This window comes from Amycolatopsis stemonae, assembly GCF_054781455.1.
In genome coordinates this window covers 57672-167371 of the sequence record NZ_BAAGUJ010000015.1, presented here as the reverse complement: position 1 = coordinate 167371, position 109700 = coordinate 57672, and the positions used below count along the sequence as shown (strand labels likewise).

116 protein-coding genes (2 of these 116 cut by a window edge) are annotated in these 109700 nt (G+C 71.0%); 58 read left to right on the top strand and 58 right to left on the bottom strand.

The features are described from left to right. The 3 genes from ACYVLJ_RS38695 to ACYVLJ_RS38685 form a co-directional block, all read right to left on the bottom strand. Positions 1 to 861 carry the 5' portion of a cysteine desulfurase family protein gene (locus ACYVLJ_RS38695; RefSeq protein ID WP_460442384.1) on the bottom strand. Its footprint begins 336 nt before the window's first position, so 861 of the gene's 1197 nt are visible here — the first part of the coding sequence; its start codon is at positions 859 to 861; its stop codon lies beyond the left edge, outside the window. A 64-nt stretch (positions 862 to 925) separates the two neighbouring features. Continuing rightward, entirely contained in the window at positions 926 to 2290 is a 1365-nt protein-coding gene (locus tag ACYVLJ_RS38690) for an MFS transporter (protein ID WP_460442383.1), read from the bottom strand. Between the two features lie 45 nt (positions 2291 to 2335). Then, on the bottom strand, positions 2336 to 3619 hold the full coding sequence (locus ACYVLJ_RS38685) for a helix-turn-helix transcriptional regulator (protein ID WP_460442382.1): 1284 nt from the start codon (positions 3617 to 3619) through the stop codon (positions 2336 to 2338). Between the two features lie 150 nt (positions 3620 to 3769). On the opposite strand from ACYVLJ_RS38685, the gene ACYVLJ_RS38680 reads away from it, so the two are divergent. Then, positions 3770 to 4672, top strand: a complete 903-nt coding sequence (locus ACYVLJ_RS38680) for an NADP-dependent oxidoreductase (RefSeq protein ID WP_460442381.1) — start codon at positions 3770 to 3772, stop codon at positions 4670 to 4672. A 107-nt stretch (positions 4673 to 4779) separates the two neighbouring features. Here the strand turns inward: ACYVLJ_RS38680 and ACYVLJ_RS38675 are convergent, their stop codons facing one another. The 4 genes from ACYVLJ_RS38675 to ACYVLJ_RS38660 all read right to left on the bottom strand — a co-directional run bounded on the left by ACYVLJ_RS38675 (position 4780) and on the right by ACYVLJ_RS38660 (position 8380). Next, complete coding sequence (locus ACYVLJ_RS38675; RefSeq protein ID WP_451979475.1) at positions 4780 to 5670, bottom strand: lysophospholipid acyltransferase family protein; 891 nt, start codon at positions 5668 to 5670, stop codon at positions 4780 to 4782. Beyond that, positions 5667 to 6449 carry a GNAT family N-acetyltransferase gene (locus ACYVLJ_RS38670; RefSeq protein WP_460442380.1) on the bottom strand — a complete coding sequence of 261 codons (783 nt, stop codon included), beginning with the start codon at positions 6447 to 6449 and terminating at the stop codon, positions 5667 to 5669. The genes ACYVLJ_RS38675 and ACYVLJ_RS38670 overlap by 4 nt, the downstream gene beginning before the upstream one ends. Before the next feature lie 156 nt (positions 6450 to 6605). Continuing rightward, positions 6606 to 7565: an electron transfer flavoprotein subunit alpha/FixB family protein gene (locus ACYVLJ_RS38665; protein ID WP_460442379.1), complete on the bottom strand. Its 960-nt coding sequence runs from the start codon at positions 7563 to 7565 to the stop codon at positions 6606 to 6608. Positions 7566 to 7594: 29 nt separating this feature from the next. After that, a complete protein-coding gene (locus tag ACYVLJ_RS38660; RefSeq protein ID WP_451979466.1) occupies positions 7595 to 8380 on the bottom strand; it encodes an electron transfer flavoprotein subunit beta/FixA family protein in 786 nt (261 codons plus the stop codon). Between the two features lie 244 nt (positions 8381 to 8624). On the opposite strand from ACYVLJ_RS38660, the gene ACYVLJ_RS38655 reads away from it, so the two are divergent. Next, positions 8625 to 9470 carry a DegV family protein gene (locus ACYVLJ_RS38655; RefSeq protein WP_451979463.1) on the top strand — a complete coding sequence of 282 codons (846 nt, stop codon included), beginning with the start codon at positions 8625 to 8627 and terminating at the stop codon, positions 9468 to 9470. Here ACYVLJ_RS38655 and ACYVLJ_RS38650 read toward each other — a convergent pair. Continuing rightward, on the bottom strand, positions 9448 to 9873 hold the full coding sequence (locus tag ACYVLJ_RS38650; RefSeq protein ID WP_460442407.1) for a hypothetical protein: 426 nt from the start codon (positions 9871 to 9873) through the stop codon (positions 9448 to 9450). The genes ACYVLJ_RS38655 and ACYVLJ_RS38650 overlap by 23 nt on opposite strands. A 53-nt stretch (positions 9874 to 9926) precedes the next feature. Between ACYVLJ_RS38650 and ACYVLJ_RS38645 the strand changes: the two genes are divergently transcribed. The 4 genes from ACYVLJ_RS38645 (at position 9927) to ACYVLJ_RS38630 (ending at position 13121) form a co-directional block, all read left to right on the top strand. Beyond that, positions 9927 to 10700 carry a class I SAM-dependent methyltransferase gene (locus tag ACYVLJ_RS38645; RefSeq protein WP_460442378.1) on the top strand — a complete coding sequence of 258 codons (774 nt, stop codon included), beginning with the start codon at positions 9927 to 9929 and terminating at the stop codon, positions 10698 to 10700. Further along, the gene (locus ACYVLJ_RS38640) at positions 10697 to 12202 is read left to right on the top strand and encodes a glycoside hydrolase family 57 protein (RefSeq protein ID WP_460442377.1); all 1506 of its coding nucleotides are present in this window, start codon (positions 10697 to 10699) and stop codon (positions 12200 to 12202) included. The genes ACYVLJ_RS38645 and ACYVLJ_RS38640 overlap by 4 nt, the downstream gene beginning before the upstream one ends. Before the next feature lie 9 nt (positions 12203 to 12211). Beyond that, complete coding sequence (locus ACYVLJ_RS38635) at positions 12212 to 12700, top strand: glutathione peroxidase (protein WP_451979451.1); 489 nt, start codon at positions 12212 to 12214, stop codon at positions 12698 to 12700. A gap of 214 nt (positions 12701 to 12914) precedes the next feature. Continuing rightward, entirely contained in the window at positions 12915 to 13121 is a 207-nt protein-coding gene (locus ACYVLJ_RS38630) for a hypothetical protein (RefSeq protein WP_460442376.1), read from the top strand. 48 nt (positions 13122 to 13169) lie between these two features. Here ACYVLJ_RS38630 and ACYVLJ_RS38625 read toward each other — a convergent pair whose 3' ends face one another. Continuing rightward, positions 13170 to 14399, bottom strand: coding sequence for a DUF1479 domain-containing protein (locus ACYVLJ_RS38625; protein ID WP_460442375.1), 1230 nt, complete (start codon positions 14397 to 14399; stop codon positions 13170 to 13172). Positions 14400 to 14487: 88 nt separating this feature from the next. Between ACYVLJ_RS38625 and ACYVLJ_RS38620 the strand changes: the two genes are divergently transcribed. Beyond that, positions 14488 to 15603, top strand: coding sequence for an ROK family transcriptional regulator (locus ACYVLJ_RS38620; protein WP_460442374.1), 1116 nt, complete (start codon positions 14488 to 14490; stop codon positions 15601 to 15603). A 63-nt stretch (positions 15604 to 15666) separates the two neighbouring features. Here ACYVLJ_RS38620 and ACYVLJ_RS38615 read toward each other — a convergent pair whose 3' ends face one another. Further along, positions 15667 to 17430, bottom strand: coding sequence for a glycoside hydrolase family 2 protein (locus ACYVLJ_RS38615; RefSeq protein WP_460442373.1), 1764 nt, complete (start codon positions 17428 to 17430; stop codon positions 15667 to 15669). Between the two features lie 125 nt (positions 17431 to 17555). Between ACYVLJ_RS38615 and ACYVLJ_RS38610 the strand changes: the two genes are divergently transcribed. Continuing rightward, positions 17556 to 18833 (top strand): glycosyltransferase family 4 protein, encoded by a 1278-nt coding sequence (locus ACYVLJ_RS38610; RefSeq protein ID WP_451979436.1) that lies wholly within the window; start codon positions 17556 to 17558, stop codon positions 18831 to 18833. A 42-nt stretch (positions 18834 to 18875) separates the two neighbouring features. On the opposite strand, the gene ACYVLJ_RS38605 is transcribed toward ACYVLJ_RS38610, so the two are convergent. The 3 genes from ACYVLJ_RS38605 to ACYVLJ_RS38595 form a co-directional block, all read right to left on the bottom strand. Further along, a complete protein-coding gene (locus ACYVLJ_RS38605) occupies positions 18876 to 19004 on the bottom strand; it encodes a hypothetical protein (protein ID WP_460442372.1) in 129 nt (42 codons plus the stop codon). Positions 19005 to 19123: 119 nt separating this feature from the next. Further along, a complete protein-coding gene (locus tag ACYVLJ_RS38600; protein ID WP_460442371.1) occupies positions 19124 to 19567 on the bottom strand; it encodes a hypothetical protein in 444 nt (147 codons plus the stop codon). Between the two features lie 53 nt (positions 19568 to 19620). Beyond that, the gene (locus ACYVLJ_RS38595) at positions 19621 to 20079 is read right to left on the bottom strand and encodes a nuclear transport factor 2 family protein (protein ID WP_460442370.1); all 459 of its coding nucleotides are present in this window, start codon (positions 20077 to 20079) and stop codon (positions 19621 to 19623) included. A gap of 83 nt (positions 20080 to 20162) precedes the next feature. Between ACYVLJ_RS38595 and ACYVLJ_RS38590 the strand changes: the two genes are divergently transcribed. Beyond that, on the top strand, positions 20163 to 20696 hold the full coding sequence (locus ACYVLJ_RS38590) for a TetR/AcrR family transcriptional regulator (protein WP_460442369.1): 534 nt from the start codon (positions 20163 to 20165) through the stop codon (positions 20694 to 20696). Here ACYVLJ_RS38590 and ACYVLJ_RS38585 read toward each other — a convergent pair. The 5 genes from ACYVLJ_RS38585 to aceA form a co-directional block, all read right to left on the bottom strand. Then, positions 20687 to 21541, bottom strand: coding sequence for a hypothetical protein (locus ACYVLJ_RS38585; protein WP_460442368.1), 855 nt, complete (start codon positions 21539 to 21541; stop codon positions 20687 to 20689). The genes ACYVLJ_RS38590 and ACYVLJ_RS38585 overlap by 10 nt on opposite strands. Positions 21542 to 21550: 9 nt before the next feature. Then, positions 21551 to 22042 carry a SigE family RNA polymerase sigma factor gene (locus ACYVLJ_RS38580; RefSeq protein ID WP_460442367.1) on the bottom strand — a complete coding sequence of 164 codons (492 nt, stop codon included), beginning with the start codon at positions 22040 to 22042 and terminating at the stop codon, positions 21551 to 21553. A gap of 84 nt (positions 22043 to 22126) precedes the next feature. Continuing rightward, positions 22127 to 22849: a thioredoxin domain-containing protein gene (locus ACYVLJ_RS38575; RefSeq protein WP_460442366.1), complete on the bottom strand. Its 723-nt coding sequence runs from the start codon at positions 22847 to 22849 to the stop codon at positions 22127 to 22129. Positions 22850 to 23016: 167 nt separating this feature from the next. Continuing rightward, positions 23017 to 24624 (bottom strand): malate synthase, encoded by a 1608-nt coding sequence (gene aceB, locus ACYVLJ_RS38570; RefSeq protein WP_460442365.1) that lies wholly within the window; start codon positions 24622 to 24624, stop codon positions 23017 to 23019. 96 nt (positions 24625 to 24720) lie between these two features. Beyond that, positions 24721 to 26001 carry an isocitrate lyase family protein gene (gene aceA, locus ACYVLJ_RS38565; RefSeq protein WP_460442364.1) on the bottom strand — a complete coding sequence of 427 codons (1281 nt, stop codon included), beginning with the start codon at positions 25999 to 26001 and terminating at the stop codon, positions 24721 to 24723. A 229-nt stretch (positions 26002 to 26230) separates the two neighbouring features. Here aceA and ACYVLJ_RS38560 point away from each other — a divergent pair, with 229 nt between their 5' ends. Continuing rightward, positions 26231 to 27655, top strand: coding sequence for a short-chain fatty acyl-CoA regulator family protein (locus ACYVLJ_RS38560; RefSeq protein WP_460442363.1), 1425 nt, complete (start codon positions 26231 to 26233; stop codon positions 27653 to 27655). Here the strand turns inward: ACYVLJ_RS38560 and ACYVLJ_RS38555 are convergent. Both ACYVLJ_RS38555 and ACYVLJ_RS38550 read right to left on the bottom strand, forming a co-directional pair. Then, on the bottom strand, positions 27645 to 28631 hold the full coding sequence (locus tag ACYVLJ_RS38555; protein WP_460442362.1) for a hypothetical protein: 987 nt from the start codon (positions 28629 to 28631) through the stop codon (positions 27645 to 27647). The two genes, ACYVLJ_RS38560 and ACYVLJ_RS38555, sit on opposite strands and share 11 nt — an antisense overlap. Beyond that, positions 28628 to 29119, bottom strand: a complete 492-nt coding sequence (locus tag ACYVLJ_RS38550) for a SigE family RNA polymerase sigma factor (RefSeq protein ID WP_460442361.1) — start codon at positions 29117 to 29119, stop codon at positions 28628 to 28630. Before ACYVLJ_RS38550 ends, ACYVLJ_RS38555 begins: the two co-directional genes overlap by 4 nt. Positions 29120 to 29208: 89 nt before the next feature. On the opposite strand from ACYVLJ_RS38550, the gene ilvA reads away from it, so the two are divergent. Further along, positions 29209 to 30465 (top strand): threonine ammonia-lyase IlvA, encoded by a 1257-nt coding sequence (ilvA, locus tag ACYVLJ_RS38545; protein WP_451979396.1) that lies wholly within the window; start codon positions 29209 to 29211, stop codon positions 30463 to 30465. Positions 30466 to 30485: 20 nt separating this feature from the next. Then, positions 30486 to 31049 (top strand): NADAR family protein, encoded by a 564-nt coding sequence (locus ACYVLJ_RS38540; protein ID WP_460442360.1) that lies wholly within the window; start codon positions 30486 to 30488, stop codon positions 31047 to 31049. A gap of 81 nt (positions 31050 to 31130) precedes the next feature. Here ACYVLJ_RS38540 and ACYVLJ_RS38535 read toward each other — a convergent pair whose 3' ends face one another. Next, entirely contained in the window at positions 31131 to 31835 is a 705-nt protein-coding gene (locus ACYVLJ_RS38535) for a FadR/GntR family transcriptional regulator (protein ID WP_460442359.1), read from the bottom strand. A 75-nt stretch (positions 31836 to 31910) separates the two neighbouring features. Between ACYVLJ_RS38535 and ACYVLJ_RS38530 the strand changes: the two genes are divergently transcribed. Then, complete coding sequence (locus tag ACYVLJ_RS38530) at positions 31911 to 32786, top strand: carbon-nitrogen hydrolase family protein (protein ID WP_460442358.1); 876 nt, start codon at positions 31911 to 31913, stop codon at positions 32784 to 32786. Then, entirely contained in the window at positions 32783 to 34105 is a 1323-nt protein-coding gene (locus tag ACYVLJ_RS38525; RefSeq protein WP_460442357.1) for an APC family permease, read from the top strand. The genes ACYVLJ_RS38530 and ACYVLJ_RS38525 overlap by 4 nt, the downstream gene beginning before the upstream one ends. Before the next feature lie 4 nt (positions 34106 to 34109). Here ACYVLJ_RS38525 and ACYVLJ_RS38520 read toward each other — a convergent pair whose 3' ends face one another. After that, positions 34110 to 34862, bottom strand: coding sequence for an acyltransferase (locus ACYVLJ_RS38520; protein ID WP_360468506.1), 753 nt, complete (start codon positions 34860 to 34862; stop codon positions 34110 to 34112). Positions 34863 to 34914: 52 nt separating this feature from the next. Here ACYVLJ_RS38520 and ACYVLJ_RS38515 point away from each other — a divergent pair, with 52 nt between their 5' ends. From ACYVLJ_RS38515 to ACYVLJ_RS38495, 5 genes are all read left to right on the top strand, one after another. Continuing rightward, complete coding sequence (locus tag ACYVLJ_RS38515) at positions 34915 to 35877, top strand: nucleoside hydrolase (RefSeq protein WP_451979381.1); 963 nt, start codon at positions 34915 to 34917, stop codon at positions 35875 to 35877. After that, the gene (locus ACYVLJ_RS38510; RefSeq protein ID WP_460442356.1) at positions 35874 to 37013 is read left to right on the top strand and encodes a C40 family peptidase; all 1140 of its coding nucleotides are present in this window, start codon (positions 35874 to 35876) and stop codon (positions 37011 to 37013) included. The genes ACYVLJ_RS38515 and ACYVLJ_RS38510 overlap by 4 nt, the downstream gene beginning before the upstream one ends. A gap of 96 nt (positions 37014 to 37109) precedes the next feature. Further along, positions 37110 to 37517, top strand: a complete 408-nt coding sequence (locus tag ACYVLJ_RS38505; RefSeq protein ID WP_451979378.1) for a YciI family protein — start codon at positions 37110 to 37112, stop codon at positions 37515 to 37517. Positions 37518 to 37603: 86 nt separating this feature from the next. Further along, on the top strand, positions 37604 to 38101 hold the full coding sequence (locus tag ACYVLJ_RS38500) for a pyridoxamine 5'-phosphate oxidase family protein (RefSeq protein ID WP_460442355.1): 498 nt from the start codon (positions 37604 to 37606) through the stop codon (positions 38099 to 38101). 110 nt (positions 38102 to 38211) lie between these two features. After that, positions 38212 to 39357, top strand: coding sequence for an RNA polymerase sigma factor (locus tag ACYVLJ_RS38495; protein ID WP_460442354.1), 1146 nt, complete (start codon positions 38212 to 38214; stop codon positions 39355 to 39357). 171 nt (positions 39358 to 39528) lie between these two features. Here ACYVLJ_RS38495 and ACYVLJ_RS38490 read toward each other — a convergent pair whose 3' ends face one another. After that, entirely contained in the window at positions 39529 to 40350 is an 822-nt protein-coding gene (locus ACYVLJ_RS38490; RefSeq protein WP_460442353.1) for an MBL fold metallo-hydrolase, read from the bottom strand. Further along, positions 40347 to 41183 (bottom strand): alpha/beta fold hydrolase, encoded by an 837-nt coding sequence (locus ACYVLJ_RS38485; RefSeq protein WP_460442352.1) that lies wholly within the window; start codon positions 41181 to 41183, stop codon positions 40347 to 40349. Before ACYVLJ_RS38485 ends, ACYVLJ_RS38490 begins: the two co-directional genes overlap by 4 nt. A 98-nt stretch (positions 41184 to 41281) precedes the next feature. Between ACYVLJ_RS38485 and ACYVLJ_RS38480 the strand changes: the two genes are divergently transcribed. Next, positions 41282 to 41683: a winged helix-turn-helix transcriptional regulator gene (locus ACYVLJ_RS38480; RefSeq protein ID WP_460442351.1), complete on the top strand. Its 402-nt coding sequence runs from the start codon at positions 41282 to 41284 to the stop codon at positions 41681 to 41683. A 10-nt stretch (positions 41684 to 41693) separates the two neighbouring features. On the opposite strand, the gene ACYVLJ_RS38475 is transcribed toward ACYVLJ_RS38480, so the two are convergent. Next, positions 41694 to 42062, bottom strand: a complete 369-nt coding sequence (locus ACYVLJ_RS38475; RefSeq protein ID WP_460442350.1) for a VOC family protein — start codon at positions 42060 to 42062, stop codon at positions 41694 to 41696. 60 nt (positions 42063 to 42122) lie between these two features. Between ACYVLJ_RS38475 and ACYVLJ_RS38470 the strand changes: the two genes are divergently transcribed. Next, positions 42123 to 42755, top strand: coding sequence for a winged helix-turn-helix transcriptional regulator (locus tag ACYVLJ_RS38470; protein WP_451979358.1), 633 nt, complete (start codon positions 42123 to 42125; stop codon positions 42753 to 42755). Here ACYVLJ_RS38470 and ACYVLJ_RS38465 read toward each other — a convergent pair. Beyond that, on the bottom strand, positions 42745 to 43896 hold the full coding sequence (locus tag ACYVLJ_RS38465; RefSeq protein WP_460442349.1) for an MFS transporter: 1152 nt from the start codon (positions 43894 to 43896) through the stop codon (positions 42745 to 42747). The genes ACYVLJ_RS38470 and ACYVLJ_RS38465 overlap by 11 nt on opposite strands. 23 nt (positions 43897 to 43919) lie before the next feature. Between ACYVLJ_RS38465 and ACYVLJ_RS38460 the strand changes: the two genes are divergently transcribed. The 5 genes from ACYVLJ_RS38460 to ACYVLJ_RS38440 all read left to right on the top strand — a co-directional run bounded on the left by ACYVLJ_RS38460 (position 43920) and on the right by ACYVLJ_RS38440 (position 47672). After that, entirely contained in the window at positions 43920 to 44315 is a 396-nt protein-coding gene (locus ACYVLJ_RS38460) for an MmcQ/YjbR family DNA-binding protein (RefSeq protein ID WP_460442348.1), read from the top strand. A 65-nt stretch (positions 44316 to 44380) separates the two neighbouring features. Further along, positions 44381 to 44776, top strand: a complete 396-nt coding sequence (locus ACYVLJ_RS38455) for a YciI family protein (RefSeq protein WP_460442347.1) — start codon at positions 44381 to 44383, stop codon at positions 44774 to 44776. Further along, positions 44776 to 46005, top strand: a complete 1230-nt coding sequence (locus ACYVLJ_RS38450; protein ID WP_460442346.1) for an RNA polymerase sigma factor — start codon at positions 44776 to 44778, stop codon at positions 46003 to 46005. The genes ACYVLJ_RS38455 and ACYVLJ_RS38450 overlap by 1 nt, the downstream gene beginning before the upstream one ends. Before the next feature lie 36 nt (positions 46006 to 46041). After that, the gene (locus ACYVLJ_RS38445) at positions 46042 to 46812 is read left to right on the top strand and encodes a maleylpyruvate isomerase family mycothiol-dependent enzyme (protein WP_460442345.1); all 771 of its coding nucleotides are present in this window, start codon (positions 46042 to 46044) and stop codon (positions 46810 to 46812) included. Between the two features lie 59 nt (positions 46813 to 46871). Further along, a complete protein-coding gene (locus tag ACYVLJ_RS38440) occupies positions 46872 to 47672 on the top strand; it encodes a hypothetical protein (RefSeq protein WP_460442344.1) in 801 nt (266 codons plus the stop codon). Between the two features lie 2 nt (positions 47673 to 47674). On the opposite strand, the gene ACYVLJ_RS38435 is transcribed toward ACYVLJ_RS38440, so the two are convergent. Then, positions 47675 to 48001, bottom strand: coding sequence for an antibiotic biosynthesis monooxygenase family protein (locus tag ACYVLJ_RS38435; protein WP_451979338.1), 327 nt, complete (start codon positions 47999 to 48001; stop codon positions 47675 to 47677). A 53-nt stretch (positions 48002 to 48054) separates the two neighbouring features. Between ACYVLJ_RS38435 and ACYVLJ_RS38430 the strand changes: the two genes are divergently transcribed. The 3 genes from ACYVLJ_RS38430 to ACYVLJ_RS38420 are packed head-to-tail and all read left to right on the top strand — an operon-like array spanning position 48055 to position 50533. Further along, positions 48055 to 48483, top strand: a complete 429-nt coding sequence (locus tag ACYVLJ_RS38430; RefSeq protein WP_451979335.1) for a MarR family winged helix-turn-helix transcriptional regulator — start codon at positions 48055 to 48057, stop codon at positions 48481 to 48483. A gap of 41 nt (positions 48484 to 48524) precedes the next feature. Continuing rightward, complete coding sequence (locus tag ACYVLJ_RS38425) at positions 48525 to 49097, top strand: PadR family transcriptional regulator (protein WP_460442343.1); 573 nt, start codon at positions 48525 to 48527, stop codon at positions 49095 to 49097. An 11-nt stretch (positions 49098 to 49108) separates the two neighbouring features. Then, entirely contained in the window at positions 49109 to 50533 is a 1425-nt protein-coding gene (locus ACYVLJ_RS38420) for an FAD-dependent monooxygenase family protein (protein ID WP_460442342.1), read from the top strand. Between the two features lie 74 nt (positions 50534 to 50607). Here the strand turns inward: ACYVLJ_RS38420 and ACYVLJ_RS38415 are convergent, their stop codons facing one another. Both ACYVLJ_RS38415 and ACYVLJ_RS38410 read right to left on the bottom strand, forming a co-directional pair. Beyond that, positions 50608 to 51138, bottom strand: coding sequence for a GNAT family N-acetyltransferase (locus tag ACYVLJ_RS38415; RefSeq protein WP_460442341.1), 531 nt, complete (start codon positions 51136 to 51138; stop codon positions 50608 to 50610). A gap of 10 nt (positions 51139 to 51148) precedes the next feature. Continuing rightward, positions 51149 to 52090, bottom strand: coding sequence for an SDR family NAD(P)-dependent oxidoreductase (locus ACYVLJ_RS38410; protein WP_460442340.1), 942 nt, complete (start codon positions 52088 to 52090; stop codon positions 51149 to 51151). Between the two features lie 329 nt (positions 52091 to 52419). Between ACYVLJ_RS38410 and ACYVLJ_RS38405 the strand changes: the two genes are divergently transcribed. Next, on the top strand, positions 52420 to 53385 hold the full coding sequence (locus tag ACYVLJ_RS38405; protein WP_460442339.1) for a chitinase: 966 nt from the start codon (positions 52420 to 52422) through the stop codon (positions 53383 to 53385). 1 nt (position 53386) lies between these two features. Here the strand turns inward: ACYVLJ_RS38405 and ACYVLJ_RS38400 are convergent, their stop codons facing one another. The 7 genes from ACYVLJ_RS38400 to ACYVLJ_RS38370 all read right to left on the bottom strand — a co-directional run bounded on the left by ACYVLJ_RS38400 (position 53387) and on the right by ACYVLJ_RS38370 (position 59313). Beyond that, positions 53387 to 54217, bottom strand: a complete 831-nt coding sequence (locus tag ACYVLJ_RS38400; protein ID WP_451979821.1) for a LysR family transcriptional regulator — start codon at positions 54215 to 54217, stop codon at positions 53387 to 53389. A gap of 16 nt (positions 54218 to 54233) precedes the next feature. Then, positions 54234 to 54614 (bottom strand): DUF427 domain-containing protein, encoded by a 381-nt coding sequence (locus ACYVLJ_RS38395; protein ID WP_460442338.1) that lies wholly within the window; start codon positions 54612 to 54614, stop codon positions 54234 to 54236. 64 nt (positions 54615 to 54678) lie between these two features. Beyond that, the gene (locus tag ACYVLJ_RS38390; protein WP_451979315.1) at positions 54679 to 55443 is read right to left on the bottom strand and encodes an HAD family acid phosphatase; all 765 of its coding nucleotides are present in this window, start codon (positions 55441 to 55443) and stop codon (positions 54679 to 54681) included. Between the two features lie 82 nt (positions 55444 to 55525). Then, the gene (locus tag ACYVLJ_RS38385) at positions 55526 to 56686 is read right to left on the bottom strand and encodes a class I SAM-dependent methyltransferase (protein WP_460442337.1); all 1161 of its coding nucleotides are present in this window, start codon (positions 56684 to 56686) and stop codon (positions 55526 to 55528) included. A gap of 1 nt (position 56687) precedes the next feature. Then, positions 56688 to 57653 (bottom strand): class I SAM-dependent methyltransferase, encoded by a 966-nt coding sequence (locus tag ACYVLJ_RS38380; protein ID WP_460442336.1) that lies wholly within the window; start codon positions 57651 to 57653, stop codon positions 56688 to 56690. Positions 57654 to 57657: 4 nt separating this feature from the next. Then, positions 57658 to 58437, bottom strand: coding sequence for an enoyl-CoA hydratase/isomerase family protein (locus ACYVLJ_RS38375; RefSeq protein ID WP_451979306.1), 780 nt, complete (start codon positions 58435 to 58437; stop codon positions 57658 to 57660). Between the two features lie 54 nt (positions 58438 to 58491). Further along, entirely contained in the window at positions 58492 to 59313 is an 822-nt protein-coding gene (locus ACYVLJ_RS38370; RefSeq protein ID WP_451979303.1) for an ABC transporter ATP-binding protein, read from the bottom strand. Between the two features lie 313 nt (positions 59314 to 59626). On the opposite strand from ACYVLJ_RS38370, the gene ACYVLJ_RS38365 reads away from it, so the two are divergent. Together ACYVLJ_RS38365 and ACYVLJ_RS38360 are read left to right on the top strand one after the other, a co-directional pair. After that, positions 59627 to 60172 carry a cysteine dioxygenase gene (locus ACYVLJ_RS38365; RefSeq protein WP_451979300.1) on the top strand — a complete coding sequence of 182 codons (546 nt, stop codon included), beginning with the start codon at positions 59627 to 59629 and terminating at the stop codon, positions 60170 to 60172. Beyond that, on the top strand, positions 60169 to 60564 hold the full coding sequence (locus tag ACYVLJ_RS38360; protein WP_451979297.1) for a rhodanese-like domain-containing protein: 396 nt from the start codon (positions 60169 to 60171) through the stop codon (positions 60562 to 60564). Before ACYVLJ_RS38365 ends, ACYVLJ_RS38360 begins: the two co-directional genes overlap by 4 nt. Here the strand turns inward: ACYVLJ_RS38360 and ACYVLJ_RS38355 are convergent. Together ACYVLJ_RS38355 and glgP are read right to left on the bottom strand one after the other, a co-directional pair. Then, positions 60561 to 61547 (bottom strand): LLM class F420-dependent oxidoreductase, encoded by a 987-nt coding sequence (locus ACYVLJ_RS38355; protein ID WP_451979294.1) that lies wholly within the window; start codon positions 61545 to 61547, stop codon positions 60561 to 60563. The two genes, ACYVLJ_RS38360 and ACYVLJ_RS38355, sit on opposite strands and share 4 nt — an antisense overlap. Before the next feature lie 185 nt (positions 61548 to 61732). Then, the gene (gene glgP, locus ACYVLJ_RS38350; RefSeq protein WP_451979291.1) at positions 61733 to 64261 is read right to left on the bottom strand and encodes an alpha-glucan family phosphorylase; all 2529 of its coding nucleotides are present in this window, start codon (positions 64259 to 64261) and stop codon (positions 61733 to 61735) included. Between the two features lie 228 nt (positions 64262 to 64489). Between glgP and ACYVLJ_RS38345 the strand changes: the two genes are divergently transcribed. Next, positions 64490 to 65923 carry a neutral zinc metallopeptidase gene (locus ACYVLJ_RS38345; protein ID WP_460442335.1) on the top strand — a complete coding sequence of 478 codons (1434 nt, stop codon included), beginning with the start codon at positions 64490 to 64492 and terminating at the stop codon, positions 65921 to 65923. A 49-nt stretch (positions 65924 to 65972) separates the two neighbouring features. Here ACYVLJ_RS38345 and ACYVLJ_RS38340 read toward each other — a convergent pair whose 3' ends face one another. Beyond that, on the bottom strand, positions 65973 to 66950 hold the full coding sequence (locus ACYVLJ_RS38340; RefSeq protein ID WP_451979286.1) for a tetratricopeptide repeat protein: 978 nt from the start codon (positions 66948 to 66950) through the stop codon (positions 65973 to 65975). Positions 66951 to 67042: 92 nt separating this feature from the next. On the opposite strand from ACYVLJ_RS38340, the gene ACYVLJ_RS38335 reads away from it, so the two are divergent. Next, positions 67043 to 67450: a hypothetical protein gene (locus ACYVLJ_RS38335; RefSeq protein WP_451979283.1), complete on the top strand. Its 408-nt coding sequence runs from the start codon at positions 67043 to 67045 to the stop codon at positions 67448 to 67450. A 1-nt stretch (position 67451) separates the two neighbouring features. Here ACYVLJ_RS38335 and ACYVLJ_RS38330 read toward each other — a convergent pair whose 3' ends face one another. Then, positions 67452 to 67754, bottom strand: coding sequence for a thiamine-binding protein (locus tag ACYVLJ_RS38330; protein WP_451979280.1), 303 nt, complete (start codon positions 67752 to 67754; stop codon positions 67452 to 67454). A 77-nt stretch (positions 67755 to 67831) separates the two neighbouring features. On the opposite strand from ACYVLJ_RS38330, the gene ACYVLJ_RS38325 reads away from it, so the two are divergent. Further along, complete coding sequence (locus tag ACYVLJ_RS38325; protein WP_451979277.1) at positions 67832 to 68332, top strand: MarR family winged helix-turn-helix transcriptional regulator; 501 nt, start codon at positions 67832 to 67834, stop codon at positions 68330 to 68332. 45 nt (positions 68333 to 68377) lie between these two features. Here ACYVLJ_RS38325 and ACYVLJ_RS38320 read toward each other — a convergent pair whose 3' ends face one another. From ACYVLJ_RS38320 to ACYVLJ_RS38310, 3 genes are all read right to left on the bottom strand, one after another. Beyond that, positions 68378 to 68743: a DUF3817 domain-containing protein gene (locus ACYVLJ_RS38320; RefSeq protein WP_103350428.1), complete on the bottom strand. Its 366-nt coding sequence runs from the start codon at positions 68741 to 68743 to the stop codon at positions 68378 to 68380. A gap of 212 nt (positions 68744 to 68955) precedes the next feature. Then, positions 68956 to 71343, bottom strand: a complete 2388-nt coding sequence (locus ACYVLJ_RS38315) for a GH92 family glycosyl hydrolase (protein ID WP_460442334.1) — start codon at positions 71341 to 71343, stop codon at positions 68956 to 68958. Positions 71344 to 71418: 75 nt separating this feature from the next. Continuing rightward, the gene (locus ACYVLJ_RS38310) at positions 71419 to 74643 is read right to left on the bottom strand and encodes a GH92 family glycosyl hydrolase (protein WP_460442406.1); all 3225 of its coding nucleotides are present in this window, start codon (positions 74641 to 74643) and stop codon (positions 71419 to 71421) included. A gap of 305 nt (positions 74644 to 74948) precedes the next feature. Here ACYVLJ_RS38310 and ACYVLJ_RS38305 point away from each other — a divergent pair, with 305 nt between their 5' ends. The 12 genes from ACYVLJ_RS38305 to ACYVLJ_RS38250 all read left to right on the top strand — a co-directional run bounded on the left by ACYVLJ_RS38305 (position 74949) and on the right by ACYVLJ_RS38250 (position 86531). Beyond that, positions 74949 to 75932 (top strand): LacI family DNA-binding transcriptional regulator, encoded by a 984-nt coding sequence (locus tag ACYVLJ_RS38305; RefSeq protein ID WP_451979268.1) that lies wholly within the window; start codon positions 74949 to 74951, stop codon positions 75930 to 75932. Then, positions 75929 to 76966, top strand: a complete 1038-nt coding sequence (locus ACYVLJ_RS38300) for a class I mannose-6-phosphate isomerase (RefSeq protein ID WP_460442333.1) — start codon at positions 75929 to 75931, stop codon at positions 76964 to 76966. The genes ACYVLJ_RS38305 and ACYVLJ_RS38300 overlap by 4 nt, the downstream gene beginning before the upstream one ends. Further along, complete coding sequence (locus tag ACYVLJ_RS38295; protein ID WP_451979261.1) at positions 76963 to 77727, top strand: ATP-binding cassette domain-containing protein; 765 nt, start codon at positions 76963 to 76965, stop codon at positions 77725 to 77727. Before ACYVLJ_RS38300 ends, ACYVLJ_RS38295 begins: the two co-directional genes overlap by 4 nt. After that, positions 77724 to 78767 (top strand): ABC transporter permease, encoded by a 1044-nt coding sequence (locus ACYVLJ_RS38290; RefSeq protein WP_451979259.1) that lies wholly within the window; start codon positions 77724 to 77726, stop codon positions 78765 to 78767. The genes ACYVLJ_RS38295 and ACYVLJ_RS38290 overlap by 4 nt, the downstream gene beginning before the upstream one ends. A 31-nt stretch (positions 78768 to 78798) precedes the next feature. Further along, the gene (locus ACYVLJ_RS38285; protein WP_460442332.1) at positions 78799 to 79797 is read left to right on the top strand and encodes an ABC transporter substrate-binding protein; all 999 of its coding nucleotides are present in this window, start codon (positions 78799 to 78801) and stop codon (positions 79795 to 79797) included. Between the two features lie 157 nt (positions 79798 to 79954). Then, the gene (locus ACYVLJ_RS38280; protein WP_451979253.1) at positions 79955 to 80563 is read left to right on the top strand and encodes a hypothetical protein; all 609 of its coding nucleotides are present in this window, start codon (positions 79955 to 79957) and stop codon (positions 80561 to 80563) included. A gap of 67 nt (positions 80564 to 80630) precedes the next feature. Then, positions 80631 to 81683 carry a sensor histidine kinase gene (locus tag ACYVLJ_RS38275; protein WP_451979250.1) on the top strand — a complete coding sequence of 351 codons (1053 nt, stop codon included), beginning with the start codon at positions 80631 to 80633 and terminating at the stop codon, positions 81681 to 81683. Further along, complete coding sequence (locus ACYVLJ_RS38270) at positions 81680 to 82435, top strand: LytR/AlgR family response regulator transcription factor (protein ID WP_460442331.1); 756 nt, start codon at positions 81680 to 81682, stop codon at positions 82433 to 82435. The genes ACYVLJ_RS38275 and ACYVLJ_RS38270 overlap by 4 nt, the downstream gene beginning before the upstream one ends. Next, the gene (locus tag ACYVLJ_RS38265) at positions 82432 to 82782 is read left to right on the top strand and encodes a hypothetical protein (protein WP_451979244.1); all 351 of its coding nucleotides are present in this window, start codon (positions 82432 to 82434) and stop codon (positions 82780 to 82782) included. Before ACYVLJ_RS38270 ends, ACYVLJ_RS38265 begins: the two co-directional genes overlap by 4 nt. Beyond that, positions 82782 to 84506 carry a sodium/solute symporter gene (locus ACYVLJ_RS38260; protein ID WP_460442330.1) on the top strand — a complete coding sequence of 575 codons (1725 nt, stop codon included), beginning with the start codon at positions 82782 to 82784 and terminating at the stop codon, positions 84504 to 84506. Before ACYVLJ_RS38265 ends, ACYVLJ_RS38260 begins: the two co-directional genes overlap by 1 nt. A gap of 70 nt (positions 84507 to 84576) precedes the next feature. Beyond that, positions 84577 to 84927, top strand: coding sequence for a DUF485 domain-containing protein (locus ACYVLJ_RS38255; RefSeq protein WP_086673121.1), 351 nt, complete (start codon positions 84577 to 84579; stop codon positions 84925 to 84927). Then, positions 84924 to 86531, top strand: coding sequence for a solute symporter family protein (locus ACYVLJ_RS38250; protein WP_451979238.1), 1608 nt, complete (start codon positions 84924 to 84926; stop codon positions 86529 to 86531). The genes ACYVLJ_RS38255 and ACYVLJ_RS38250 overlap by 4 nt, the downstream gene beginning before the upstream one ends. Before the next feature lie 55 nt (positions 86532 to 86586). On the opposite strand, the gene ACYVLJ_RS38245 is transcribed toward ACYVLJ_RS38250, so the two are convergent. Together ACYVLJ_RS38245 and ACYVLJ_RS38240 are read right to left on the bottom strand one after the other, a co-directional pair. Continuing rightward, a complete protein-coding gene (locus ACYVLJ_RS38245) occupies positions 86587 to 87324 on the bottom strand; it encodes an isocitrate lyase/PEP mutase family protein (RefSeq protein WP_451979235.1) in 738 nt (245 codons plus the stop codon). Continuing rightward, complete coding sequence (locus tag ACYVLJ_RS38240; RefSeq protein WP_460442329.1) at positions 87321 to 87782, bottom strand: carboxymuconolactone decarboxylase family protein; 462 nt, start codon at positions 87780 to 87782, stop codon at positions 87321 to 87323. The genes ACYVLJ_RS38245 and ACYVLJ_RS38240 overlap by 4 nt, the downstream gene beginning before the upstream one ends. A 46-nt stretch (positions 87783 to 87828) precedes the next feature. Between ACYVLJ_RS38240 and pdxR the strand changes: the two genes are divergently transcribed. Next, complete coding sequence (pdxR, locus tag ACYVLJ_RS38235) at positions 87829 to 89199, top strand: aminotransferase-like domain-containing protein (RefSeq protein WP_460442328.1); 1371 nt, start codon at positions 87829 to 87831, stop codon at positions 89197 to 89199. 314 nt (positions 89200 to 89513) lie between these two features. Here the strand turns inward: pdxR and ACYVLJ_RS38230 are convergent, their stop codons facing one another. Continuing rightward, positions 89514 to 90239, bottom strand: coding sequence for a peptidylprolyl isomerase (locus ACYVLJ_RS38230; protein ID WP_460442327.1), 726 nt, complete (start codon positions 90237 to 90239; stop codon positions 89514 to 89516). A gap of 231 nt (positions 90240 to 90470) precedes the next feature. On the opposite strand from ACYVLJ_RS38230, the gene ACYVLJ_RS38225 reads away from it, so the two are divergent. Further along, a complete protein-coding gene (locus ACYVLJ_RS38225; protein ID WP_460442326.1) occupies positions 90471 to 90986 on the top strand; it encodes a DUF6939 family protein in 516 nt (171 codons plus the stop codon). Between the two features lie 173 nt (positions 90987 to 91159). Here ACYVLJ_RS38225 and meaB read toward each other — a convergent pair whose 3' ends face one another. Both meaB and ACYVLJ_RS38215 read right to left on the bottom strand, forming a co-directional pair. Beyond that, on the bottom strand, positions 91160 to 92125 hold the full coding sequence (gene meaB, locus ACYVLJ_RS38220) for an ArgK/MeaB family GTPase (RefSeq protein WP_460442325.1): 966 nt from the start codon (positions 92123 to 92125) through the stop codon (positions 91160 to 91162). Next, positions 92126 to 93313: an acetyl-CoA C-acetyltransferase gene (locus ACYVLJ_RS38215; RefSeq protein ID WP_451979217.1), complete on the bottom strand. Its 1188-nt coding sequence runs from the start codon at positions 93311 to 93313 to the stop codon at positions 92126 to 92128. Between the two features lie 136 nt (positions 93314 to 93449). On the opposite strand from ACYVLJ_RS38215, the gene mce reads away from it, so the two are divergent. Beyond that, positions 93450 to 93905, top strand: a complete 456-nt coding sequence (mce, locus tag ACYVLJ_RS38210) for a methylmalonyl-CoA epimerase (RefSeq protein WP_451979214.1) — start codon at positions 93450 to 93452, stop codon at positions 93903 to 93905. A gap of 394 nt (positions 93906 to 94299) precedes the next feature. On the opposite strand, the gene ACYVLJ_RS38205 is transcribed toward mce, so the two are convergent. Further along, a complete protein-coding gene (locus tag ACYVLJ_RS38205; protein ID WP_460442324.1) occupies positions 94300 to 94872 on the bottom strand; it encodes a TetR/AcrR family transcriptional regulator in 573 nt (190 codons plus the stop codon). A 17-nt stretch (positions 94873 to 94889) separates the two neighbouring features. Further along, on the bottom strand, positions 94890 to 95258 hold the full coding sequence (locus tag ACYVLJ_RS38200) for an SPW repeat domain-containing protein (protein ID WP_451979208.1): 369 nt from the start codon (positions 95256 to 95258) through the stop codon (positions 94890 to 94892). A gap of 204 nt (positions 95259 to 95462) precedes the next feature. Between ACYVLJ_RS38200 and ccrA the strand changes: the two genes are divergently transcribed. From ccrA to ACYVLJ_RS38180, 4 genes are all read left to right on the top strand, one after another. After that, on the top strand, positions 95463 to 96803 hold the full coding sequence (gene ccrA / locus ACYVLJ_RS38195) for a crotonyl-CoA carboxylase/reductase (protein ID WP_451979205.1): 1341 nt from the start codon (positions 95463 to 95465) through the stop codon (positions 96801 to 96803). Positions 96804 to 96971: 168 nt separating this feature from the next. Continuing rightward, positions 96972 to 98156 carry a coiled-coil domain-containing protein gene (locus ACYVLJ_RS38190; protein ID WP_451979815.1) on the top strand — a complete coding sequence of 395 codons (1185 nt, stop codon included), beginning with the start codon at positions 96972 to 96974 and terminating at the stop codon, positions 98154 to 98156. 93 nt (positions 98157 to 98249) lie between these two features. Then, on the top strand, positions 98250 to 98702 hold the full coding sequence (locus ACYVLJ_RS38185; protein WP_451979202.1) for a universal stress protein: 453 nt from the start codon (positions 98250 to 98252) through the stop codon (positions 98700 to 98702). A gap of 3 nt (positions 98703 to 98705) precedes the next feature. Beyond that, a complete protein-coding gene (locus tag ACYVLJ_RS38180; RefSeq protein ID WP_451979200.1) occupies positions 98706 to 99836 on the top strand; it encodes an adenylate/guanylate cyclase domain-containing protein in 1131 nt (376 codons plus the stop codon). A gap of 5 nt (positions 99837 to 99841) precedes the next feature. On the opposite strand, the gene paaE is transcribed toward ACYVLJ_RS38180, so the two are convergent. The 6 genes from paaE to paaZ are packed head-to-tail and all read right to left on the bottom strand — an operon-like array spanning position 99842 to position 105463. Next, positions 99842 to 100891: a 1,2-phenylacetyl-CoA epoxidase subunit PaaE gene (paaE, locus tag ACYVLJ_RS38175; RefSeq protein WP_451979197.1), complete on the bottom strand. Its 1050-nt coding sequence runs from the start codon at positions 100889 to 100891 to the stop codon at positions 99842 to 99844. 1 nt (position 100892) lies between these two features. Next, positions 100893 to 101381, bottom strand: a complete 489-nt coding sequence (paaD, locus tag ACYVLJ_RS38170; protein ID WP_460442323.1) for a PaaD family protein — start codon at positions 101379 to 101381, stop codon at positions 100893 to 100895. Beyond that, positions 101375 to 102232 carry a 1,2-phenylacetyl-CoA epoxidase subunit PaaC gene (paaC, locus tag ACYVLJ_RS38165; protein ID WP_460442322.1) on the bottom strand — a complete coding sequence of 286 codons (858 nt, stop codon included), beginning with the start codon at positions 102230 to 102232 and terminating at the stop codon, positions 101375 to 101377. The genes paaD and paaC overlap by 7 nt, the downstream gene beginning before the upstream one ends. After that, complete coding sequence (gene paaB, locus ACYVLJ_RS38160) at positions 102229 to 102513, bottom strand: 1,2-phenylacetyl-CoA epoxidase subunit PaaB (protein ID WP_247025279.1); 285 nt, start codon at positions 102511 to 102513, stop codon at positions 102229 to 102231. Before paaB ends, paaC begins: the two co-directional genes overlap by 4 nt. Next, positions 102510 to 103436, bottom strand: a complete 927-nt coding sequence (gene paaA / locus ACYVLJ_RS38155; RefSeq protein WP_451979188.1) for a 1,2-phenylacetyl-CoA epoxidase subunit PaaA — start codon at positions 103434 to 103436, stop codon at positions 102510 to 102512. Before paaA ends, paaB begins: the two co-directional genes overlap by 4 nt. After that, positions 103433 to 105463 (bottom strand): phenylacetic acid degradation bifunctional protein PaaZ, encoded by a 2031-nt coding sequence (gene paaZ / locus ACYVLJ_RS38150; RefSeq protein ID WP_460442321.1) that lies wholly within the window; start codon positions 105461 to 105463, stop codon positions 103433 to 103435. Before paaZ ends, paaA begins: the two co-directional genes overlap by 4 nt. 167 nt (positions 105464 to 105630) lie before the next feature. Between paaZ and paaI the strand changes: the two genes are divergently transcribed. From paaI to ACYVLJ_RS38135, 3 genes are read left to right on the top strand one after another with little or no spacing between them, the layout of a single operon-like run. Beyond that, complete coding sequence (gene paaI, locus ACYVLJ_RS38145; RefSeq protein ID WP_451979182.1) at positions 105631 to 106041, top strand: hydroxyphenylacetyl-CoA thioesterase PaaI; 411 nt, start codon at positions 105631 to 105633, stop codon at positions 106039 to 106041. A gap of 2 nt (positions 106042 to 106043) precedes the next feature. Next, positions 106044 to 107321: a phenylacetate--CoA ligase gene (gene paaK, locus ACYVLJ_RS38140; RefSeq protein WP_460442320.1), complete on the top strand. Its 1278-nt coding sequence runs from the start codon at positions 106044 to 106046 to the stop codon at positions 107319 to 107321. Then, a complete protein-coding gene (locus tag ACYVLJ_RS38135; protein WP_460442319.1) occupies positions 107318 to 107911 on the top strand; it encodes a TetR/AcrR family transcriptional regulator in 594 nt (197 codons plus the stop codon). The genes paaK and ACYVLJ_RS38135 overlap by 4 nt, the downstream gene beginning before the upstream one ends. A gap of 1 nt (position 107912) precedes the next feature. Here the strand turns inward: ACYVLJ_RS38135 and ACYVLJ_RS38130 are convergent, their stop codons facing one another. Next, positions 107913 to 108224: a hypothetical protein gene (locus tag ACYVLJ_RS38130; RefSeq protein WP_451979174.1), complete on the bottom strand. Its 312-nt coding sequence runs from the start codon at positions 108222 to 108224 to the stop codon at positions 107913 to 107915. A gap of 194 nt (positions 108225 to 108418) precedes the next feature. Here ACYVLJ_RS38130 and ACYVLJ_RS38125 point away from each other — a divergent pair, with 194 nt between their 5' ends. Then, positions 108419 to 109090 (top strand): TetR/AcrR family transcriptional regulator, encoded by a 672-nt coding sequence (locus ACYVLJ_RS38125; protein WP_451979171.1) that lies wholly within the window; start codon positions 108419 to 108421, stop codon positions 109088 to 109090. On the opposite strand, the gene ACYVLJ_RS38120 is transcribed toward ACYVLJ_RS38125, so the two are convergent. After that, positions 109011 to 109700: the 3' portion of an AraC family transcriptional regulator gene (locus ACYVLJ_RS38120; RefSeq protein ID WP_460442318.1), read on the bottom strand. It continues 366 nt past the right edge of the window; only the last 690 of its 1056 coding nucleotides appear in the window; its start codon lies off the right edge, out of view; it ends in the stop codon at positions 109011 to 109013. The two genes, ACYVLJ_RS38125 and ACYVLJ_RS38120, sit on opposite strands and share 80 nt — an antisense overlap.

Here is a 109700-nt window from a genome sequence, read left to right as displayed (position 1 = left end):
CACGGCGTCGGGTACTTCGCGCTGGATGACCTCGATGAGGCCATCGCGGAGCTCCTCGACACGCTTTGCGTATTCGGCTCGGGAGCCGACGCTGGTTCGTACGGCCGCGGCGAAACTGACGATCGCCGGGACGTCGAGCGTGCCGGACCGTACGCTGCGTTCCTGTCCCCCGCCGTGCAGCAAAGGCACACAAGTCACGTCGCGGCCGAGCAGGAGAGCTCCGACACCGAACGGCCCACCCAGCTTGTGCCCGGTGAGGGTCAGTGCGGCGGCGCCGCTGGCTGCGAAGTCAACGGGGACGGCGCCAACGGCCTGGACCGCGTCGGTGTGAAGCGGGATGTCGAACTCCGCGCAGACCGCGGCCAGCTCGGCGATCGGGTTGATCGTGCCGACCTCGTTGTTGGCCCACATCACGGTCACCAGCGCGACGGACTCAGGATCCGCAGCGATGGCGTTGCGGAGAACCTCGGGCGAGACGCGGCCCTCGCTGTCGACATCCAGCAGCGTGACTTCGGCGCTGCAATGGGATTCGAGCCATTCGACGGTGTCGAGCACCGCGTGGTGCTCTGCCGCGCCACACAGGATGCGGGTGCGCTGCTCCTGCTCATCGTGGCGGGCCCAATAGATGCCCTTGATCGCCAGGTTGTCGCTCTCCGTGCCGCCGCCGGTGAAGATCACCTCGGACGGACGGGCACCCAGGGCGTCGGCGATCGTCTCGCGGGCTTCCTCGACCATCCGCCGAGCGCGGCGGCCCGAAGAATGCAGCGCTGAGGCGTTGCCCACGTTGGACAGCGCCTCGGTCATCGCCGCTACGGCTTCGGGCAACATCGGAGTGGTCGCCGCGTGGTCGAGATAGGTCATCGCCCCTTCAGGGTAGTCCGCTCCACCGCGTGACGAAGCCCACCCTGGCCCTCGGAGTGGGCTGTCACACCTTCGACGGCCAACGTCCGGTCAACTGGACGCCCAGCAGCGCCAGCGTCACCAAGGCCACCGTGAGCAGGGCCATCGCCGTCGACGGGTGCAGAACCGAGCCGACCACGCCGAGCAAGACGCCACCCAGGCCGATGAGCAGCGCGGAGCCCACCCAGTCGGCCAGCTGCATCGCCGACGTGTTGAAGCCTCGCTCGCCTTCGGGTGAATAGCGGAGCAGCAGGACGGAGATCGCGGGCATCGCGATCCCCATGCCCGCGCCGCTGACCGCGCAGGCCATGAACGCCGGCCAGGCAGGGAACCAGGGCTGGGACACCAGGCCGAAGCAGACGAGCCCGGCCGCGACCAGCCAGAACCCCGTGCGCAGCGATGCCTCCCGCGACCAGTTGAGGAACCGGCCCTGCGCCGCCGAGGCCGCGGACCAGCCCAGCGCCGTGATGGTCAGGGGCAGGCCGGCGAGCGCGGGGCTGTAGCCGTGGACCGCGCTCATCGTCAGGGGCAGGTATGCCTCCATCCCGGCATAGGCGCCCGCGATCAGGGCACGGGAAGCGACGACCGTCGGCAGGCCGGGACGCGAGGAGAGAGTTCCGGTCGGCAGGAGCGTCCGGAGCGCGTAGCCCAGGGCCAGCAGCCCGGCCGTGCCGTAGGCGAGCGCCAGAAGCGATTGATGCTGGGCCGCCCACGTCAGGGCAGCGACGCCGAGAGCCGCGATGACCGCCTGGACCACACCCGCGCGGCGGCCGTCTGCCGAGGGCGTGTGGGCGGGGAGGTGCCGCACGACCACCACGAGCATCGCCACCCCGACGACCACCAGCGGGACCAGGCCGAGGAAGACCCAGCGCCAGCCGACGCTGACTGTCACCAGTCCGGCCACCGACGGGCCGATCACCGCCGGCAGCACCCAGGCGGCGGCGTTCGCCGCGTAGATCACCGGGCGCTCCTGGTCGGTGAACGTCAACGCGATCAGGAGCGACACCGAGACCAGGAGCAACCCGGAGCCGAAGCCCTGCAGCGCGCGGCCGAGGAGGAACGTCGGCATCCCGCTCGCCGTCCCCGCAACGACCAGGCCCGCCGCGAACAGCACCGGACCTGCGAGCAGCGCCGGCGCAGGGCCACGGCGGTCGCCGAGCCGGCCGGACAGCACCGTCGCGACCACGCTCGAGATCAGGAAGATCGTGAACGGCCACGAGTACAGCGACAAGCCGTGAAGGTCGGCGACCAGGGTCGGCATCGCCGTCGCGACGCCCATGTTCTCGAACGCGACCAACGTGACCACGAGCAGCAGAGCAATCGTGGTCAGGCGGTGTTCCGCCGTCCAGAGCACGCGGCGGCGGGGTGCGGAATCGAGCGTCGAGGCCATGATCAGCAGCGTGCAATCTCCAGCCCGCTCGAGGTCAAGCCATTTTCAGGCCGAGCGACGCGCCATCGGCTCGAGGCGAATGTCGCGCGCCAGAGCGGCGGCCTCACCGCGGGAGCTCACTCCCAGTTTGTCGAGAAGGTTGCGGACGTGGAACTTCACCGTGTGCTCGCTGAGCTGCAGTTGCTCGGCGATTTGCCGGTTGCGCAGGCCTTGCGAGATCCCGGTCAGGACCTCGACCTCGCGCGAGTTGAGCCGGTCGAGGGGACGCAGCTCAGGCGGTTCGGCGATGCCGAGCGGGAGCACGGCGGCGACCGTAGTGCCCCAGCCGGGCACCGCGTCGACCTCCCAGTGACCACCGAGCGTGGTGAGCCGCTCGGACAAGCCCCTGGCCGGGATCGCGTCGGCGACTTCGGGGCTGTCGTCGCGGACCGTGATGCGCAGCACCGAGCCGTCCAGCCGCCACGACGCCCGCAGACGCGTGGTCGCCGGACGGTCCAAGGCGGCCAGCACCAAGCCGCGGGTCAGCGTCCGCGCCGTGTGGGCGATGTCCTGCGGAAGTGACGCGTCGCCGACCGGGTCGACGAGGTCGACGTCGACCTCCGTGTGACGGACCAGGTCGGCGAGCTGGGTCCTCAGCGCCGCGAAGGCCGCGCCCGCCCGCTCTTCGGACAGGGCCTGGTCGCGGTCGACGACGCCCTTGAGTTCGAGCAGCGCGTCGGCGGCGAGGTCGACCGCGGTGCGGCGGGCGACGCCGTCGGAGAGGCGTCCGGAGCGGAGGACCGCCAGAAGCGTGGTCAGGGTCGCCGCGTGGGTCTGGCCGAGGTCCGTGATCGCCTGGGCCCGCGCCGTGGCGGCGGCGAGGTTGCCGGCCAGGACCTCCGGGCCCGGGTCGGCCGCGCGCTGGCCGGCGTCCGTGCTCAGGACGTGCCACAGCTGGGCGGCGAGCCCCAGTTCGACGATCGGCAGCTCCCCCTCCTCCGGCACCACGACGAGCACCGCACCCTTGCCGACCGCCGGAATCGACGAAAAAAGAACCAGACGACGCTCGACACCGCCCAGGACGCCGTCGAGCACGACCGGCTTGCCCGGCTCCGCGCGATCGACCAGCCGTTGCAGCTCGGCGCTCGTCACGGCTTGGGCGATCGTCTGGTCACCGACGACCTTGAGCGGGCTGCGGGGACAATCCCCCGTCTGCATGGCGACGGCGCGGTGCGGAATCAGCTTCCGCAGCTCGGCCGAGAACCGGAGGAGCAGGTGTGGCCGCGGCGCGGACAGCAGCCGCTCGACGACGTCCAGTACGTGCCGCGGATCCGACCAGGAATCGTCCATGGGTCCAAGGTAGGCACGCTCGCGTTCCGGTGGCCTGCTCGTCCGGCTAGTGAACACTGCTCGTCCGAGTGGTTCGGCGGGAATACAGCGCGGGTTGACTCGTTGGGGAGGACATTCGAAGTCACAGACTCGAGGAGCGCAGAGACCACCATGCGAGCGATCACCTTCTCCGCTTACGGCGGGCCGGACGTCCTGCAGCCGACCGAGGTTCCCGTGCCGGAACCCGGCCCCGGGCAAGTACGGCTGGCCGTCCGCGCCGCCGGGATCAACCCGATCGACTGGAAGATCCGCAACGGCTACATGCAGCAGAACTTCCAGGTCCCCTTCCCGCACATCCCCGGCCTTGAGGTCGCCGGTGTCGTCGACGCGGTCGGCGAGGGCGCCGAGTTCGCCGTCGGGGACGAGGTGTTCGGCTGGTCCGAGACGGGCGCCTATGCCGAGTTCGCGCTGGCGAAGGCGCTCGCGCCGAAGCCCGCGAGCATCTCGTGGGCGGACGCGGCGGCGTTGCCCGTCGCCGGCGAAACGGCGCTTCGCGTTCTCGGGCTGCTGAAGGTCCGCGAAGGCGACACGCTGCTGATCAACGGCGCCAGTGGCACCGTTGGCCGGTTCGCCGCGCAGGTGGCCGTGGCCCAGGGCGCGACCGTCATCGGCACCGCCGGCAGCCGGAACCTCGACGACCTGAAGTCGCTGGGTGTCGTGCCGGTCCTCTACGGCGACGGCTGGCTCGAGCGGGTGCGCGAGGCCGCGTCCGGGCAGGTCGACGCCGTTTTCGACGCAGCCGGACACGGTGTGCTGCCGGGGTCGGTCGAGCTGCGCGGCACGAAGGACCGGATCGTCACCATCGCCGACGCCGCGGCCTTCGAGCTGGACATCCCGTTCTCCAGCGGCGGCGAACAGTCGCGTGAGGTCCTGACGACGATCGCCGGCTGGGTGACCGACCGCGGGGTCGGCATCGCGCAGGGCAAGAGCTACCCGCTCGCCGACGCGGCCGCCGCGCAGATCGAGAGTGAGAACGGCCACCCCGGCGGGAAGCTCACGCTCGCCGTCAGCTGAACGGCGAACAGGCCCGTCACCGGATCACGGTGACGGGCCCGTTCGCGACAAGAACGAAACGCCTTCCAACCCGGGCCTGTCGCCGGATCGCGGCGACAGGGCCCGGATCACTTCGCGGGAGGCGAAGCCAGTGGGGCCGGCGCCGGCTGCGGACGCGCGGCGCGGCGGCGCTGCTGGCCCGGGATCTTCACGGTGCCCAGCGCCGAATGCACCGATGCCTCGGCCAGTGCGGCGAGCTCGCGGCGATTCTCCGCACGGCCCGGCGCGATCTCCGGGCAGATGTGGATCTCGAGCACCAGCCCGCGCAGGGCCGCGACCCGGCGCAGGGACGCGATCAGCGACTCCGGGCCGATGAACGCCGGGCGGCTCGTCTCGCGGCCGTCCGCCAGGCGGTACCGCAGGGCGATCGGCCGGACCGGGACGCCGCCGTCGATGGCCGCCTGGAACGTCGCCGTCGTGAACCGTCCGGACGCCAGGCCGCACCAGGTCGTCCCTTCCGGGGTCACGCTCACCAGCGACCCCGTCCGCAGCGCGTCGGCCAGCGAAGCCATCGTGGCCGGCAGCGTCGTCAGCCGCTCGCGGTCCAGGAAGATGCTGCCGCCGCGGCGGACCAGGCCGCCCAGCACCGGCCAGCCCGCGATCTCCGTCTTGGCCAGCGCGCGCATCGGCCGCAGCGCGTTGATCGCCACGATGTCCAGCCACGAGATGTGGTTGTTGACCACCAGCGCGCCACGGCCGGCGGGCGCGGTCAGGAAGTCGTCGCCGCCCCGGATGTCGAGCCGGACGCCGAACGCCCGCAGCACGCCGCGGAAGATCAGCCGGACCCGGCGCTCACGGCCCCACGACACCAGCAACAGCGGCGCGGAGAGCAGCGCCGCGACGACGACCGCGATCGCCGCGGTGAAGCGCAGCACGCGCCGCGGGAAGCCGACGACCGGGTCGCCGTCGGTGAGACAGCCGTCGCCGCAGGGCGATTTCGGCATCCACGCGTGGCTCATACCTGGACTCCGAGGAAGAACTTCAGGTACCGCTCGTCGACGTTGTGCAGGTCCAGCACGACGAAGAAGTCCGCGACGCCGAAGTCGGCGTCGAGCGCCGGCGGGCCGTAGGCCTTGGCGCCCAGCCGGACGTAGCCCTTGATCAGCGGCGGCAACGTCGCGCGCGCCGGCCGTTCGATCTCGGAGGCGTCCCAGGGGATAAGCGGCGAGACACGCGTGGCTTCGGGCGCGTAGTGCTTCGTGCGCAGGACGTCCCAGACACCGGCGGCGAACGACCCGCCGTCGACCAGCGGGACCGACGCGCAGCCCGCGAGGTAGCGGTGGCCCGAAAGGAGCATGTAGCGGGCGATCCCGGCCCAGACCAGGCTGACGACAGCGCCGCTGCGGTGGTCCGGGTGCACGCACGACCGGCCGGTCTCGACCAGGTGCGGACGCAGAGCGTCGAGCGCGCTCAGGTCGAACTCGCTGTCGGCGTAGAGCTTTCCGGCCTGCGTGGCGCGCTCGGGCGGCAGCATCCGGTAGCAGCCGACGATCTCGCCCGTGTTGTCGTCGCGGACCACGAGGTGGTCGCAGAACTCGTCGAACTCGTCGACGTCGAGCCCGGGCGTCGGCGAGTGCAGCCGCGCGCCCATTTCCTCGGCGAAAACCCGGTGCCGCAGTTTCTGCGCGGCGACCACTTCGTCGTTCGCGTGGGCGACGAGGAGGGAGTACCGGGGAGCGTCCGCGGGGAGATCGACACCCGCCTGATCAGTGCTGACGAGGAGCTGTGACGTCGTCATGGTCAAGGTGTACCTGCGCGAGGAAACCGCGAAGAGTGCCAACCGATGACCGATTAGTGCACGTTCCGTTAATTGCGGGTTCTCAGGCTTCTCTCAGGTCACGAAGACGCGCGAAGGGCCTTCCGGGCGCACCCGGAAGGCCCTTCGGAGCAACGATCAGCCCTTGCGCTTGTCGACCGCTTCGGTCAGCTGCGGCGCGACGTTGAACAGGTCGCCGACGATGCCGTAGTCGGCGATCTCGAAGATCGGCGCCTCCGGGTCCTTGTTGACGGCGATGATCGTCTTCGACGTCTGCATGCCGGCGCGGTGCTGGATCGCGCCGGAGATGCCGAGGGCGATGTACAGCTGCGGCGACACGGTCTTGCCGGTCTGGCCCACCTGGAACTGCGCCGGGTAGTAGCCGGAGTCGACCGCGGCACGCGACGCGCCGACAGCCGCGCCGAGCGAGTCGGCCAGCTTCTCGATGACGTCGAACTTCTCCGCCGAACCGACACCGCGGCCACCGGAGACCACGATCGAGGCCTCCGTCAGCTCCGGACGGTCACCGCCGGTCACCGGCTCGACGCCCGTGATCTTGGTCGACTTCGCCGCGTCGGTGGCGGGGAGCTCGACGGTCTCCTCGGCCGCCGCCCCCTCGGCGGGCTCGGCCTCGACCGCACCCGGACGGATGGAGACGACCGGCGCGCCCTTCGCGGACTTCGACTTCACCGAGAACGCGCCACCGAAGATGGACTGGTCGATCACGCCGTCGCCGTTGACGCCCACGGCGTCGTAGATCAGGCCGGAACCCAGGCGCACGGCCAGGCGGGCGGCGACCTCCTTGCCCTCACCGCTGGCGGTGACGAGCACCGCGGCCGGGGACGCCTGCTGCGCGAGCGCGGCGAGCACGTCCACCTTGGGCGTGACCAGGTAGTTCGCGGCGTCGTCGCCTTCCGCGACATACACCTTGGCGGCGCCGTGCGACGCCAGCGCCTGCTTTGCCTTGGCGGCGGTGCCGGTCGGGCCGACGACGACGGCCGACGGCTCACCGAGCGCGCGGGCCGCGGTCAGCAGCTCGAGCGTGACCTTCTTGACCTCACCGTCGACGTGGTCGACGAGGACGAGTACTTCAGCCATGGTTCTTGTTCCTCCTCGAAGAGCCGTTGTCAGATGAGCTTCTGGCCGACCAGGTACTCGGCGACCTTCGTGCCGCCGTCACCCTCGTCCTCGACCTTCTCGCCGGCGGTGCGCGGCGGCTTCGGCGAGGATTCGGTCACGGTGGACCACGCGTTGCCGAGGCCGACCTCGCCCGCGTCGACGCCCAGGTCGGCGATGGTGAAGGTCTCGACCGGCTTCTTCTTCGCGGCCATGATGCCCTTGAACGACGGGTAGCGCGGCTCGTTGATCTTCTCGCCGACGCTGACCACGGCGGGCAGGTTCGCCTCGAGGTGGGTGAGGCCGTCTTCGGTCTCGCGGGTGGCCTTGATGGTCGACCCGTCGACGCTCAGCTCGCGCACGTAGGTGACCTGCGGCAGGCCCAGCAGCTCGGCGAGGATCGCCGGGACGGCGCCGCCGCGGCCGTCGGACGACTCGTTGCCGGCGATGACCAGGTCGAAGCCTTCGACCTTCTGGATCGCGGCGGCGAGCACCTTGGCGGTGGCGATCGCGTCGGAGCCGTGCAGCGCCTCGTCGGAGACGTGGATGGCCTTGTCGGCGCCCATGGACAGCGCCTTGCGGATGGCGTCGGTCGCGCGGTCCGGGCCCACCGAGATCACGGTGACCTCGCCCTCGCCGGCTTCCTTGATCTTCAGCGCCTCTTCAACGGCCTTCTCGTTGATCTCATCGAGCACGGCGTCGGCGGATTCGCGGTCAAGGGTGTGGTCGGACCCGTTGAGCTTCCGCTCCGAGTAGGTGTCCGGTACCTGCTTGACCAGGACGACGATGTTGGTCATGGGTCTGCTTCGACCTCCCGGTTCGTGGCCCGCGGTCGACCACGGGACAGTGCTCTACTGGCCGGTAGATTAGGGCCAATCGGCGCGCAGGACCCGCCGAGGTGACGCCATTCACCTGGATGCGCAATCTAATGGGACCATCGTCCCGGTAGTCGACCGGTTACCCCGCCCGAACCGCCGTTCGTCCGATCGGACCAACCGCGGCCTACTCCCAGTAGGTCGTGAGGAGTTAACCTCCCGCACCATGCCCGCGCGCATCGCCGTCATCACCGACTCGAGCTCCTGCTTGCCCGACATCGTCGCCTCCCGCTGGGCCATCGGCGTCGTCCAGATCCAGCTGAACATGGGTGGTCAGTTCGACGACGAAAACCGCTTCGACCGCGAGAAGGTCATCGACGCACTGAGAGCCGGGGAAATCCTCACCACCTCGCCCCCGGATCCGGGGGCGTTCTTCTGGACGTACCAGGAAGCGGCCGCCTCGGGCGCGACCGCCATCGTCAGCGTCCACATCTCCGGTCGCATGTCCGACACCGTCCGCGCGGCCCGGGAGGCCGCCCAGCAGGTCCGCATCCCGGTGCACATCCTCGACAGCCGCACCACCGGCATGAGCCTCGGCTTCGCCGCGATCTCCGCGGCCCGGGCGGCCGCCGCCGGCGCGGACGCCGGCCGCGTCATCGAAGCCGCCGAACGCCGGTGCTTCACGAGCACCGAGTTCATCTACGTCGACACCCTGGAGTACCTCCGCCGCGGCGGGCGGATCGGCGCCGCGCAGGCGATGCTCGGCAGCGCGTTCTCGATCAAACCGCTGCTCACGGTCAAGGACGGCGAGGTCGCGCCGCTCGCCCGCGTCCCCGGCACGCGGCGGGCGCTGGCCAAGATGGTCGACCTCGCGGTGAAGAAGTCCGGCGGCTTCCGCGCCGACATCGCGGTGACCCGCTTCGGCGCCAGCGACCACGAGCTCGAAATCGGCCGGCAGATCGAACGCCGGGTGCCGGCGATGGCCGAGAGCATGGTCGTCGAGGCGAGCACGGTCATCGGCGCGCACCTCGGCCCCGGCGCGCTCGGCATCACGGTGTCGCCGGTGTACTGACCCGGCGTCCCGGAACGGCCAGGAGCACGAGCGGCACCAGCACGGTGAGCCCCGTCAGCCCGATGATCAGCACCTGGTCGATCAGTTCGAAGTGCCCGACGTGCCCGACGTGGTAGACGAAGTGCGGAAGGCCGTAGAGCAGCGCCGCGACCGAAGCCAGACGGGCAGCGGCTGTGGTACCGATCACTGCGGCGCCGATCAGCGTCGCCGCGAGCGCCAGGTTGAGGCCGCCGAAGTCGCGCAGGAGGTGCTCGTTGAAGGCGCCGTCCATCGAGACCCAGCCCGTGCGGACGCCAGGAAAGTCCTGGTAGAAGCCGGTTGGAGTGATCAAAGGCCACAGGCCGATCGGAACCTCGACGAGGCCGAAGACGATGAACAGTACGCGGGTGATTGTCCGTTGCATGACCACGGAACGAGACGGCCGGGCCGGACGTGACACCCGCTAGGGTCGCGCAGGTGACCACCCCAGCCACCCGCGCGGAGGCGCTGCACCTGACCGGCGAGCGGACCGTCCCCGGCATCGCCGAGGAGAATTACTGGTTCCGCCGCCACGAGGCCGCGTACCTCGCTCTGCTGCCCCATTGCGCGGACGCGACGGTGCTCGAGGCCGGCTGCGGCGAGGGCTACGGCGCGAGCCTGCTCGCGACGAAGGCCCGCCGGGTGCTCGCGCTGGACTACGACGTCCCGACCACTGAGCACGTCGCCCGCCGCTACCCCGAGGTCGCCGTCGCACGGGCGAACCTGGTGCACCTGCCGGTGCGCGACGGCGTGGTCGACGTCGTGGCCAACTTCCAGGTCATCGAGCATTTGTGGGACCAATCCGGGTTCCTCGCCGAGTGCCGGCGGGTGCTGAAGCCGGGCGGACGCCTGCTGGTCACGACGCCGAACCGGCTGACCTTCACCCCGGACAGTGACACGCCGCTCAACCCGTTCCACACCCGCGAGCTGGCGCCGGCCGAGCTGGCCGGACTGCTCACCGACGCTGGATTCGCCATCGAGACGCTGCACGGCCTGCACCACGGCGACGACGTGCGCACGCTGGACGAGCGGTACGGCGGCTCGATCATCGACGCCCAGCTCGACGTGGTCATAGGCGAACTGCCCGGCCAGGCTGTCTGGCCCGAGGCGCTGCTCGCCGACGTCGCCGCGATCGAGGCGACGGGTTTCGCCATCCACGGCGACGACCTCGACGCCAGCCTCGACCTGGTCGCCGTGGCGGTGCGCCGATGAGCGAAGGCACTTTTTGCCTGGTCCTGCACAGCCACCTGCCGTGGCTGCCGCACCACGGGAGCTGGCCGGTCGGCGAGGAATGGCTCTACCAGGCGTGGGCGCATTCCTACCTGCCGATGGTCGACCTGCTGGAGCGGTTCGCCGCCGAAGGCCGTCAGGACGTCCTGACGCTGGGCGTCACGCCGGTGCTCGCCGCGCAGCTCGACGACCCGTACAGCATCCGGGCGTTCCACGACTGGCTCGGCCACTGGCAGCTGCGCGCCCAGCACGCGTCGACGCTTTGGTCGGATGATCCGCTCCTTCGCGAACTCGCGGCAGCCGAGCACCGGACCGCCGTCCGTGCGGCCGAGGAGCTCGGCACCCGCTGGCGGCACGGCTTCTCCCCCATCCTGCGGTCGCTGGTCGACAGTTCGACGATCGAACTGCTTGGCGGCCCGCTGGCCCACCCCTTCCAGCCGCTGCTCGACCCGCGGGTGCGCGAGTTCGCGCTGAACGCCGGCCTCGCCGACACGGCGCTGCGGGTCGGATCGCGCCCCGAGGGGATTTGGGCGCCGGAGTGCGGCTACGCGCCTGGTATGGAAAAGGACTACGAGGCCGCCGGCGTGCGGCGGTTCATGGTCGACGGGCCGTCGTTGCGCGGCCGGACCTGGGCGGCGCGGCCGATCGGCGAAAGCGACGTGGTCGCTTTCGGACGAGACCTCGAAGTCACCTACCGCGTGTGGTCACCGAAGGCCGGATACCCAGGTCACGCCGCCTATCGCGACTTCCACACCTGGGCGCACGAGGTCGGGCTCAAGGCGTCCCGCGTCACCGGCAAGACGGTCGAGCCGCCGGACAAGGCGCCGTACGACCCGTCACTGGCCGCGGACGTGCTGGGGCTGCACGTCAAGGATTTCGTCGACACCGTCGTGACGCGGCTGCGTTCGCTCAAGGCACAACACGGGCGTGAGACGCTCGTTGTCGCCGCGTACGACACGGAGCTGTTCGGCCACTGGTGGCACGAAGGACCGGCCTGGCTGGAGGGCGTGCTGCGCGCACTGCCCGAAGCCGGCGTCCGGGTGACGACGCTCAAGGGCGCCCTCGACGCCGGGCTCGTCGGCGAGCCGATCGACCTGCCCGCGTCGTCGTGGGGGTCGGGCAAGGACTGGCGCGTCTGGGACGGCGAGCAGGTCAAGGACATGGTCGACGCCAACGCGGCCCTGCAGGAACGGTTGCTCTCGCTCGTGGCCGGTTTGCCGACCACGGCCCGCGACACGGTCGCCGACCAGGCCGTGGCCGAGGCGATGCTGGCACTGCAGAGCGACTGGGCGTTCATGGTCACCAAGGACTCGGCCGCGGACTACGCGCGTCGTCGCGCGGCGGTGCACACCGAGCGCTTCGACGCCTTGGCCGGGTTGCTGCGGCGCGGCGACCGGGCGCGAGCCGAGGAGCTCGCGGCCGCTTACCGCGCCGACGACGGACCGTTCGGGCACCTCGACGCCCGGGCACTGAAGCACGACTGAGAGGAACTCATGGGGATCCACGAAATTCCGGTCAAGACCCTCGACGGGCAGGACAGCTCGCTCGGCTCGCTCGCCGGCAAGGTGCTGCTCGTGGTCAACGTCGCGTCGAAGTGCGGCCTGACCCCGCAGTACTCCGGCCTCGAGCGGCTGCAGGAACGCTTCGGCGGCCAAGGCTTCTCCGTCGTCGGTTTTCCGTGCAACCAGTTTGCCGGCCAGGAGCCGGGCAGCGCGGAGGAGATCCAGACGTTCTGCTCGACGACCTACGGCGTCACGTTCCCGCTGTTCGAGAAGATCGACGTCAACGGCGAGGATCGGCACCCGTTGTACGCCGAGCTGACCAAGACGGCCGACGCCGACGGCGAGTCCGGCGACGTCCAGTGGAACTTCGAGAAGTTCCTCGTCGGCGCCGACGGCGAGATCCTGGCCCGCTTCCGGCCGCGCACCGAGCCCGAGGACGAGAAGGTCGTCAAGGCCATCGAAGCGGCGCTCCCGGCGTGACGAAGGCGAGGGACGGCTATCCCCCGCCCTTCCCGGAGTTCACCGGATCGACGGACTCCTGCGACCATCCGGGTATCACGGAAACCGAATCGAAATGATTCCCATGAGCCGGTAGATCGAATCCCGGGTGATCACCCTGCCGTTTTCCGTTCACCGCACCGAATACTTTTCACGACGCCAATCCGGCGCCGAAGTGCGGAGAAGGGATCATGGGATGACTACCTCCAGACGCCGGGCCGCGCTGGCCGCGTTCCCCGTGGCGCTCGGGCTGCTGCTGGCCGGTCCCGCGGTGGGCACCGCGTCGGCCACGCCGTCGTCCGACGCCGCCGGCCAGGCCCGCCAGTGCATCCTGTGCGTGGGCGACCACCATCACCACGGGCACATCCACCTGCTGGGCCTGCACCTCGGACTCTGGCTCTAGCTTCCGGACACGCCGGGGCGGCGTGCGACCGCCCCGGCGCGTCACCGTTCACAAGCCGAGCTGCTCGCGGCCGACCGCGGTGAGGTCGTCGATCGTGGCGCGGCCGGTCCAGTTCACTTCGTAGTCTTCGGGCGCGAAATCGCCCGGGCTTGCACCCGCGAGAAACGCGCGGCCGCATTTCTCGGCGTAGGCCGCGTTCTTCGCGCAATGCGGGCTCGCCGGGATGTACATGACGTTTCCCCAGCGGGCCGGATTGGTGCCGTCGGCGACCGAGTGGATGACATCGCCGTGCCACCAGACCGTGTCGCCCGGCTCGACGTCCGGGATCGAGGTCTGCGCGGGCAGCAGGTCGGCGTGGTACTTGTCGCTCACCGGCAGGGCCTGGCCGTTGATCGCGCCACAGAGGTCGTCTTCGGGGATGTCGTCCTGCAGCGCGCGAAGGAGCACGTAGACGATCGCCGACGGGATCGGGACCACGTGCAGCACACCGTCGCCCTGGCGCATTTCCGACAACGCCGTCCACCCCTGGAAGGTGCGGAAGGCCGAGCACATCACCGTCGACGGATATTCGTCGACTTCGGTGCGATAGGCGCCGTCCCACGGGTCGTAGGCCCGCCAGTTGCCGTCGAAGACGTGGCGGAAGACCCGCTGGTACGCGGGCAGCAGCCAGCGCTCGACCGAACCGGAGTCGGTGTGGGCGGACAGGCCCAGCGACGCCGAACCCGGCGCGCGGCGGCGGATGCGGTCCGGGTAGGCCGTGTCGCGATCGGGGTCGAACCAGACGTGGCCTTCGGACTCGTGCCGCCAGAAAGAGTTGAGGAATCGCCGGACGGTGACCATGTGCTCGTGCTGGCGGGCCTGGATCTGCGGCTTCGACCAGTAGACCGGGTAGATCTGCGGCTGGCTCGAAGCGAGGCCGGCGAAGACGTCGTCGGCCGGGCCCTGGTAGGTCCCGGCGAAGTCGTTGTCGGCGAGGTACGCGGCGAGTTCGGCGTCCCAGGCTTCGGCCGTTTCGCGCGCGAAAGTGCCTTTGACGACGGCGCAGCCGCGGCGCCGGATGGCGTCGAGCGTCCGCTGCGGAACGGTCCCGTCGGCGATGTCGCGATAACGGACGACGGGATAGGCGTCCTGGTCGGCGGCGACGGCGTCGACCTCCCGTCGCATCCGATCGCGGACTTCGGCGAACACTCCGGCGACGTCTCCGATCCGGGCGCGCAGTTCGCGCTTGGTCCGCGAGATGGCCTCGGACATGTTCGCGGGCAGCTCTGTGGTCGTCATCGATGTCCTCGCGATCTTTTGGTTAGGACTCCTTACTAGAATGTCCCGGCTACGGTAGCCCCTGACCGATCCCGCGACAAGAGGTGCGATGACCGACCCCGACCGGCCGCTTCCGCGCCTGGCGATGCTGCGGGCGATCACCGACCGCGCGGTGCTCGACCAGGTCTTCGTCCACGGGCGGACCACGCGCGCCGAGCTCGCCGCGACCACCGGGATCTCGAAGCCGACCATCTCCGAGTCCGTCCGCCGGCTGGAGAACGCGGGCGCGTTGCGCGCCACGGGCACCGACCAGACCGGCCGCCGCGGCCGGATCGCCACGTTCTACGAGCTGGCCGCCGACGCCGGCCGGGTCGTCGCCGCGGAGGTCAACCAAGAAGGCATCCGGACGGTGACGACCGACCTGATCGGAACGGTCCTGGCCACCGATCGCCGCCGGCCGGACGACCGACCGGTCACCACCGCGGTGCGGGAAGCCGTCGCCGCGGCGGGCGACGCCGGGTCCGGACCGGTGCGGGCGACCGCTATCTCGGTGGCCAACCCGGTCGACCCGGTCACGCACGAGGTCGTCGCGCTGCCGGGGTCGCCGTTTCCCGAAGGGAGCCTCCGCGCCGACGAGATCGGACGGCACGTCCTCCTCGACAACGACGTCAACTTCTCCGCATTGGCCGAGCGACGGGAGGGCGCGGCGCGGGAGGCGAAGAGTTTCGCCTACGTCTACATCGGCGCCGGGCTCGGAGTCAGCCTCTACGTCGGCGACCAGCTCGTCCGGGGCGCGCACGGGCTGGCGGGCGAGATCGGCTACCTGGACAGCTCGGGTTCGACGCTCGCTTCAGCGCTCGCCGACCAAGGTTTCGGCAGGTCGGACGCGCCTTCACTGGACGTCGGCGCGATTTTGACCACGCTCGACCAAGCGGACGGCGATGCCGTGGCCGCCGAACGACTACGGCTCCTCGGCGCGACGCTCGGACGGGCCGTGGCCGCGATCTGCACCATCGTCGATCCCGATCTGGTGCTGCTGGGCGGGCCCGCGGGGAGCCGTCCTGGGCTCGTCGCCGAAATCCGGCGAACGGTCCACGCGGCTGCGCCGGGACCGGTCCGGATCGAGCCCGGGGCGGTGACCGACTCGGCGGCGCTCCGCGGGGCGCTGTTGTCGGCGCTCGACCACGGACGAGACAGCCTGGTCAGGGCTGTCGGCGAAAGCTGACCACGCCGTTTCCGCCGCACGACCTGCCGAGGCGCTACTGCCGGGGATCGGCGACGACGGCTCTCAAGCCGAGCCGACGTCGATCACCGCTCGTGCGCACTTCGCGACGACCGCCGGGTCCACTTTGACGACCTGGCGGTCGTAGGTCAGCAGGCCGTTGACCTCGTTTTCGACATCGGTCGTCTGGGTGTACACGGCACCGGACAGACCGCGCTCCAGCACCACTCGCTCCAAATCAGCGCTCACCTCCGCGTAGCGCTCGGTGAGCCGCTCGCGTGTCGGCGTCATCTCATACGCGTTCGGCGGGCCGGGCCAGCAGTGGCCGTCCAGCACCAGACCGAGGCCGCCGTACTCACCGTCGACGATCGCGCGGGCGTCCGCGACCGTCGGGGTGCCCGGGCCGACGTACGTGTGGTCGTCGTAGACGTCGCCCGCACCGGAGTCCGGGCGGGAAAAGCAGCAGTTGACGCCGCTGTTCGCGATCACCAGCCGGGTCGGGTCGAGCTTCTTGACCAGTTCCGCGACACGGGCCGTGTCGAACTCGCCCCAGCCCTCGTTGAACGGCACCCAGCCGACGATCGACGGGACGGCCCGAAGCTGTGTGATCATTTTGATCAATTCCGCCTCGAACCGCTCCTGCGCTCGTGGGACCGGGTCCGGCGCGATCCCGGGCGGGCCGTCGAACGAGAACGTCAGCGACGGCATGTCCTGCCAGACGACCAGGCCCAGCGTGTCGGCCCAGAAGTACCAGCGCGCCGGCTCGACCTTGACGTGCTTGCGGACGAAGTTGAAGCCCAGTTCCTTCGTCTTTTCGAGGTCGAACCGCAGCGCGTCGTCGGTGGGCGCCGTCGAAATGCCGTCCGGCCAGTAGCCCTGGTCGAGCGGGCCGTGCAGGAAGGTGATCCGGCCGTTGAGCGCGATCCGCGGGCGGCCCTCGGCGTCCGGAAGCAGGCTGATGGTCCGGAGTCCGGCGTAGCTGCCGACGTCGTCCGAAACCACGCCATGCCGGTCGAGGAGCTGGACGCGCACGGTATAGAGGTGCGGGTCGTCGGGGGTCCAGAGGCGTGGTTCGGGAACGTCCACGCGTACCGCCGTCCCGGCTTCACCCGAGCTACGCGCGACTTCGCCGTCCGTGGTCGAAATGATGACCACGACTTCAGAACCGCCGGTGACCTGGGGGAACACCGCCACGCCGCTGAGGTCCGGGGTCAGGTCCAAGCGTTCGACGCGTGCCTCGGGCACCGGCTCGAGCCACACCGTTTGCCAGATTCCGGACGACGCCGTGTAGCAGATCCCGCCGGGCGCGTTGCGCTGCTTTCCGATCGGGAAGGTCTCGATGTCGGTGCGGTCCTCGGCGCGGACGGTCAGCTCCTGTGGTCCCGACGAGCGCAGGACGTCGGTGATGTCCGCACTGAACGCCGTGTAGCCGCCTTCGTGCGTCGCGACCAGCTGGTTGTTGACCCACACCTTCGCCGTCTGGTCGACCGCGCCGAAGTGCAGCAAGACTCGTGAGCCTTGCCAGTCCGCGGGGATCTCGACCAGGCGCCGGTACCAGAGGACTTCGTCGCGTCGTCCGATTCCCGACAACGCCGACTCCGGCGGGAACGGGACCAGGATCCGCTCGGCATAGCCGGACGGCCGTGGTTCGTCCGGCGACGACGGCCAGCCCGCGTACTCCCAGACGCCGTTGAGGTTCAGCCAGCGCGGCCGCGTCAGCTGCGGCCGCGGGTACTCGGGCAGCGCGTTGTCGGGGCCGGCCTCGCCGGTCCACGGGGTCGGCAGGGGCGGGTCGAGCCGGCGCCAGCCGGTGTCCTCCGGTGCAGTCATCCCCGCCGATGGTGGCAGAGATCGACGGGCTCGCCAGTGATTCGAGTCACAACGCCCGGCGCATCTAGCCGGTCGGCTAGCCCGGGCGCCGCCGGAGCCTTCCGACTCGCGAGTAACCTCTGCGCATGCGTGTGCTGATGCTGTCCTGGGAGTACCCGCCAGTGGCCATCGGTGGCCTGGCCCGGCACGTGCACGCGCTCGCCACCCACCTGGCCCGGCAGGGTCACGAAGTCGTCGTGCTGTGCCGGCACGCCGCCGGCACGGACGCCGGGACGCACCCACGCACCGATCGCGTCGTCGAGGGCGTGCGGATCATCCGGGTCGCCGAGGACCCGATGCACGTCACGTTCGAGCGCGACCTCGTCGCCTGGACGCTGGCCATGGGGCACGCCATGGTCCGCGCCGCCAATGACCTCCTGCGCGGCTGGCAGCCCGACGTCGTGCACGCGCACGACTGGCTGGTCGCGCATCCGGCCATCGCGATCGCCGAGGCCGCGCGGGTGCCGCTGGTCGGCACGATCCACGCGACCGAAGCCGGGCGGCATTCCGGCTGGCTGTCGCATCCGCTGAACCAGCAGGTTCACTCGGTCGAGTGGTGGCTGGCCAACCGGGCCGACGCCCTGATCACCTGCTCGCAGGCCATGCGCCGCGAGGTCGCGCACCTCTTCGAAGTCGAGGCCGACGACGTCACGGTGATCCACAACGGCATCGAGGAACGAGGCTGGCAGGTGCCGGCGAAGGAGATCGCCCGCGCGCGCGAGATCTACAGTCCGGCCGGGGCGCCGCTGTTGCTCTATTTCGGGCGGCTCGAGTGGGAGAAGGGCGTGCAGGACCTCCTGGCCGCGCTCCCCCGCATCCGGCGCCGCCATCCCGGCACGCGCGTGGTCGTTGCCGGAAAAGGACGACACTTCGACGAGCTGGTCGAACAGTCGCGGAAGCTGCGGGTGCGGCGCGCGGTCGACTTCGTCGGGCACCTGTCCGACCGCGACCTGCGCGCGGCACTGGCCGCCGCCGACGCCGTCGTGCTGCCCAGCCGGTACGAGCCGTTCGGGATCGTCGCGCTGGAGGCCGCGGCCGCGAAGGCGCCGCTGGTGGCGTCGACGGCCGGTGGGCTGGGCGAGGTCGTGGTGCACGGCGAGACCGGGCTGGCGTTCAGCCCCGGCGATGTCGCGGAACTGGCCAACTCGGTGACAGCGGTGCTCAGCGACGCGGGTGCCGCGGCGAAGCGCGCGAAGGCGGCGCAGTCCCGGCTGGCCGCGGACTTCGACTGGGGCCGGATCGCCGAGGCGACCGCCGCCGTCTACAAGCGGGCCAGGCCGGGCGAGCCGGTCGAGTTGCCGCGGCCGAAAATCGCCACCGGTAACGCCTTCGAGCCGGTCGCGGCCGGGGTTCCCGACCTGTAGACCGTGGGCGACAGCGTTCCGGAACTGTAGGTAGCGGCCCGCTCAGAAGTGGCAGGGCCGGACGCAGTCCGGGTGGGCCGCGGTGGGTGCGGCCGTGGTCACGACGGCGCCGAACGAAAACGACAACACGACGAACACGGTAGCGACGAACGCTCTCAACCTGCTGCTCATGGGGGCTCCTCGAGAAGATCGGCGCACGGACGCGCCTCGCAGCGAGCATCCGCGTCGCTCCCCGGGCAAACAATAAGCGGAACACTACGGGCCGGTACCCATTCGCCTTCCGTGACCAGTCACCGGACACTGGTCAGGAGGCGGACGCGGACCTGCTCCCGCAGTGGTCCGTACGACGACAACGCCTCCCGGGCGCGCTCGGTGAACGCCGGGCGCTCCTCGGGCGGCGGCAGCTTGGCCGGGCGCATTGCCGAAAACACGCCACCGACGATCTCCTCGACGCTCAACCGGTCGTCATACGCGACGACCTGGGAATCGACCGCGTAACCCGCTGCTGTGAGGGCGTCCGCGCAGCCTGGTCGAGCATCGCCGGTACCGGGTCCATGCCCAGCACCGCGCCTACCCGGGGGCCAGGACCCGGGTGAGCTGGCCGGTGCCGCAGCCGAGTCGAGGACGACGTCGTCGCGCGCCAGTGCGAACGTCGTCGCCAGCGCGTCCGCCACCTCGGGTGAGTAGCCGCTGCGGAGCTCGCTCACTTCGCCGCCGAACGCCGGTGTTGTCATGGCGTCGACCATGCCCGTGGCAACAGCCGCAGGAGGTTCCGCTGCGGGCGGACTCAGAAGACCGGCAGCAGAACGCCGTGTTCGGACTCCGGGCGAGGGCCGAAGATCCGGCGATCCGCCTCCGCGATCGGGACGTCGTTGATGCTGGCCTCCCGTCGCCGCATCAGGCCTTCGTCGCTGAACTCCCACAGCTCGTTGCCGTAGCTGCGGAACCACTGGCCGCCGGCGGTGCGGGACTCGTACTGGAACCGGACGCCGATGCGGTTGCCGCGGAAACCCCACAGCTCCTTGCGCAGGGCGTAGTCCAGCTCGCGCTCCCACTTCGCTGTCAGGAACCTGACGATTTCGGCGCGCCCGACGACGTGCTGGTCGCGATTGCGCCACACCGAATCCTCCGTGTACGCCAGCGAGACCTGCTCCGGGTCACGAGTGTTCCACGCGTCCTCGGCGGCCTGGACCTTCTGGCGGGCGGTGTCCTCGTCGAACGGCGGGAAGGGCGGACGTGGGGTCATGGGATCTCTCCTCGGTCGGATGGAGAACGTACGTTCTCCGCTAGCCTAGAGAACGCTCATTCTCCGCACCAGAGGCAGGTGACATGACTCCCACGGAGGCGACCGACCGGCTCCTGAAGGCCGCCGAGGAGCTCTTCTACGCCCACGGCGTCCAGGCAGTCGGGATGGACGCCGTCCGCACGCGCTCGGGCATCTCGCTCAAGCGGCTCTACCAGACGTTCCCGGCGAAGAACGACCTGGTCGAGGCCTATCTCCGGCGCCGTGACGAGCGTTGGCGGCGGTCGTTGCGCGAATTCGTCCACGCCCGCGGCGACGACCCGCTCGCCGTGTTCGACTGGCTGCGGGACTGGTTCTCCGAGCCGGGCTTCCGCGGCTGCGCGTTCATCAACTCGTTCGGCGAGTTCGGCGAACCGGCGCCGGGCGTCGCGGGGGCGATCCGCGAGCACAAGGATCAGGTCCGGGCTTATCTCCGTGGTCTGGTTTCCTACCAAACCCTCGCTGACCAGCTGTTTTCCCTGGTCGAGGGCGCGACCGTGCTCGCCGCGATCACCGGTGACCCGGGTGAGGCGAGCACGGCCCGCGAAGCCGCGAAGATCCTTTTGGCCGCTCAGGGGTAAAGCGTCAGCCCCGGGTCCAGCGCGATTGCCTTCAACTGGGCGAGGCTCAGGGGCGGCGACGGCATGTCCGGCGGCCGCTTCAGCTTCGCGCTGCTGGCGATGTTCTCCGCCTCGAGGATGACGCCCGTGCCGTCGGGTTTGGTGACGTTCACCTGGTTGGCCGTCGCCTGCCCGGGCACGCTGAACGTCAGCGCGACGATCTTTTCGTCGTGCGGCCCGACCGTCCGGTCACAGCTGCCCCCCGCACCGTCCGGGATGATGCAGTCGGTGGCGGGCGTGGCGTTGCCGCCGAGCCGGGTGACGATCGCCCAGACGTTGCCCTTGCCCGCCTCGCCGGCCGTCGTCGCCGCGGCCTTGAAGTAGTCCTCGCCGCCGCTGCACGAGCCTTCGTACGGCACCCGTCCGGAAAACACGTGGTAGAAGGTCAGCGGCCCGTGCTGCTTGCCCTTCGGGTACTCGCCCCCGGCGTGCGGCTGAAGCTTCGTCCCGGCCGCGACTCGCTGCTCGACGGCGGCAGTGAGGATCCCGCTGAGCCGGTTCGCCGCGACGTCGGCGGTCTCCGGGATCGGCGCGCCGGTCTGCGGCGGGAAGGGATCGTGGGCGCACGGGTCGGGCGACGCGGACGGCGAGCTCCCGGGCATCACCGCCGCTCCCCCGGGTTCACCGGGCGCGAACACGACTGTCGCGACGACGGCCACCGTCGCAACGCTCACGCCCGCGGCCGTCCACGGGATCGCCACCCTCCGCACCCGCGCACGGCGGCGTTCGCGGTCCAGCACCGCGTCGACGTCCACAGTGGACGGTGGCACGGCACCGATCGCCGCGTCGAACTGGTCCTTGCTCATGGCCCTCCTTCAGTTCCTGCTCGCGGCGACGAGCGCGCGCAGCGAGTCGAGCCCGCGCGCGGTCTGGCTCTTCACGGTTCCCGGCGAACACTCGAGGATCTCGGCGGTCTCCTCGACCGAAAGGTCGCAGTAGTAGCGCAGCACCACCGCGGCCCGGCGTCGCGGCGGCAGCGCCTCGAGCAGTTCGAGCAGCCCGAGCCGTTCGACGACGTCGTCGCCGGGCAGCGCGACCGGCTCCGGCACCGTCTCCGCCGGTTCCTCCCGCCGCCAGGCCCGGGCCTTCTCGTCGAGCCACGTCCGCACCAGGATCCGGCGCACGTAGGCGTCGACTTGCGTCATCCGCCGGGCCCGCGGCCAGTGCCGGTACAGCTTGCCGATGGTGATCGACACCAGGTCGTCGGCGAGGTGCCAGTCCCGGCACAGCAGGTAGGCCGTCCGGCGCAGGACGTCCATCCTCGCCGTGACGTAGTCGCGGAACCCCGCCTCTTCCGGCCGCTTCACGTGTTCCTCCTCGTCGCCCCCACACCGTGTCCAACGGGGTCGGCGGGCGCCGGGGTTGCCCGGCGGGTGAAATCCGGGCGAGGGTCAGTGACAGCGGTAGTCGAGCTGTTCGTCCCAGTCGACGCCGCGGCCGGCGGGGGTGAGGTCGAACAGGTTCCACACCGGTTCGAGCGTGCCGAGGTGACGCGGGTCCTGGTCGGGCTCGGCGGGCGCGTAGAGCAGCTCCGAGCCCCAGAAGTGCCGGATGCCGTCGTCGCCGCGGTGGAAGACGTTGACCATCGGCCGCGGGCTGCCGTCGGGGGTCTCGGCGTGGTAGTCGCGGCTGAACGTCGTGCCCGCGCAGGAGAACAGCCGCAGCCGGCGCCAGCCGCGTTCGGCGGCGAACGTCGTCAGGTGCTCGATGGGCGCCCGGGCGACGACGGCGAAGTCCGCGTGCGGCGCGACGTGCTCCGCGGCGCCTTCCAGCTGGTCGAGCAACGCCGTGCACGACGGGCACGGGCCCGCGTCGAGGGGCAGCTTCGCACTGTCGCCCGACGTCGGGCCGGGACGGTCGTCGTCGGGGTCCCGCGGGAACATGAAGTGGTAGACGATCAGCGAGTCGTTGCCCGGAGAGAAAAGGTCCGACAATCGGACGTCTCCCCTGACACCCTGGAAGACGTAGTCCTCGGGCACCAGGCCGCCGGGTGGGAGGGCCCGGCGCTGCTCGGCGACCGCCTCCATCTCGTGACGCAAGGCGGCTTCCCGATCCAGCAAGCGGTCCCGCGCGGCGCGATATTCGGGCGTCTCACCCGGGAAGCTCAGGCTCATGCGAAGGAAAGTACGCCGAAATCGGCCCGACGACGGGGAGCCACCGTCGTCAGGCCGATTTCGGACCACACCATCCCTGGGTGTGGATCCGGCCGCCCCTCGTCAGGTAGGGGCGGCCGGGGCTCGAAGCGCTCGTTACCGCTGAGAGCGCATCGAACGCAGCCCTGCTACCGGGCGTCCGTGAGGTACCGCGCGTAGGCACCCGTGGTGAGGAAGCTCGGCAGCTTCTCGCCCAGCGCGGTCTCGGTGAAGATCGCATACGCGTCGTCGAGGCGATTGCCTTCGCCGAGCTCCGCGCGGACCGACGCCAGCTCGTCGTCCAGGTACTCGACCGCCAGCTCGCGGGTCAGCGCCGTGCCGTCCTCGAGCTTCGTGCCGTTGCGGATCCACTGCCAGACCTGGCACCGCGCGATCTCCGCGGTCGCCGCGTCCTCCATCAGGTTGTGGATCGCCGCCGCGCCGGTGCCGCGCAGCCACGCGTCGACGTAGCGCAGCGCGACGTTGATGTTGGCGCGCACGCCCGCTTCGGTGACCTCGCCGCCGGCGCTGGCCACGTCGAGCAGGTCCTCGGTGGTGACGTGGACGTCCTCGCGCAGCTTGCCGAGCTGGTTGGGCCAGCCGCCGAGCACGTTGTCGAACACCTCGCGGCAGATCGGGACCAGGCCCGGGTGCGCGACCCACGAGCCGTCAAAACCGTCGCCGGCCTCGCGTTCCTTGTCCGCGCGGACCTTCTCGGCGGCGATCTCGTTGACCGACGGGTCCTTGCTCGGGATGAACGCGGCCATGCCGCCGATGGCGTGCGCGCCGCGCTTGTGGCAGGTGCGCACCAGCAGCTCCGTGTAGGCCCGCATGAACGGCACGGTCATCGTGACCTGCGCGCGGTCCGGCAGCACGAAGTCGGCGCCGTGCGCGGCGAAGTTCTTGATGAGGCTGAAGATGTAGTCCCAGCGGCCGGCGTTGAGACCCGCGGCGTGCTCGCGCAGCTCGTAGAGGATTTCGTCCATCTCGAACGCGGCGGTGATCGTCTCGATCAGCACCGTGGCGCGGATCGTGCCACGCGGGATGCCGAGTTCGCGCTGCGCCAGCAGGAAGACGTCGTTCCAGAGCCGCGCTTCGAGGTGGTTCTCGAGCTTCGGCAGGTAGAAGTACGGGCCGACGCCGCGGGCCAGCAGCTGGCGCGCGTTGTGGAAGAAGAACAGGCCGAAGTCGACCAGGCTCGCCGACACCGGGCGGCCGTCGATGCGGATGTGCTTCTCCACCAGGTGCCAGCCGCGGGGCCGCGCGACGATCGTCGCGGGGTCGTCGCCGATCGTGTAGCGCTTGCCGGCCTCGGTGGTGAAGTCGATGTTGCGGCGGATCGCGTCGTAGAGGTTGATCTGGCCGTCGATGACGTTGTGCCACGTCGGCGACGTCGCGTCTTCGAAGTCCGCCAGCCAGACCTTCGCGCCGGAGTTCAGCGCGTTGACCGTCATCTTGCGGTCGGTCGGGCCGGTGATCTCGACGCGGCGGTCCTCCAGGCCCGGCGCCGTCGGGGCGACCTGCCACGACTGGTCGTCGCGCACCCGGCGCGTCTCGGGCAGGAAGCCGAGCGGCTTCTCCCCGGACTGCAGTTCTTCGCGCCGCGTGCGGCGGGCGTCGAGCAGCTCGCGGCGGCGACCGGCGAACGTGTTGTCCAGCTTGGCCAGGAAGTCGAGCGCCGCCGGGGTGAGGATCTCCGCGAACCGGCCGTCGACCTCGCCGGTGACCTCGATGCGGTAGTTCAGCCGATCAACCATGGGGTGCCTCCGCGAGCTTGTGCAGGGAAGGAAAGAAAGGGAGGGACGCGGCCTGACGACGCCGAGGGGGGCGACGTCGTCAGACCGCGGCCGGGATCAGTGGAACTGGGCTTCTTCGGTGGAGCCCTTGAGCGCCGTGGTGGAGCTCTCCGGGTTCAGCGCCGTCGCGACCTGGTCGAAGTAGCCGGTGCCGACCTCGCGCTGGTGCTTGGTCGCGGTGTAGCCGCGGCTCTCCGAAGCGAACTCGCGCTCCTGCAGGTCGACGTAGGCGGTCATGCCCTCGCGGGCGTAGCCGTGCGCCAGGTCGAACATCGAGTAGTTCAGCGCGTGGAAGCCGGCCAGCGTGATGAACTGGAACTTGTAGCCCATGTGGCCGAGCTCGCGCTGGAACTTCGCGATCGTCGCGTCGTCCAGGTGCTTCTTCCAGTTGAACGACGGCGAGCAGTTGTAGGCCAGCATCTGGTCCGGGAACTTCGCCTTGATCGCCTCGGCGTACTTGCGCGCCACCTCGAGGTCCGGCTCGGAGGTCTCCATCCAGAGCAGGTCGGCGTACTGGGCGTAGGCCAGGCCACGCTCGATGCAGGGCTCGATGCCGTTGCGGACCTCGTAGAAGCCCTCGGCGGTGCGGCCGCCGGTGAGGAACTGCTGGTCACGCTCGTCGACGTCGCTGGTCAGCAGGGTCGCGGCCTGCGCGTCGGTGCGGGCGACGATCAGCGACGGCACGCCGGCCACGTCCGCGGCGAGGCGGGCGGCGTTCAGCGTGCGCTCGTGCTGCTTGGTCGGGATGAGGACCTTGCCGCCGAGGTGGCCACACTTCTTCTCGGACGCGAGCTGGTCTTCCCAGTGCACGCCCGCGGCGCCGGCCGCGATCATGCCCTTCATCAGCTCGAACGCGTTGAGCGGGCCACCGAAGCCGGCCTCGGCGTCGGCGACGATCGGGGCGTACCAGTCGATGTCGGTGTTGCCCTCGGCCCAGTTGATCTGGTCGGCGCGGCCCAGCGCGTTGTTGATGCGGCGGACGACGGCCGGGACCGAGTTGGCCGGGTAGAGGCTCTGGTCCGGGTAGGTCTGGCCGGACAGGTTGGCGTCGGCCGCGACCTGCCAGCCGGACAGGTAGATCGCCTGCAGGCCCGCGCGGACCTGCTGGACGGCCTGGTTGCCGGTGAGGGCGCCCAGCGCGTGCACGTAGTCCTCGGTGTGCAGGAGGTCCCACAGCTTCTCCGCGCCTCGGCGGGCCAGGGTGTGCTCCTCGACGACGCTGCCGCGCAGCTTGACGACGTCCTCAGCCGAGTAGGAGCGCTGCACGCCCGCCCAGCGGGGGTCGTTCGCCCACTGCGCGGCCAGCTCCGCGGCCGCCTGCTTGGCCTGTTCCGTCATCGGTTCTCCCGGTGTTGCGAAGTTTGCGATTGCTCGCCTTGCCTGGGTTCGACCCTGACATGCCAGCGAAAATCTGGTCCAGTCGTCCAAGTTGCCAATTTGTGCGAAGGGTCCGTAGCCTCTTTGCAAAGGTTGTGAATCGCCCGGTTCGCAACTGGGCGAAAATCCGCGTTCTTGACCGTTCACGTAACCGTTCAGGACCGGAAACCTTCCGGAGAGGCAGGCAAGAATGGAGAAGACTTTCGCCGGAGCGCGGTTGCGCCATCTGCGCGAAAGCCGGGCGATGAGCCAGGCCGACCTCGCTCGTGTGCTGGAGATCTCACCCAGCTACCTCAACCAGATCGAGCACAATTCGCGCCCGCTGACGGTCCCGGTGCTGCTGCGGATCACGCAGGCGTTCGGCGTGGACACCGAGTTCTTCGCCAACAACGACACGTCCCGGCTGGTCGCCGACGTCAAGGAAGCCCTGCTCGACGAGGTCCTCGGCGTCGACGTCACGACCAGCGAGCTCAACGAGCTGGCCACGAACCTGCCGGCCATCGCGCAGGCCCTGGTCAAGCTGCACCGCAGCTACCGCAACGCCGTCGAAAGCACCGCGGCTTTGACCACGGAAAACGGCCTGGGCCTGCACGGAAGCGCCGCAGCGCCGCTGCCGCACGAGGAGGTCCGCGACTTCTTCTACGAGCGCGAGAACTATGTCGCCGAACTGGACGAACGCGCCGAGAAGATGGCCAACGACATCCCCCTGCAGCGCGGCCAGGTCCTCGGCGCGCTCAAGGAACGGCTTTGGCAGCGCTACGGCGTCGAGGTCACCAGCGAGGGCATCGACGAATCCGCAGGTCAGCAGCACCGCTACGAGCCGGTGACGCGGGTCCTGCGGCTGGCGCCGAGCCTGCGCGTCGGGCAGCAGGCGTTTCGCATGGCTTCGCAGATCGCGCTGCTCGAGTACGACGACCTGATCACCGAGCTGGCAGACTCGTGGGCGTTCTCCGGGCCCGCGGCGCGGTCACTGGCGCGCGTCGGCCTGGCGAACTACTTCGCGGGGGCGCTGATCCTCCCCTATGGACCGTTCCTGGCCACGGCCGAGCGCTTCCGCTACGACATCGAGCGGCTGTGCGACCACTACGGCGTCGGCTTCGAGACCGTGTGCCACCGGCTGTCCACTTTGCAGCGTCCGAAGCAGCGGGGCGTGCCGTTCTCGTTCGTGCGGGTCGACCGGGCCGGGAACATGTCGAAGCGGCAGTCCGCGGCGGGCTTCCACTTCTCTCGTGTCGGCGGCGCGTGTCCGTTGTGGAACATCTACGAGGCGTTCACCCAGCCGGGGAAGATCCTCACCCAAATCGCGACCCTGCCCGACGGCAAGAGCTACTTCTGGATCGCGCGCACGGTGTCGCGCAACATCGGCGGCTACGGCAGCCCCGGCAAGACGTTCACCGTGGGCCTGGGCTGCGAACTGCGCCACGCGGGCCGGCTCGTCTACTCCACAGGTCTCGACCTGGACGAGCCGGCCGCGGCGACACCCATCGGCATGGGCTGCAAAGTCTGCGAACGCCCGGCCTGTTCGCAGCGCGCGTTCCCGACGATCGGCAAGCAGCTGACCGTCGACGAGAACACCAGCACCTTCGTGCCCTACCCGGCGGTGCCTAAGGGCTGATCACGTGGGTGGTCCACTTCGCCTCGTCCGGGCCGAGCAGCGTGATCCGGTTCAGCAGCTCCTGCGCGGTGATGCCCGCGGCCTGCGGGTGGTCGATCCCGACGCAGGCGCGCAGCCCGTTCTTCGTCACACACTGCGGCTCGCCGAGGCCGTCCGTGCGCCCGCCCGGTGGCGCGACGTTGATCGTCACCAGGGCGCCGTTCGCCGAGTACTGCAGCACCAGCCGCCAGGGGACGCCGTCCTGGTCCGGCCGCCGCGACGTGTAGGCGTCGGACAGGTGGAACGACGGCGGAAGGCTCGTGATGCGCAGGGGCAGGGGCACCGCCCGCGGGCCGAACGTCACCTCGCTCGCCACCCGGACCAGCGCCTGCCGCAGGTCCGGCCGGGCGAGGTAGTAGGTGTGCAGCTGGGCCCAGCGGCCGTCCGGGGTCGGCCAGCGCAGGTAGCTGTCGCCGTGGTTGAGGGGGTCGTTCTCGTCGGCCGTGATCCAGTGACCGTCGCGGCCGCCGACCGTCTGCGGGACCTGCTTCGGCGTACCGCTCAGGTCGCGCGGCGTGGCCGGTTCGCGGTCGTCGACCGAGAGCCAGATCATCGGGGACAGGTCGCCGCGGCCGATGGCCAGGACGGTGTCGCCGTGTCCGCCGGCGGCGTACTCGACACCCTTGATCTCCTCCGGCAGCCAGCCGAAACTCGCCTTCGCCACCAGCGGGTTGCCGGTTGGCGACGACGTCGGCGCCACGGGACCGGGCGCGACGGCCACCGTTGCAGGAGCGGGCGCCGGGTCGTGCCGGAACACCGACACCGCCGTCACGCCCCCGGCCACCACGACCGCGGCACAGCCCACGACCAGCGCCGTGGTCCGAATACGACGACGGCGTCCGCCGACCCGGCGCGCGCGGTCGACGTCGATCCGGGGCGGCGGCGCGGGCGACTCGGCCAGTTCCTTCAGCTTCGTGGCCAGTTCGGTGTCGGTCATGCTCGTCCCTCCGTGATCGGCTCGCGCAGCAGCTCGCGAAGGGCGTCCACGGCCTTCGCGGTCTGACTCTTGACGGTGCCCTCGGAGCACCCGAGGGCCTGGGCGGTTTCGGCGACCGGCATGTCGCAGAAGTAGCGGAGGACGACGGTCGCTCGCTGCCGGGCCGGCAGCCGGTTCAGCGCCGCCCGCAGGTCGAGCGCGCTGTCGAGGTCCGGGCCGGGCGCGGGTGGCGGGTCGTGGTCGGCGCCGCGCAGGTCCACCCGCTTCCACCACGACGTCCGCTGTTCGGCCAAGAACGTGTTGACCAGCGTGCGCCGCACGTAGCCGTCGACGTTGTCCGCCCGGGCGGCCCGCGACCAGTTCGCGTAGAGCCGGGTGATCGCCGACTGGACCAGGTCGTCGGCCCGGTGCCAGTCGCCGCAGAGCAGGTACGCGACCTTGCGCAGCCAATCCGACCGTGCGGTCACGTACTCGGTGAAGTCGTTCACCGGCGCCCCCTTGTCCTGTTCGTCACCCCTTTGATGCGCCTGGAGGCCCGGGCGGTTGCCCGGGACGCGCGAGTCGTAGATTCACCGGGGTGCACGACATCGACACGGTGACCGCGGCGACCATCGAAAAGGCCGCCGAGCGGCTGGCCGGGGTGGTGACCCGCACGCCGCTGGAGCCGAGCGCGCGGCTGTCGTCCCGGGTGGACGCGCAAGTCTGGGTGAAGCGCGAGGACCTGCAGACCGTCCGGTCGTACAAGATCCGCGGCGCCTACAACTTCATCGTCCAGCTCGAAGAAGACGTACGCGCTCGCGGCGTCGTCTGCGCCAGCGCGGGCAACCACGCCCAGGGCGTCGCGTACGCGTGCCGGCGGCTCGGCGCGAACGGCCGCGTGTACGTCCCGGGGACCACGCCGCGGCAGAAACGCGAGCGCATCGCGACGCTCGGCGGCGCGCACATCGAAGTCATCGTTGTCGGCGAAACGTACGAAGACGCCTTCGCCGCGGCCAACGAAGACGCTCAGCGAACGGGCGCGACGCTCGTCCCGGCCTTCGACGACGTCCGGACCGTCGCCGGTCAGGGGACGGTCGCGCTCGAAGTGATCGAGCAACTCGGCTTCGTGCCCGACGTCGTGGTGGTGCCCGTCGGCGGCGGCGGACTGCTCGCCGGCGTCGGCAGCTGGCTGCGCGAGCGGCACCCGGAGGTGCGTGTCGTCGGCGTCGAACCCGCGGGCGCCGCGTGCATGGCGGCGGCGCTCTCGGCCGGGCACCCGGTCCGGCTGCCCGAGCTCGACTCGTTCGTCGACGGCGCCGCGGTCCGCGAGGCGGGCGGCGTCACCTACCCGCTGGTCCGCGAGAGCGGCGCCGAGCTGACGGCGGTCGCCGAGGGCGCGGTGTGCACCGAGATGCTGGCGATGTACCAGTCCGACGGCATCATCGCCGAGCCCGCGGGCGCGCTGGCCGCGGCGGCGCTCGGCACCGTCGTCCAGGTCGAGCCGGGGCAGACGGTCGTGTGCCTGGTCTCCGGCGGCAACAACGACGTCAGCCGCTACAGCGAGATCCTCGAACGTTCGCTGATGCACGAAGGGCTGAAGCACTACTTCCTCGTCGGGTTCCCGCAGGAACCGGGCGCACTGCGCCTGTTCGTCGAGCAGGTGCTCGGGCCCGAAGACGACATCACGCGCTTCGAGTACGTCAAGCGCAACAACCGCGAGACGGGCCCGGCGATGGTCGGTGTCGAGATCGCCCGATCATCCGACCTTCCCGGGCTGCTGGCCCGGATGGAGGCGAGCCCGCTGCAGGTCGAACGGATCGAGCCGGGCAGCCCCCTGTTCCACTTCCTGCTCTGAGGACGTGGTCCACTAGGCGGATGGTGAAGGTCGACGGGATCCGCAGTGTCGAGGCGTTGCGCGAAAAGGTCCACGAGGGTGCGGAACCCGAATACCTGCTGTTCTACGGGCACACGCCGACGAAGTCCGGGCGGGTGACCGCGAGCTGCCTGAGCCAGTGGTGGCTCGACCCGTTCGAAGCCGACGGCGTCGTCTACCCGACCGCCGAGCACTACATGATGGCCGGCAAGGCTTCGCTGTTCGGTGACCACGAAAAGGCCGCGCTGATCCGGGAGACGCCCGACCCGAAGACGGCGAAGGTGCTCGGCCGCGAGGTCGCCGGGTTCGACGCCGCAATCTGGGAGCGTCACCGGTTCGACATCGTCGTCGACGGCAACCTGGCGAAGTTCCGGCAACACCGCGACCTGCGCCGGTTCCTGCTCGGCACCGGCGAGGCAGTGCTCGTCGAGGCGTCGAAGAAGGACCTTGTCTGGGGCACCGGCCTCGCCCGCGAGGAGAAGAACGCGACCAAGCCGGACTACTGGCGGGGCCTGAACCTGCTCGGCTTCGCGCTGATGGAGGTCCGGGACCAGCTGCGCGCCTGAGTCACGGCGCCGGGTCTTGCCTCCGGCAGCTGCCTGAGCTGGGCGAACCGAACTCGTGGTCGGGTTCCGACTACGGCGCGGTCAGGCGAGGCCGACGAACATCGTCTGGTGGAGGCCGCGCACGTGCTTCCTCGTCACCCGCGCCGCCGCGTCGGGGTCGCCCGCGGCCAGGGCCTTCACCAGGCGGGCGTGGTCGCGGTTCGACTCGCGCAGCTTGCCCATCGGGTACGGCAGGTAGAACCGGTACAGCTCGGCCAGCACCACCTCGTACTGGCCGACCGCCGCGGCCGGCCCGGGGGCCGCGACCGTCCGGTGGAACTCCGCGTCGAGCTCGTGGAACTCCGCCCAGCCCGCCGCCGTGTCCATCCGGGCGACCAACGTCCGCAGGCGCGCGAGGTCAGGGGCGCGTTTCGCCACGAATTGGACCAAGCCCGCCTCCAGCACCAGGCGGTGGTCGATCAGCTCGTGGACCTCGTCCGCCGACTCGCGGTAGGCGCCGACCTCACGGACTCGCTCGGCCGGCGGGTTTTCGCTCACGAGCGTGCCGCCGCCCCGGCCGCGACGACGTTCGATCAAGCCGTCCTCGGCCAGGGACTCCAGGGCCCGGCGGACGGTGATCTCCGCGACGCCCAGCGCTCGCCCGATCTCGGCGTTCGACGGCAGGCGCTCCCCCGGCTTCAACAGTCCCAGCTCCACGGCGAGCGCGATCCGGGCACGGACGGTGTCCAGCGCGGACAGCCGCCGGATGCCGGTCAGGGCCGGGGCGCTCAGGTCTGCCGTCGCCATGAACCGACCGTACCGCACAAATTGCTCATCTTGAGCACTCTTGTTTAAGTGTTCAAGATGGACTATTTTTCGTCCATGCCGCGCCCTCTGCCGATCGCCCTGGTGCAAGCGCCGCCCCGGCCCGTCAGGGACGGCGGGTTCGCCGGCGAGGTCGAGGACGTCCTTCGCCGATTTCCGGACACGCGCCTGGCCGCCTTTCCGGAGCTGCATCTCTGCGGCGTCGACGGCGAAGGCGACGAACGCACCGAGCAGCTCCGGGCCGCCGCCCAGCCGTTGGCCGGAAAACGAACCAAGGAACTCGGCGAGCTGGCCGGCGACCTGGGCATCTGGCTCGCGCCGGGCACCGTTTGCGAAGAAGGCGACCACGGCGAGCTGTTCAACACCGCCCTGGTCTTTTCGCCGCGAGGCGAGCTGGCCGGCTGGTACCGCAAGGTCTTCCCGTGGCGGCCGCACGAGCCGTACGACCCCGGTGACCGGTTCGTCGTCGCCGACCTGGCCGACGCCGGCCGCGTCGGGTTCTCCATCTGCTACGACGCCTGGTTCCCCGAGGTGACCCGGCACCTCGCCTGGATGGGCGCCGAGCTCGTGCTCAACCCCGTGCAGACCACGACCCCCGACCGTGCCCAGGAGCTCGTCCTCGCGCGGGCGAACGCCATTGTCAACCAGGTCTTCGTCGCCAGCGTGAACACGGCCGGGCCGCTCGGCATGGGTGACAGCCTGCTCGTCGGGCCCGAAGGCGATGTCCTCGGCGCGTTGCCGGGAAACGACCACGGCGTCCTCAGCCGGACGATCGACCTCGACCAGGTGGCGCGCGTTCGGCGCGACGGCACCGCGGGCACCAACCGCATGTGGGCGCAGTTCACCCCCGACGACGCGCCCCTGGACCTGCCGCTCTACCAGGGCCGGATCGAGCCGGACCGCTGGCGGCCACGAGAAGGAGACGACCGATGACCACCACGGCCGCGGCCCCCGCTCTGCAGCGCCGGCTCGGGCTGCCCGGCGTCGTCCTGTTCGGGCTCGCCTACATGGCCCCGCTGATCGTGCTCGGCACTTTCGGCATCGTCGCGACCACGACCGAGGGCACCGTGCCGTCGGCGTACCTGCTCGCTCTGGTCGCCATGCTGTTCACGGCGGCGAGCTACGGGAAGATGGCCGCCACCCACCCCGTCGCCGGCTCCGCCTACACCTATGTCCGGAAAGCGGTCGACGCGCGCGCCGGGTTCCTCGTCGGGTGGGCCGTGCTGCTCGACTACTTCTTCCTGCCGATGGTGATCTGGCTGATCGGCGGCGCCTACCTCTCGGCCGAGTTCCCGGCCGTGCCCAATTGGCTCTGGTTGATCAATTTCATCGCGTTGACGACGATCCTCAACGTGCTCGGCATCAAGATCGCCGAGAAGGCCAACTTCGTGCTCATGGCGTTCCAGCTGCTCGTGATCGGCTTCTTCGTCGTGTTGTCGATCAAGCAGGTGCTGCACGTCGGCGGCTCGCTGGCGAGCACGCAACCGTTCTTCCACACCGGCAGCACGCTGGGCACGATCTCCGGCGGCGCCGCGCTCGCGACGTACTCCTTCCTCGGCTTCGACGCCGTGACGACGTTGACCGAGGAGACGACCGAGCCGCGCAAGACGATCCCGCGCGCCATCCTGCTGACCGCGCTGATCGGCGGCGGCATCTTCATCGTGCTCGCCTACTTCACCCAGCTCGCCCACCCGGGAAGCGCGTTCACCGACGAGTCGTCCGCCGCGTTCGAAATCGCGACGACGATCGGCGGCAACCTCTTCGCGTCGTTCTTCCTCGCCGGTTTGGTCGTCGCGCAGTTCGCGTCCGGGATCGCCGCGCAGGCGAGCGCGTCGCGGCTGATGTTCGCGATGGGTCGCGACGGGGTGCTGCCGCGGATTTTCGGCAAGCTGCAGCCGCGGTTCGCGACGCCGGTGTTCGGCATCGTCCTGACCGGGCTCGTCGGGCTGGTCGCGCTGAGCCTGGACGTCAGCACGTCGACGTCGTTCATCAACTTCGGCGCCTTCACCGCGTTCACGTTCGTCAACGTCAGCGTGCTCGCGACGTGGCTGCGCGACCGGACCGGGAAACGCGTCCTGACCTGGGTGGTCTTCCCGGTGATCGGCGCCGTGGTCGATGTTTGGCTACTGGTCAACCTCGACGGCATCGCGCTGATCTTCGGCCTGGTCTGGCTGGCGATCGGCGTCGTCGTCCTGGCGGCGATCACCCGCGGCTTCCGGCGGCCGCCGCCGGAGATGACCTTCGAGGAGTAGGCGGCTACTGCTCGAGGGTCTTCTGCAGCGCCTTGTTCGCCTTCCGCGCCATGTCGGCGACGGCCTCGCGACGCGCCGCGTCAGCCGCGTAGTCCTCTTCGCGGTTGCGCACCACGCGGGCCGGCGCGCCGACCGCGATCGAGTAGTCCGGGATGTCACCACGGACGACCGCGTGCGCGCCCAGCACCGAGCCGCGGCCGATGCGCGTGCCCTTCAGGACGCTGACCTTCGTGCCCAGCCAGGTGTCCGGCCCGATGCGGACCGGGGACTTCACGATGCCCTGGTCCTTGATCGGGACATGGATGTCCGCGATGACGTGGTCGAAGTCACAGATGTACACCCAGTCGGCGACCAGCGTGGCCGCGCCGAGCTCGATGTCGAGGTAGCAGTTGATCACGTTCTGGCGGCCGAACACGGACTTGTCGCCGATCCGCAGCGAACCCTCGTGGCAGCGGATCGCGTTGCCGTCGCCGATGTGGACCCAGCGGCCGATCTCCAGCCGTCCGTAGCCGGGGCGGCAGTGGATCTCGACGTCCTTGCCGAGGAAGAGCATCCCGCGCAGGATGATGTGCGGGTTGGCGAGCCGGAACTTGAGCAGCCGGTAGTACCGGACCAGGTACCAGGGCGTGTACGCGCGGTTGCGCAGCACCCAGCGCAGCGAGTCGGCGGTCAGGAACTTCGCCTGCCGCGGGTCGCGCCGGGCGCGGCGCCAGGCCCGCACCCGCGACAGCGCGGGCGCACCCCACATCGACGTCATGCCCGTGACCGTAACCTGTGTGCGGGACGGGTTCACAGGCAAGGGGAGCTGGATGGGCACGAAGCTGATCATCGACACCGACCCGGGCGTCGACGACGCGCTGGCGATCGCGCTGGCGGCGCTGTCCCCGGACGTCGACCTGCTCGGCGTCACGGCGGTGTTCGGCAACGTCCCCCTCGACCGGACCACGTCCAACGCGCGTCGGCTGCTGGAGCTCTTCGGTCGCACCGACGTGCCCGTCGCGGCCGGCGCGAGCCGCCCGCTCGTCTACTCGAAGCCGCGTGACGCGAAGGAGGTCCACGGCGGCGACGGCCTGTCGGGCCACTCCTACACCCTGCCCGAGGCGAGCCGGCCCCAGGACGAACGCGACGCCGTCCGCCTGATGCTGGACCTCCTCGAATCGTCGGATGATCCGGTGACCATCGCGCCGATCGGGCCGCTGACCAACATCGCCGCGCTGCTGGCGGCACACCCGGGCGCGGCGGAGAAGATCGCGCGGCTGGTGATCATGGGTGGCGGCGTGACGTTCGGCAACAGCACCACCGCCGCCGAGTTCAACATCTGGAGCGATCCCGAGGCGGCGCGCCGCGTGCTGGTCGAGGAGGACGTCCCGGTCGTGCTGGTGCCCCTCGATCTCACGCACCGCTGCGCTGTCGACGCCGACTGGCTGGCGAAGCTCGCCGCGTCGGGGCCGATCGGCTCGACCCTCGAAGGTCTCACTTCCACCTACCGGCAGCACTACACGCGCGTGTTCGGCGAGGACCGGATGGTCATGCACGACGCGGTCGCGGTCGCGGAGGCGATCTCGCCGGGGATCCTGCACACCGAGACCTACCGCGTCGACGTCGACTGCGGGCTCGGCCCGGCGCGCGGGCAGACGCTGGTCGACCGGCGACGGCTCGGCGAAGACGATCCGCAGTTCTCGCCCGGCCGCCCGATCGAGGTCGCCATGGACACCGACCTCGACGGCCTGCGCGGCTTCGTCCTCGACCGCCTGACCGGAGCCGCGCGGTGAGCGAAGAGCCCGACGTCACGCCGGAGGGGACGCCCGAACCGCGCCGCCGGAGAACCACCGTCGTGGTGGCCGCGGTGGTCGTGGTCGCCGCTGCACTCGTGGTCGGTGTCCAGCTTGCGCCCAAGCACGAAGAGACGACGAACGCCGCCGCGACGGTCACCCAGGCGACGTCCGCGCCACCGAAGACGACCCCGCAGACCTCGACGCCGCCGAAGGTGCCGGCGGCGAGCGAATTCGACGCCTGGGCGTCCAAGACCAGCCAGTGGCTCGACGTCCCGCTGCGCGCGATGGTCGGCTACGCGAAGGCGACGACGAAGCTGAGCAAGGACCTCCCGGGCTGCCACCTGTCGTGGGTGACGCTGGCCGCGGTCGGAAAAGTGACCACGGACCACGGGCGGGCGCGGGGCGGGCAGTTCGGCACCACGGGCGTCCTGGACAAGCCGCTGGGCACGATCGAGGTGCGCGACTTCTACGACAAGGTCGTCTCGACGGCCAACGCCGCCGGGCCGATGCAGCTGGCCCCGGCGATCTGGGCGAAGTACCAGGCGAGCGCGTCGGGTGCCGGGAAGCCCGATATCCAGAACATCGACGACGCCGCACTGACCACGGGCCGCGCGCTGTGCGACGGCGGCACCGACCTCTCGCAGGGCCAGCCGTGGTGGGACGCGGTCGCGAAGCTGCAGCCGGCGCCGCTGTTCCTGCACCGGACGCTGGCCACGGTGAACGTCTACGGCACGGTCGGCCAGGGCACGGCGGCGCCGAACCCGGCGGTGCTGAGCGCGGTCGACTTCGCCATCGACAAGATCGGACTGCCCTACATCTGGGGCGGCAACGGCACCGGCGGCAACGACCCGGGCTTCGACTGTTCCGGCCTGACGACCGCGGCGTACGCGAGCGCCGGGATCAAGCTGATGCGCACCGCCGACACGCAGTTCCGCAGCGTGCAACACGTGACTGATCCCCAGCTCGGCGACCTCATCTTCTACGGTGAGCCCGCGACGAAGATCCACCACGTCGGGCTCTACATCGGCAACCAGCAGATGATCGACGCACCGCAGACCGGCCAGGCGGTCCAGGTCCACTCGTACCGCAAGGACGGCGACGACTACGCGGGCGCGGGTCGTCCGACCGCCTGAAATTTCCCGGCCGGCGATGTCGAGAACGCGTGATCGGCTGCGTCCCCGGCACGAACGCGGCCAGGATGGGCCGCAGCCGTACGGAGGAGAGCAACGATGGCCAAGTACCTGCTGCTGAAGCACTACCGCGGCGCGCCGGCGTCGGTGAACGACACGCCCATGAGCGAGTGGACGCCCGAGGAGATCTCCGCGCACGTCAAGTACATGGAGGACTTCGGGAAGCGGTTGGAGGAGACCGGCGAGTTCGTCGAGCACCAGGCGCTCGCCCCCGGCGGGACGTTCGTGCGTTTCGACGGCGAGGGACGCCCGCCGGTCACCGACGGCCCGTTCGCCGAGACCAAGGACCTCATCGCCGGCTGGACGGTGATCGATGTCGACAGCTACGAGCGGGCCCTGGAGCTGGCCGCGGAGCTTTCGGCCGCTCCCGGCGCGGGCGGGAAGCCGATCCACGAGTGGCTCGAACTGCGGCCGTTCTTCGGCTCGGCGCCCACGATCACCGAGTGACCCAGGTCACGTTCCGGCCGTGTCGAGAAGGCGCTCCCGGCCTCGTCCCCGGCTCGAAGCACCGCCGATCCGACGAGGAGACCACCATGGAGCAGCGCACGCTCGACGAGATCCTGAACCGCCCGTACAGCCGGGAACTGCTGGCCCGGGACCTGACCCGGCTGGCCTACACCGCGCTCGACGGCACACCCCGCTCGATCCCGATCGGGTTCACCTGGAACGGCACGCAGATCGTCATGTGCACCGCCAAGAACGCGGCCAAGCTGCCCGCGCTGCGCCGCAACCCCGCGGTCGCCCTGACGATCGACACCGAGGTCCACCCGCCGAAGATCCTGCTCCTCCGCGGGCGGGCCGAGCTGGACGTCGTCGACGGCATCCCGGACGAGTACCTGCAGTTCAACGGCACCTACGAGATGACGCCCGAGCAGCGGGTGGAGTGGGAGGCCGGCGTGCGGTCGCTCTACGACGGCATGGTCCGGATCGTGGTCACCCCGACCTGGGCCAAGCTGATCGACTTCGAGACGACCCTGCCCACCGCGGTCGAGGAGCTGATCCAGCGCCGCGAAGAGCGTCAGCACGCTTGAGAAGGGGACACACGATGGGTGCACTGCTCGGCCTGGCGGACGACGGCCACGGCTGCCTCGAGCGGCTGCGTCCGCTCGTCGTCGAGCTCGCCGAAACGGTCGGGTGAGGCGTGGACGAGACGCTGCTGCGGAGTCTCACGCCGGACGTCCTCGGGATCCTCGTCCGGCGCGGGGCCGACTTCGCGTCGGCCGAGGACGCCGTGCAGGACGCGCTCGTCGAGGCGCTGCGCGTCTGGCCGGCCGACCCGCCGCGTGACCCGAAGGGCTGGCTGGTCACGGTCGCCTGGCGCAAGTTCCTCGACGTGACGCGCTCCGACGGCGCCCGGCGACGGCGTGAGGACCTCGTCGACGTCGAGCCGGCGCCCGGTCCCGCGTCCACAGTGGACGACACGCTCCAGCTCTACTTCCTGTGCGCGCACCCGTCGCTTTCGCCGTCGTCGGCGGTCGCGCTCACCCTGCGCGCCGTCGGCGGGCTGACCACGCGGCAGATCGCGCAGGCCTACCTGGTCCCCGAAACGACCATGGGCCAGCGCATCAGCCGGGCCAAGCGCACCGTCGCGCAGGTGCGCTTCGACCAGCCCGGCGACGTCGCCACCGTGCTGCGCGTGCTGTACCTGGTCTTCAACGAGGGCTACTCCGGCGACCTCGACCTCTCCGCCGAGGCCATCCGCCTCACCCGGCAGCTTTCGGCGGCGATCGACCACCCCGAGGTCGCGGGCCTGCTCGCCCTGATGCTGCTGCACCACGCCCGGCAGGCGAGCCGGACCGCGCCCGACGGAAGTCTGGTACCGCTCGCCGAGCAGGACCGGAGCCGGTGGGACACCGCGGCGATCGCCGAGGGCGTCGAGATCCTGCAGGCGGCGTTGGCTCGCGACCGGCTGGGCGAGTTCCAGGCCCAGGCCGCCATCGCGGCCCTGCACGCCGACGCTCCGACCGCCGGGGAGACCGACTGGGTGCAGATCGTCGAGTGGTACGACGAGCTGGCGAAGCTGACCGACAGCCCCGTCGTCCGGCTCAACCGTGCGGTGGCGCTCGGCGAGGCCGACGGCCCACGTGCTGGGCTTGCCGCCCTCGCGGAACTGGACGACACGCTGCCCCGGCACACCGCGGCGGCGGCGTATTTGCACGAGCGCGACGGCGACCTGGCGACGGCGGCCCGCTTGTACGCGGAGGCGGCGGGGAAGGCGGCCAATGTCGCCGAGCGCGACCACCTGACCCGGCAGGCCGCGCGGCTCAACGCGCAGCGGAATGGCTGACGGCGGCCATCGATCAGGGGTCTCGCGGCGGCCAACCGTCCCGGCTGAGCGCGTACCGGATTCACTGACGGCTGCCATCGGTCCGTGGTCTCGCGGCGGCAACCGTCTGCGACTCAGCGCGTGCAGGTGCAACGCCGCCGTTGATCGGCACGGCCCGCGGTCCGGGGAGCGTCAGCCGAGGTGGTCGTTCGCCCCGCTGGCCCAGGCGATGTAGCGCTCCGCCGAGCGGCGGACCGCGCCCTTGGCGTCACCGATCACCTTGCCGCCCAGCAGGCCGTAGAGGCGGTCGAACTCGTACGGCTCGAGGCGGTCCACGATGCGCTGCACGAGGGCCGGCGACAGCGGGATCTGGTTGGGGTAGCTGCGCATGAACGTCACCCAGCCGGTCGCGGCCACCGGCACCAGCGTGTCCCCCACCAGCAGGACGCCGCCGGTGTCGTTCGCGACGTGGGCCACCGCCGCGCCGGGGAAGTGGCCACCCGCCTCGACGAGCGTCACCCCGGGCAGGACCTCCTCGGTGCCCATCCACTCGCGGATCACCGGGTCCTCGCGGCGTACCCACCGGCGGTCGGCCGTGTGGACCAGCACGGGGACGCGGCCGAGCCGGTGGCTCCAGCTGACCTGCGAGCCGTACATGTGCGGGTGGCTCGCCACGATCACCGCCGCGCCGCCGAGTTCGTCGATCCGGGATGCCAGCTTTGCGTCCAGGTGGTTCGGCGGGTCCCACAGCAGGTTGCCCGCGGACGTCAGGACCAGGTGCGTCCGCTGGCCGATGCCGAACGAGGGTTCCCGGTGGAACCGGTGCAGGACCGGCTCCAGCTCCTCGTGCACCACTTCGTGGGCGTCGGCCGACAACTTCTCCAGCGTCGTCCACACTTGGCCCGAGGCGGGCACCCACTGGCGTTCGTCCGCGCAGATGACACAGACGCCGGCCGGGGGCCGGTCGGTGTCGGGGTGCTCGACCCCGCAGGTGCCACAGATCCAGATCGTCATGGCGCCAGTTTCGAAGCTCCAGCACGGTCGAGGTCAAGGAACGGCTGCAGCAGCGCCACCAGCACGTCCGGCCGGTCGAGCGGGATGATGTGGCCGCAGTCGTCGACGACGTGGGCCACGAGGTCGTCGGCGAAGGGCCGCAGCTGGCGGGCCAAGGTGTCGCCCACCGGGTGGGCGCCGATCGCCATCGTGGGGACCTCGAGGCGGCCGGTCGCGACGGCGTCTTCGATCTGGCGGGCACTGTCGGGCATGGCGCGGTAGTAGGCGAACGCGGCGCGCAGGGCGTCGCGTCCGGTGTACGCGGCGACGAAGTGGTCGCGGATCTCGCGCGGCACCCCGCGGCCCCGCGTGCCGGCGTCGAGGAACCAGTCGATGTAGACGTCTTCGTGGCCGACCAGAACGGTTTCGGCGAGGTCCGGAACGGCGTGGAAGCCGAACCACCACGGCGGGCCGAAGCCTTCGGCGCCCGGGAGGCGGCCCAGCAGCGACTCCATGACGACGAGCCGCCGGACCCGCTCGGGACGTCGCATGGCCAGCAGGAACGCGGGCGGCGTGCCCGCGTCGATACCGACCACGGCCGCTGTCGGTTCGCCCAGCGCGTCGAGGAGTGCCTCGGCGTCTGCGGCGAGCGTGCCCGCGTCGTAGCCGTCGGCCGGCCGCGACGTCGAGCGGAGCCCGCGCAGGTCCGGCGCGATGACCCGGTGGTGGGCGGCCAGGTGCGGGACGACCTCGTCCCAGAGCCGGCGGGTGTGGGGGAAGCCGTGCAGCAACAGGACCGCGGGCCCCTCCCCGGTGACCGTGACGCCGACTTCGATGCCGTTCACCCGCAGCATGTCTCTCCCTGGGTGGTTACCATTGGTTACCAGAAAACCGTAGGTAACTCCCAGGCCGTGGCCAAGACGGCACTTTCCCGACAGGTGGTGAGCCCCAGGTGACCTCCTCCCCGCGCGGCGACCTCTTCGACCCGGCGTGCCCGACGCGCCGGCTGCTCGACCGGATCGGCACGAAGTGGACGTCGATGGTGGTCAAGGTGCTGGCCGAGGCCGACCCGCGGGAGGTGCGGTTCGCCGAGCTGCAACGGCGGATGCCGGGCGTCTCGCAGAAGATGCTGTCGGTGACGCTGCGCTCGATGACCCGCGACGGCCTGGTCGCGCGCCGCGTCGAGCCGACGGTGCCGCCGAAGGTGCACTACCGGCTCACCGACCTCGGGCTGTCGCTGGAAGTTCCGCTGGCGGCGCTGCGGAACTGGGCCGAGGAGAACATGGCGGCCATCGACCGGGCCATTGCCGAAGATCGACCATCCCTCACGACCGAGGCAGGTCAGGTGCCCTGAACGGACGGACTCAGGCGGGCCCGGCGAGGCCGATCAGGTTGCCCTCCGGGTCGGTGAAGTGGGCGATCACCAAGTCCCGTCCGGGCGCGCGGGACGGGCCCATCCGGCGGGTGCCGCCGAGGCGTTCCGCCTCCGCCAGCGCCGCCGTGACGTCCGGGACGCCCACGTAGAACACTGTCCGGCTCTCGTACTTCGCGCCGCCGCCGACGCCGCCCGGGATGGTCTCCGATTCGACGAAGCCGTAGTTGCCCGCTTCCGAGACCTGGTCCGAGACCGGCCCCGACGTGTCGTATTCCCAGCCGAACAGCTCGCCGTAGTACTCGCGCAGCCGCGCCGGGCCGGTGCCGATGATTTCGAAGTGCACGACCGGATTGCCCATGGCGGCCACCGTACGCCGCGCTGGTTGTTAAAAACAACTGCTGAGTTGTAAAGTTGCTCCATGCCGACGAGCCGGAGCTATGGGGACGCCTGCGCCACCGCCCGGGCGCTGGACGTCGTCGGGGAGCGCTGGGCGCTGCTCGTGGTGCGCGAGCTGCTGTTCGGGCCGCAGCGGTTTTCCGACGTCCGGCGCGCGCTGCCGGGCGCCAGCACGAATTTGGTCACCGATCGACTACGCGAGCTCGAGGGCCACGGCGTCGTGGCCCGCCGGAAGCTGCCGCCGCCCGCGGGCTCGACGGTCTACGAGCTGACCGAGTGGGGGCGTGAGCTGGAGCCGGTCGTGCTCGCGCTCGGCGCGTGGGGCGCCCGCGTGCCACTCCCCCGGGACGCGACGCTCGGCACGACGTCGATGTTGCTCTTCCTGCGCGGCTCGGCCCGGCCGCGCGGCACCGCGTGCTACCGGCTCGAACTGGACAGCCGCGTGTGGACCGTCCGCACCGAGCCGGGCCGGCTGACCGTCGAGCCGGGTGCGCCCGCCGCGCCGGATGCCACCGTCCGGACCGACCCGCCGACGTTGAACGCGCTGCTCGAAACGCCGTCGGACCTCGATGTCGCGATCGGGGCCGAACTGATGACCGTCGAGGGCGACCTGGCGGCCGTCCGGCGGCTGCTCCGGGAGCGGGTCAGCGCGTGAGCGATGGCTCCCGCACCCGCAGCGACGGCGCGAGGAACAGGATCCCGAACGTCACCACGACCGCCGACGACAGTGCCCAGTGCAGGCCGATCCGTGTGGCGAGTGCGCCGACCAGGACCGGCTCCACCAGGAAGCCCAGGTAGCCGCACGCCGCGACGGCCGCGACCGCCTTGCCCGGCGCGTCCGCCTGCTTCCGGCTCGCCACGCTCCACGCGATCGGCACGATCCCGGCCACGCCGAGCCCGACCACCGCGAACCCGGCGATGCCCGCCACCGGCCATGGCGCGAAAAGGACCACGGCGAAACCCAGCACGGCGACCGTGGTCGCCACGCGGACGAACCGGACCGCGCCGGTGCGCGCGACGATGCGGTCGGCGACCAGGCGGACCGCGATCATCGTCCCCGAGAACGCGAAGTAGCCCAGGGAGGCGAGTGCGGTCGTCGCGCCGGTGACGTCCGCGAGGTACACCGCGCTCCAGCTGTTGACCGCGCCCTCGGCGACGAACCCGCAGAACGCGATCACGCCCAGCGGCACCAGCGCGCGGCTCGGCCACGCGAACGCCGTCTCGCCCTGGCCGCGGTCGGCTCCCGACAAGAAGAGCGCCCGGCCCCAGAGCGCGAACGCGAGCAGCACCGCGCCCGCGACCGGGAAGTGCACCGACACCGGGATGTGCAGGGCCTCCATCAGCGCGTCGACGCCGGAGCCGGCGAGGCCGCCGATGTTCCAGAACGCGTGGAAGCCGGCGAAGATCGGGCGTCCGTAGCCCTCCTCGACGCGGGCCGCGTGCGCGTTCATCGCGACGTCGAGGAGGCTGTTGCCCACTCCGAGCACCACGAGTGCGGCCACGAAGACCGGCGCGGACCAGGCGAACGCGACCAGCGGCAGGCCACCGCACAGCACGACCGCGCCGAGCACGACCGCCGCGCGGCTGCCGATCCGGGTGAGCAGCGCTCCCGCGCCCAGCAGCGCCACCACCGACCCGGCCGCGAGCCCGAAGAGCCCGGTCGCCAGCTCGCCCGTGGTCAGCCCCAGTTGGTCCTGCACCGCCGGCACGCGCGCCAGCCAGGTCGCGAATGCCGCGCCGCACACGGCGAAGACGACGGATACCCCCAGGCGCGCGCGTTTCAGTTCCCCAGTCACAGTTCGCGATTATCCTGATCGCCGTGGCCAGCTGGGACGACGTCGGCCGGATCGCGCGCGGCCTGCCCGAGGTGGGCGAGGACAGCTCGCGCGGGTACCTGGCCTGGCAGGTCGGCAAGAAGGGCTTCGCCTGGGAACGCCCGCTGCGCAAAGGCGACCGGGAAGCGCTCGGCGCGCGGGCGCCGGCCGGGCCGGTGCTCTGCACGTACGTTCCCGATGTCGGTGTCAAGGACGCGCTGGTCGCCGACGACCCGGCCGTCTTCTTCACGACGCCGCACTTCCGCGGCTTCCCCGCGATCCTCGTCGAGCTCGACCGGATCGACGGCGGGACGCTCGAAGAAGTGCTGGTCGAAGCCTGGTTGTGCCGGGCGCCGAAGCGGCTGGCGAAAACGTGGCTCGAAAACCGGCAACGGATGTAGAGAACGCGGGCGGGTCTCCGTCCTCACCCGTGAACGCGCCGCCGGGGCGCGGGAAGGAGCCGACCATGGCGAAGTACATGCTGCTGATGAGCTACAGCGGGGGCACCGCGTGCGACCTCCCGATGAACGAATGGCCGCCGGAGGACATCCGGGCCCACATCGAATTCCAGCGGGCGCTCGACGCCGAGCTGCGTGACAAGGGCGAGCTCGTCGACGCGCAGGGTCTGGCCGGGCCCGACCTGGCGAAGACGGTCGTGTCCGACGGCCGGACCAGCCCCGTGGTCACCGATGGGCCATACCCGGAGGGCAAGGAGCTGCTGGCCGGCTACTGGGTCGTCGACGTCGACGGTGAGGAGCGCGCGCTGGAGATCGCGGCGCAGGCGTCGGCCGCGCCCGGGCCGGGCGGGGTGCCCATCCGGCAGCCGATCGAGGTGCGCCAGGTGATGAGCGCGCCCGCCTGATGCCCGGCGAACCCGTCGAGGACCTGCTGCGCACGCTCGCGCCGCAGGTCCTCGGCGTCGTCGCGCGGCGCTTCCGCGACTTCGACGCCGCGGAGGACGCCGTGCAGGAGGCGCTGCTCGCGGCCGCCCGGCATTGGCCGTCCGACGGGTTGCCGGACAACCCGCGAGGGTGGTTGCTGCAGGCCGCCGTCAACCGGCTGACCGACCAGCGACGCAGTGACCAGGCGCGGCGCCGCCGGGAAGACGCGGCGGCGCTCGAACCCCCGCCGGCGGATGTCCCGGATCGTGACGACACCCTCGTGCTGCTGTTCCTCTGCTGCCACCCGGCGCTGACCCCGGCGTCGGCGATCGCGCTGACGCTGCGCGCGGTCGGCGGCCTGACCACGGCCGAGATCGCCGGGGCGTTCCTGGTCCCGGAAGCGACCATGGCCCAGCGGATCAGCCGAGCGAAGGCGCGGATCAAGGCGTCGGACGTGCCGTTCCGGCTGCCCGCCGACGACGAGCGCGAAGCGCGGTTGCGATCGGTGCTGCACGTGCTCTACCTGGTGTTCAACGAGGGCTACACGAGCAGCGCGGGTCGCCGGCTGCACCGCACCGAGCTGTCCGGCGAGGCGATCCGGCTGGCCCGGCTGCTGCACGGGATGCTGCCGGCCGACGGCGAGGTCACCGGGCTGCTGGCCCTGATGCTGCTCACCGACGCGCGGCGCCCGGCGCGCACCGGGCCGTCGGGCGAGCTGGTGCCGCTGGCCGAGCAGGACCGGACGAAGTGGGACCGCGCGCAGATCCGGGAGGGTGTCGCGCTGGTGACCGAGGCGCTCGCCCTCGGCGACGCGGGCGAGTACCGGCTGCAGGCGGCGATCGCCGCCGCGCACGATGTCGCGCCGCGCGTCGAAGACACCGACTGGGACCGGATCCTGCGGACCTACCGGCTGCTCGAGCGGCTTTCGGACAACCCGGTCGTGACGCTCAACCGCGCGATCGCGACGGCGATGGTGCACGGGCCCGCCGCCGGGCTCGCCCTGCTGGCGCCCCTCGAGCTGGCCGGGCACCGGCTCGACGCCGTCCGCGCGCATCTGCTGGAGCTGGCCGGGGAGGGCGCCGCGGCCGTCCGCCACTACGACGCGGCCGCCGCGCGGACCACGAACACGCCGGAACAGCGCTACCTCCTGACCCGGGCCGCGCGGCTGCGGGAGGTCCTCGGAGGTGACCTTCGGGGCAGCCGATCATGACCGCCCGGTCGTCGCGATCCGGTCTACCGTGGCGAGGTGAAGTCGTTGAGCCACGACCGGCTGGCCGAGGCCCTCGTGACCGAGGCGGAGCTCTTCGGCGCGGCGATCGCGAGCGCCCCGCCGGACGTGCGCGTCCCGACGTGTCCCGAGTGGACGCTGCGCGACCTGGCCTGCCACGTCGGGCTGGCCTACCACAAGTCCGCCGTGATCATCGCGAGCCGGCCGGCCGGGTACGTGCCGTTCGACGCGGTCACCGTCGACGACCCGCCCGCCTTCACGGCTCTCGGCGGCTGGCTCGTCGACGGCGCGGAGCGGCTCGTCGCGGCGGTGGCCGAGGTCGGCCCGGAGACGCCGACGTCGACCTGGACACCCGACCGCCGCGCCGGGTTCTGGACGCGGCGGCTGGTGCACGAAACCGTCGTCCACCGCGTGGACGCCGCCTTCGCCACCGGCGCTTCGTACGACGTCGACGCCGACCTGGCCGCCGACGGGATCTCCGAGGGCCTCGACCTCGTGGCCGTTTTTTCGCGAATCGAGCACCCGGCGCTGGACCGGACGTCGCTGCGAGGCGACGGCGAGACGTTGTCGTTCCGGGCGACCGACCTGGCGCGCGGGTGGCTGGCCCGGCGGACGCCGTCGCATGTCGAAGTGAGGGACGAGCGCGCCGGCGCCGATGTCGTCGTCGACGGCCGTGCCGCCGACCTCCTCCTCGCGCTGACCGGCCGGATCGCCGTCGACGACCCTCGGTTGTCGATTTCCGGCAACGCCGGCCTGTTCCGGCATTGGCGAGAGAACACACGGTTCTGACCCGCTCTTACGGCTAGACTTCGGCGTCTGATCCGCACCTGCGGACCCGAGGAGGCCGGATGCTGCTCCGCGTACTCGCCCTGTCCGCCGCGCTGGTGGCGGCCACCGCCGCCCCGGCGGACGCGTCGGCCCGGACCGTGACCATCGACGGCGCCGTTGCCACCCCGGCGTCGTACACCGCTTCGCAGCTGCGGGCGCTGGGTGAGAGCGTGGACCTGACCACGCTCGTCGCCGCCGCGGCGCCGGTGCTGCCGCCCGGGAAGAACACCGCCCTGCGTGTGACGTTGACCGTGACCGGGGCGGCGCACCGGGCGGTCACCTTCGCGCTCGGCGAACTGGATTCGTCGTTCGGCGACCACTCCGCCGTGCTGACCACCCGCCACGGCATCGACCTCGTCGTGCCCGGCGACCGGGACCGCAGCCGCAGCGTCCGCGACGTCCGGGAGGTGCGCGTCGCCGTCTCGGTCGCGACGGCCGCCGAGCGCGCGGTGCGGATCACGACCGCGCACCGGACCGTCACGCTGCCGCCGGCGCTGCTCGCGCACCTGCCCTCCCGCACGGTGACCGCGTCGTTCGGCTCGGGCACCGGCCAGCAGACCCACACCGAGACCGGGCCGTCGCTGGCACTGGTGCTGCGGATCGCCGGCGTGGTCGCCCGGGCGGACACGGCCGTGGTCGCGGTCGGCTCAGACGGCTACGGCGCCGCCGTCACGCTCGCCGAGGAACGCACCGGCGGCCGTCCGCTCCTGCTGTCCACCGTGGAGGACGGCGTGGCGCTGGACCTGCCGCGGCTCGTCCCGCTGGGCGACGTCAAGGGCGGCCGGTACGTCTCCGCGGTGACTGCGCTCGACGTGCGCTGATCTCAGATGTGGTGCACCGACTCGACGGTGTAGAGGTGCGGCTCGGCCGTCGCCAGGTCGCGGGCGGCCGCCATGTGCTCCTGGCACGTCGGGTTCCCGAGCATCGCGCGCATCGCCTCCTCGCTCTCCCACTGCGCGTAGTTGACGACGCGCGTGCCCTCGACGCCGGCGTGGATGTTCGCCGCGACGAAGCCCGGCTGGTGCCGCATGACCTCCTCGGTCGCCGCGGCCAGGACGTCGACCAGTTCGCGCTGCCGCGCGGGGTCGACGGTGAAGACGTTGATCAGGGTCGTCAGCTTCGCGTCGGCGTCGATCGTCGTGGTCGCCATGGTTCCTCCTATGTCAGGTTCCTTACATGCTCAGTATGTGTAAGGTTCCTGTCATGAGTCAAGCCCCCACCGGCAATCGGCCCGGCTACCTGCTCAAACGGGCCCAGCAGGCGCTGCACCAGGCGTGCACGGATCGCCTGCGCCCCCTGGAGCTGTCGATGTCGCAGTACGCCGTGCTGCGTGCACTCGACGACCACCCCGGCGCGTCGTCGAGCGACCTCGCGCGGATCACGTTCGTCACCCGGCAGTCACTGCGGGACGTCCTGGGCGGATTGCGGTCGGCCGGCCTGGTCGCCGTCGCCGAGCAGGCGAGCACCGGCCGGGCGCGACCGGTGACGTTGACCGCGCCAGGCCACGCGAAGCTGCGCGCCGCCGAGGACGTGGTGACAGCGGTGGAGCAGGAGATGCTCGGTCACCTGTCGGCCGATCAACGACGTTTCCTCGCCGACCTCCTGCACGCCTGCATCGAGAACCTCGCTTGACGAAGCCCGTATAGTCGGTTCCGACTAATAGGGAGCGACTAGTGCCTCGCAAGATCCGCAACACCCTCGCGCTGGCCCTGCTGGGCCTGCTGCTGGAACGCCCGATGCACCCGTACGAAATGGCGTCCACGCTGCGCGAGCGCTACAAGGAGAGCAGCTTCAAGATCAACCCGGGCTCGCTCTACGACACCGTGGAGTCGCTGGCGAAGCACCGCTGGATCGAGCCCGTCGAAACGCTCCGGGAGGGCAACCGGCCGGAGCGGACCGTCTACGCGCACACCGAGCTCGGATGTCAGGAGTTCATCGCCTGGCTCGACGAGCTGGTCCGCGAGCCGGTCGCGGAGTACCCGAAGTTCGTCGCCGCGGTGAGCTACCTGGGCGCGCTCGGCCCCGAACGCGCCGCCGACGCGCTGGAGGAACGCGCGCGCCACCTCGCCGACCGCATCGACGGCGCGAACACCGCGCTCGAGGAGACCGTCGGCAAGGGCGCGCCGCGGCTGTTCATGATCGAGGTCGAGTTCGTCCGGCACGCGTGGCAGGCGGAGCTCGAGTGGGCCCGCGCCACCGCCGCTGAAATCCGCTCCGGCTCCCTGCCCTGGCCCGACCACTTCTGAGGGGAAGAACCGTGTCCGATGTCCTCGTCGCCGGTGCCGGCCCGGCCGGCCTCCTGCTCGCCGCGGAACTCGCGCTGGCCGGCGTTCGCACCACGATCGTCGAACGCCACCCCGAGCGTCCGCCGTTCTGCCGCGGGTTCAACCTGAACTCGCGCTCGCTGGACCTGCTGGCGCGCCGCGGGCTGGCCGAGGGCCTGGTCGCCGAAGGCCACCGGGTGCCGCACGCGCCGGTCACCGGCCTGCCGGGGCCGCTGCTGCTCGCGGACGCGGCGACCGACCACCCGTTCTCGCTGGGCATCCCGCAAACCCGGGTCGAAGAGGTGCTGGAGGCGCGGGCGCTCGACCTCGGCGTCGAAATCCTGCGCGGCCACGAACTGCGGTCGTTCGCCCAGGACGCGGACGGCGTGACCGTCACCGTCCACAATGGCCGGACACTCCGGGCGCGCTACCTCGTGGGCTGCGACGGCGGGCGCAGCACCGTCCGGAAGCAGGCCGGGATCGGCTTCCCGGGCGTCGACGCGCAGTGGTTCGCGCTGCTCGGCGACGTCGAATGCGAGCTGCCGCACGGGGTTTCGGCCGGGCCGGACGGCCGGACGGTGTTCGTGATCCCGCGGCCCGGGTACGTCCGGATCATCGTCCGGGAGGACGACTCTCCAGCCGACAAGTACGAGCCGGTCACGCTCGAGCGGCTCCAGGCGCAGGTCGACGCCGTGCTGGGCCGGCACGTCGAGCTGCGGGAACCCCGCTGGCTCACGCGCTTCGGCGACGCGGCGCGCTTGGCCTCGCGCTACCGCGAAGGCCGGGTGCTGCTGGCGGGCGACGCGGCGCACATCCACCCGCCGGCCGGGGCGATCGGCGTCAACGTCGCGCTCGACGACGCGTTCAACCTCGGCTGGAAGCTCGCGGCGACGGTCCACGGGACGGCGCCGGAGGGCCTGCTGGACACCTACCACGCCGAACGGCACGCGGCGGGGGCCCGGATCCTGGCCAACACCCGGGCCCAGGTGGCGCTGGAGGAATGCGCTTCGGAGCCGTGGGCCGACTTGATGCGCCGGGTCGCCGCGCACCCGGCCGGGAACCGCGCGCTGGCGGAGATCATCACCGGGCTGGACGCGAGCTACGACTCGGGCGAGCACCCCTGGCTGGGCCGTCTCGCGCCAGACGTTCCGCTGCTCGTCGACGGCCGCGAGACGCACCTGGCCGCGTTGCTGCATCGGGGTCATCCGGTGTTGCTGGATCTCACCGGGTCTTTCGGCGCGTGGCCGGGTCTCGACGTGGTGGCGGCCGAGTCACCGTCCACTTCGGACATCGAGGCGGTGTTGCTGCGCCCGGACGGGCACGTGGCCTGGGTCGGCACGCCCGGCGCTGGCGCGGACGGGCTCGCGGAAGCGGTGCACCGCTGGATCGGCGACGTCCCGGTGCCGACGCCGGCCTGATCCGGGCGCCACGGGCGTATCCAGGAAGGCTCGGGGGCCGCGCATGCCGGAACGGTTTCGGCTGGGATCCGAGATCACGATGACCGGGACGCGACCGGACGGTCCAGCACCGCCCGCTGCTCGACCCGCCCGTCCAGCGTGAACTGGCTGTGCGGGGCGAATCCCAGCTTCGCCACCACCCGCGCGGAGGCCTTGTTCGCCGGCTCGTACACGGCCAGCAGCCGCTCGGCGAAGCCGGAGTCGAAGACGTGGTCGCGCACCGCCGTCGTCGCCTCGGTCGCGTAGCCGCGGCCCCAGCCCGAGGGGGCGATCCACCAGCCCATCTCCACCGCCGGCCGGCCCAGCCCGGACTCCGTCGCACTGCGGCGGACCAGCGACACCACGCCGTCGAACGACCCCGGCGCCGCGGAGACCGCGAACCAGCCGAAGCCGTGGGACGCCCAGTGGTCGAGCGTCGCGCGGTGCTTGGCCAGCGTGTACTCGCGGGACCACGGCTCGCCGGTGCCGACGTAGCGGACCGTCTCCGGCAGCTGGGCCAGGGCGAACAAGCCGTCGAAGAACTCTTCGGACCACGCGTGCAGCGTGAGCCGTTCGGTGGTGATCACCGGCCACAGTTTAGGCGTGCGCGGTCTTTCCGCCATCGATCACCAGCTGAGCGCCGGTCATGTAGGGGAAATCGCCCGACGCGAGGGCCAGTGCGAAGACCGCGATCTCGTCCGGGGTGGCCATCCGCTTCAGCCCGGGCACGTTCGTCTTCGCCCAGTTCGCCGCCATCGCGTCCCACACCGCGTCCGGCAGGCCCATCGCGCCGCCCGCCCGGCGCACCAGCTCGGTGTTCGTCGTGCCGGGGACCAGCGCGTTGACGCGGATGCCCTGTTCGGCGTAGTCGAGCGCCGCGGTCTGGACCAGGCCGACCAGGCCGCGCTTCGACGCCGTGTAGGCGCCACGCCCGGCGTCGGTGGCCAGGGCGTTGGACGACGCCGTGACCACGACCGTCCCGCCGCCCGCCGCCAGCAGGTGCGGGACCTCGTACTTCAGCGCGAGGAAGTTCCCGCGCAGGTTGGTCCCGACGACGTCGTCCCACTCGGCCGCCGTGTACTCGTGCACCGGCTTCTCGATGGTGATGCCCGCGTTGTTGAAGCAGACGTGCAGCCCGCCGTACCTGTCCGCGACGGTGTCGACAAATCGCTTCACGTCGTCCTCGGACCGAACATCAGCGCGCACGTACGCCGCTTCGCCGCCCGCGTCGCGGATCTGCCGTTCGACCTCGGCGCCGAGGTTCTCGCGGCGCCCGCAGAACCCGACCTTCCCGCCTTCGGCCGCGAACCGGACCGCGGCGGCGCGGCCGATGCCCGACGTCGCGCCGGTGACCAGCACGACCTTGCCGTCGAACCGCCGCGCGGCCGACGGCCCGATCTGCGGCGTCTTCGCCCCGCCCTGCACGAACGCGACCCCGCCGGCGACCCCGGCGACCGCACCCACCCCCGCGGCGATCCCACCGGTGGCCAGGAGCCGGCGGCGGCTGTAGCGGCGGGGTTCTTCGCTGTTCTCGCTCATGTCCCCAGCGTGGCCGGGGTGGGCGGTGCGGCCATCCGTCAAACCGACTGGCGTTGGTGCGGCGGGGGTGGGTGGCCGCCGATGACGGAAGGTCGGCCGTGGCGGGTTGCGCCGGGGGTGGACGGCGCCCGATGGCGGGCATGGAGCACTTCCGGCGGCGGGCGGGGCCAGTCGCGGAGCCACGGCCCTGAGTGGAAGCGCCGAACGAGAGCCCCGGGTTCCCGCTGACCGGGGTACCCCGATCGGCCTATGGTCCGGACCACATTAATGGTCTATACCAATCATGACCGGAATTCCCCGCCGCGCGCGTCTTGTCGTGGAGGTTTCCCATGCGTCTTCGTTCCCTGCTGGCCGGACTGGCCGGTTTGGCGCTCGTCAGCACCGGCTTCGCCGCTCCGGCCGAAGCCGCGGCCGGGTCGCCGATTCCCGTCGGGCCCTACGTCGACATGGGGGCGTGGCCGACGCCCAGCCTGTCGGCGATGTCCGCCGCCAGTGGCGTGAAGGGCTTCACGCTCGCCTTCGTCAACTCCTACGGCTGCAAGGCCAGCTGGTTCGGCGCCTACGACCCGAGGACCGCCTGGCAGAAGGACGAGATCACCAAGATCCGCAACGCCGGCGGTGACGTCAAGATCTCCTTCGGTGGTGCGTCGGGCATCGAGCTGGCCCAGGCGTGCAGCACGTCCGCGCAGGTCGCGGCCGAGTACGACGCCGTCGTCAAGGCCTACGGCCTGAAGTACGCCGACTTCGACATCGAAGGCGCGGCCGTCGCGGATCCGACGTCGATCGCCCGCCGCTCTCAAGCGCTGAAGACGCTCCAGACCAACAACCCCGGCCTCAAGATCTCGCTGACCCTGCCGGTGCTGCCGGACGGCCTGACCGCCGACGGGCTCAACGTCGTCAAGGCCGCGAAGAACGCCGGGGTGAACCTCGACCTGGTCAACATCATGGCGATGGACTACTACCAGGGCGCGGGCGACCAGGGCGCGAAAGCGATTTCCGCGGCCAAGGCCACGCAGGCGCAGCTGAAGTCGCTGTACGGGCTCAGCGACGCGGCGGCGTGGAAGAAGGTCGGCGTCACCCCGATGATCGGCGTCAACGACTCGCAAAATGAGATCTTCTACCAGAAGGACGCGAAGGCGCTGGTGGCGTTCGCCAAGACGGTCCACCTGGGCATGCTGTCGTTCTGGGAGCAGGGCCGCGACGCCAACGCGTGCACCGGCGCGCTCTACAAGTGCACCAACGTGCCGCAGTCGCCGTACGAGTTCGCGAAGATCTTCGCGGGCTACACGGGCTGAGTCACCACCGGGCGGCGTCCGCGAGCAGTGCGTCCCGCACCGCCGCGGGCCCCGCCCGGCACGGCTCGGCCCGCGTGACCACGAAGAGCGTGTTGATTGGCGGTTCCTCCGGGTCGAGCAGGGCCCGCAGCTTCCCCGACGCCAGTTCGGCGGCGCACAGGTACCGCGGGAGCACGCTCACGCCGAACCCGGCGAGCACGGCCGCCAGGACACCGCGCAGGTCCGGGATCACCACCGCGGGACCGGACGGCGGTCGCACGCCCAGCACCGATCGCCAGTAGCGGCGGATGATCGGCAGGTCCTCCGCGTACGCGACCAGGGGCGCCGTCCGCGGGTCGCCGTCGAAATCGCGGCGGCCGACCAGGACGAACTCCTCGTCCGTCAGCGGGGTCGCCGTCAGACCACGGCCGCGGGGGCGGATCGTCGACACCACCAGGTCGAAGCGGCGCTGCGCCAGGCCCGCCAGCAGGTCGTCGGCCAGACCGAACGTCACCCTCAAGTGCAAGCCCGCCGCGACCAGGCCGGTCAACGCGGGCAGGACCCGGGCCGTCGTCAGCTCGGCCGGGCCGGCCAGGTGCACCGGTGCCGCGAACGGATCGGCCGGGCCCAGGACGACGTCCGAAAGCGCGTCGACGTGCGGGGCGATGCGGCCGGCCAGCTCGTCCGCCACCGGGGTCGGGGTGACGCCGCGGGCCCGGCGCACGAACAGCTGCCGCCCGAGCTGGTCTTCGAGTGCCCTGACCTGGGCGGTCACCGTCGGCTGGGACAAGCCCAGCGACGGTGCCGCACCGGTCAGCGATCCTGCCCGGTAGACGGCCAGGAACGTCCTCAGGAGGTCGAGGTCCAGGTCAGTCCTCGACCAGCTCGATCGAGTCCACGACGTTCGGGTAGAACGCGACGTGGTCCTTGATCGGCGCGACCGCGTCGTACGGCTTCTCGTACGTCCAGACCGCGTTCTCGCCCTTCACTTCGCCCGCGCTCAGCGAGTAGTAGCTCGCCTCGCCCTTGTACGGGCAGTACGTCTCGTGGTCGGTTCGCTCCAGCACGCCCGCGTCGACGTCCGCCAGCGGGATGTACTGGACCGCCGGGTACGTGGATTCCTGCAGCGTGAACGCGTTGCGGCTGTCCGCGATGACGCGCCCGCCCGCCTTGACCACCACGCGCGCCTTGGTCGGCTCGACGGTGATCGGGTGGTCCGGGCCCGGGACCAGCACCTTCTTCTCCGGCATGTCAGCTCCTCGAGAAAGTTCGCTTAAGAGCAGCAGCACCCCGGGCCCGGCGGTTATTCCGCGCTCAGGGCAAGTAGTACATCGGGTTCGGCAGCTTGACCGGGCGCAGCGCGTAGCCGCCTTCGAGGTCGCTGAACTGGTCGCCGACGTTCAGCACGATCTTGGCACCGGTCGCCTCGATGTGCGCCCGCGTGCCCGACTTGTACTGGACCGTGTTGCAGGTCAGCCCGCACGGCAGGTAGTCCGGCGCGGTGGTCTTCGGCTTGAAGAACGCGCCCGCCGGAGCCGGGTAGCCCTCGTTGGCGAGGTTCTTCAGCGACTGCGGGCCCTGGAACTCGTTGCGGCCGGTCAGGAAGTACAGCTTGACGCCGTGTTGGACGGCCCAGTTGGCCAGCTCCAGCACCGGCTTGTTGGCCGTGAAGGTGCCGTTGTCGATCGCCTGCTGCTGCTTGACCGGGTCGAAGCCGAAGTCGTTGTCGGCCTCCCAGCCGTAGGTGATCTCGGAGGTGTCGTCGACGTCGAGGACCATCGCCGGGTTCTTCACCCGGCCCAGCTGCTGCTGCAGAAAGCGCTTCGCGTCCGAGACGACGCGGTCGCTGTCCTTGGCGAACCGGCTCGTGTCGGAGTAGTGGTGCTTGCCCGCGGCGTCGAGGTAGTCGCCGTAGTAGGCCTTGACGTCGTTCTTGACCTGGCCGATGTTGGCCGGCTCCTTCGAGCGCGCGGCCGTCGCGTCGTCCGAGCCCGCGAGCGCGGTCGCTCCCGAAGCGACGGTGGCGCCGATGGCCGCGGCGGCGGCGAGCTTGACGAGACCTGACCATTTTCCGGACACAGCGACCCTCCAGTGCAGACTTGCCAACCCCGGGGAACCTACGTCACGTTCACCTGGAGTTCCACCCCTCGAAAGTTTCCGTTCACCTTTTGGCCCGGCACAGAAAAGCCACTGGCGCGCGGCCGATCCGCGTCAGGACCACGGATGCTTCCGCTTCGCCGCGCGGCTTCAGCCGTCGTCGCAGCGCGTCCGGGTCGACGTCGAGGCCGCGGACCAGGATCTCCAAGCGGCCGACGTCGTGTCGCTTGAGGACGGCCTTCAGCGCCTTCTCGCTGTACGGGCCCTGCTCGAGGACGCGGAACGCGCGCACGCCCGGCGGCGGGGTGTCCCCGGTCAGGTACGCGATGCGCTCGTCCAGCTGCCACAAGCCGTGCCGGGCCGCGTAGTGGCGGACCAGCCCGGCCCGGACGACGGCGCCGTCGGGGTCGACGATCCACTCCCCCGGCTCCCGCGTCGGCAGGTCGTCCGGTTCGGTGTCGGTGACCGTCCACTGTGTCCCGTCGGAGCGCAGGACGGTCGCCCGGCGCGTGACGCCGGTGCCGAGGCCGCGCCAGAGGCACGACTCCCGGACCTGGCCGTCGAGCGACACCAGCTCGACCTCCTCGGCCCACGGCGTGAGGGCGAAGTCGAGGCCGGGTGCGCACTTGATCGCCAGCGGACGGCCCGGGTAGGCCGCCACCAGTTCGTCGAGAGGAGGCGCGAAGTCGGCGGGTTTCCACGCCCGGCGCCCGGCGGAGTCACGCCGAGCCGGGTCGGCGACGACGACTCCGTCGCGGCTCACCGGGCGCAGCGCGTCGGCTCGCGCGAGTCCGAACGCGACACCCGCGGCGGAACCGTTGTGCCGGGCCATTTCCAGCCGGACCGGGTCCAGATCGGACCCGAGCGCACGCCGCGCCACGCGGGCGATCTCGACGAGATCGGCGCCCACCGAACACGTGACGTCGTGAACGTCGAGACCCGCCAGCCGCGAAGCCCGGTGCCGGGCGACGGGTGCGGCGCTGGCCTGCTGAAGCGCGTCCGAGGTGAACAACCAGTCCGAAGCGGACAGTTTGCCGGCGGCTTTCCGGCGCAGCAGCACGGTTTCCAGGACCGCGGCCGCGTGGTCCTCGCCGACCAGGCGGCGGACGGCGCCGACGGACGCGATGCGGTCGGTCAGCGGCAACGGCGAAACCTCGGCGAGCGCCGCCTGTCCCGCGCCGGAACGCAGGTAGGCGACGTCGCCGAGGCTGAACGAATAGCCCAACTCAGGACGGCCGCTTGGTCCCGGTGATCATCACGTTGTAGAACAGCTCGCGCGGCAGGACCTTCGCGAGGAGCTTCTTGTCCACAGCGGACAGCCGCAGCCACAGGTGGTAGGCGAACAGGCGCCAGCGCACCGTCAGCTTCTCCTGCGGCACCGCGGCCTCGAACGTCCGGATCGGCCAGCCGGCGAGCGCCGCGGCGAACTCCTCGGTGACCGCGCGGACGTCCTGCGCACCCGCGCCGCGGGCCCACGTCTCCAGCTCCGACGGGTCGAAGGTGTGGATGTCGACGACGGCCTCGAGCGCGGCGGCGCGCGACGACTCGTCGAGCTCCTCCTGCGGGCGCCGCCAGCCGCGCAGCGCCGGCAGCTTCGTCACCCGGGTCGTCAGGAACCAGGTGAACTGGCCGAGCTTGCGGGCGTAGAAGTCGCCGATCTTCGTCGGCTCGCCGGCGAAGACGAACCGGCCGCCCGGCTTGAGCACGCGCAGCACCTCGCGGAACGCCGCCTGGACGTCCGGGATGTGGTGCAGCACCGCGTGCCCGACCACCAGGTCGAACGTGTTGTCCTCGTACGGGATCCGCTCGGCGTCGGCGACCCGGCCGTCGACGTCGAGGCCGAGCTTCTCGGCGTTGCGCAGCGCGACCTGCACCATGCCGGGCGAGAGGTCGGTGACCGAGCCCTTCTTGATGACGCCGCCCTGCATGAGGTTCAGCAGGAAGAAGCCGGTGCCGCTGCCGAGTTCCATCGCCGTCGGGTACGGCTGGCCGTCCTCACCCGCGACGGCGTTGAACACGTCGGTGGCGTAGGAGATGCAGCGCTCGTCGTACGAGATCGACCACTTCTCGTCGTAGGTGCCGGCTTCCCAGTCGTGGTACAGCACGTTCGCCAGCTTCGGGTCGGCGTAGGCCGCCTGGACCTCTTCGGCGGTGGCGTGCGGGTGGGGCGCCGGGTCGTTCACGTCGGTCAAGGGACTACTTCCCTTCGAAGGTGGCCTTGCCGGGCCCGTTCTCGATGAACGACTTCATGCCGTTCTTCTGGTCTTCGGTCGCCCACAGGGCGGCGAACAGGTGCGACTCGAGCTTGAGCGCGTTGGGGAGGTCCACGTCGAGGCCACCGTCGATGGCCGCCTTCGCCGCGCGAAGCGCGACAGCCGGGCCGTTCGCGAACTGCGACGCCCACTTGTGCGCGGCCGCGTAGACGTCGTCCGGGGCGACGACCTGGTCGACGATCCCCAGCTGCAGCGCCTCTTCGGCCTTGACGAACCGTCCGGTGTAGACGATGTCCTTGGTCTTGCTCGGGCCGATCAGCCGGGCCAGGCGCTGGGTGCCGCCCGCGCCGGGGATGACGCCGAGCTGGATCTCGGGCTGGCCGACCTTGACGTTGTCGCCGGCGACGCGCCAGTCCGCGGTCAGCGCGAGCTCGAGGCCGCCGCCGAGGGCGTAGCCGGTGACGGCCGCGACGACCGGCTTCGGGATGTTCGCGATGGCCGCGAGGGTGCCGGTGAGGTTCGCGCCGAACTTGGCGATCTCCGGGTAGGTGCGGGTGGCCATCTCCTTGATGTCCGCGCCGCCCGCGAAGGTCTTCTCGCCGCCGTAGAGGATCACCGCGCGGACGTCGTCACGCTCGGTGGCTTCCTTCGCCAGCTCGGCCAGCTCGGCGGTGACCTGGGCGTTCAGGGCGTTGACCGGCGGCCGGTCGAGCCGGATCGTGCCGACCCCGTCCTTGACCTCGAGGGTTACGAACTCTCCCACGTCACTCCTCCTCGTTGAACAGGTGCCAGCAGGCTACCGGCCGGTAAGGCCACCCTAGCGGCGACGGGCGAAGAAGCGATCGCCGGAACGCTCGAGCACGAGGTCCTGGTCGAACGTCTTCGACAGGTTTTCGCTGGTGATGACGTCGTCGACCAGCCCGGACACGACCGCGCGGCCGTCGCGCAGGAGCAGCGCGTGGGTGAAGCCCGGCGGGATCTCCTCGACGTGGTGGGTGACCAGCACGAGCGCCGGGGCGTCCGGGTCCATGGCCAGCGCCGAGAGCCGCGCGACGAGGTCTTCGCGGCCACCGAGGTCGAGACCCGCGGCCGGCTCGTCGAGCAGCAGCATCTCCGGGTCGGTCATCAGCGAGCGCGCGATCAGCGTCCGCTTGCGCTCGCCCTCGGACAGCGTCCCGAAGGTGCGCTCGGCCAGGTTGCCGATGCCCATCGCGTCGAGCAGCTCGGTCGCGCGGGCGGTGTCGAGGGTGTCGTATTCCTCACGCCAGCGGCCGAGCACCGCGTAGCCGGCGCTGACCACGACGTCCTTGACCAGCTCGTCACCGGGGACGCGCTGGGCGATGGCCGCCGAGGTGAAGCCGATGCGCGGGCGCAGGTCGAAGATGTTGACCCGGCCGATCCGCTCGCCGAGCAGGTCGACCTCGCCGGTGGTCGGGTGCAGCTCGGCCGCGGCCAGCCGCAGCAGGGTGGTCTTGCCCGCGCCGTTCGGCCCGAGCACCACCCACCGCTCGTCCAGCTCCACGCTCCAGTCGAGGCCGGCGAGGAGGTCGTTGGTCCCCCGCCGGACGCCGACGCCGGCCATCCGGACCACGAGGTCGTCAAGTTCGCTGGGCTGGATCGGCTCGCTCACGAGGCCCATTCTGTCTGCCGTCGCGCGCGCGTGCGCACCCGCCCGGGTGAGTCGGCGAACCGGCTGGTCGGAGCGCGTCCACGACGTGGAACGGCGCACGCCGGAAGTGCCGGGCGCCACCGCGTTGTGGCAGTATCCGAACCATGTCAGCCGACGTGCACGCCACCCCGGTCACCCGGGGCTCGTTCTGGCGCCGTCGCGCGATCGACCTGCTCCTCGTCGCTTCGGCCGGGTGTACGCGGGCGCGGCTTCGCTGATCTTCCCCTGCGGTGCCGCGCTGCCTCGCGTCCTGATCACCTTTCGCGTCCGAGGAGCACCCGCGTTGACCACTTCGCTGACCCGTCCCGCCGTCGAAATCCACCCGCAGCTGACCGACCCGCTGCTGCCCCAGCTGCTGCACCCTTCGCGGCTGCTGTGGACGCCGCGTGAGCTGGCCGACCTGACGGCCACCGTCACCACCGAACTGACCTCGAGCGTCAAGAACATCCTGCGCTTCGACGAAGACCGGCGGTGGTGGGCCCGGCTGGCCCTCACCGACGGCGTCGAGCTGTGGCTGCTGTCCTGGCTGCCCGGCCAGCGCACGAAGCCGCACGACCACGGCGGCGCGTCCGGCTCGTTCACCGTGCTGCAGGGCGAGCTGGGCGAGGAGTACCGCTACCCCGGGGGCCCGATCCGGCGTCGCACGCACGTCGCCGGCGAGGGCATCGGCTTCGGCGCCGGCCGCGCCCACCAGGTGACCGGCATCGGCGACGCACCGGCCGCGAGCGTCCACGCGTACTCGCCGCCGCTGGTGCCGACGCGCGAGTACACGACGCTCGCCGAAGTCCCGGCGGAGATCCCGCCGCTGCCCGCTATCGTCCACGGATGAGCGCCATCGATTCTTTCCTGTCCGCCGCCCGGTCCGGGCTGGACCGCGTCGGTCCCGCGCGGGCTCTCCAGCTGCAGGAAGCGGGCGCGCTGCTCGTCGACATCCGGCCGCTGGCGAACCGCCAGGCCGAGGGCGAGATCCCGGGCGCGGTGGTCGTCGAGCGGATCCACCTGGAGTGGCGGCTGGCGCCGGACAGCGAGTGGCGGCTGCCCGGCGTGACGGCCGACTCGACGGTGGTCGTGCTGTGCAACGAGGGGTACTCGTCGAGCCTCGCGGCCGCCGACCTGCAGCGACTGGGCTTGCGCAAGGCGACGGACCTCGAAGGCGGCTTCCGCGCGTGGGCCGCCGCCGGCCTCCCGGTGGAGACCGGCGGCAGTCCCGCGGTGCCTTAGGCGAGCGCCGGGGCGACCTTCTCGGCGAACAAGTCGATACCGGACCGGTCGTACGCGGCTTCCGGGAAGTTGAAGATCGCGTACGACATGCCCCGCTCGCCCATCGCGGCGAGCTTCTCGGTGACCTGCTCGGGCGTGCCCGTGGTCGGGCTGTTCTCGAAGTTGCCCGCCCAGCGCTCGACGGCGTCGGCCTCGATGTACTTGCCGAGGTGGGACCGCAGCCAGGCCAGCTTGTCCTGGACGTCCTTTTCGGTCTCGCCCAGCACGATGTTGTGGTTGGCCGAGCGCACGATGGCGTCGAAGTCGGTGCCGACGTCCTTGCAGTGCTGCGCGAGGATCTCCGACTTGCGGGTGAACGTCTCCGGGTCGGCCGCGAAGTTCGTGTACTTCGCGTACTTCGCGGCGATCTTGAGCGTCTTCTTCTCGCCGCCGCCGGCGATCCACAGCGGGATGCCGCCTTCCTGCGGCGGCCGCGGGCTCAGGATCGCGCCGTCGGTCCGGTACTGCTTACCGTCCAGAGTGGACTTCCCCGTCGTCCAGAGGTCGCGCATGATCTGCACGCCCTCGTCGAGCTGGGCGAGGCGCTCCCCGGCGCTCGGGAAGCCGTAGCCGTAGGCCCGCCACTCGTGCTCGTACCAGCCCGCGCCGATGCCCATCTCGACGCGGCCGCCGGCGATGGTGTCGGCGGTCGCCGCGACCTTGGCCAGGTAGGCCGGGTTGCGGTAGCCCATGCAGGTGCACATCTGCCCGAGCCGCACGGTCTCCGTCGCGGCGGCGAACGCCGAGATCAGCGACCAGGCCTCGTGCGTGGCTTCCTCGGTCGGGACGGGCACGGTGTGGAAGTGGTCGTAGACCCAGATCGATTCGAAGGGCCCGGCCTCCGCGTGTTTCGCGAGGCCGAGCATGGTCTTCCAGTGGTCCGCGGGGTCGATGCCGGCGAGGTCGAGCCGCCAGCCCTGCGGGACGAACATTCCGAAGCGCATGCCGCCAACTTAACGCCGCCACCGGCCGGGCGCGCAGTGATTTCCACCTGAAGTAACTCCAGGTCAGGCCCGGACCACGCGCGTCGCCGAGTGGCTCCCGGCCACGACCACGCGCGGGTGCTGGGTGCTGCCGCCGACCTCGCCGCGGCGTCGGTCACGCTGCCGGGCGGGCGTGAGCGGCGCGGTCAGGCCAGGACGACGCGGGCCAGCTCCGCCGGCGTGGCCAGCAACCCGTGCCGCGGCAGGACGCGCACCGTGTACCCGATCGCTCCCGGGCGGGGGAGCTTGAGGCGGGCCGCGAACGCTCCGATGCCGTCGGCCGTCATCGGGACCGTGACCGCGTCGTGCAGCTCGTCGTCGTCGCCGACCCGGCCGACCACGGCCTGGATGTCCACTTCGGACGGGTCGAGGCCGGCCAGGTCGATGCGGGCGCGGATCGTCACCTCCGCGCCGACGACCAGCGGCTCCGTCTGCTCCACCAGCAGCTCCGAGTCGAAGATCCGCAGCCGCGGCCAGGAGACCTCGAGCTTCGTGCGGTAGTCCGCCAGGGACAGGGCACCCCGGTAGCCGTCGTTCGTCGCCGCCGCGACCATGCGGGAGGCCGGGAGGTAGCCGTTGTCGACGTACTCGCGGACCATCCGGGACGCCTGGACCCGCGGGCCGAGCGTCTCCAGCGTGTGCCACACCATCGACAGCCAGCCCGTCGGGACGCCGTCGGCCGAGCGGTCGTAGAACAGCGGCGCGATCTGCTGGCCGAGCAGCTCGTACAGCGCCGCCGCCTCGAGGTCGTCGCGGCGCAGCGGGTCGGTGACGCCGTCCGCGGTCGGGATCGCCCAGCCGTTGCTGCCGTCGTAGCACTCGTCCCACCAGCCGTCGCGGATGGACAGGTTGAGCCCGCCGTTGAGCGCCGACTTCATCCCCGACGTCCCGCACGCCTCCAGCGGCCGCACCGGGTTGTTCAGCCAGACGTCGCAGCCGCGGTAGAGGTACCGCGCCATCGACATGTCGTAGTCCGGGAGGAAGACGATCCGGTGCCGCACGTCCGCGCCGTCGACGAACCGGACGATCTGCTGGATCAGCTGCTTGCCGTTCTCGTCGGCCGGGTGCGACTTGCCCGCGACGACCACCTGGATCGGCCGGTCTTCGTGCAGCAGCAGCGTGCGCAGCCGCTCGGGGTCGCGCAGCATCAGCGTCAGCCGCTTGTACGTCGGGACGCGGCGGGCGAAGCCGACGGTCAGCACGTCCGGGTCGAACACGGAGTCCACCCAGCCCAGCTCCAGCGGGGACGCGCCGCGCTGCAGCCACGCCGCCCGCACCCGGCGCCGCACCTCGTGGACCAGCTTCTCGCGCAGCTCGCGCCGCAGTCCCCACAGCTGGGCGTCGGAAACGCCGTCGCGCAGCGGCCCTTCGCCGACGTCGAGGCCCCACTCGCGGCCGAGCAGCGTGCTCAGCTCGCGCGCCACCCAGGTCGGACCGTGAACGCCGTTGGTCACCGACGAGATCGGCACCTCGTCGTGGTCGAACCCGGGCCACAGCCGGGAGAACATCTTGCGCGTGACGCGCCCGTGCAGCTGCGAGACGCCGTTCGCGCGCTGCGCCAGCCGCAGGCCCATGTGCGCCATGTTGAACAGGCCGGGGTTGTCCTCGGCGCCGAGCGCGAGCACGCGGCGCGGGTCGATGTCGGGCACCAGGCGGCCGTCGGCGAAGTAGCGCTGCACCAGGTCGACGGGGAACCGGTCGATGCCCGCGCTGACCGGGGTGTGCGTGGTGAACAGCGTCCCGGCGCGGACCGCGGGCATGGCCTCGTCGAACGCGAGCCCGTCGGCCTGGACGATCTCGCGGGCCCGCTCCAGCCCGAGGAACCCCGCGTGTCCCTCGTTCGTGTGAAACACCTTCGGCTGCGGGTGGCCGGTCAGCTCGCAGTACTTCCGGACGGCGCGGAACCCGCCGATGCCGGCCAGGATCTCCTGCCGCAGCCGGTGGTCGGCGTCGCCGCCGTAGAGCCGGTCGGTGACGCCGCGCAGGTCGTCGTCGTTGGCCTCGGTGTCGGTGTCGAGCAGCAGCAGCGGCACGCGCCCGACGCGGGCCTGCCAGATCTGCGCGCACAGCTCGCGCCCGCCCGGCATCGCGACGCCGATCAGCACCGGGCGGCCGCCCGCGGTCAGCAGTTCGAGGGGGAACGCGTTCGGGTCGATCACCGGGTAGTGCTCGACCTGCCAGCCGTCGAGCGAAAGCGACTGCCGGAAGTAGCCGTTGCGGTAGAGCAGCCCGACGCCGACCATCGGCACGCCCAGGTCGGACGCGGCCTTCAGGTGGTCGCCGGCGAGCACGCCGAGCCCGCCGGAGTAGTTCGGCAGCGCCTCGGTGACGCCGAACTCCATCGAGAAGTAGGCGACCGCCGGCGGCAGCTCCGCGTCGTCGCGCTGCTGGTACCAGCGCGGCTCGGAGAGGTACTTCTCCAGGTCGGCGGCGGCGGCGCGGGCCCGGGCGAGGAAGTCGTCGTCGACGGCCAGCTCGTCCAGCCGCGACGGCGGCAGCGCGGTGAGCATCCGCAGCGGGTCACGCACGGCGTTGAACAGCTCGGCGTCCATCGACGCGAACAGGTCGCGCGTCGGCGGGTGCCACGTCCAGCGCAGGTTGGTGGCCAGCGCGCCCAGGCCCGAAAGCGATTCCGGGAGACTGGCGCGGACGGTGAACCGGCGGACTGCACGCATGGGCAACGACGATATCGGGCCGCGGGCCGCCGTGCGCAAGGAGTGAGGCTTATTCCGGCTAGGCCGCCGCGCCCCGACTGCAGACCGCTGACCAGCGAAAAAAGTCATGCGGCGGCCGACGGCTGAATAAGCCTCACCAGTTCGGGGATAACGTGCACGCTCCGCGTATGCCCTGGGTAGGGTCCTGCCCGTCGGGTACCGGGTGGGCACGAGAGCGAATGGAACAAGATGATCCCAGGGGGAGGACGGCGCGCGCTGGTCGCGCTGCTGGCCGTCGCGGCGGTGGCCGTGAGCGGCTGCAACAGCAAGGGCGGCTCCGGCAGCGGGCCCGTGCCGGACAACGGTGCCGGGTCGGTCGCGGGCCTGCCGGTGACGCACTTCGAGAGCGGCCTCAAATCGGACGCGCCGACACCGAGCCTCGACGTCCGCAACGCCGACGGCGGCGAGGACGACAAGCTCGCCACCGCCGCGATCGACGACGTCCAGACGTACTGGGGCGAGATGCTGAAGTCCGACTTCGGCCAGCAGTTCGAGCCGGTGAAGTCGCTGCTGTCCTACGACGCGAACACCGACACCGAGGAAACCGGCTGCGGCAGCGTCAAGAAGCTCGTCAACGCGTTCTACTGCCCGGTCGACGACTCGGTGGCGTGGGACCGCGGTGTGCTGCTGCCGATGCTGCGCAAGCGGTTCGGGCCGATGTCGGTCGTCGTCGTGCTCGCGCACGAGTTCGGCCACGCCGTCCAGTACCGGCTCGGCGACAAGGCCGGCATCACCAAGAGCACCCCGACCGTCGTGAAGGAGCAGCAGGCCGACTGCTTCGCCGGCGGCTACTTCCGCTGGGTGGCCGAGAACAAGAGCAAGTACTACCAGGTGTCGACGTCCGAGGGCCTGAACCAGGTGATGGCGTCGATGTTCCTGATCCGCGACCAGGCGGGCACCAGCGCCGCCGACCGCGGCGCGCACGGCACGGCGTTCGACCGCACGTTCGCGTTCCAGGCCGGGTTCGAGAAGGGCCCGAAGGAGTGCGCGGCGATGAACACCGAGAACGTCAAGGCCCGGCTGACCGAGCGCCCGTTCGACAAGGGCGACACCGGCAAGGGCGACACGAAGTTCAACGACCAGGCCGTCGCGCTGCTGAAGAAGAGCCTCGACGAGGCGTTCAAGGGCGCGGGCGTCGCGGCCCCGGAGATCAACGACGGCGGCAGCTGCACCACGACCTCCCCCGCGTCCTACTGCCCGGCCGACAACACGGTGAGCATCGACCTGGCCAAGCTGTCCCAGCTGGCCCAGCCGATCGACCGCGAGGCCGAGATGAAGGGCGAGGACCCGGGCGGCATGGGGGACTTCGCGGCCTTCTCGGAGGTCGCTTCGCGGTACGCGCTGGGCATCCAGAAGGGCGTCGGCGCGTCGATCGACAACGCGAACGCGGGCCTGCGGACGGCCTGCCTGGTCGGGGCGTGGGCGGCGTTCACGAACCGCCCGGGCGACCTGCGGCTGTCGGCGGGCGACCTCGACGAGGCGATCGCGGACCTGCTGCAGCCGGAGAGCCTGGTCTCGGCGGACGTCAACGGCAAGCGCCCGGACAGCGGTTTCGACCGGGTCGAGTCGCTGCGGCGCGGGTACCTCGAGGGCTCGTCGGTCTGCTCGAAGCAGTACGGCTGACCCGCTGACGAAAAAGGCCCCCACCGCGGTGGGGGCCTTTTTCGCGGGCTCAGAACAGGGCGGACGCCAGGTCGCGGCGGGCCTTCATGACGCGCTCGTCGGCCGGGTCGAAGAGGTCGAACAGGGCGACAAGGTGCTCGCGGGCCTTGTTGCGGTCGTCGCCCGCGGTCCGGCGGACCGCGTCGATCAGCCGCTTGAACCCGGCCTCGACGTCGTTCTCCGCGATCTCCAGGTCGGCCGCGTCGAGCTGGGCCGCCAGGTCGGACGGGTCGGCGTCGGCCTTGGCGCGGGCGTCCGGGTCCGCGCTCTCCGCGCGGGCGGTGAACTTGACCTGGGCCAGGGCGTTCTTCGCCAGCTCGTTGGCCGGCTCGACGTCGAGGATGCGCTCGTACGCGGCCTGCGCGGCGGCGAAGTCGCCCCGCTCGAAGGCTTCTTCCGCTTCCGTGAAGCGCGGGTCCTCCGGCTCCTCGACGGGGCCGCCGCCGTTCGCCTCCGCCTCGCGGATGGCGGGCAGCTTGTCGCGCAGAGCCTCCAGCAGCGCGTTGATCCACTTGCGGATCTCGGGCTCGGGCAGCGCACCGGAGAAGGCGTCGACCGGCTGGCCGCCGCCGATGGCGACGATCGTCGGGATGGACTGCGCGCCGAACAGCTGCGCGATCCGCGGGTTGGCGTCGACGTCGACCTTCGCGACGACCCACGCGCCACCGGACTCGGCGGCCATCCGCTCCAGCACCGGGGACAGCTGCTTGCACGGGCCGCACCACTCGGCCCACAGGTCGACGATCACCAGCTGGCGCAGGGACCGCTCCACGACCTCGGCCTGGAAGGTGGCCTCGGTGACATCGATCACGGCCTCGGACGAGCCCGGGGCGGGCGGCGGGGCGTCGCCACCGGCCGGGCCGGCGGGCGGGGCCGGCTGCCTCTGCGCCGATTCGGCGCGGGCCTTGAGCGCGGACAGGTCGACCGCGCCGGACAGGGCGGCGGAGAGGGCCGCTGACTTCGCTGCAGATCCGCGTGGTTGTGTCACGACTCCATCCTGGCACGCGCACCCGGGAACTTTCACCGGGTCCCCGGCCGGTCCGCTTGGCAGGACGGCGCCGCTGGGGCAGGCTCGGCCGGGTGCACATCCGGCGTGACGTGAAGGTGGGGCTGTCGATCACGGCCGCCGTCGCCTGGATCGTGGCGGTCACGCTGCTCATCGTGCACCAGGGGGACCCGGGCGCGGCCTCCCCCGGCGAGCTGCGCGACCAGCTCGCTTCGGCGCTGTCCGAACACGACGCGGACGCGTTCGGCGCCCTGCTCGACTACCCCGGCTCCGGCGGCGACGACTTCGCGAAGGACTACGTCGCGGTGCTGGCCGACCACGGCGTCCACGACGTGCGCGTGGTGCTGGGCCCGGACGCGGCCGCCCCGACCCGCGCGACGGTCGCGGGCGCGCTGAGCGACGGGAAGCCGTTCGGCTACGCGCTGAACGTGACGAACGAAGACGGCCGCTGGACGGTCGCCTTCACCCCGCCGCTGCCCTGAGTCAGGACTCGCGGAGGTGGGCTTCGATGCGGTCCACCTTGGCCTCGAGCTGACCTTCGAAGCCGGGCCGGATGTCCGCTTTCAGCACGAGCCCGACCCGGGCCGCGCCCTCCCCCGCGGCCTCGACCGCGCGCTTCACGACGTCCATGACTTCGTCCCACTCGCCTTCGACGTTCGTGAACATCGCGTTGGTCGAGTTGGGCAGCCCGGAGTCGCGGACGACCTTGACGGCGCGCGCGACGGCTTCGCTCACCCCGCCGTCGGGTTCCCCGCCGGACGGGCTCACGCTGAACGCGACGATCATGTCGGAAGTCCCTTCTTCGGTGTTCTTTCCGCCGGTCGTGCGACACCCGCCGGTACCCGCTGGTAACTTCGCGTGTCATGAACCGTCCGCTGCCGTTCGACCCGATCGCCCGCGCGGCACAGCTCTGGGAAGCCCGGATCGGGCCCTCCGGCACCATGGCCGCGGTCACCGGCGTGATGCGCGTCCAGCAGATCATCCAGTCCGCGGTGGACGGCGCGCTCAAGCCGCACGGCCTGACCTTCGCCCGGTACGAAGCACTGGTGCTGCTCACCTTCGCCCGCAGCGCCAGCCTGCCGATGCGGGTGATGGGCGAGCGGCTCCAGCTGCACCCCACCAGTGTCACCAACATAGTCGACCGGCTGGAGAAGGACGGGCTCGTCAAGCGCGTCCCGCACCCGACCGACCGCCGCACGACGCTCGTCGAGATCACCGACGAGGGCCGCAAGCGCCGCGAAACGGCCACCGCCGCCGTGACGGAGATCGACTTCGGGCTGTCCGGGCTCACCGAACGGCAGACCGAGCAGCTGACCGACCTGCTGACGAAGGTGCGCCGGGCGGCCGGGGACTTCACCGAATAGCAAAAAGGCCCGCACCGAGGTGCGGGCCTTTCTCACATGCCGGGATCAGGCGGCGACGGGCTCCTTGACCTGGAACAGGCCGACACCACCGTGGGACAGCCGCTGCGGGCCGTCGAGCTTGCCGTTGCGCAGCGCCCACTTCTCGAACAGCCACGTGAACAGCGGCGGGATGCTCGCGAGCAGGGCGAGGACCAGCGTCTTCGGGCGCCAGCCGAGCGGCTTCGCCACGGACAGGGAGACGACCACGTAGAGGACGAAGATCACGCCGTGCACCATGCCGATGACGGGCACGCCGCCCTCGCCGGAGGAGTGGACGACGTACTTGAGGAACATCCCGACAAGCAGCGCCGCCCAGGACAGGGCTTCGGCTACTGCGGCCACGCGGAACACTAGAGCGGCCTTGCTGGACACTTCTTCCTCCTGTGGGGTCTCACCACGTGTGCTGGCACGAAAAACGTCCGACGCACCGTCCACGGCGGACTGCCTGTGGACGTCAACGGCGCTGTCGGACGTGCTGATACCAGTGTGAGGCGTGACGGCCCTCACGGGAACACCGGGGCCCGTGACGATGCTCACGGCCGTGGTCCACTGTGGTCTGGACCACGGCCGTGAGCGTCCGCTGTCTACTCCGAGCAGGGCGAAGCCGGTGCGGAAGACGGTGATGTCCCCCACTTCGCCGCGGCGGAATCGGCCGTCAGGCGGAAGTCCAGCGTCGTGCCACGCTTCAGCTGGTCCACGTTGACATACACGCGATCGCTCGGCTGCGAGCCGACCTGCAGGCCCGAAACGTACTGCAGCTTCGAACCGTCCGCGCCGGCCGCCTTGATCGTGATGTCACGCCCGCTCTCCAGGTGCAGCACGGACTTCTCGAACCGCGGCGCGTTGAGCACGAAGTTCCCAGTACCTGGGACGGCGGGGTACATGCCCAGCGCGCTGAAGACGTACCACGCGGACATCGTGCCGAGGTCGTCGTTCCCGGTGACGCCGTTGGGCGCGTTGGTGAACAGCGTGTGCGCCGCCCGCACGACCGTCGACGTCTTCGCCGGCTGCCCGGTGAGCGCGTACATCCACGGCGAGTGGAGGTCCGGCTCGTTGTTGGGGTTGTAGCGGAACTGGTCGTAGTAGTCGTACGGGCCGACGACCCAGTTCTCGCGGACCGCCGTCGCCGGGTTCTTCACCAGCTCGTCGTAGGCGAAGAAGTCGTCGAGCCGCTTGCCGGTGCTCGCCGCGCCGCCCATCCGCTGCACCAGGCCGGGGACGTCCTGCTGGACGAGCCACTGGTACTGCCAGGCCGTGCCCTCGTGGAAGCCGTCCTGGCTCTGCGGGCTGTACGGCTTGTCGGCGGGCGTGAACCAGTCACCGCCGAGGACCTTCGGCCGGAAGAACCCGCTGAAGCCGCGGTCGGTCTGCGTTTCGTCCCACAGTGTCCGGTAGGTCCGGCCCTTCTCCTTCAGGGCGGCGGCGTCTTCCTTCTTCCCGAGCGCGGCGGCCATGACCGACAGCGAACAGTCACCGAGCGCGTACTCCAAGGTGGCCGACGCACCGTGGTTCGGGTCGGTGTCCTGCCCCTTCTTCGGGAAGTCCGGGTCGTACTGGACGAAGCCGTCGGCCTGGTAGCTCGCGTTGCCCGAACGGCCCTGGAACGGCGACGACGCGGGCGGGATCTGCGTCGAGTTCTGCAGGAGCGCCTGGTAGGCGTGCACCTCCTCGCCCGACAGCGCGCCGAACCGCCAGAGGTCCACCAGGAACGGCGTGACCGGGTCGCCGGTCATCGTGTTCGTCTCCTGGCTCGCGTACGCCCACCGCGGCAGCCAGCCGCCCTGGTCGTGGATGGCGAGGATGCTCTTCGCGATGTCCTTCGCGCGGCTGGGCCGCAGCAGCGCGAGGAGCTGATTCTGGGAGCGGTAGGTGTCCCAGAGCGAGAAGAAGTCGTAGTAGGTCCAGCCGACCGCGCGGTGGATCTTCTTGTCGAAGCCGTAGTAGCGGCCGTCGGCGTCGTTCGCGGTCAGCGGCTGCAGGAGTGCGTGGTAGAGCGAGGTGTAGAAGACCGTGCGGTCGTCGGTCGTGCCGCCCTTGATGTCCACAGTGGACAGCTCGTGGCGCCAGGTGCGCTGGACCGCGTCCCTGGCCGCGTCGAACGACCGGATCTTCTCCGAGGCCAGGTTGGTCCGCGCGCCCTGCGCGTCCACCTGGGAGATCGCGGTGGTGGCGGTGACCTGGCCCGGTCCGCCGAACGTCAGCCACGCGCCACGCAGGCCCGCGCCGCCGGCGGATTCCTTGCCACCGGGCGTCCCGCCGGTCGGCGACCAGGTGCCGGAGGACTTGAACGGCTTGTCGAACTTCGTCGTGAAGTACGTCGTGTAGGCCTTGCCGCCGCAGAACGCCTGTGACTCCACGGTGCCTTCGACGGTCCGGTCGTCGACGATCCGGACGCTGCTGCCGGTGACCGGCTCCTTGTCGTTGGCCTGACCGACGTTGACGAAGACGTTGGCGTCACCGGGCTTGCTGAAGGTGTAGCGCTCGACACCGGCGCGCGTGGCCGCGGTCGTCTCGACGTCGACGCCGCCATAGCCCGTCAGGTGGACCTTGTAGTAGCCGGGCTTGCCGACTTCGCCGTCGTGGGTGAACGGCGCCGCGTAGAGCTTCTGGTCGAAAGTGGCCGCTTTCGTTGTGTCGAACGCCTTGCCGGGGCCGATTTCACCGGTTGTCGGGAGCGTCGAGACGAGCCCGCCCTGCTCCCAGCAGCCCGCGCCGGACAGGAAGAAGTGCCCGAAGCCGCGGATGGCCGTGTCGGTGTAGCGGTAGCCCGCGTAGTGCGAGGTGATCGGGCTGACCTGCGTCATCCCGAACGGCGCCGAGGCACCGGGGAAAGTGTTGCCTTCGTCCTGGGTGCCGATGAACGTGTCGACGGCGTCGAGGCCGTCCCCGCCCGACGCTGCCGCGACGGCGGGACTCACCCCCGTCGCGACGACGGCGAGCGCCAGCGCACCCGCCAGGACCTTGCTCTTCACTGAGCCTCCCTGAAAAGCCGTGAATGGCACATCGAGGGACTTGAAGTCCCTCGATGTGCCATTCACGGAGTTGGACTACGAGCCGATGCCGATGGCGAACACGTGCAACGCGCCACCGCTGACGTTGTCCGGCAGCGTCACGCTCGCCACGGTCTTGCCCGCGTCCAGGGTGATCGGGTTGGTGCCGAACACCATCGTGCGGATCTGCTGCGGGTCGCCGCCCGACGCGTTGCGGTACGGCGTGGACAGCACGATCCGGTTGCCGAACGCCGGCTGGGCGCCGCCACCGCCGAGGGTCCAGTCGGAGAACCCGATGGTGGCGGTGGACTTCGACCCGTCGGTGTAGGTGATCGTCAGCGTGCCGGAGGCGTTGCCGTTGGACGCCGAGCCGAGCAGCGCGAGCCGCCCGGACCCGCTGACGTTCACGGTCTGGCCGGACGCGATCACGTTGTCCGGGTCGCCCGCCGGGAACGACGGCCAAGTGAACTTCAGGCCGTCACTGGTGACCGTCCCGCCCGGCGTGGCCCCGGCCGCGGCGAGGGCGTCGGCCGAGTAGCTCCAGCCGCCGCCGTCGAAGTTGGCCGCGCCCGAGTTCGAGTCCGGGGAGATACCGGCGTTGTTCACCGTGGCCAGCCAGCTGTTCGGCTGGGCCACGAGCACCGTCAGCACCGCCTGCGTGCTCGCGAGCCCCGGCGCCGAGAACGTCACCGGGATGCGACGGGCGCCGTCGGCCAGTCCGGCCGGGACGCTGACCGTCAGCTCGGCCTGGGCCTTGCCCGCGGCGGGCACCGCGATGCTGCCCGACGCCGGGGTCAGCGTGATCCCGTCGACGCTGCCCGCGCTGTAGGTCCAGGTCCGGGCGACTCCCGACAGGTCCTGGACACCCACGGACGCCTTCGAGGTCGATCCCGCGGGCGTCACCGCGCGAGCCGGGTCCACAAAGGACAGGCTCGGCTTCTCCTGCTCGCGGAACGACGGCGGGGCGTCGGCCGCGGAGCTGCCCCACGCGGTCGCCGTGGCGGAGCGCGTGTAGTCGAGCGTGCCGCCGCTGGAGATCAGTGCCTCCGGCAGCCACGCCTTCGAAGCCGCGCCGCCGTTGACCTTGAGGCTGCCCACGTAGTCGCCGGTGCCCGGCGCGTTGATGGTGACCTTCTTGCCCGCACCCGTGGTGAGCACGGCGTGCTCGAAGCGCGGCGTGACCAGCAGCGTCTCGGCGCGGCCCGGGATCTCCGGGTAGACGCCGAGCGCGGACCAGACGTACCACGCCGACATCTGGCCGAGGTCGTCGTTGCCGATCAGGCCTTCCGGACGCGGGTTGTACAGCTCGTCCATCGACCGGTGCACGATCGCCTGGGTCTTGGCCGGCGCGCCCGCGTACGAATACACGTACGGCGCGTTGGAGTTCGGCTCGTTGCCCATGAAGGCGTACGGCAGCTGCGTGCCCGCGTTCAACTGGGTGAAGAAGGTGTCCAGCCGCGACTGGGTCGCGGTGTTGCCGCCGAACGCCGTCACGACGCCGCCGAGGTCGTAGGGCACCATCCACTCGTACTGCGCGCCGTTGCCCTCGACCCAGCCCTGCGAGCTGGCGGGGTCGTAGGTGCCGGAGAACGAGCCGTCCGCGTTGCGCGGCTGCAGGTGCCCGGTACCCGGGTTGTAGAGGTTCTGCCAGTTCTGCGCGCGCTTCATGAACGTCGTGTACGTCGCGCTGTCGCCGAGCCGCTTCGCGAACTGGGCGATGGAGAAGTCGGCGCTGGTGTACTCGAGCGTGTCGGCGCCGGCGCCCGGGACGTACCCGAGCTTCTGGTAGTCGTCGAGACCCGGCCGCTCGGTGTAGCCCTGCGTCGGCTGGGTGGCGCCCTTGATCATGAGCAGCAACGCCTTCTGGGCGTCGAAGTCACGCGCGCCGAACGCGTACGCGCTGGACACGATGATGTGGTACGGGTCGCCGTTCATGACGCCGGTGTAGTCGTTGGCCACCGTCCAGCGGTCCCACGACCCGCCCTGCTCGGCGTAGGCCATCATCGACCGGACGATGTCCGACGTCTCCTTCGGGTCGATCGTCGCCAGCAGCGGGATCTCCGAGCGGTAGATGTCCCAGCCGGAGAAGTTCGTGTACATCGCGTGGCCCTTGTCGGCCGTGTGGATCCGGCCGTCGAAGCCGATGTACTGGCCGTTGACGTCGGAGAACACGTTCGGCTGGATCAGCGAGTGGTACAGCGAGGTGTAGAACGTCGTCATATCGGCGTCCGAGCCGCCGCTGACGGCGATCTTGCCGAGCTGGTCGTTCCACGCCTTCCGCGTGCCGGCCGCGACGGTGTCGAACGACTTGCCGGTGTTCTCCGCCTTCAGGTTGGCCTTCGCGCCGTCGACGGACACAAAGGACAGTCCGACCTGGACGTTCACCTGCGCGCCGTTGAGGTTGGCGAAGGTGACGTACCCGCCGCTGCCCGGGCCGGACACGGTGGTGTTCTGCTGCTTGGCCGTCGTGGTGCGCGCGATCGACGCGTTCACGCCGTTGGGCTGCGCGACCTTCGCCCTGGCCCCGCCGGTTTCCGCGGCCTTGTTCGGCGTCACGGCGCCGTTCTTCCAGGTGCCGATCGACGCGAACGGCGTGTCGAACTTGGCCGAGAAGTAGACGCGGTAGCTGTTCCGCGCCCCGCAGAAACGGCCGCTCGTGGCCCAGCCGCTGATGGTGTCCTTGCCGATGGTGATCGACGCGTCGTCGGTGCCGTTGACCGAACCGGACGTGTTGACCAGCAGCGTCGAGGACGCGCCGGCCGGGTAGGTCAGCCGCGCGGAGCCGGTGCGCTGCGTCGCGCTCAGCTCGACCTTCGCGCCACTGTCGAGGGTGACGTCGTAGGCGCCCGCCGTCGCGTGTTCGTTGGCGTGCGAGAACTTCGACGTGTAGTGCGACGGGTCGGTCGCCGGGGAGGTCGTCACTTCACCGACGTAAGGGATGAACGGGATGTCCTCATAGGTCGAACAGCCCGCGCCCGAAAGGTGCGTCAGGCTGAACCCGGTGAGGGCGTTGTCGTCGTAGAAGTACCCGCCCGGCTGGGACTTCACCGTGTCCGGGCTCCACTGGACCATGCCGAACGGCGCCACCGCGCCCGGGAAGGTGTTGCCGGCACCGCCCCCGGTGCCGTGGTCGGCGCCGCCGGGACGGGTGCCCACGAAGGGGTTGACCCACTTCGCGTAGTCCGTGCTCTGGGCTGCCGCGGCGGGGACAGCGGGAGCCACCGCTGCCGTCACCGCCAATGTCAGGAAAGCTAAACCGGCTCTGAAGCGCACTCGCGCCATGGCCATCGCCTCTCCACCTCGTCAGCGCGACCGAAATGACAACCTTGTCGCGCAGTCGGTCGAACCGGGCCACCTTGGGCAGCGGCTCACCGGACAGTCAAGCGATCCGTCAAGTCCTGTCCACTTCGGGACAGCGTGATCAGCCGTCTGTCCTACGACGTCGGTAGCCGAATCGGCACAATTCGCGCGCGGACCGTTGACAACTCACGGGCCGGTGGCGTTCAATCCCGGTCACTATGACAACGTTGTCTCCCCCCGGCCGGGACCGGGACGGCGCCCCGCGCACCGCGAGCAGACGAGCCACGATGAGCGACGTGGCCCGGCTGGCGGGCGTGAGCATCAAGACCGTCTCGCGCGTGGTCAACGACGAACCGGCGGTGCACCCGGACACCGCCGAGCGGGTCATGGCGGCCATCGAGCAGCTGGGCTTCCGGCGCAACCTCGGCGCGCGCAACCTGCGCCGCGGGTCGACGACCGGCACCATCGGGCTGATCGTCGAGGACGTCGGCAACCCCTTCTACTCCGAGCTGAACCGCGCGGTCGAGCGCATCGCGACGTCGTTCGGGCGCCAGGTGCTCACCGGCTCGTCCGAGGAGAACTCCGACCGCGAGCGCGAGCTCGTGCTGGAGTTCTGCGCGCGGCGGGTGGACGGCATCCTCGTCGTCCCGGCCGGCCTGCAGCACGGCTACCTGGTGCCGGAGATGCGCGCGGGCACGCCGGTGGTGTTCATCGACCGCCCGGCCGGCGACATCGTGGCCGACACCGTGCTGGTCGACAACCTCGGCGGCACCATCGAGGCCGTCACGCACCTGGCCGAGCACGGTCACCGGAGGATCGCCTTCCTCGGCGACAGCCCGGACATCTTCACCGCGGCCGAGCGCCTGCGCGGCTTCCGCGAAGGCTGCGTGCGCAACGGGATCTCCTACGACGAGTCCCTGGTCTCCATGCGCACGCCGACCCAGGACTACATCGGCGACGCCGTGAAGCGGCTGATGCACGGCCCGGACGCGGCCACCGCCGTGATCGCGGGCAACAACCGGGTCGCCGTGCACGTGCTGCGGGCGCTGGCCCACGCCGAGCACCGCCCGGCGATGGTCGGCTTCGACGACTTCGAGCTGGCGGACCTGCTCGACCCGCCGGTCACCGTGATCGCGCACGACGTCAGCGCCCTGGGCCACGCCGCGGCCGAGCTGCTGTTCGCCCGTGTCCAAGGAGACCAGTCCCCGCCCAGAAAGGTAGTCCTGCCCGTGCATCTCGTCGCCCGCGGTTCCGGTGAGGTCGCCCCGTGACCCTCGAACCCATCCGGCTCCCGGCCAACCAGCCCCCGCAGTTCTACCGCGGGGGCGACGCCATCGCGGCGCTGCGCGGCGCGTCGCCGGACAAGAAGTTCGGCCCGGAGGACTGGGTCGCCTCGGTGAGCACCATGTTCGGCCAGGACACCAACGGCCTGACCCGGCTCCCGGACGGCGCGTGGCTGCGCGACGCCGTCGTCGCGAACCCGAACGGCTGGCTCGGCGCCAAGCACGTCGAGACGCTCGGGACGTCCACCGGGCTACTGGTCAAGCTGCTCGACGCGGGCCAGCGGCTGCCCGTGCACTTCCACCCCGACGACGCGTTCGCCCAGCAGCACTTCGACTCGCACTTCGGCAAGACCGAGGCGTGGATCGTCGTCGGCACCTACGGCGACGACCCGCGCGTCTACCCGGGCTTCAAGGAGACGCTGTCGAAGGACACCGTGTCCGAGTGGACGCGCGAGCAGGACGTGCCGTCGATGCTGGGCGCACTGAACAGCGTCCCGGTGACCGCCGGCGACACCGTCTACATCCCGGCCGGGCTGCCGCACGCGATCGGCGAGGGCGTCTTCGTCGTCGAACTGCAGCAGCCGACGGACTTCTCGCTGACCATCGAATGGCGTGACTTCCTGGCGTCGCCGGAGAAGGGCCACCTCGGCCTCGGCTTCGACACCGCCATCCAGGCCCTCGACACGTCCGGCTGGGACGCCGGCCGCCTCGAGACCATCATCAAGCGCACGGCCGGGGACCGCGCGTCCACTGTGGACCTGCTGGCCGGCGGTTCGGAGCGGTTCTTCCGAGCCGAGCAGCTCCGGACCGACAAGCTGACAACGTTGTCATCGGACCCGTCGTTCGCGGTGCTCGTCGTCCTCGAGGGCGAAGGCACGCTGCGCACCGAGCACGGCGGCGACCACGCGCTGGCCAAGGGCGACACCTACGTGGTGCCGTTCGACGCCGGCCAGACCGAGCTGTCCGGGACCGCGACGGTGATCCGCTGCCGGCCGCCGGCCCCGGAAGAGAGGCACGGATGAGCGATATCCTCCTGGACGCGATCGACCTGACGAAGCACTACGGGTCCGTCGAAGCCCTGCGCGGCGCGTCGTTCCAGGCACGCGCGGGCGAGGTGACGGCCCTGATCGGCGACAACGGCGCCGGCAAGTCCACTTTGGTCAAGTGCCTCTCCGGCGCGGAGCAGCCGACGTCCGGGAAGATCCTCCTGGACGGGGCGGAGGTGCGCTTCGACTCCCCGACCACGGCCCGGCGGATGGGCATCGAGACCGTCTACCAGGACCTGGCCGTCGCGCCGGAGCTCGACCCGGCGGCGAACCTGTTCCTGGGCCGCGAAATCCACCGCAAGGGCATCCTCGGCAAGCTGGGCATGCTCGACAAGGCCGAGATGCGGCGCCAGGCCGTCGAAGAGTTCCAGCGCCTCGGCGTGACGCTGCAGAGCACGGACGTCCCGATCGGCTCGCTGTCCGGCGGGCAGCGGCAGAGCGTCGCGGTGGCGCGGTCGGTGGTGTGGGCGTCGAAGGTCGTGTTCATGGACGAGCCGACCGCGGCGTTGGGTGTCGTACAGCGCGAACGCGTGCTGGACGTCATCAAGAAGGTGCGTGACAAGGGCATCGCGGTCGTGCTGATCAGCCACAACATGCCCGAGGTGCTCTCGGTCGCCGACCGCGTCGAGGTGCTGCGGCTGGGCAAGCGCGTCGCCCGGTTCACCGGGTCGGACACGAAACTCGAAGACCTCGTCGCCGCGATGACCGGGGCCCTCGTCCAGGAGGAGGCCGCGTGAGCGCGCCCACGAAGGACATCCAGGAAGCACCCGAGGCGGGCTTCGGCAAGCGGCCGCTGGGCAAGCGGCTGGCCGGCGCCAACACCTTCTGGATCGCGCTGGTCCTGATCGCGCTGATCGTCGTCTTCAGCGCCATCGCGCCGGGCGAGTTCCCGACGCTGTTCACCTTCCAGACGCTGCTCATCGAGACCGCCGTCCTGCTGGTGCTGTCGGTCGGGATGACGTTCGTGATCATCACTTCCGGCATCGACCTGTCCGTCGGCTCGGTGCTGATCTTCGCCGGCATGGTCGCCGGCAAGGTGATGGAGGCGATGTCCGGCGGCAACGCGTCGAACGCCGGCTGGGGCGTGATCACCGTCGGCCTGATCGCGGCGGTCGTCGCCGGGACGGTGTGGGGGCTGATCAACGGCTTCCTCATCGCGGTGGCGGGGATCCCGCCGCTGATCGTCACGCTCGGCACGATGGGCGCGGCGCTCGGCGCGGCGTACCTGCTCAACAACGGCTCGGACGTGCGCAGCGTCCCGGTCGTGCTCAACCAGACCCTCGGCTACGGCACGTCGTTCGGCGTGGTGCCGAACCTCGTCATCGTCGCCGTGGTGATCACCTTGATCGGCGCGTGGCTGCTGCACACGACGAAGTTCGGCCGCTACACCTACGCGGTCGGCTCCAACGCCGAGGGCGCGCGCCGCGCCGGCATCGGTGTCACCGCGCACCTGCTGAAGGTGTACACGCTGACGGGGTTCCTGGCCGGGATCGCCGGGTTCCTCTCGCTGGCGTACTACGCGTCGACCACGATCTCGGCGCACACCACGGACAACCTCAACGCGATCGCCGCGGTCGTGATGGGCGGGACGAGCCTCTTCGGCGGCGTCGGCACGGTGCTGGGCACGGTCATCGGCGTGTTCATCCCGGCGGTGCTGAAGAAGGGCTTCAACATCACCCACGTCCAGGACTTCTGGCAGATGATCGCCGTCGGCGCGGTGCTGATCGCGGCCGTCTGGTTCGACCAGCGGCGGCGCCGCCGTCGCAACTCCCGCTGAGTCCCCCACACACAAGTACAAAGAGGTGCTTATGAAGCTGACCAAGACTCTCACCGCCATGGGTGCCGTGGTCTCCGCGACGGCCCTGCTGACCGCGTGCGGATCCGGCACGGTCGGCCAGACCGGGTCCGGCGACAGCCAGGCCGGCTCGGCCAACTCCAAGAAGCTCGCGCTGATCCCGGGTGTGCAGGCCGAGCCGTTCTACATCTCGCTTCAGTGCGGCGCCCAGGCCGAAGCGAAGAAGCTCGGCTACGAGCTCACCACGCAGGCGCCGCAGAAGTTCGACGCGGCGATGCAGACCCAGCTGGTCAACGCCCTCGGCTCGAACCCGCCGGCCGGGCTGCTCATCGCCCCGACCGACGACACGGCGATGCTCGCGCCGATCCAGCAGGTCAAGGCGCGCGGCGCCAAGGTCGTCGAGGTCGACACCTCGCTGAAGGACACCAGCGTCGCGGTGTCGTCCGTCTCCTCCGACAACGCCGAAGGCGGCAAGCTGGCCGCCCAGACGATGGCGAAGCTCGCGAACGGCAAGAGCGGCTCGGTCCTGGTGCTCGACACGATCGCCGGGACGTCCACCACCGCGGCTCGTGCGAAGGGCTTCGAGGACGAGCTGAAGAACACCCCGAACCTGAAGTCGGTCGGCGTCCAGTTCACCCAGAACGAGCCCGACCAGGCGGCGTCGAAGGTGACGGCGGCCCTGTCGTCCACGCCGGACCTCGTCGGCGTCTTCGCGACCAACCTGAACACCGGTGAAGGCGCGGCGACGGGCCTGCGCAACGCGGGCAAGGTCGGCGCGGTGAACCTGATCGGCTTCGACGCCAGCCCGTCCGAGGTCGAAGGCCTCAAGAGCGGTCAGTACCAGGCGCTCATCGCCCAGGACCCGGCGTCGATCGGCACCCAGGGCGTCCAGCAGGCCGTGGCCGCCATCGAGGGCAAGCCCGTGACGCGCAACCTCACCGCGCAGCTGCACTCGATCACGAAGGCGGACATGGACGCCAACTCGCAGTACTTCTACAAGCAGTCCTGCTGACCCGCTCCCCCGACCGGCGGCGGGGTCGTGCCGAGACCCGGCACGGCCCCGCCGTCTTCACGTCGATCACCACCCACCCGGACCCTTCCCCCGAACGGCCGTCTTGCGCCACACTGCTTGCACAGGCATCTGCACGTGCAGCTGACGGGAGGGCCTGATGAACTACGAACGGCCGGCCGTGCACCGGACGATCTTCGCGGTGGACGTCGAGGAGTACGGCGACCGGCGCCGGACCACGCCGCACCGCTTGGAGCTGCGCGAAGGCCTCTACGGCGCGCTCGTCCGGGCGTTCGACGACGCCGGCGTCCCCTGGACGGACTGCCGGCGCGAAGACTGCGGCGACGGCGTCTTCGTCCTCGCACCGGCGGAGGTGCCCAAGGGGCTCTTCGTGGAGTTCCTGCCCACCGCGCTCGCCGTCGCGCTGCACCGGCACAACCGCACGCACGAGGCCGGCGCCCGCATCCGGCTCCGGATGGCGCTGCACGCCGGGGAAATCGCCTACGACGACCACGGCGTCACCGCACCGGCGATCAACCAGGCGTTCCGGCTCCTGGACGCGCCGCCGTTGAAGGAAGCGCTGAAGTCCTCGCGCGGCATCCTGGCGCTGATCACGTCGGCCTGGTTCTACGAGGAAGTCGTGCGGCACAGCGACGGCCTCGACCCGGCGACGTTCCGGCCGGTGCCGGTCGCGGTGAAGGAGACCCGCACGATCGGCTGGATCTCGCTGCCGGACCGGCCCTACCCGGCCCACGCCCAGCCGCGGTGACCGCCACGCCCGGGGCGCGTGGTCGTAGGATCTACTGCCCTGGACACCGTCGCCGAGGGGAGGCCCGATGACCGTGCACCTGCGCCCGGCGTCCCGCGCCGATCCGCTGCCGGTGCTCGCCGCCGCTCGCCGCATCACCGACGACCTGCGCGACGGCCTGTCCGGCACCCGCGCCCGCCGCGCCGCGCACGGCCTGCGCCGGCTGTTCGGCCTCCCCGGGCTCGGCCTCACCGACCTGTCCGGGTCGCTGCTCTGGTCGGGCCGGCCCGGGCCGGACGCGGTCGTCGCGACGGTGCTCGACGGCGTGCTGCACACCGAGGAACCCGGCTCGGCGCAGGACGTCCTGGTGCTGCCGCTGCACGTCCGCGACGAGCTGGCCGGGGCGCTGCTCGTCGTCGGCGACGTCCGGGACGCTGTCGCGAGCCAGGCCGCGGACCTGGTCGTGCAGGCCCTCGAGCGGGCCCGGCTGGAGGCGTCGGCGGAACAGGCGGCCCAGGCCGAGCTTCGGGCGCTGCGCGCGGAGATGTCGCCGCACTTCGTCTACAACGCGCTGACCGTCATCGCGTCGCTGGTGCGCTCGGACCCCGACCGCGCCCGCGACCTGATGCTCGACTTCGCCGACTACACGCGGTACAGCCTGGCTCGGCACGGCGAGTACACGGTCGTCGCCGAGGAGTTCCGCGCGATCGAGACGTACCTGGCGCTGCAGCGGGCGGTGCTCGGCGAACGGCTGCGCGTCCAGGTGCGGGTCGCGCCGGAGGTGCTCGCCGTCGCGGTCCCGTACCTGGTGCTGGAGCCGTTGGTGGAGAACGCGATCCGGCACGGCATCGAGCCGCGGCCGCAAGCCGGCCTGGTCCAGGTGCACGGCCAGGCGGAAGGGAACGACTGCGTGATCTTCGTCGAGGACGACGGGGTCGGCATGGACCCGAAGCGGGCCGCGGACATCCTGGCCGGGCGCACCGGCGACGACGACCCCGCCGGACTCGGACTGGCCAATGTGGACAGACGGCTCCGGGACGTCTACGGCGCGTGGTACGGCTTGACCGTGGAGACCGAAGTCGGCGCCGGCACGCGCGTGATCGTGCGGGTGCCGCGGTTCCAGCCGGGGGTGCTGCCGTGACCGGCCTGCGCGTCCTCGCCGTCGACGACCTCCCGCCCGCCCTGGACGAGCTGTGCCGGTTGTTGCGCGAAGCCCCCGAAGTCGGCGAAGTCGTCGGCGCGGGCGACGCACTGAAGGCGTTGAAACTGCTTCAAGCGGATCGCTTCGACGCGGTGTTCCTCGACATCTCGATGCCGGGCCTGGACGGGCTCGAACTGGCGTCCCTGCTGGCGAAGCTGAGCGAGCCACCGGTGATCGTGTTCGTCACGGCCCACGACGGCCACGCGGTGACGGCGTACGGCATCGGCGCGGTCGACTACCTGCTGAAGCCGGTCCGCGCCGAACGCCTGTCGGCGGCGCTGGCGAAGGTCTCTCGCATGGCGACGCCTGCTTCGCGCTCGACGCCGGACGCGATGGCGGCCTTGCCGGTGGAGTCGGGCGGCCGCACCCGGTACGTCCGCCGCGACGACGTCCTGTTCGTGGAAGCCCACGGCGACTACGTCCGGCTCCACACCCGCGGCGGCGTGCACCTGGTGCGGATGCCGATCTCGCGGCTCGAGGAGTATTGGGAGGGAACGGGGTTCAGCCGGGTCCACCGCGGCTTCCTGCTGGCGGTGGGAGCGGTGCTGGAGCTGCGCAGCGACACGGCGGGCGGCCTGCTGGCCCACACGGAGGCCGGCGACGTCCCGGTGAGCCGCCGCCACGCCCGGGACCTGCGGGACAGGTTGCTGGAAGCCGCCCAGCGCGGCCAGCTCGGCCCGGGCCCGCGATGAGCCGCATCCGCCGGGTCGCCGTCACGAGCCCGCAGACCCGGCTCGCCCACGCGCGGCGCCGGTCGCGGGGCCGCTGGCGTCAACCCCGTCTCTCGGCCGGCGACACCCAGCGCGCCACCGCCCTCTACCGCGCCCAGCGCCGCCACGGGCTCCCCGCCCTCGTCCTGATGTTCGCCCTGCTCCTCGGCCTGCCCGGCGTCTTCGCGCTCTTCCCCGGCCTGGACTCCGTGCGGCTGCTGGGCATTCCGCTGTCCTGGCTGATGATCGCGGTCCTCCCCTACCCGGCGATGGCGGTCCTGGCCCGCTGGCAGCTCCGCCGCGCCGAACGCCTCGAGGACGACGACTAGTGGGCGTGGCACTCGCCGTCGCGCCGGTCGTGCTCGTGACGCTGCTCATCGGCGTCCGCGGCGTCGCCGCGATGCGCACGACGTCGGACTTCCTCGTGGCCTCGCGCCGGATCTCCCCGCTGGTGAACTCGGCCGCCGTCTCCGGCGAATACCTGAGCGCGGCGAGTTTCCTCGGCGTCGCGGGACTCGTGGTCAAGGACGGCATCGGCGCCCTCTGGTACCCGGTCGGCTTCACGGCCGGCTACATCGCCATGCTCGTGCTCGTCGCCGCGCCGATGCGGCGGTCGGGCGCGCTGACCGTCCCCGACTTCGCCGAAGCCCGCCTCAACTCCCCCGCGCTGCGCCGCCTCACCGCCGTCGTCGTGCTGGTGATCGGCACCATCTACGTCGTCCCGCAGTTCCGCACCGCCGGCCTGGTGCTCACCGCGGTCGGCGGCACGCAGTACTGGGTCGGGGTGGTGCTGGCGGGCGCCGCGGTCAGCGTCACCCTCGCGCTGGGCGGGATGCGCGCGGCGACGTACGTCCAGGCGTTCCAGTTCGTGCTCAAGCTCCTGCTGTTCCTGATCCCGGCGATCTGGCTCGTCCTGCAGGCCGGCGCGGTCAACCGGACCGACGCGCTCAACCCCGTCGAGTTCACCCACTTCGCCCGCGACACGCCGGTGCGGTTCGAAGTCGACGTCACCATGGAGATCCGCGAACCGACGGCCGTGCGCCGCAACGGCGTCGTCGAGGTCCTGCCCCCGGGCGAAATCACCGCGCACAGCCAGGACGAGGTCGTCTTCGGCGCGGGCACGGCCGTCCCGGCGGTCCGCGGCGGCGCCCCGCTCGGCGGAGCCGACTGGCAGCGGCCGCTGCTCGACCTCGGCGACCAGGGTTACCCGCTGCTCGGCACGTGGGCCGTGCTCATCGCGACCATGCTCGGCACGATGGGCCTGCCGCACGTGCTCATGCGCTTCCACACCAGCCCGGACGGCCGCGCCGCGCGCCGCACCGCCGCGATCACCGTGGCGCTGCTGGGGATCTTCTACCTCTTCCCCGGTATCTACGGCGTTCTCGGCCGCGTCCTCGTGCCGGGCCTGTACCTCTCGGGCGCGACGGACACGGTCGTCGTCGCGCTGCCGTACCAAGTGGACAGTGGCTGGGCCGGCGGCCTCTTCACGGCGTTGCTGACGGCGGGCGCGTTCGCCGCGTTCCTGGCGACGTCGCTCGGGCTGCTGCTGGTGATGTCCGGCGCCATCGCGCACGACCTCGTGCCCGGCGGCCTGCGCCGGCTGCGGATCGCCGTCTTCGGCGTCGCGGGCGTGATGGTCCTGCTGGCGCTGCGCTCGGCCGAACTCGACGCCGGGGTGCTCGTCACGTGGGGCTTCACCGTGGCCGCGTCGACGTTCTGCCCGCTGCTCGTGCTCGGCATCTGGTGGCCGCGGCTGACCGCGGCCGGCGGGATCGCGGGTGTGCTGACCGGGCTCGTCGCGTCGTCCGGTTCGATCTTGTTCGCCCTCGCCGGCCCGGACCTGCACGGCTGGGTGGCGATCTTGGTGCAGCAACCGGCACCCTGGTCGGTACCGCTGGCGTTCGGCGTAATGGCGCTGGTGTCGCTGCGGGGCCGGCCACCCGCCTGGTCGACGGCGGCCATGGTGCGGCTGCACCTCGACGAACCCCGTTCGACCGGACCGCGCGACCGTTCGTCAACCGTTCGTCGCCTGGCCCGGCTGTTGAGCCGCTGAATCTTCACTCTCACCTCACGTCTCCCTACGGTGACGCGGACCACTTTCCGCAGCGTCGCGAGGAGCAGTGATGAGCACGACGGACACCGGCGGCGGGCCTCCGGACACGTCAGAGACCATCTGGGAGAAGGCGCACGAAAGCACCGAGTTCCGCGAGCTGCGCAGCCGCTTGCGCCGGTTCGTCTTCCCGATGACGGCGGTGTTCCTGCTCTGGTACCTGCTGTACGTGCTCCTCGCGGACTACGCGCACGGCTTCATGAGCACGAAGGTCTTCGGCAACATCAACGTCGGCCTGATCTTCGGCCTGCTGCAGTTCGTCTCGACGTTCGTCATCACCGGCCTCTACGTCCGGTACGCCAACCGGAAGCTCGACCCGGTCGCGGAGAAGATCCGTGAGGACATCGAGAAGGAGCAGGCATGAAGACTCTCGCCGCGGGGGTGGAAGGCAGCAACCCGCTCCTCAACATCCTGATCTTCGCCGCGTTCGTGGTCATCACGCTGGTGATCGTGTTCCGGGCCAGCCGCAACACCAAGACGGCGTCGGACTACTACGCCGCCGGCCGCGCCTTCACCGGCCCGCAGAACGGCATCGCGATCTCGGGTGACTACCTTTCGGCGGCGTCGTTCCTCGGCATCGCCGGCGCGATCGCCATCAACGGCTACGACGGCTTCCTGTACTCGATCGGCTTCCTGGTCGCGTGGCTCGTCGCGCTGCTGCTCGTCGCGGAACTGCTGCGCAACACCGGCAAGTTCACGATGGGCGACGTCCTGGCGTTCCGCATGAAGCAGCGCCCGGTCCGCGCGGCGGCCGCGACGTCGACGCTCGCCGTGTCCTTCTTCTACCTGCTGGCGCAGATGGCGGGCGCCGGCGGTCTCGTCGCGCTGCTGCTCGGCGTCGAAGGCAGTGGCGCGCAGGCGCTGGTCATCGCCGTGGTCGGCGTGATCATGATCGCCTACGTCCTCATCGGCGGCATGAAGGGCACCACCTGGGTGCAGATCATCAAGGCCGCGCTGCTCATCGTCGGCGCGCTCGTGATCACGCTGTGGGTGCTGGGCAAGTACAACTTCAACTTCTCCAGCCTGCTGCAGGCCGCCGTCGACAAGGCGGGCAAGGCCGGGGAGACGCTGCTCGGCCCGGGCAAGCAGTACGGTGCCACCGGGACGTCCAAGCTGGACTTCTTCTCCCTCGGCATCGCGCTGGTGCTGGGCACGGCCGGTCTGCCGCACGTCCTGATGCGCTTCTACACGGTGCCGACGGCCCGCGACGCGCGGCGCTCGGTGGTCTGGGCGATCGTCCTGATCGGCGTGTTCTACCTGTTCACCCTGGTGCTGGGCTACGGCGCGGGTGCCCTGGTCGGGCCGGACACGATCAAGAAGGCCCCGGGTGGCGTCAACTCCGCGGCGCCACTGCTCGCGCTCGAACTGGGCGGGCCGGTGCTGCTGGGCCTGATCTCCGCGGTCGCGTTCGCGACGATCCTCGCGGTGGTCGCGGGCCTGACGATCACGGCGTCGGCGTCCTTCGCCCACGACGTGTACGCGAACGTCGTCAAGCGCGGCAAGACGTCGCCGGACTCGGAGGTCAAGGTCGCCCGGATCACCGCCGTGGTGATCGGTGCCCTCGCGATCGGCGGCGGCATCCTGGCCAACGGGCAGAACGTCGCGTTCCTCGTGGCGCTGGCGTTCGCGGTAGCGGCGTCGGCGAACCTGCCGACGATCCTCTACTCGCTGTTCTGGAAGCGGTTCAACACCCAGGGCGCGCTGTGGTCGATCTACGGCGGCCTGGCCATCACGATCGTGCTGATCGTGTTCTCGCCGGCGGTCTCCGGCAAGAGCACGTCGATGATCAAGACCGCCGACTTCGCCTGGTTCCCGCTGAGCAACCCGGGCATCGTCTCGATCCCGGCCGCGTTCATCCTCGGCTGGCTCGGCACGGTCCTGTCCAAGGAGCACGACGAGAAGAAGTACGCCGAAATGGAGGTCCGTTCCCTGACCGGAGCGGGCGCCGAGAAGGCCGTCGTGCACTGACACCCCGAGACACCGAAGGCCGTCGTGAGTCACCCTCGCGGCGGCCTTCGGCCATTCAGTACGGCAGCTTCCCCTCGGCGACGGCGGCGACCGTCGCTTCGAACTGCTTCCGGACGTACTGCCACAGCCCGCCGCCCAGCGAAATCCTCGCCACCCCCAGTTCGGCGAGGCCGTCCAGGCCCGGGCTTCCCGGCCACGCGGGCGCGTTGACGGAGCCGCCGACCCCCTGCACGAACGCCGCGATCAGCTCGGGCGTACGCAGGTGGATCGGGTAGACGCAGTCGGCGCCCGCCTCGAGGTACGCCTTCGCCCGGGCGATGCCCTCGACGAGGTGGTCCTTCGGGTCGACGCCGCGGAAGGAGTCGACGCGGGCGTTGATCACCAGGCCGTCGCCCGCGGCCTCGCGCAGCGCGGCGATCCGGTCCGCCTGCTGGGCGACCGGCCGCACGTCGCCCGTGGCGTGGTCGGTGTCCTCGAAGTTGCAGCCGACCGCGCCGGCGTCGAGCAGCCGGGCCGCCAGTTCGGCGCCGGACAGGCCGTAGCCCGACTCGGCGTCGACGGTCACCGGAACTCCCACGGCGTTCGCGATGCGCTTCGCCGCGGCGAACATCTCGTCGGCGGGCGCCTGTTCGCCGTCGGGGAAGCCGAGCGCGGACGCCACGGCGACCGAACTGGTCGCCACGACCGGGAACCCGGCGGCCTCGACGAGCTTCGCGGTGTCGGCGTCCCACGCGTTCGGCAGCACCAGCGGCTTGCCGGGGACGTGCAGCGCCCTGAGCGCGGCGGCGGTCACGAGTCGCGCTTCGGGAGCGGGCTGTGGCTCGTGACGGCCATGCGGTTCCAGGCGTTGATCGCGATGATCTCCCACGCGATCGCGCGGTACTGGTCTTCGGTCAGCACCTTGGTGGCCTGCTCGTAGACCTCGTCCGGCACGGTCTGGGTCGCCGACAGCTTCGTCATCGCCTCGGTGAGGACGAGGGCGGCTTCTTCCTCTTCGGTGAACAGGTCGGTCTCGCGCCAGCCGTCGAGCACGAACAGCCGGCGGGCCGACTCGCCGAGCTCGAGGGCGTCGCGGCTGTGCATGTCGAGGCAGTACGCGCAGCCGTTGAGCTGCGAAGCCCGCATCTTCACCAGTTCGAGGAGCTTCGGGTCGACACCCGCGTTGGCGGCGGCCTTGTTCACCTCGGCCTGGAGGTTGGCCATCGCCTGGTAGATCTCGGGCGCGCGCCCGAGGCCGATTCGCTTCGTCATGTTATGCACGCTAGTCCGAACTGGCCCACGAGTATGGTCCAGTCACATGGCAGATTCATGGTCCAGTTCCGGGCTCGACGTCCACCTGGGCTGGGACCCGTCGACCGGCCGCGGCGGGCTCGCGGCGGCCATCCGCGCGGCCATCCGCGAGGGCCGGTGGCAGCCGGGCGCGGCGGTGCCCTCGACCCGGGCCCTGGCCCACGACCTGGGCGTCGCGCGCGGCACCGTCACCCGCGTCTACGCCGACCTCGCCGCCGAGGGCTACCTGCGCACGGCCCAGGGCGCCCCGACGCGGGTGGCGACCGCGGGCTCGCTCCCCCAGTCCGCGCCCCGGCAGGCGCCCCGGGAACCGGCACCGCGCTGGGACCTGCGGCCGGGCCGGCCGGACCTGACGGCGTTCCCGCGCCAGGCGTGGATCACCGCGACCCGGCGGGCGCTGCTCCGGACGCCCGCCGCGGCGTTCGGCTACGAGTCGGAACTGGGCGCGCCGGAGCTGCGGGACACCCTCGCGAGCTACCTGGCCCGCAGCCGCGGGGTGGTGGCCGACCCGGCGCGGATCGTGGTGTGCCACGGGTATTCGCACGCGATCGCGGTGCTGTCGCGGGCCCTCTTCGGGCTGGGTGTCGGCGAACTGGCGTTCGAGAACCCGTCGCTGGGCATGTACCGGTCGATCGCGGCCGCCCAGGGCCCGCGGGTGGTCGGCGTCGAGGTCGACGAGCACGGCCTCGACGTGTCCACTCTGGACAGTCCGGCGGTGGTCGTCACGGCGGCGCACCAGTACCCCACCGGCGTCACACTGGCCCCGCACCGCCGCACGGCACTGACCCGTTCAGGCGCCTGGGTGCTGGAAGACGACTACGACGGTGAATTCCGCTTCGACCGCCAGCAGGTCGGGGCACTGCAGGCCCTGGCACCGGAGCGGGTGGTGTACGCGGGCACGGCGAGCAAGACCCTGGCTCCGGCCCTGCGCCTGGCGTGGCTGGTGCTACCCCGCAGGCTGGTGGAACCGGTCCGCGCGGCGATGGCCGACAGCGGCTCGCGCCCGGCGGTACTGGACCAGCTGGCCCTGGCCGAGCTGATCGACTCGGGCGCGTACGACCAGCACGTCCGCCGCAGCCGCGCCGAGTACCGCTCCCGCCGCGCCCGCCTCCTGGCAGCGCTCCCGGACTCCGTGCGCCCGCAGGGCATCGCGGCGGGCCTGCACCTGCTGCTGATGCTCCCCCCGGACGGTCCCTCGGAGGCAACGGCCCTGGCAGCCTGCCGCCGCCGCGCGATCGGCATCGAGGGCCTGAACGGCTACTGGATGACCCCGAACCGCCCGGGCGGCCTGATCGTCGGCTACGCGGCAACCCCGAAACACGCCTTCGCAGGCGCAACCCAAACCCTGATCGAGGCCCTCTGGGAAATCACCCCCTAACCCTCCACGCCCCCACCCCCGTGTCGACCCCCCAATCACACGAGTCGACCCCTCAATCACACGTGATGCCTCCCCAATCACACGTGATGCCTCCCCAATCACACGTGATGCCACTCCAATCACGGGCTACGCCTGCCCAGACACATGTGATGCCCCTCCAAACACGCGCGATGCCTCCCCAAACACGGGGGATGCCCCTCCGGGCGCGGCTCATGCCCTCCAGGCGCGGCTCATGCCCTCCAGGCGCGACTTCCGCCCTCCGAGCACGAGCGTTGCCGCGGGCCGCACCCACCGGGAGCGGCCCGCGGTCACCGTCAGAACCAGCAGCCCGGCCGGACGCGGAGCAGTTCCGTCCGCAGCGCCGGTGTCCCGTCGACCGGTGCCGGGTCGTCCGCCGTCGGCACGATCCCGCCTGCGGCCACCTTGTCGAGCGTCTTGAGCCCTTCTGGCCCGACCGTCCCGAACACCGTGTAGTTCGGCCGCAGCGCGGAATCGCCGTACACGACGAAGAACTGGGAGCCGTTCGTGTCCGGCCCGGCGTTCGCCATCGCCAGCAACCCGCGCGCGTACACGCGCCGCGCCCCGGTCGGGTCCGTCGGCGCCGGCGGCAGGTCCACGGGCAGCTCGTCCTTGTACTTGTAGCCGGGCCCGCCCTCGCCGGTCGCGGTCGGGTCGCCGCACTGCAGCACCTTCAGCGTCGGGTACGCCGTGAGCCGGTGGCACACCGTGTGGTCGTAGAACCTGTGCTGCGCCAGGTGCAGGAAGCTCTGCACGGTGCACGGCGCCTTCGCACGGTCGAGCCGCAGCGGCAGCGCGCCCTGGCTGGTCGGGATCGCGACGTCGACCTTGCCGTGGCTCGGTGTGTGCCGCGGGTCGGGCGGCAGCGGCACCGGTCGCGCGGGTGGCTCGTCCGGCGTCTCGGTGTACTGGCAGGGCCCGTGGGTCGTCTTCGGCGGCGGTGCGTCGGCCGCCGTGGCTACGCCGTTGCCCGCCACGAACAACGCGCCGGCCGCCAGCGCGGTGACCAGTGTCTTTCTCATTCTGCACGCCCTCCCAGTGATCGCCCGGTTCCGGAGCGCTCGCAGTCTAGGACGCGGCACCGACAGTCAGAACCGGCGAAAGTCGCCCATGTCAGCCGGTCGGGTGAACCTCGGTGCCCGCACCCCCGAAACTGTCGGACCCCCGGAGCACGATGGTGATCACGCGGCAGAGCGCCGCCCAGCGAAGGGGGAGACATGACGGTGCACGTGGTCAACCGCAGGAGAAACGGTGTGGCGGCAACGTATCCGGGAGCACTGGTCGCCGACGTGACGTCGCGCGGTCCGGAGCCCTGGGTGCGGTTCAGCCCCTTCTACCCGCACGGCGGCATCCCGGTGCCGTACTCGCCGGGTGTGGAGAGCGCATCCGTGGAGGGGATCTGGCAAGCGCTGAAAGTCTTCCGCGGCACAGGAATCGACGAGCGAAAGCTGAAGATCAGGTCGATGAGGGGCCTGAAACGCACGGTCGCCAAGCACGGCGAAGTGGTCGGCCACCGCGCCGGAGTGGCGGGCACCGAACTGCTGGCACACGAACAAGCACGAAGACGGATCTACCTGCCGTCCTACCGCTGGACACTGGAGAACCGGCTGGCCGACCTGGTCACCGAACTGCGCGAGACGAGCGCGGAGCGGGACGTGGTCCTGCTCGACTACACGACCAACGGCGACATCGAGGACCTCTCGAAACCGTTGTCGCACGCGGCCTTGCTGCGCGCGCACCTCGCCGGGGAGTGGCCGTGGACGCGCTGACTCCGCTCCTCAGAGCCGGTCGCGCGGTGTTCGCTCGGATCCGCGCCCGGTTCACTGGCCGCGGAACAGTTCCGCCGATCCGTGTCCGCCCCGCTGACCACGGCTCAGTTCCGCGGGTCCGCGATCAGGTCGTCCGCCGCAGTTCGGTTCCGCGGGCGCTCCTCGGCCTCGGCTCACTTCCGCAGATCCGCGATCAACTCGTCGGCGGCGGCGAACGGATCGATCTCCCGCGCCACCACTCGCTCAGCGACTCCGGCCAGCCGGCCGCCACCACGCAGGTCGGCGAGCTCGGCCCGCAACCGCCGTACGGCGATCGCCTCGACCTCGTCGCGGGCCCGGGCGATCCGGCGCCGGGCCAGCTCGTCGTGCATCACCAGCCAGTCGTGATGGGCGGCCATTGCCAGCACCACCTCGTCGACGCCCTCGCCCTTCGCGGCAACGGTCCGGACGATCGGCTGGCGCCAGCTCGGCCCCCGGATCTCGCGGCGCGCCAGCGAGATCATCTGCTTGAGGTCGTGCACAGTCGCGTCCGCGCCCTCGCGGTCGGCCTTGTTGACGACGAAGACGTCGGCGATCTCCAGCACCCCGGCCTTCGCCGCCTGGATCCCGTCGCCCATGCCCGGCGCGAGGAGCACCACTGTGGTGTCGGCCAGCTTCACGACGTCCACTTCGGACTGTCCGACGCCGACGGTCTCGATCAGGATCACGTCGAAGCCCGCGGCGTCGAGCACGCGCACGGCCTGCGGGGTCGCCCACGACAGACCGCCGAGGTGCCCGCGCGTGGCCATCGAACGGATGAACACCCCTGGGTCGGTGGCGTGCTCGGTCATCCGGATCCGGTCGCCGAGCAGCGCCCCACCCGAAAACGGCGAAGACGGGTCGATCGCGAGCACCCCGACCCGCTTCCCCTCCGCGCGCAACGCGGTGAGCAGCGCCGACGTCGAAGTCGACTTGCCGACGCCCGGCGGGCCGGTGAGCCCGACAACACGGGCCCGCCCGGTGTGCGGAGTCAGGGCCCGTGCGATCTCCGCGACGCGGGGGTGGGCGTCCTCGACGAGCGACAGCAGCCGCGCGACGGCACGGGGTTGCCCGTCCCGCGCGCGGCCGACCAGGTCGTCGAGGTCGAGTGGACCGGCCACTTACGCCGACGGCACCCGCAGCAGGAGGGCGTCGCCCTGGCCGCCGCCACCGCACAGCGCGGCCGCGCCGAGCCCGCCACCGCGGCGGCGCAGCTCGTGGATCAGGTGCACGGCCAGCCGGGCACCGGAGGCGCCGATCGGGTGGCCGAGGGCGATGGCGCCGCCGTTGACGTTGACCTTCTCCGGATCGAGGCCGAGCTTCTCGGTCGAGACGAGACCGACCGCGGCGAAGGCCTCGTTGATCTCGACGAGGTCGAGCGCGTCGGCGCCGAGCTTCGCCTTCGCCAGCGCGGCGAGGATGGCGTTCGACGGCTGCTCGTGCAGGCTCGCGTCCGGGCCCGAGACGACCCCGTGCGCGCCGATCTCGGCGAGCGGCGTCAGGCCGAGCTCTTCGGCCTTGGCCTTGCTGGCCACGACCACCGCGGCGGCGCCGTCGGAGATCTGCGAGGCCGAGCCCGCGGTGATGGTGCCGTCGGAGGCGAAGGCCGGGCGCAGCTTGGCGAGGCCTTCGGCGGTGGTGTCGGCGCGGACGCCCTCGTCGGTGTCGAAGACGACCGGGTCGCCCTTGCGCTGCGGGATCGAGACCGGCGCGATCTCTTCGGCGAAGTACCCGTTCTTGATGGCCTCGGCGGCGCGCTGGTGCGAGCGGGCGGAGAACGCGTCCTGCTGCTCGCGGGTGAGGCCGTAGCGGGAGTTGTACTTCTCCGTCGAGGCGCCCATGGCGACCTGGTCGAAGGCGCAGAAGAGGCCGTCGTAGGCCATGTGGTCGACGAGCGTGGTGTCGCCGTACTTGAAGCCGGAGCGCGACTTGGGCAGCAGGTGCGGCGCCTGGGTCATCGACTCCTGGCCGCCGGCGACGACGATGTCGAACTCACCGGCCCGGATCAGCTGGTCGGCGAGCGCGATGGCGTCGAGGCCGGAGAGGCAGACCTTGTTGATCGTCAGGGCGGGCACGCTCATCGGGATGCCGGCGGCGACCGCGGCCTGGCGGGCCGGGATCTGGCCCGCGCCGGCGGTGAGCACCTGGCCCATGATCGTGTACTGCACCGCGTCCGGGGCGACCCCGGCGCGTTCGAGGGCCGCCTTGATCGCGACCCCGCCCAGCTGTGCCCCCGTGAAGTCCTTGAGGGATCCGAGCAAGCGCCCGATCGGTGTACGGGCGGCACCCAGGATCACGGAACCGGACACGGCGTCCTCCAAGCTTCGGCGCATGGGCAGTTTTCCGACCATACCCGGAGGGCGGGCTTCTTGATGGAGCCAGTGTGAGGCGGGGCACGCGACGATTCGGGCTCGACGCCACCCGCGGGCCGCCTATCCTGCCCCCATGAATGACGCCCTGCGGCCGTTCGTGACGGCCATCGACCACGTCGGCATCGCGGTCCCGGACCTCGACGCGGCCATCGAGTTCCACCGCACGCACTTCGGCCTGGAGGTCGCGCACGAGGAGGTGAACGAGGAGCAGGGAGTGCGGGAGGCGATGCTGCGCGCGCCCGGCACCGCGGGCACCGAGACGCAGATCCAGCTGCTGGCCCCGCTGCGCGATGACTCGGCGATCGGCAAGTTCCTGGCCAAGAGCGGGCCGGGCCTGCAGCAGCTGGCGTACCGCGTGTCCGATGTGGACGCCGCGGCGGCGGCCCTGCGAGACCAGGGCCTGCGGCTGCTGTACGCCGAGGCGAAGCGGGGCACGTCCGACAGCCGGGTGAACTTCGTCCACCCGAAGGACGCGGGTGGCGTCCTGGTGGAACTGGTGGAGCCGGCCAAGGGCGGCGCGGCGCACTGACCCGGGACCCGTTCCGGCGCAACAACTCCGGTGCGCCGGAACCGGTCCGCGGTGACAACGCCCGGCCGATGCCCGTTAGCGGACCAGGCGGGCACGGCCCAATGGTGGCCGGAAGCGGGCCAGCCGGGCTCGGCCCGGCGATGCCCGTTAGTGGACCAGGCGGGCGGCCCGGCGATGCCCGCTGATGGACAAAGCGGGCGCGGACCGGCGATGCCAGGTGGCGGACACGACCCGGCGGCGCACACCAGCGGGCCAGGCGGGCACCGCCCAGCGGTGGCCGGAAGCGGGCGCGGACCGGCGATGCCAGGTGGCGGACACAACCCGGCGGCGCACACCAGCGGGCCAGACGGGCACCGCCCAGGGGCGGACCAGGCGAGCGCTGCCCGGTGGCGAGCTACGCGGACGCAGCCTTCGACACGAGGGCGTCGGCGATGAACGTCAGCTCGCCGTCGAACTCGGCGGGTAGGTCGTCGTCCGAGTGGCGGGCCGTTGCGTGGCGGTGGCTGACCGCGCGGGCCAGCAGGCCCGATGCGCGGTCGACGTCGGCTGCCGGGAGGACGCCGCCGGTGGCCGCCAGGATCACCGTGCGGACCTGCCGCACCAGCACCAGGAAGCGCTCGTGGAGGGCGTCGCGGACTACGTGGTGGGTGTCGGCTTCGCGCCACAGCAGGTGCGAGAGCCCGAGTGACCGGCTGAAGCGGTGGTCGAGTTCGCGGACCAGCCGCCGCAGGCTGCCCGCCAGGTCGCCGGGGACGACGACCACGGCCGGCTCGATGCGCTCGTCGGGCAGGCGCTCGACGAGCGCGGTGAGCAGGTCCGCCTTGTGCCGGAAGTAGTAGTGCACCAGCCCCTTCGGCACCCCGGCCTGCTCGGCGATGCGGGAGGTCGGGGTGGCGTCGAAGCCGGACTCGGCGAAGAGCGCCTCGGCGGCGCAGAGGATGCGCTCCTTCGCCGAATCCTCGGTCATGCGTGCCTCCTGCGGCGTCAGTGCTGGCCGGCGGTGCGGTGCGCGGCGTTCGCGACCGGCATCGCTGCCGCGCCGGCGACGATCGTCAGCACCCCGGCGATCCAGGACGTCCAGGACGCGCCGTTGAACTCGGTGTACCCCATCACCCACGGCGCGATGAACAGCAGCACGCCGAGCGCGATCTGGATGCCTTCGCCGTAGACCATGCCCGGCATCGCCAGCGAGACCAGGCCGTCGAGTGCGATCAGGGCGCCCAGGACGACCATCGTCCACATCGCGGTCGTGTCCGTGCTCAGCCAAAGGGGTGAAAGAGCGGCGACCACCCCGATGACGACCTCGGCCCAATCGTGCGGCCGGGTCCATGCGCGCGTAGAGACTTCACTCATTCGTGCTCACCTCCGTCGGTGAAACTGCTGGTCGGGTGGGTGTTCCCACCGCCGATGATCCGCTTGACTGGCCAGCCGGTCAAGATTGATCGGTCACAGTTCGACGTGTAATCGTGCTGTCCGTCTCGTACAGTTGTGTGCGCGAGTTACCGGCGAGTAATTTCTGCCGCCAACGCCGTTGACCCCCACTTCGCGGAGGAACCGATGACGCAGCTCGGCGAGATCCAGCAGGCCATCCTGAACGGCGAATCCGCCGCGGTCGGCTCGTTGCCCGTGCCCGAGAGCTACCGCGGGGTGACCGTGCACGCGGACGAAGTCGACATGTTCGAAGGCCTCGAGAGCGCGGACAAGGACCCGCGCAAGTCGCTCCACGTCGACGACGTGCCCGTCCCCGAGCTGGGCCCGGGCGAGGCCCTGGTCGCGGTGATGGCCAGTGCCATCAACTACAACACCGTGTGGACGTCGATCTTCGAGCCGATCCCCACGTTCAAGTTCCTGAAGAAGTACGGGAAGCTCTCGCCGCTGGCCAAGCGGCACGACCTGCCGTACCACGTCGTCGGCTCCGACCTGTCCGGCGTCGTGCTGCGCACCGGCGTCGGCGTGCACAACTGGAAGCCGGGCGACGAGGTCGTCGCGCACTGCCTGAACGTCGAGCTCGAAGGCCCGGACGGGCACAACGACACGATGCTCGACACCGAGCAGCGGATCTGGGGCTTCGAGACGAACTTCGGCGGGCTCGCCGAAGTCGCGCTGGTCAAGGCCAACCAGCTGATGCCGAAGCCGGACCACCTCACCTGGGAGGAGGCCGCCTCCCCCGGCCTGGTCAACTCGACCGCGTACCGCCAGCTCGTCTCGCGCAACGGCGCGGACATGAAGCAGGGTGACGTCGTCCTGATCTGGGGCGCCTCGGGCGGCCTCGGCTCCTACGCGACGCAGTACGCGCTGAACGGTGGCGCCATCCCGGTGTGCGTCGTGTCCAGCCCGGAGAAGGCCGCGATCTGCCGGAAGCTCGGCGCCGAGCTGATCATCGACCGCAGCGCCGAGGGCTACAAGTTCTGGAAGTCCGAGACCGAACAGGACCCGAAGGAGTGGCAGCGCTTCGGCGCGAAGATCCGCGAGCTGACCGGCGGCGAGGACCCGGACATCGTGTTCGAGCACCCGGGCCGGGAGACGTTCGGCGCGTCGGTCTACGCCGCGCGCAAGGGCGGCACGATCGTCACGTGCGCGTCGACCTCGGGGTACATGCACCAGTACGACAACCGGTACCTGTGGATGAACCTCAAGCGGATCATCGGCTCCCACTTCGCGAACTACCGCGAGTCCTGGGAGGCGAACCGGCTGATCGCGAAGGGCCTGATCCACCCGACGCTGTCGAAGACGTACTCGCTCGAGGAGACCGGGCAGGCCGCGCTGGACGTCCACCGCAACGCCCACCAGGGCAAGGTCGGCGTGCTCGCGCTCGCCCCGCAGGAGGGCCTCGGCGTCCGCGACGAGGAGAAGCGAGCGAAGCACATCGAAGGCATCAACGCCTTCCGCGGCGCCTGAACCGGCGGGCGGCCCCCGGTGGCGGAAAGCGCCGGGGTCCGGCCCGATCGGGCCAGTTCCTCCCGCCGCACCACACCGCACGTTCGGCGCACCGCACGGGTGCTCACCCTTCCGTGACCCGGCTGCGACTACGGTAGGGCCATGAGCCTTGGCGATGAACGGGAGCTTGTGCCGCTGGGAGCCGGCTTCGACGTGGCGAAGCGCGGGTACAGCCGAGCGCAGGTCGACGAGCACCTCGAGCGGCTGGACGGCGACCTCAAGATGCTCACCGCCGACCGGGACGCGGCCATCGCGCAGGCCGGCGACCTGGCCCGGCAGCTGGAGATCGCGCGCGGCGAGATCGCGGACCTGCGCGGGCAGGTCGACCGGCTCGCCCAGCCGCCCACCAGCGTCGAAGGCCTGTCCGAGCGGCTGCAGCGGATGCTGCGCCTCGCGCAGGACGAATCCGCCGACACGCGCGCCCGCGCCGAAGCCGAGGCCGGCCACATCCGGGCCAAGGCCGAGACGGACGCGAGCGCCATGCGCGCCCGCTACGAGCAGCTGCTCACCGAGCTCGACCTGCGCCGCAAGGAGATGGAAGCCGAGCACCGCAAGGTCCTCGAGGATGCCCGCGCGGAGGCCAAGAAGATCACTGACGAGGCCGAGGCGGAGCGCAAGCGGCTCGACACCGAGTCGTCCGACCGCCGCACGAAGGTCGAAGAGGACTTCGAGATCGCGATGGCCTCGCGCCGCACCGAGGCGATGCGCGTGCTGGCCGAGCAGGAGGCCGCGAGCAAGGCCGAGGCCGCGCGCCGCGTCCAGGAGGCGACGCAGGACGCCGCCGACATCCGCGCGAAGGTCCTCGAAGAGGAGAAGGCCGCGAAGGCCGACATCGAACGCCGTCAGCGGGAGTCCGTCGCCGAGGCGAACAAGCGCCGGCAGGACTCGATCACCGAGGCGAACGCCCGGCTCGCGGAGGCCGCCGACGAAGCTCGGCGCCGCGTGACCACGGCGACCGACGAGTCGAACCGGCGTATCACGCAGGCCAACGAGCGCGTCGACGCCCTGCGCAAGGTCCGCGGCGGGCTGGCCGAGCAGGTCCGCGCGGCGCGAGCGGTGCTGGCCGAAGCGCACACCGTCCTCGGCGACGACGTGAAGGTGCCCGCGGACGTCACGGCCGACCTGAAGGGCAGCGACCTGAAGGCGGAGAAGCCGGCGGCCGCCGAAGACACCGAGAAGACGGTCCGGACGCCCGACGTCGAGGAGACCATCCGGATCCGCGCCTCGGACGTCCCCAAGCCGAAGCCCGCGCCCAAGCCCGCCCCGAAGCCCGCTCCGCGGCCGAGCGGAGCGCAGAAAGCGACTGGCGAGTAACCTTCCACCCGACACGGGCGCGGACGAGCCTGCGCGGTCGGTCCCGACCGGCTATCGTCCCTGCTCACGCGGGATCACCTGGAGGTTTTGCGCATGGGTGCGGCATATCGGACCGTGGTGGTGGGCACGGACGGCTCGGAGTCCTCGTTCGCGGCGGTGGACCGCGCGGCGGCGGTGGCCGGCGACGCGGGCGCCACGCTCGTCATCGCGTGTGCGTACTACCCGGCCAGCAAGTCCGACGTCGACAAGGCCCAGGACGTCCTCGGCGAAGAGGCGTACCAGGTCGTCGGCTCGGCCCCGGCCGAGGACACGCTGCAGTCGGCGCGCGACCGGGCGACCAAGGCCGGCGCGGCGAAGATCGACACGATCGCGGTGAAGGGCGACCCGGTCGACTCGCTGCGCAAGGTCGTGCACGAGCGCGAGGCCGACCTGCTGGTGGTCGGCAACCGCGGGCTCAACACGATCGCCGGCCGGATCCTGGGCTCGGTGCCGTCCGAGGTGGCACGCAAGTCCGGCGTGGACGTGCTGATCGTCCACACGACCTGAGCCGTGACCGACCCGAGCGAGGAGCTTCAGCAGCGGCTCGAACGCGTCCTGCTCGGCGGCAGGCGGAAGTACACCCGGCTCGAAGTGGCCGAAAAGGCCGGCGTGCCCGATGAGCGGTCACGCCGGCTTTGGCGCGCGCTGGGCTTCGCGACGGTCCGCGACGACGAGGTCGTCTTCACCGACGCGGACGTCGAGGCGATGCGGACGGCGGACCAGCTGGTCCAGTCGGGGCTGATCGACCCGAGCATCGAGGTCTCGGTGACGCGCGCGCTCGGCCAGCACCTGTCGCGGCTGGCCGAGTGGCAGGTCGACATGCTGTGGGAACTGATCCGCGAGCAGCCGGAGCTGGGCCGCAACGAGCGTCAGGTGACGCGCCTGGTCGACCGGCTGCTGCCGGAGCTCGAACGGGTCCAGAACTTCGTCTGGCGCCGGCATCTCGCGGCGTACGCGGGCCGGGCGTTCGCGGCCGCGGGCGACAACGTCGAGGCGCGCACCGAAGTGGTCGGCTTCGTCGACATGGTCGGCTACACGAGGCTGACCCGCCAGATCGACGAAGACGAGCTGAGCCGCGTGCTCGACGCGTTCGAGACGCTGGCGACGGAGGTGATCGCCGAGCACCACGGCCGCGTGGTGAAGATGATCGGCGACGAGGTCCTGTTCGTCGCGGACTCGGCGGCCGACGCGGCGGAGATCGCCCTGACCCTGACCGAGCGGACGTCGGCGGACGAAAGCCTCCCGGCGGTCCGCGCGGGCATGGCGTCGGGCCGCATCCTGTCGCGGTTCGGCGACGTCTACGGCTCGGTGGTCAACCTGGCGGCCCGGCTGACGTCGGTGGCCCGCCCGGGCACGATCCTGGTCGACAAGGAGCTGGCGACCGAGCTGAAGGACGAGAAGGAGTACGAGCTGCGCCCCCGCCGGCCGGTGACGGTCCGCGGCTACAACCGCCTCCGCCCGGCAGCCCTGCGACGCGCCCGCGAGGCCCCGACGGGACGGTTCGCGAGCTCCCAGCAGCTGGCGGCGGAGATGCTGGGGCTGACGGATCCGACGGCCAAGCCCGTGGAGGAACCGGAGATCGCGCCCGAGGACGAAGTGACGGAGCGTCCCCGCCGTCGCCGGAGACGCCGCATCCTCTGAGCCGCTCAGGCGTCGAAGTCGACCGTGACGGTCTCCGAGACCGGGTAGGACTGGCACGTCAGCACGAAGCCCGCCTCGACCTCCGCCTCCTCCAGCGCGAAGTTCCGCCGCAGGTCGACCTTGCCCTCCGTGACCCGGGCGCGGCACGTGCCGCACACCCCGCCCTTGCACGCGAACGGCAGGTCGGGCCGGAACTTCTGCGCGCCGTCCAGGACCGATGTCGAGCGCGGCAGGGTCATCGACGACGAACGGCCGTCCAGGACCACGCGGACCTCCGACGACTCCCCCGCCACCTGCGGGTCGAGGTGGGTCACCGGCTCCGGCGGGGTGTCGACGTAGAACAGCTCCTGGTGGATCCGCGCGCGCGGCACGTCCAGGGACGCCAGCAGTTCCTGAGCGCCCGTCACCATCTCGAACGGGCCGCACAGCCAGAAGTGGTCCACAGTGGACACCGGCACCAGCGTGTCGAACAGCTGACGCAGCTTCGGCACGTCCAGGCGGCCTGTGAACAGTTCCGCCTCGCGCGGCTCGCGCGAGAGCACGTGGATCAGTTCCAGGCGGGCCGGCGCGCGGTCCTTCAGGTCGGCCAGCTCGTCCGCGAACATCACCGTGTCCGTGCGGCGGTTGCCGTACAGCACCGTCACCGTCGCGTCCGGCGTCGCCAACAGCGACGACACGATCGACAGCACCGGGGTGATGCCCGAGCCCGCCGCGATCAGGACGTGGTGGCCGCCGGCCGCCAGGTCGGGGGTGAACGACCCGGTCGGCGTGGCCACCTCGATCGTGTCGCCCGCGCGGACCTCGTTCACCAGCCAGGACGAGAACAGGCCGTCCGGCACCAGACGGACGCCCACCCGGGGAGCCGCGCCCGCCGCCGCGCAGATCGAGTACGACCGGCGCTCGTCACGCCCGTCGACCGCCCGCCGCAGGGTCAGCGACTGGCCCGGCTTGAAGGCGAACTCGGCCGACAACGAGTCGGGCACGTCGAACGTCACGGCGACCGCGTCGTCGCACAACCGCGTGACGCCCGCGACCTTCAGGGGATGGAACGCCACCTTAAATCTCCTTGACGTGCTCGAACGGCTCGGCGCACGACCGGCAGCGCCGCAGCGCCTTGCACGCTGTCGCGCCGAAACGGGACTGCTCTTCCGTGTCGGCGGAACCGCAGTGCGGGCAGACGACGCGCGACACCGGCGCCGACAGCGTCAGCGGGATCGGGCCCGACCGCCGCGGCGCCGCGCCCGGCGGGGCGATGCCCGCCGAGGCCAGCTTTTCGCGGCCCGAAGCCGAGATCCAGTCCGACGTCCACGCCGGCGAGAGCTGCGTGCGGATCTCGACGTCCGCGTAGCCCGCCGAAACCAGCGCGTGCTCCAGGTCGTCGCGCATGGTGTCCATCGCCGGGCAGCCGGTGTACGTCGGCGTGATCGCGACGACCACCCGGCCGTCCTCTTCGGCCACCGAACGCAGCACGCCCAGGTCGGCCAGGGTCAGCATCGGCAGCTCGGGGTCGGTGACCGTGGCCGCGACCGCCGCCGCGGTCACCACTTCGCGTCCGGCATGGCCCGGGCGACGCTCTGCAGCTCCGCCAGCAGGAACCCCAGCTGCTCGGTGTGGACGCCGTCGCGGCCCGTCCGGCCCGAGACACCCGCCAGTTCACCGACCGTGGGACGGGAAAGCGTGGCGGCCGCGAGGGCCTGGTCCAGCACCGCGTCGAACTCCGGCCGCAGCGAGGCCGCGTCCACGAGTTCCACGGCGTGCGTGCGGAACAGCTCGCCGACGTACGGCCAGACCGCGTCGAGGCCTTCCTGCATCCGCTCGTGGGACAGCTCGGTGCCGTCCCCGAGCCGGACCAGCCACTGCGCCGCGTAGTCGCGGTGGTAGGTCAGCTCCTTGACGCCCTTGTCCGCGATCGCCGCCAGCACCGGGTCCACCGACGTCACCAGCCGCTGGAACAGCGCCAGCCGCCACGTCGAGAAGACGAACAGCCGCGCGATCAGGTGCCCGAAGTGGCCGCCGCCCAGCTCGGCGAGCCGGACGTTGCGGAACTCGTTCTCCACGCGCTGGAACGCGTAGGAGTCCTCGGACCGCCCCGAGCCGTCCGCCTTGCCGGCGCGCGCGAGCAGCAGCCGCGCCTGGCCGAGCAGGTCGAGGCCGATGTTCGCGATCGCGACCTCGTCCTCCAGCTCGGGCGCGTTGGTGCACCACTCCTGCAGCCGGTGGGAGAAGACCAGCGCGTCGTCGCCCAGCATCAGGCAGTAGGCCGCGAGCCGAGCGCCGTCCACTCCGGACGGCACCGAAGTGTCCACTCCGGACAGCGGGTCCTCGAAGCCGGTGCCGAACGCCCAGCGGGCGTCGTTCTCCTCGGTCAGCGACTCGTAGACGTTGTCGAAACTCATATGTGCGGCACCTCCTCGGGGATGTCGTAGAACGTCGGGTGGCGGTAGACCTTGTCGCCGCTGGGCGCGAAGAACGGGTCCTTCTCGTCCGGCGACGACGCGGTGATGTCCGCTGCCCGAACGACCCAGATCGACACGCCTTCGTTGCGGCGCGTGTAGAGGTCACGCGCGTGGTGCAGCGCCATCTCGTCGTCGGCCGCGTGCAGCGAACCGACGTGCACGTGGTTCAACCCGCGCTTCCCGCGGACGAACACCTCGTACAGCGGCCAGTCGTGCTTCATCGCGAACCCTTCTTCTCGGCGTGCGCCACCGCGGCTTCACGCACCCAGGCGCCGTCCTCGTGCGCGCGGCGCCGGTGCGCGATCCGCGACGCGTTGCAGGGGCCGTTGCCCTTCAAGACGTTCTTGAACTCGTCCCAGTCGACCGCGCCGAAGTCGTAGTGCTCGCGGTCGGGGTTCCACTTCAACGAAGGGTCCGGGAACGTGACACCGAGCGCCTCGGCCTGCGGCACCGACATGTCGACGAAGCGCTGCCGCAGCTCGTCGTTGGTGTGGCGCTTGACCTTCCAGGCCATCGACTGCGCGGTGTTCGGCGAATCGGCGTCCGGCGGGCCGAACATCATCAGCGACGGCCACCACCAGCGGTTCACGGCCTCCTGGACCATCTCCCGCTGCTGGTCCGTCCCGCGCATCATCGTCATCAGCAGCTCGTAGCCCTGCCGCTGGTGGAAGGACTCCTCCTTGCAGATCCGGATCATCGCCCGCGCGTAAGGCCCGTAGGACGACCGGCACAGCGGCACCTGGTTGCAGATCGCCGCGCCGTCGACCAGCCAGCCGATCACGCCGACGTCGGCGAAGGTCAGCGTCGGGTAGTTGAAGATCGACGAGTACTTCTGCTTGCCCGTGATCAGCTTGTCGGTCAGGTCCGCGCGGTCCGCGCCCAGCGTCGCCGCCGCCGAGTACAGGTACAGGCCGTGCCCGGCTTCGTCCTGCACCTTGGCCAGCAGGATCGCCTTGCGCCGCAACGACGGCGCCCGCGTGATCCAGTTGCCCTCCGGCTGCATGCCGATGATCTCCGAGTGCGCGTGCTGCGCGATCTGCCGGATCATCGTCTTGCGGTAGCCCTCGGGCACCCAGTCGCGCGGCTCGATGCGCTGGTCGCGCTCGATGACGGCCTCGAACTGCTCCTCCAGAACGGCGGTCACGACTGCTCCTTCGCGACGAGGGTCAGGACGTCGTACTTGGCGACGGACTCGCCGTCGGCGTTGGTGACGTCGGCGTCCCAGCGGACCTCGCCGTACTCCTGGTCGATCCGCGGGGTGATCTGCTTGGCGGTCAGGGTCACGGTCAGCGAGTCGCCGACCTTGACCGGCGTGAGGAACCGCAGGTTCTCCAGGCCGTAGTTGGCGAGCACCGGGCCCGGCTCGGGCGAGACGAACAACCCGGCCGCGAACGAGACGACCAGGTAGCCGTGCGCGACGATCCCGCCGAACAGCGGGTTCGCGGCCGCGGCCTCGGGGTCGGTGTGGGCGTAGAACGTGTCGCCGGTGAACTCGGCGAAGTGGTCGACGTCTTCCTGGCTGACCGTGCGCGGCCCGGCGACGACGGAGTCGCCGATCTTCAGCTCGGCCAGCGACTTGCGGAACGGGTGGACGTCGCCTTCGGTGCGCGGCGCGCCGGTGACCCAGCGGCCGGTGACCGCGGACAGCACCGCCGGCGAGCCCTGCACGGCCGTGCGCTGCATGTGGTGCAGCACGCCGCGGACGCCGCCCATCTCCTCGCCGCCGCCCGCGCGGCCGGGGCCGCCGTGGACGAGCTGCGGCATCGGCGAGCCGTGCCCCGTCGACTCCTTCGCGTCGTCGGCGTCCAGGACCAGCAGGCGGCCGTGGTACGGCGCCGCGCCGAGGACGACCTCGCGGACGAACTCCTTGTCCGCGCTGACCACGGACCCGGCCAGGCTGCCGCCGCCCCGGGCTGCCAGCTCGACGACCTGCTCGGCGGACGTGTACGGCAGGAGCGTCGAGACCGGGCCGAACGCCTCGACCTCGTGCGGCTCGGAGCGCTCCGGGTCCGCCTTGAGCAGCACCGGCGAGAGGAACGCGCCGCGCTCGGCGTCCGCGTCGACCACGGAGACGTTTTCCGGGTCGCCGAACACGACGCTGCCCGCGTCCAGCAGCGCCTTCAGCGACCGCCGGACCTCTTCGCGCTGCTCCAGGCTGGCCAGCGCGCCCATCCGGACACCCTCGGCCGCCGGGTTGCCGACGGTCACCTTCGCGAGCCGCGCCGAGGCGGCCTCGGCGACGTCGTCCAGCAGCGCGGCCGGGACGAACGCGCGGCGGATGGCGGTGCACTTCTGGCCCGCCTTGACCGTCATCTCCGTGGTCAGCTGCTTGACGAACAGGTCGAACTCGGTGGTCCCGCGCACCGCGTCGGGTCCGAGGATCGAGCAGTTCAGCGAGTCGGCCTCGGCGTTGAACCGCACCGAGTTCCGCACGATCGCCGGGTGCGCGCGCAGCTTCTGCGCGGTGGACGCCGAGCCGGTGAACGACACCAGGTCCTGCGCGGTGACGTGGTCCAGCAGGTCGCCGACGCTGCCCGCGACGAACTGCAGCGAGCCCTCGGGCAGGATCCCCGACTCGACGATCAGCTCGACCAGCCGCGCGGTCAGGTACGCCGTCTGGCTCGCCGGCTTGACCAGGCTCGGCACCCCGGCGAGGAACGCGGGCGCGAACTTCTCCAGCGGACCCCACACGGGGAAGTTGAAGGCGTTGATCTGCACGGCGACACCGCGCAGCGGCGTCGCGATGTGCTGGGCGACGAAGGTGCCCTCGCGCGACAGCGGCTCGACGTTGCCCTCGACGTAGACGGTGTCGTTCGGCAGCTCGCGCTTGCCCTTCGAGGCGTAGCTGAACAGCACGCCGATGCCGCCGTCGATGTCGAACTTCGAGTCACCCAGCGTGGCACCGGTGCGCGCGGAGAGTGCGTACAGCTCTTCGCGGTGTTCGCGCAGGTGCGAGGCCAGGGCCTTCAGCAGCGCCGCACGCTGGTGGAACGTCAGCTCCCGCAGCGCCGGGCCGCCGACCCGGCGGCCGTACGCCAGTGCACCCGCGAAGTCGACACCCGCCGAGGAGATCCGCGCGACCTCCTCGCCCGTGGCCGCGTCGTGCAGGGGAACGCCCGCCTCCGACGCCGTGTGCCACTCCCCGGAGACGTAGCTGCGCAGCAATGCCATCAGGTCCGACCTCTCCACCGAATTACCTACCGGACGTTCAGTAATTCCATGGTAGCGGCTGGACCCGGAGATCGGAAGAGGCGGCGCTTGACACGGCCCCCGGGCCCTGCCTTTACTGAGCGGCACCGCAGGTGACCGTCCATTCGGTCAGTCAGGACGGAGGGCGCATGACCAACGCCGCGCACACCATGTTCGCCGCCGACGAGGCCTCCCGCGCACTGGGCATCGAACTGGTCGAAGCGGGCGACGGCCGGGCCGTCGCGACCATGACGATCACGGGCGCGATGGTCAACGGCCACGACATCGCCCACGGCGGTTACGTCTTCCTGCTCGCCGACACGGCCTTCGCGTGCGCGTGCAACACCCACGGCCCGGTGACGGTCGCCGCCGGCGCCGAAATCTCCTTCGTCGCGGCCGGCCGGCTCGGCGACCACCTCGTCGCCACGGCCACCGAGCGCACCCGCTACGGCCGCAACGGCATCTACGACGTCACCGTGCACCGGGAGACCCCCGCGGGGCCCGAAGTCGTCGCCGAATTCCGCGGCCGCAGCCGCGCCATCTCCGCGAAACGGGACTGACCATGATCGAGGCGAACATCGGCGCGGACGAGCTGGCCGCGCTGCAGCTCGAGCGTCTGCAATGGACGCTAAGACACGCCTACGCGAACGTGCCCGCCTACACCCGGAAGTTCGACGCGGCCGGCGTGCACCCGGACGACTGCAAGGAGCTCGCCGACCTGGCGAAGTTCCCGTTCACCACGAAGCAGGACCTGCGCGAGAACTACCCGTTCGGGATGTTCGCGGTGCCGCAGGACCAGGTGCGCCGCATCCACGCCTCCAGCGGCACCACCGGCAAGGCCACCGTCGTCGGCTACACCGAGCAGGACATCGACACCTGGGCGACGGTGATGGCCCGGTCGATCCACGCCGCGGGCGGCCGTCCGGGGCACAAGGTGCACGTCGCCTACGGGTACGGCCTGTTCACCGGCGGCCTGGGCGCGCACTACGGCGCGGAGAAGCTGGGCTGCACGGTGATCCCGGCGTCCGGCGGGATGACGGCACGGCAGGTGCAGCTCATCACCGACTTCAAGCCCGAGATCATCATGGTGACGCCGTCGTACATGCTGACACTGCTCGACGAGTTCGAGCGCCAGGGCGTGGACCCGCGGGCCAGCTCGCTCAAGGTGGGCATCTTCGGCGCCGAGCCCTGGACCGAGCAGATGCGGGCCGAGATCGAAGAGCGGTTCGCGCTCGACGCCGTCGACATCTACGGGCTGTCCGAGGTGATGGGCCCGGGTGTCGCGCAGGAGTGCGTCGAGACGAAGGACGGCCTGCACATCTGGGAGGACCACTTCTACCCCGAGGTGATCGACCCCTTCGACGAGCACGTGCTCGAGCCCGGCGAGACCGGTGAGCTGCTGTTCACCTCGCTGACCAAGCAGGCGCTGCCGATCATCCGCTACCGCACCCGCGACCTGACGGCGTTGCGCCCGGGCACCGCGCGGCCGGCGTTCCGGCGGATGGACAAGGTCACCGGCCGCACCGACGACCTGATCATCCTGCGCGGGGTCAACGTCTTCCCGACGCAGATCGAGGAGATCGTGCTGCGCACGGACGGGCTCAGCCCGCACTTCCAGCTGGTCCGGTCCACGCGCGGGCGGCTCGACCACCTGACCGTGCTGGTCGAGGCCCGGCACGACGCCTCTTCGGCGGACCGGGAGGCGGCCGCCGCCTCGCTGATCTCGGGCGTCAAGGACGGTGTCGGCGTCACGGTGTCGGTCGACGTCGTCGACCCGGACACCCTCGAACGGTCCATGGGCAAGATGCGGCGCATCGTCGACCAGCGGGAGAAGCCGTGACCACACCGCGGCGCGGGCGCCCGGGCTACGACCTCGAATCGCTGCTGCAGGTGGCGGTGCGGCTGTTCAACGAGCGCGGCTACGACGGCACGAGCATGGAGGACCTCTCCCGCAAGCTCGGCATCACGAAGTCGGCGATCTACCACCACGTGCCCAGCAAGGAGGAACTGCTGCGGCTGGCGGTGGACCGGGCGCTGGACGGGCTGTTCGCCGTCGCCGCGGAGACGACCGAACTGGACGGCGGCGCGATCGACCGGCTGGAGCACCTGGTGCGCGGCAGCGTGCTGGTACTGGCCGACCGGCTGCCGTTCGTCACGCTGCTGCTTCGCGTGCGCGGCAACACGAAGGTGGAGCGGGCGGCGCTGACGCGGCGTCGCGAATTCGACCGGTTGGTGACCGACCTGGTGAAGCAGGCGGAGGCGGAGGGCGACCTCCGCCCGGACGTCGACCCGGCGGTGACCGCGCGGCTCGTCTTCGGCATGGTCAACTCCCTGATCGAGTGGTACAAGCCGCGGCGGGGATCGTCCGCGACCGAAGTGGCGGACGCGGTGTGCAAGGTGGCGTTCGAAGGCCTGCGCACGGTGTCGTGAGTCATTCACCCGCGGCCTGTGGCGGACGGCCCGCCTGCCAGAGGAGGGCGTCGCGCAACTGGCCGATCAGGCGTTCGTCGTCCGCTTCGGACGGGTCGATGCCGAGCGGGATCCAGCGCTCGGAGACTTTCGACCCTTCGTCGTAGCTCGTGATCACGATTCCCGAGTAGGACAAGGACTCTTCGTCCGCGCAGTCGCCGTCGGGCAGCGGCTCGTCCGCTTCGAAGCCGTCGTCGAAGCTGACGTGGCGATGCTGCAGGCGGACGCTCACCCAGCGTCCGGCCGGCCGGATCGGCGCGTCTTCTTCGGTCATCTGCTCCTACCCCCGGTCGCGGGTCCCTGCCGTCTCGTCGCATCCGGGTGCCGGGAAGTTACCGGCGGGTTGTTCCGGTTGCGTAACGACAAAGGTTGGCGCGAAACACCGCTTGCCCGCCACCGGAAGTCACTCTTTTGACAACGGGTCAACTACTTGTTGACAGGGTGCCGATCCCCCGCGAGGCTGGGCGGGTGACCAGTGGGACCCGGCCGCGGCGCCGCCGCCTCGAACCCGCCGAACGGCGTGCGGAAATCCTCGCCGCCGCCCGGCACCTGTTCGGCGCCGGCAGCTACGCGTCGGTGTCCACTTCGGACATAGCGGAGGCCGCCGGCGTGGCGCGCCCGCTCATCAACCACTACTTCGGCGGCAAGCGCGAACTGTACCTGGAAGTGGTACGGCAGCTGATGATCGTGCCCGCACCGGTCACCGAAGCGCTGCCGGACACCACGATGGAGCAACGGCTGGCGATCGGCGTCGAGCGGTGGATGGACGTCGTGGACCGCAACCGCGACGCCTGGCTGACCGTGATCGGCCCCGAATCCGCGGGCCGGGACCCCGAAATCGAGCGAATCATGCTCGAAGCCGACGAAGTGGCCGCCGATCGCGTGCTCGAAGCGGCGTTGATGAGCGACGTCACCGAAGGCCGGGAAGAGCTGCGCGCCATGATCCGGTCGTTCGGCGGGATGCTGCGGGCGGCGTCACGCGAATGGCTGATCCGCGGCACGCTCGACCGCGCGGCGCTGCGCACCTTCCTCACCGACTCGATCCTCAACCTGCTGAAGGTCACCTACCCGGCGGTGCTTGCCGAGCGGCCCGGAAGCGACGGGCGAACGCCGCCGGCGTCATCCCGGTCCAGCGCTTGAACGCGTAGATGAAGCTCGACGCTTCGGCGTACCCGAGCCGGTACGCGACGTCCTCGACCGACAGCACGCCGGTGTCGAGCAGCTCTTCGGCCAGCGTCTGGCGGACTTCGTCGACCAGCGCGCGGTAGCTGGTGCCGGCCTCGGTCAGGCGCCGGCGCAGCGTCCGCGTGCTGAGCGTCAGCTGGCGGGCGATCTCGTCCATGCCGGCGTCGACGCCGCCGAGGCGGACCAGGCGTTCGCGCACTTGCTGCGCGATGCCCGAACGCCGGCGTCTGCGCTCGACGAGCACCTGGCACTGCGCGGCGCAGAGGGCGACCGTCTGGTCGTTGGCCTGCGGCAGCGGCCGGGTCAGCAGCGCCGGGTCGAGCGTCGCGCGGCAGGCGTCGGCACGGAACCGCGGCTTCAGGCCGAACGTCCGCTCGTAGGCGTCCACTGTGGACGGATCGTGCCGGAAAGTCAGCTCCTGCGGCGCGATCTCCGGCAGGAGGTCGCGCATGACGGAGAAGATCGCGGCCAGGTCGCGCAGCACGAGGAACCGGGCGACGTCGCCGGGCACGCGGCTGTCGTCGAGCTCCAGCGTCAGCCGGCCGGGTTCGAGCTCGACGTGCGG

Bases quoted from the DNA above. Each gene is read 5' to 3' on its own strand.
- ACYVLJ_RS38690 (WP_460442383.1), bottom strand. From the start codon at position 2,290: ATGGCCTCGACGCTCGATTCCGCACCCCGCCGCCGCGTGCTCTGGACG.
- ACYVLJ_RS38685 (WP_460442382.1), bottom strand. From the start codon at position 3,619: ATGGACGATTCCTGGTCGGATCCGCGGCACGTACTGGACGTCGTCGAG.
- ACYVLJ_RS38680 (WP_460442381.1), top strand. From the start codon at position 3,770: ATGCGAGCGATCACCTTCTCCGCTTACGGCGGGCCGGACGTCCTGCAG.
- ACYVLJ_RS38675 (WP_451979475.1), bottom strand. From the start codon at position 5,670: ATGAGCCACGCGTGGATGCCGAAATCGCCCTGCGGCGACGGCTGTCTC.
- ACYVLJ_RS38670 (WP_460442380.1), bottom strand. From the start codon at position 6,449: ATGACGACGTCACAGCTCCTCGTCAGCACTGATCAGGCGGGTGTCGAT.
- ACYVLJ_RS38665 (WP_460442379.1), bottom strand. From the start codon at position 7,565: ATGGCTGAAGTACTCGTCCTCGTCGACCACGTCGACGGTGAGGTCAAG.
- ACYVLJ_RS38660 (WP_451979466.1), bottom strand. From the start codon at position 8,380: ATGACCAACATCGTCGTCCTGGTCAAGCAGGTACCGGACACCTACTCG.
- ACYVLJ_RS38655 (WP_451979463.1), top strand. From the start codon at position 8,625: ATGCCCGCGCGCATCGCCGTCATCACCGACTCGAGCTCCTGCTTGCCC.
- ACYVLJ_RS38650 (WP_460442407.1), bottom strand. From the start codon at position 9,873: ATGCAACGGACAATCACCCGCGTACTGTTCATCGTCTTCGGCCTCGTC.
- ACYVLJ_RS38640 (WP_460442377.1), top strand. From the start codon at position 10,697: ATGAGCGAAGGCACTTTTTGCCTGGTCCTGCACAGCCACCTGCCGTGG.
- ACYVLJ_RS38635 (WP_451979451.1), top strand. From the start codon at position 12,212: ATGGGGATCCACGAAATTCCGGTCAAGACCCTCGACGGGCAGGACAGC.
- ACYVLJ_RS38630 (WP_460442376.1), top strand. From the start codon at position 12,915: ATGACTACCTCCAGACGCCGGGCCGCGCTGGCCGCGTTCCCCGTGGCG.
- ACYVLJ_RS38625 (WP_460442375.1), bottom strand. From the start codon at position 14,399: ATGACGACCACAGAGCTGCCCGCGAACATGTCCGAGGCCATCTCGCGG.
- ACYVLJ_RS38620 (WP_460442374.1), top strand. From the start codon at position 14,488: ATGACCGACCCCGACCGGCCGCTTCCGCGCCTGGCGATGCTGCGGGCG.
- ACYVLJ_RS38615 (WP_460442373.1), bottom strand. From the start codon at position 17,430: ATGACTGCACCGGAGGACACCGGCTGGCGCCGGCTCGACCCGCCCCTG.
- ACYVLJ_RS38610 (WP_451979436.1), top strand. From the start codon at position 17,556: ATGCGTGTGCTGATGCTGTCCTGGGAGTACCCGCCAGTGGCCATCGGT.
- ACYVLJ_RS38605 (WP_460442372.1), bottom strand. From the start codon at position 19,004: ATGAGCAGCAGGTTGAGAGCGTTCGTCGCTACCGTGTTCGTCGTGTTG.
- ACYVLJ_RS38600 (WP_460442371.1), bottom strand. From the start codon at position 19,567: ATGACAACACCGGCGTTCGGCGGCGAAGTGAGCGAGCTCCGCAGCGGC.
- ACYVLJ_RS38595 (WP_460442370.1), bottom strand. From the start codon at position 20,079: ATGACCCCACGTCCGCCCTTCCCGCCGTTCGACGAGGACACCGCCCGC.
- ACYVLJ_RS38590 (WP_460442369.1), top strand. From the start codon at position 20,163: ATGACTCCCACGGAGGCGACCGACCGGCTCCTGAAGGCCGCCGAGGAG.
- ACYVLJ_RS38585 (WP_460442368.1), bottom strand. From the start codon at position 21,541: ATGAGCAAGGACCAGTTCGACGCGGCGATCGGTGCCGTGCCACCGTCC.
- ACYVLJ_RS38575 (WP_460442366.1), bottom strand. From the start codon at position 22,849: ATGAGCCTGAGCTTCCCGGGTGAGACGCCCGAATATCGCGCCGCGCGG.
- aceB (WP_460442365.1), bottom strand. From the start codon at position 24,624: ATGGTTGATCGGCTGAACTACCGCATCGAGGTCACCGGCGAGGTCGAC.
- aceA (WP_460442364.1), bottom strand. From the start codon at position 26,001: ATGACGGAACAGGCCAAGCAGGCGGCCGCGGAGCTGGCCGCGCAGTGG.
- ACYVLJ_RS38560 (WP_460442363.1), top strand. From the start codon at position 26,231: ATGGAGAAGACTTTCGCCGGAGCGCGGTTGCGCCATCTGCGCGAAAGC.
- ACYVLJ_RS38555 (WP_460442362.1), bottom strand. From the start codon at position 28,631: ATGACCGACACCGAACTGGCCACGAAGCTGAAGGAACTGGCCGAGTCG.
- ACYVLJ_RS38540 (WP_460442360.1), top strand. From the start codon at position 30,486: ATGGTGAAGGTCGACGGGATCCGCAGTGTCGAGGCGTTGCGCGAAAAG.
- ACYVLJ_RS38535 (WP_460442359.1), bottom strand. From the start codon at position 31,835: ATGGCGACGGCAGACCTGAGCGCCCCGGCCCTGACCGGCATCCGGCGG.
- ACYVLJ_RS38530 (WP_460442358.1), top strand. From the start codon at position 31,911: ATGCCGCGCCCTCTGCCGATCGCCCTGGTGCAAGCGCCGCCCCGGCCC.
- ACYVLJ_RS38525 (WP_460442357.1), top strand. From the start codon at position 32,783: ATGACCACCACGGCCGCGGCCCCCGCTCTGCAGCGCCGGCTCGGGCTG.
- ACYVLJ_RS38520 (WP_360468506.1), bottom strand. From the start codon at position 34,862: ATGACGTCGATGTGGGGTGCGCCCGCGCTGTCGCGGGTGCGGGCCTGG.
- ACYVLJ_RS38515 (WP_451979381.1), top strand. From the start codon at position 34,915: ATGGGCACGAAGCTGATCATCGACACCGACCCGGGCGTCGACGACGCG.
- ACYVLJ_RS38505 (WP_451979378.1), top strand. From the start codon at position 37,110: ATGGCCAAGTACCTGCTGCTGAAGCACTACCGCGGCGCGCCGGCGTCG.
- ACYVLJ_RS38500 (WP_460442355.1), top strand. From the start codon at position 37,604: ATGGAGCAGCGCACGCTCGACGAGATCCTGAACCGCCCGTACAGCCGG.
- ACYVLJ_RS38490 (WP_460442353.1), bottom strand. From the start codon at position 40,350: ATGACGATCTGGATCTGTGGCACCTGCGGGGTCGAGCACCCCGACACC.
- ACYVLJ_RS38485 (WP_460442352.1), bottom strand. From the start codon at position 41,183: ATGCTGCGGGTGAACGGCATCGAAGTCGGCGTCACGGTCACCGGGGAG.
- ACYVLJ_RS38475 (WP_460442350.1), bottom strand. From the start codon at position 42,062: ATGGGCAATCCGGTCGTGCACTTCGAAATCATCGGCACCGGCCCGGCG.
- ACYVLJ_RS38470 (WP_451979358.1), top strand. From the start codon at position 42,123: ATGCCGACGAGCCGGAGCTATGGGGACGCCTGCGCCACCGCCCGGGCG.
- ACYVLJ_RS38455 (WP_460442347.1), top strand. From the start codon at position 44,381: ATGGCGAAGTACATGCTGCTGATGAGCTACAGCGGGGGCACCGCGTGC.
- ACYVLJ_RS38450 (WP_460442346.1), top strand. From the start codon at position 44,776: ATGCCCGGCGAACCCGTCGAGGACCTGCTGCGCACGCTCGCGCCGCAG.
- ACYVLJ_RS38440 (WP_460442344.1), top strand. From the start codon at position 46,872: ATGCTGCTCCGCGTACTCGCCCTGTCCGCCGCGCTGGTGGCGGCCACC.
- ACYVLJ_RS38435 (WP_451979338.1), bottom strand. From the start codon at position 48,001: ATGGCGACCACGACGATCGACGCCGACGCGAAGCTGACGACCCTGATC.
- ACYVLJ_RS38430 (WP_451979335.1), top strand. From the start codon at position 48,055: ATGAGTCAAGCCCCCACCGGCAATCGGCCCGGCTACCTGCTCAAACGG.
- ACYVLJ_RS38410 (WP_460442340.1), bottom strand. From the start codon at position 52,090: ATGAGCGAGAACAGCGAAGAACCCCGCCGCTACAGCCGCCGCCGGCTC.
- ACYVLJ_RS38405 (WP_460442339.1), top strand. From the start codon at position 52,420: ATGCGTCTTCGTTCCCTGCTGGCCGGACTGGCCGGTTTGGCGCTCGTC.
- ACYVLJ_RS38395 (WP_460442338.1), bottom strand. From the start codon at position 54,614: ATGCCGGAGAAGAAGGTGCTGGTCCCGGGCCCGGACCACCCGATCACC.
- ACYVLJ_RS38370 (WP_451979303.1), bottom strand. From the start codon at position 59,313: ATGGGCCTCGTGAGCGAGCCGATCCAGCCCAGCGAACTTGACGACCTC.
- ACYVLJ_RS38360 (WP_451979297.1), top strand. From the start codon at position 60,169: ATGAGCGCCATCGATTCTTTCCTGTCCGCCGCCCGGTCCGGGCTGGAC.
- ACYVLJ_RS38355 (WP_451979294.1), bottom strand. From the start codon at position 61,547: ATGCGCTTCGGAATGTTCGTCCCGCAGGGCTGGCGGCTCGACCTCGCC.
- glgP (WP_451979291.1), bottom strand. From the start codon at position 64,261: ATGCGTGCAGTCCGCCGGTTCACCGTCCGCGCCAGTCTCCCGGAATCG.
- ACYVLJ_RS38345 (WP_460442335.1), top strand. From the start codon at position 64,490: ATGATCCCAGGGGGAGGACGGCGCGCGCTGGTCGCGCTGCTGGCCGTC.
- ACYVLJ_RS38330 (WP_451979280.1), bottom strand. From the start codon at position 67,754: ATGATCGTCGCGTTCAGCGTGAGCCCGTCCGGCGGGGAACCCGACGGC.
- ACYVLJ_RS38325 (WP_451979277.1), top strand. From the start codon at position 67,832: ATGAACCGTCCGCTGCCGTTCGACCCGATCGCCCGCGCGGCACAGCTC.
- ACYVLJ_RS38310 (WP_460442406.1), bottom strand. From the start codon at position 74,643: ATGGCGCGAGTGCGCTTCAGAGCCGGTTTAGCTTTCCTGACATTGGCG.
- ACYVLJ_RS38305 (WP_451979268.1), top strand. From the start codon at position 74,949: ATGAGCGACGTGGCCCGGCTGGCGGGCGTGAGCATCAAGACCGTCTCG.
- ACYVLJ_RS38295 (WP_451979261.1), top strand. From the start codon at position 76,963: ATGAGCGATATCCTCCTGGACGCGATCGACCTGACGAAGCACTACGGG.
- ACYVLJ_RS38285 (WP_460442332.1), top strand. From the start codon at position 78,799: ATGAAGCTGACCAAGACTCTCACCGCCATGGGTGCCGTGGTCTCCGCG.
- ACYVLJ_RS38280 (WP_451979253.1), top strand. From the start codon at position 79,955: ATGAACTACGAACGGCCGGCCGTGCACCGGACGATCTTCGCGGTGGAC.
- ACYVLJ_RS38275 (WP_451979250.1), top strand. From the start codon at position 80,631: ATGACCGTGCACCTGCGCCCGGCGTCCCGCGCCGATCCGCTGCCGGTG.
- ACYVLJ_RS38265 (WP_451979244.1), top strand. From the start codon at position 82,432: ATGAGCCGCATCCGCCGGGTCGCCGTCACGAGCCCGCAGACCCGGCTC.
- ACYVLJ_RS38255 (WP_086673121.1), top strand. From the start codon at position 84,577: ATGAGCACGACGGACACCGGCGGCGGGCCTCCGGACACGTCAGAGACC.
- ACYVLJ_RS38250 (WP_451979238.1), top strand. From the start codon at position 84,924: ATGAAGACTCTCGCCGCGGGGGTGGAAGGCAGCAACCCGCTCCTCAAC.
- ACYVLJ_RS38240 (WP_460442329.1), bottom strand. From the start codon at position 87,782: ATGACGAAGCGAATCGGCCTCGGGCGCGCGCCCGAGATCTACCAGGCG.
- pdxR (WP_460442328.1), top strand. From the start codon at position 87,829: ATGGCAGATTCATGGTCCAGTTCCGGGCTCGACGTCCACCTGGGCTGG.
- ACYVLJ_RS38230 (WP_460442327.1), bottom strand. From the start codon at position 90,239: ATGAGAAAGACACTGGTCACCGCGCTGGCGGCCGGCGCGTTGTTCGTG.
- mce (WP_451979214.1), top strand. From the start codon at position 93,450: ATGAATGACGCCCTGCGGCCGTTCGTGACGGCCATCGACCACGTCGGC.
- ACYVLJ_RS38205 (WP_460442324.1), bottom strand. From the start codon at position 94,872: ATGACCGAGGATTCGGCGAAGGAGCGCATCCTCTGCGCCGCCGAGGCG.
- ACYVLJ_RS38200 (WP_451979208.1), bottom strand. From the start codon at position 95,258: ATGAGTGAAGTCTCTACGCGCGCATGGACCCGGCCGCACGATTGGGCC.
- ccrA (WP_451979205.1), top strand. From the start codon at position 95,463: ATGACGCAGCTCGGCGAGATCCAGCAGGCCATCCTGAACGGCGAATCC.
- ACYVLJ_RS38185 (WP_451979202.1), top strand. From the start codon at position 98,250: ATGGGTGCGGCATATCGGACCGTGGTGGTGGGCACGGACGGCTCGGAG.
- paaC (WP_460442322.1), bottom strand. From the start codon at position 102,232: ATGAGTTTCGACAACGTCTACGAGTCGCTGACCGAGGAGAACGACGCC.
- paaB (WP_247025279.1), bottom strand. From the start codon at position 102,513: ATGAAGCACGACTGGCCGCTGTACGAGGTGTTCGTCCGCGGGAAGCGC.
- paaZ (WP_460442321.1), bottom strand. From the start codon at position 105,463: ATGGCATTGCTGCGCAGCTACGTCTCCGGGGAGTGGCACACGGCGTCG.
- paaI (WP_451979182.1), top strand. From the start codon at position 105,631: ATGACCAACGCCGCGCACACCATGTTCGCCGCCGACGAGGCCTCCCGC.
- paaK (WP_460442320.1), top strand. From the start codon at position 106,044: ATGATCGAGGCGAACATCGGCGCGGACGAGCTGGCCGCGCTGCAGCTC.
- ACYVLJ_RS38130 (WP_451979174.1), bottom strand. From the start codon at position 108,224: ATGACCGAAGAAGACGCGCCGATCCGGCCGGCCGGACGCTGGGTGAGC.